General features: G+C 65.5%; 96 protein-coding genes and 2 tRNA genes (1 of these 98 only partly in view). 55 read left to right on the top strand and 43 right to left on the bottom strand.

Translation table 11 applies throughout. From position 1 onward, the window contains the following. Both ACYQ4W_RS07290 and ACYQ4W_RS07285 read left to right on the top strand, forming a co-directional pair. A protein-coding gene (locus tag ACYQ4W_RS07290) for a cupin domain-containing protein (RefSeq protein WP_459854702.1) crosses the window boundary here: on the top strand, positions 1-97 show its 3' end. Its footprint begins 254 nt before the window's first position; 97 of the gene's 351 nt are visible here — the last part of the coding sequence; its start codon lies beyond the left edge, outside the window; its stop codon occupies positions 95-97. Then, positions 97-1,023, top strand: a complete 927-nt coding sequence (locus ACYQ4W_RS07285) for an AEC family transporter (RefSeq protein ID WP_459854699.1) — start codon at positions 97-99, stop codon at positions 1,021-1,023. The genes ACYQ4W_RS07290 and ACYQ4W_RS07285 overlap by 1 nt, the downstream gene beginning before the upstream one ends. Here the strand turns inward: ACYQ4W_RS07285 and ACYQ4W_RS07280 are convergent. Continuing rightward, the gene (locus tag ACYQ4W_RS07280; RefSeq protein WP_459854696.1) at positions 1,020-2,327 is read right to left on the bottom strand and encodes a DUF401 family protein; all 1,308 of its coding nucleotides are present in this window, start codon (positions 2,325-2,327) and stop codon (positions 1,020-1,022) included. The genes ACYQ4W_RS07285 and ACYQ4W_RS07280 overlap by 4 nt on opposite strands. Before the next feature lie 160 nt (positions 2,328-2,487). Here ACYQ4W_RS07280 and ACYQ4W_RS07275 point away from each other — a divergent pair, with 160 nt between their 5' ends. After that, the gene (locus ACYQ4W_RS07275; RefSeq protein ID WP_459854693.1) at positions 2,488-3,084 is read left to right on the top strand and encodes a hypothetical protein; all 597 of its coding nucleotides are present in this window, start codon (positions 2,488-2,490) and stop codon (positions 3,082-3,084) included. Between the two features lie 265 nt (positions 3,085-3,349). Here ACYQ4W_RS07275 and ACYQ4W_RS07270 read toward each other — a convergent pair whose 3' ends face one another. After that, the gene (locus tag ACYQ4W_RS07270; RefSeq protein ID WP_459854690.1) at positions 3,350-3,901 is read right to left on the bottom strand and encodes a tetratricopeptide repeat protein; all 552 of its coding nucleotides are present in this window, start codon (positions 3,899-3,901) and stop codon (positions 3,350-3,352) included. A 114-nt stretch (positions 3,902-4,015) separates the two neighbouring features. Here ACYQ4W_RS07270 and ACYQ4W_RS07265 point away from each other — a divergent pair, with 114 nt between their 5' ends. The 5 genes from ACYQ4W_RS07265 (at position 4,016) to ACYQ4W_RS07245 (ending at position 10,727) form a co-directional block, all read left to right on the top strand. Then, complete coding sequence (locus ACYQ4W_RS07265; protein WP_459854688.1) at positions 4,016-5,872, top strand: aldehyde ferredoxin oxidoreductase C-terminal domain-containing protein; 1,857 nt, start codon at positions 4,016-4,018, stop codon at positions 5,870-5,872. Further along, entirely contained in the window at positions 5,869-7,110 is a 1,242-nt protein-coding gene (locus tag ACYQ4W_RS07260; protein WP_459854685.1) for a class II aldolase/adducin family protein, read from the top strand. Before ACYQ4W_RS07265 ends, ACYQ4W_RS07260 begins: the two co-directional genes overlap by 4 nt. 293 nt (positions 7,111-7,403) lie before the next feature. Further along, positions 7,404-8,300: a DMT family transporter gene (locus ACYQ4W_RS07255; protein ID WP_459854683.1), complete on the top strand. Its 897-nt coding sequence runs from the start codon at positions 7,404-7,406 to the stop codon at positions 8,298-8,300. Between the two features lie 2 nt (positions 8,301-8,302). Then, positions 8,303-9,073, top strand: a complete 771-nt coding sequence (locus tag ACYQ4W_RS07250) for a M48 family metallopeptidase (RefSeq protein WP_459858507.1) — start codon at positions 8,303-8,305, stop codon at positions 9,071-9,073. 358 nt (positions 9,074-9,431) lie between these two features. Further along, on the top strand, positions 9,432-10,727 hold the full coding sequence (locus tag ACYQ4W_RS07245) for an MFS transporter (protein ID WP_459854681.1): 1,296 nt from the start codon (positions 9,432-9,434) through the stop codon (positions 10,725-10,727). A 16-nt stretch (positions 10,728-10,743) separates the two neighbouring features. Here ACYQ4W_RS07245 and ACYQ4W_RS07240 read toward each other — a convergent pair whose 3' ends face one another. The 6 genes from ACYQ4W_RS07240 to carB form a co-directional block, all read right to left on the bottom strand. Then, on the bottom strand, positions 10,744-11,409 hold the full coding sequence (locus ACYQ4W_RS07240) for a class I SAM-dependent methyltransferase (RefSeq protein WP_459854679.1): 666 nt from the start codon (positions 11,407-11,409) through the stop codon (positions 10,744-10,746). Between the two features lie 264 nt (positions 11,410-11,673). Beyond that, positions 11,674-14,025 (bottom strand): penicillin-binding protein 1A, encoded by a 2,352-nt coding sequence (locus tag ACYQ4W_RS07235; RefSeq protein WP_459854676.1) that lies wholly within the window; start codon positions 14,023-14,025, stop codon positions 11,674-11,676. Between the two features lie 54 nt (positions 14,026-14,079). After that, positions 14,080-14,610: a zinc/iron-chelating domain-containing protein gene (locus tag ACYQ4W_RS07230; protein ID WP_459854674.1), complete on the bottom strand. Its 531-nt coding sequence runs from the start codon at positions 14,608-14,610 to the stop codon at positions 14,080-14,082. 3 nt (positions 14,611-14,613) lie between these two features. Then, the gene (locus tag ACYQ4W_RS07225; RefSeq protein ID WP_459854672.1) at positions 14,614-15,624 is read right to left on the bottom strand and encodes a KpsF/GutQ family sugar-phosphate isomerase; all 1,011 of its coding nucleotides are present in this window, start codon (positions 15,622-15,624) and stop codon (positions 14,614-14,616) included. 87 nt (positions 15,625-15,711) lie between these two features. Continuing rightward, entirely contained in the window at positions 15,712-17,115 is a 1,404-nt protein-coding gene (purF, locus tag ACYQ4W_RS07220) for an amidophosphoribosyltransferase (RefSeq protein ID WP_459854670.1), read from the bottom strand. 103 nt (positions 17,116-17,218) lie between these two features. Further along, positions 17,219-20,452, bottom strand: coding sequence for a carbamoyl-phosphate synthase large subunit (gene carB / locus ACYQ4W_RS07215; protein ID WP_459854667.1), 3,234 nt, complete (start codon positions 20,450-20,452; stop codon positions 17,219-17,221). Positions 20,453-21,032: 580 nt separating this feature from the next. On the opposite strand from carB, the gene ACYQ4W_RS07210 reads away from it, so the two are divergent. Then, complete coding sequence (locus ACYQ4W_RS07210) at positions 21,033-23,276, top strand: methyl-accepting chemotaxis protein (protein ID WP_459854665.1); 2,244 nt, start codon at positions 21,033-21,035, stop codon at positions 23,274-23,276. Between the two features lie 159 nt (positions 23,277-23,435). Then, positions 23,436-25,013 carry an alkaline phosphatase gene (locus ACYQ4W_RS07205; protein ID WP_459854663.1) on the top strand — a complete coding sequence of 526 codons (1,578 nt, stop codon included), beginning with the start codon at positions 23,436-23,438 and terminating at the stop codon, positions 25,011-25,013. 536 nt (positions 25,014-25,549) lie between these two features. Here ACYQ4W_RS07205 and ACYQ4W_RS07200 read toward each other — a convergent pair. The 3 genes from ACYQ4W_RS07200 to ACYQ4W_RS07190 form a co-directional block, all read right to left on the bottom strand. Continuing rightward, positions 25,550-26,005: a universal stress protein gene (locus tag ACYQ4W_RS07200; RefSeq protein WP_459854661.1), complete on the bottom strand. Its 456-nt coding sequence runs from the start codon at positions 26,003-26,005 to the stop codon at positions 25,550-25,552. A gap of 32 nt (positions 26,006-26,037) precedes the next feature. Next, positions 26,038-27,018, bottom strand: coding sequence for a protein kinase family protein (locus tag ACYQ4W_RS07195; protein ID WP_459854659.1), 981 nt, complete (start codon positions 27,016-27,018; stop codon positions 26,038-26,040). 116 nt (positions 27,019-27,134) lie between these two features. Next, on the bottom strand, positions 27,135-28,826 hold the full coding sequence (locus ACYQ4W_RS07190) for an FmdE family protein (protein WP_459854657.1): 1,692 nt from the start codon (positions 28,824-28,826) through the stop codon (positions 27,135-27,137). 219 nt (positions 28,827-29,045) lie between these two features. Here ACYQ4W_RS07190 and ACYQ4W_RS07185 point away from each other — a divergent pair, with 219 nt between their 5' ends. The 6 genes from ACYQ4W_RS07185 to ACYQ4W_RS07160 all read left to right on the top strand — a co-directional run bounded on the left by ACYQ4W_RS07185 (position 29,046) and on the right by ACYQ4W_RS07160 (position 34,937). After that, entirely contained in the window at positions 29,046-29,360 is a 315-nt protein-coding gene (locus ACYQ4W_RS07185; RefSeq protein ID WP_459854655.1) for a c-type cytochrome, read from the top strand. 62 nt (positions 29,361-29,422) lie between these two features. Further along, a complete protein-coding gene (locus ACYQ4W_RS07180) occupies positions 29,423-31,624 on the top strand; it encodes a molybdopterin-containing oxidoreductase family protein (protein WP_459854653.1) in 2,202 nt (733 codons plus the stop codon). Beyond that, the gene (locus tag ACYQ4W_RS07175) at positions 31,621-32,451 is read left to right on the top strand and encodes a 4Fe-4S dicluster domain-containing protein (protein ID WP_459854651.1); all 831 of its coding nucleotides are present in this window, start codon (positions 31,621-31,623) and stop codon (positions 32,449-32,451) included. The genes ACYQ4W_RS07180 and ACYQ4W_RS07175 overlap by 4 nt, the downstream gene beginning before the upstream one ends. Next, positions 32,438-33,157 (top strand): formate dehydrogenase subunit gamma, encoded by a 720-nt coding sequence (locus ACYQ4W_RS07170; protein ID WP_459854649.1) that lies wholly within the window; start codon positions 32,438-32,440, stop codon positions 33,155-33,157. Before ACYQ4W_RS07175 ends, ACYQ4W_RS07170 begins: the two co-directional genes overlap by 14 nt. A 70-nt stretch (positions 33,158-33,227) precedes the next feature. Continuing rightward, positions 33,228-34,325 (top strand): rhodanese-like domain-containing protein, encoded by a 1,098-nt coding sequence (locus tag ACYQ4W_RS07165; protein WP_459854647.1) that lies wholly within the window; start codon positions 33,228-33,230, stop codon positions 34,323-34,325. A gap of 324 nt (positions 34,326-34,649) precedes the next feature. Continuing rightward, complete coding sequence (locus ACYQ4W_RS07160) at positions 34,650-34,937, top strand: metal-sensitive transcriptional regulator (protein WP_459854645.1); 288 nt, start codon at positions 34,650-34,652, stop codon at positions 34,935-34,937. A gap of 65 nt (positions 34,938-35,002) precedes the next feature. On the opposite strand, the gene ACYQ4W_RS07155 is transcribed toward ACYQ4W_RS07160, so the two are convergent. Further along, on the bottom strand, positions 35,003-35,668 hold the full coding sequence (locus ACYQ4W_RS07155; protein ID WP_459854643.1) for a CerR family C-terminal domain-containing protein: 666 nt from the start codon (positions 35,666-35,668) through the stop codon (positions 35,003-35,005). Between the two features lie 98 nt (positions 35,669-35,766). On the opposite strand from ACYQ4W_RS07155, the gene ACYQ4W_RS07150 reads away from it, so the two are divergent. The 3 genes from ACYQ4W_RS07150 (at position 35,767) to ACYQ4W_RS07140 (ending at position 38,984) form a co-directional block, all read left to right on the top strand. After that, on the top strand, positions 35,767-37,209 hold the full coding sequence (locus ACYQ4W_RS07150) for an MFS transporter (protein ID WP_459854641.1): 1,443 nt from the start codon (positions 35,767-35,769) through the stop codon (positions 37,207-37,209). A gap of 108 nt (positions 37,210-37,317) precedes the next feature. Beyond that, positions 37,318-38,469, top strand: coding sequence for a potassium channel family protein (locus ACYQ4W_RS07145; protein WP_459854639.1), 1,152 nt, complete (start codon positions 37,318-37,320; stop codon positions 38,467-38,469). Continuing rightward, entirely contained in the window at positions 38,469-38,984 is a 516-nt protein-coding gene (locus ACYQ4W_RS07140; RefSeq protein WP_459854637.1) for a cyclic nucleotide-binding domain-containing protein, read from the top strand. The genes ACYQ4W_RS07145 and ACYQ4W_RS07140 overlap by 1 nt, the downstream gene beginning before the upstream one ends. Before the next feature lie 78 nt (positions 38,985-39,062). Here ACYQ4W_RS07140 and cydB read toward each other — a convergent pair whose 3' ends face one another. Next, complete coding sequence (gene cydB / locus ACYQ4W_RS07135) at positions 39,063-40,079, bottom strand: cytochrome d ubiquinol oxidase subunit II (protein WP_459854635.1); 1,017 nt, start codon at positions 40,077-40,079, stop codon at positions 39,063-39,065. Positions 40,080-40,114: 35 nt separating this feature from the next. Further along, positions 40,115-41,419, bottom strand: coding sequence for a cytochrome ubiquinol oxidase subunit I (locus ACYQ4W_RS07130; protein ID WP_459854633.1), 1,305 nt, complete (start codon positions 41,417-41,419; stop codon positions 40,115-40,117). A 180-nt stretch (positions 41,420-41,599) separates the two neighbouring features. On the opposite strand from ACYQ4W_RS07130, the gene ACYQ4W_RS07125 reads away from it, so the two are divergent. Next, a complete protein-coding gene (locus tag ACYQ4W_RS07125; protein ID WP_459854631.1) occupies positions 41,600-42,037 on the top strand; it encodes an Hsp20/alpha crystallin family protein in 438 nt (145 codons plus the stop codon). 596 nt (positions 42,038-42,633) lie between these two features. Continuing rightward, positions 42,634-43,980 (top strand): DnaA ATPase domain-containing protein, encoded by a 1,347-nt coding sequence (locus ACYQ4W_RS07120; RefSeq protein ID WP_459854629.1) that lies wholly within the window; start codon positions 42,634-42,636, stop codon positions 43,978-43,980. A 195-nt stretch (positions 43,981-44,175) separates the two neighbouring features. Here the strand turns inward: ACYQ4W_RS07120 and tsaB are convergent, their stop codons facing one another. The 4 genes from tsaB to ACYQ4W_RS07100 form a co-directional block, all read right to left on the bottom strand. After that, positions 44,176-44,991, bottom strand: coding sequence for a tRNA (adenosine(37)-N6)-threonylcarbamoyltransferase complex dimerization subunit type 1 TsaB (tsaB, locus tag ACYQ4W_RS07115; RefSeq protein ID WP_459854626.1), 816 nt, complete (start codon positions 44,989-44,991; stop codon positions 44,176-44,178). Next, on the bottom strand, positions 44,966-46,027 hold the full coding sequence (rseP, locus tag ACYQ4W_RS07110; RefSeq protein ID WP_459854623.1) for an RIP metalloprotease RseP: 1,062 nt from the start codon (positions 46,025-46,027) through the stop codon (positions 44,966-44,968). Before rseP ends, tsaB begins: the two co-directional genes overlap by 26 nt. 65 nt (positions 46,028-46,092) lie before the next feature. Next, complete coding sequence (locus tag ACYQ4W_RS07105; protein WP_459854621.1) at positions 46,093-47,328, bottom strand: 1-deoxy-D-xylulose-5-phosphate reductoisomerase; 1,236 nt, start codon at positions 47,326-47,328, stop codon at positions 46,093-46,095. Between the two features lie 7 nt (positions 47,329-47,335). After that, entirely contained in the window at positions 47,336-48,142 is an 807-nt protein-coding gene (locus tag ACYQ4W_RS07100) for a phosphatidate cytidylyltransferase (RefSeq protein WP_459854619.1), read from the bottom strand. Positions 48,143-48,321: 179 nt separating this feature from the next. Here ACYQ4W_RS07100 and ACYQ4W_RS07095 point away from each other — a divergent pair, with 179 nt between their 5' ends. Beyond that, the gene (locus tag ACYQ4W_RS07095) at positions 48,322-50,028 is read left to right on the top strand and encodes an HD domain-containing phosphohydrolase (protein ID WP_459854617.1); all 1,707 of its coding nucleotides are present in this window, start codon (positions 48,322-48,324) and stop codon (positions 50,026-50,028) included. 280 nt (positions 50,029-50,308) lie between these two features. Beyond that, entirely contained in the window at positions 50,309-51,400 is a 1,092-nt protein-coding gene (gene corA, locus ACYQ4W_RS07090; protein WP_459854615.1) for a magnesium/cobalt transporter CorA, read from the top strand. Between the two features lie 10 nt (positions 51,401-51,410). Here the strand turns inward: corA and ACYQ4W_RS07085 are convergent, their stop codons facing one another. The 4 genes from ACYQ4W_RS07085 to ACYQ4W_RS07070 all read right to left on the bottom strand — a co-directional run bounded on the left by ACYQ4W_RS07085 (position 51,411) and on the right by ACYQ4W_RS07070 (position 57,542). Next, the gene (locus ACYQ4W_RS07085) at positions 51,411-53,642 is read right to left on the bottom strand and encodes an ATP-dependent helicase (RefSeq protein WP_459854613.1); all 2,232 of its coding nucleotides are present in this window, start codon (positions 53,640-53,642) and stop codon (positions 51,411-51,413) included. A gap of 46 nt (positions 53,643-53,688) precedes the next feature. Next, positions 53,689-55,014: an alkaline phosphatase family protein gene (locus tag ACYQ4W_RS07080; RefSeq protein ID WP_459854611.1), complete on the bottom strand. Its 1,326-nt coding sequence runs from the start codon at positions 55,012-55,014 to the stop codon at positions 53,689-53,691. Between the two features lie 273 nt (positions 55,015-55,287). Beyond that, positions 55,288-56,166 (bottom strand): DUF2156 domain-containing protein, encoded by an 879-nt coding sequence (locus ACYQ4W_RS07075; RefSeq protein WP_459854609.1) that lies wholly within the window; start codon positions 56,164-56,166, stop codon positions 55,288-55,290. Then, complete coding sequence (locus ACYQ4W_RS07070; RefSeq protein WP_459854607.1) at positions 56,166-57,542, bottom strand: MATE family efflux transporter; 1,377 nt, start codon at positions 57,540-57,542, stop codon at positions 56,166-56,168. Before ACYQ4W_RS07070 ends, ACYQ4W_RS07075 begins: the two co-directional genes overlap by 1 nt. 154 nt (positions 57,543-57,696) lie before the next feature. Here ACYQ4W_RS07070 and ACYQ4W_RS07065 point away from each other — a divergent pair, with 154 nt between their 5' ends. Beyond that, positions 57,697-58,122 (top strand): winged helix-turn-helix domain-containing protein, encoded by a 426-nt coding sequence (locus tag ACYQ4W_RS07065; RefSeq protein ID WP_459854605.1) that lies wholly within the window; start codon positions 57,697-57,699, stop codon positions 58,120-58,122. Between the two features lie 104 nt (positions 58,123-58,226). On the opposite strand, the gene pnp is transcribed toward ACYQ4W_RS07065, so the two are convergent. From pnp to ACYQ4W_RS07010, 11 genes are all read right to left on the bottom strand, one after another. Next, positions 58,227-60,476, bottom strand: a complete 2,250-nt coding sequence (gene pnp / locus ACYQ4W_RS07060; protein ID WP_459854603.1) for a polyribonucleotide nucleotidyltransferase — start codon at positions 60,474-60,476, stop codon at positions 58,227-58,229. 226 nt (positions 60,477-60,702) lie between these two features. Continuing rightward, the gene (gene rpsO / locus ACYQ4W_RS07055; RefSeq protein ID WP_459854601.1) at positions 60,703-60,972 is read right to left on the bottom strand and encodes a 30S ribosomal protein S15; all 270 of its coding nucleotides are present in this window, start codon (positions 60,970-60,972) and stop codon (positions 60,703-60,705) included. Between the two features lie 64 nt (positions 60,973-61,036). After that, positions 61,037-61,990, bottom strand: coding sequence for a tRNA pseudouridine(55) synthase TruB (gene truB, locus ACYQ4W_RS07050; RefSeq protein ID WP_459854599.1), 954 nt, complete (start codon positions 61,988-61,990; stop codon positions 61,037-61,039). A gap of 3 nt (positions 61,991-61,993) precedes the next feature. Further along, entirely contained in the window at positions 61,994-62,962 is a 969-nt protein-coding gene (locus ACYQ4W_RS07045) for a DHH family phosphoesterase (protein ID WP_459854597.1), read from the bottom strand. Then, entirely contained in the window at positions 62,934-63,278 is a 345-nt protein-coding gene (rbfA, locus tag ACYQ4W_RS07040; protein ID WP_459854594.1) for a 30S ribosome-binding factor RbfA, read from the bottom strand. Before rbfA ends, ACYQ4W_RS07045 begins: the two co-directional genes overlap by 29 nt. After that, entirely contained in the window at positions 63,275-63,577 is a 303-nt protein-coding gene (locus ACYQ4W_RS07035; protein WP_459854592.1) for a DUF503 domain-containing protein, read from the bottom strand. Before ACYQ4W_RS07035 ends, rbfA begins: the two co-directional genes overlap by 4 nt. A 35-nt stretch (positions 63,578-63,612) precedes the next feature. Further along, positions 63,613-66,762: a translation initiation factor IF-2 gene (gene infB, locus ACYQ4W_RS07030; RefSeq protein WP_459854590.1), complete on the bottom strand. Its 3,150-nt coding sequence runs from the start codon at positions 66,760-66,762 to the stop codon at positions 63,613-63,615. A 14-nt stretch (positions 66,763-66,776) separates the two neighbouring features. Then, the gene (locus ACYQ4W_RS07025) at positions 66,777-67,004 is read right to left on the bottom strand and encodes a YlxR family protein (protein ID WP_459854587.1); all 228 of its coding nucleotides are present in this window, start codon (positions 67,002-67,004) and stop codon (positions 66,777-66,779) included. A 12-nt stretch (positions 67,005-67,016) separates the two neighbouring features. Further along, on the bottom strand, positions 67,017-68,282 hold the full coding sequence (gene nusA, locus ACYQ4W_RS07020) for a transcription termination factor NusA (RefSeq protein ID WP_459854585.1): 1,266 nt from the start codon (positions 68,280-68,282) through the stop codon (positions 67,017-67,019). A gap of 154 nt (positions 68,283-68,436) precedes the next feature. After that, the gene (locus ACYQ4W_RS07015; protein WP_459854582.1) at positions 68,437-68,922 is read right to left on the bottom strand and encodes a ribosome maturation factor RimP; all 486 of its coding nucleotides are present in this window, start codon (positions 68,920-68,922) and stop codon (positions 68,437-68,439) included. A 109-nt stretch (positions 68,923-69,031) separates the two neighbouring features. Beyond that, positions 69,032-69,106, bottom strand: a tRNA-Gly gene (locus ACYQ4W_RS07010). Positions 69,107-69,293: 187 nt separating this feature from the next. Here ACYQ4W_RS07010 and flgF point away from each other — a divergent pair. The 11 genes from flgF to fliW all read left to right on the top strand — a co-directional run bounded on the left by flgF (position 69,294) and on the right by fliW (position 79,991). After that, positions 69,294-70,073 carry a flagellar basal-body rod protein FlgF gene (gene flgF, locus ACYQ4W_RS07005; protein ID WP_459854580.1) on the top strand — a complete coding sequence of 260 codons (780 nt, stop codon included), beginning with the start codon at positions 69,294-69,296 and terminating at the stop codon, positions 70,071-70,073. 30 nt (positions 70,074-70,103) lie between these two features. Further along, complete coding sequence (flgG, locus tag ACYQ4W_RS07000) at positions 70,104-70,886, top strand: flagellar basal-body rod protein FlgG (RefSeq protein ID WP_459854578.1); 783 nt, start codon at positions 70,104-70,106, stop codon at positions 70,884-70,886. Between the two features lie 16 nt (positions 70,887-70,902). Beyond that, entirely contained in the window at positions 70,903-71,910 is a 1,008-nt protein-coding gene (flgA, locus tag ACYQ4W_RS06995; RefSeq protein ID WP_459854575.1) for a flagellar basal body P-ring formation chaperone FlgA, read from the top strand. A 36-nt stretch (positions 71,911-71,946) separates the two neighbouring features. Then, complete coding sequence (locus ACYQ4W_RS06990) at positions 71,947-72,636, top strand: flagellar basal body L-ring protein FlgH (protein ID WP_459854573.1); 690 nt, start codon at positions 71,947-71,949, stop codon at positions 72,634-72,636. Positions 72,637-72,660: 24 nt separating this feature from the next. Then, positions 72,661-73,806, top strand: coding sequence for a flagellar basal body P-ring protein FlgI (locus ACYQ4W_RS06985; protein WP_459854570.1), 1,146 nt, complete (start codon positions 72,661-72,663; stop codon positions 73,804-73,806). Positions 73,807-73,808: 2 nt separating this feature from the next. Then, on the top strand, positions 73,809-74,798 hold the full coding sequence (locus ACYQ4W_RS06980) for a rod-binding protein (protein WP_459854567.1): 990 nt from the start codon (positions 73,809-73,811) through the stop codon (positions 74,796-74,798). 107 nt (positions 74,799-74,905) lie between these two features. Further along, positions 74,906-75,388 (top strand): flagellar export chaperone FlgN, encoded by a 483-nt coding sequence (gene flgN, locus ACYQ4W_RS06975; protein ID WP_459854564.1) that lies wholly within the window; start codon positions 74,906-74,908, stop codon positions 75,386-75,388. After that, complete coding sequence (gene flgK / locus ACYQ4W_RS06970) at positions 75,389-77,497, top strand: flagellar hook-associated protein FlgK (RefSeq protein ID WP_459854562.1); 2,109 nt, start codon at positions 75,389-75,391, stop codon at positions 77,495-77,497. Between the two features lie 18 nt (positions 77,498-77,515). Further along, a complete protein-coding gene (gene flgL / locus ACYQ4W_RS06965; protein ID WP_459854560.1) occupies positions 77,516-79,156 on the top strand; it encodes a flagellar hook-associated protein FlgL in 1,641 nt (546 codons plus the stop codon). 149 nt (positions 79,157-79,305) lie between these two features. After that, positions 79,306-79,548 carry a carbon storage regulator CsrA gene (gene csrA, locus ACYQ4W_RS06960; protein WP_459854557.1) on the top strand — a complete coding sequence of 81 codons (243 nt, stop codon included), beginning with the start codon at positions 79,306-79,308 and terminating at the stop codon, positions 79,546-79,548. Then, positions 79,521-79,991 carry a flagellar assembly protein FliW gene (gene fliW / locus ACYQ4W_RS06955; RefSeq protein ID WP_459854555.1) on the top strand — a complete coding sequence of 157 codons (471 nt, stop codon included), beginning with the start codon at positions 79,521-79,523 and terminating at the stop codon, positions 79,989-79,991. The genes csrA and fliW overlap by 28 nt, the downstream gene beginning before the upstream one ends. 142 nt (positions 79,992-80,133) lie before the next feature. Here fliW and flgM read toward each other — a convergent pair whose 3' ends face one another. Continuing rightward, a complete protein-coding gene (gene flgM / locus ACYQ4W_RS06950; protein ID WP_459854552.1) occupies positions 80,134-80,442 on the bottom strand; it encodes a flagellar biosynthesis anti-sigma factor FlgM in 309 nt (102 codons plus the stop codon). Between the two features lie 24 nt (positions 80,443-80,466). Next, entirely contained in the window at positions 80,467-80,883 is a 417-nt protein-coding gene (locus tag ACYQ4W_RS06945; RefSeq protein ID WP_459858505.1) for a DVU0524 family FlgM-associated protein, read from the bottom strand. A gap of 142 nt (positions 80,884-81,025) precedes the next feature. Here ACYQ4W_RS06945 and ACYQ4W_RS06940 point away from each other — a divergent pair, with 142 nt between their 5' ends. From ACYQ4W_RS06940 to ACYQ4W_RS06895, 10 genes are all read left to right on the top strand, one after another. Next, complete coding sequence (locus ACYQ4W_RS06940; protein WP_459854549.1) at positions 81,026-81,880, top strand: NAD(+)/NADH kinase; 855 nt, start codon at positions 81,026-81,028, stop codon at positions 81,878-81,880. A 7-nt stretch (positions 81,881-81,887) separates the two neighbouring features. After that, complete coding sequence (locus ACYQ4W_RS06935; RefSeq protein ID WP_459854546.1) at positions 81,888-83,627, top strand: ARMT1-like domain-containing protein; 1,740 nt, start codon at positions 81,888-81,890, stop codon at positions 83,625-83,627. Positions 83,628-83,655: 28 nt separating this feature from the next. Continuing rightward, entirely contained in the window at positions 83,656-85,035 is a 1,380-nt protein-coding gene (locus tag ACYQ4W_RS06930; protein WP_459854544.1) for an MltA domain-containing protein, read from the top strand. Continuing rightward, entirely contained in the window at positions 85,032-85,688 is a 657-nt protein-coding gene (locus ACYQ4W_RS06925) for a DUF4254 domain-containing protein (protein ID WP_459854543.1), read from the top strand. The genes ACYQ4W_RS06930 and ACYQ4W_RS06925 overlap by 4 nt, the downstream gene beginning before the upstream one ends. A 20-nt stretch (positions 85,689-85,708) precedes the next feature. Beyond that, positions 85,709-87,142, top strand: coding sequence for an Asp-tRNA(Asn)/Glu-tRNA(Gln) amidotransferase subunit GatB (gene gatB / locus ACYQ4W_RS06920; RefSeq protein WP_459854540.1), 1,434 nt, complete (start codon positions 85,709-85,711; stop codon positions 87,140-87,142). 45 nt (positions 87,143-87,187) lie between these two features. Beyond that, positions 87,188-88,234: an S-methyl-5-thioribose-1-phosphate isomerase gene (gene mtnA / locus ACYQ4W_RS06915; protein ID WP_459854538.1), complete on the top strand. Its 1,047-nt coding sequence runs from the start codon at positions 87,188-87,190 to the stop codon at positions 88,232-88,234. 212 nt (positions 88,235-88,446) lie between these two features. After that, complete coding sequence (locus ACYQ4W_RS06910; RefSeq protein WP_459854536.1) at positions 88,447-89,232, top strand: sulfide-dependent adenosine diphosphate thiazole synthase; 786 nt, start codon at positions 88,447-88,449, stop codon at positions 89,230-89,232. 74 nt (positions 89,233-89,306) lie between these two features. Next, a complete protein-coding gene (der, locus tag ACYQ4W_RS06905; protein ID WP_459854533.1) occupies positions 89,307-90,794 on the top strand; it encodes a ribosome biogenesis GTPase Der in 1,488 nt (495 codons plus the stop codon). Between the two features lie 76 nt (positions 90,795-90,870). Then, a tRNA-Ser gene (locus ACYQ4W_RS06900) sits at positions 90,871-90,964 on the top strand. Between the two features lie 623 nt (positions 90,965-91,587). After that, positions 91,588-92,013 (top strand): universal stress protein, encoded by a 426-nt coding sequence (locus tag ACYQ4W_RS06895; protein WP_459854530.1) that lies wholly within the window; start codon positions 91,588-91,590, stop codon positions 92,011-92,013. A 173-nt stretch (positions 92,014-92,186) separates the two neighbouring features. Here the strand turns inward: ACYQ4W_RS06895 and ACYQ4W_RS06890 are convergent, their stop codons facing one another. Then, complete coding sequence (locus tag ACYQ4W_RS06890; protein ID WP_459854528.1) at positions 92,187-92,864, bottom strand: hypothetical protein; 678 nt, start codon at positions 92,862-92,864, stop codon at positions 92,187-92,189. A 264-nt stretch (positions 92,865-93,128) separates the two neighbouring features. Here ACYQ4W_RS06890 and ACYQ4W_RS06885 point away from each other — a divergent pair, with 264 nt between their 5' ends. The 3 genes from ACYQ4W_RS06885 to ACYQ4W_RS06875 all read left to right on the top strand — a co-directional run bounded on the left by ACYQ4W_RS06885 (position 93,129) and on the right by ACYQ4W_RS06875 (position 97,917). Continuing rightward, the gene (locus ACYQ4W_RS06885; RefSeq protein WP_459854525.1) at positions 93,129-94,352 is read left to right on the top strand and encodes a type IV pilus twitching motility protein PilT; all 1,224 of its coding nucleotides are present in this window, start codon (positions 93,129-93,131) and stop codon (positions 94,350-94,352) included. 219 nt (positions 94,353-94,571) lie between these two features. Continuing rightward, entirely contained in the window at positions 94,572-97,241 is a 2,670-nt protein-coding gene (locus ACYQ4W_RS06880) for a PAS domain S-box protein (RefSeq protein WP_459854522.1), read from the top strand. An 85-nt stretch (positions 97,242-97,326) separates the two neighbouring features. After that, entirely contained in the window at positions 97,327-97,917 is a 591-nt protein-coding gene (locus ACYQ4W_RS06875) for an O-methyltransferase (RefSeq protein ID WP_459854520.1), read from the top strand. Positions 97,918-97,977: 60 nt separating this feature from the next. On the opposite strand, the gene ACYQ4W_RS06870 is transcribed toward ACYQ4W_RS06875, so the two are convergent. From ACYQ4W_RS06870 to ACYQ4W_RS06845, 6 genes are all read right to left on the bottom strand, one after another. Further along, positions 97,978-98,886, bottom strand: a complete 909-nt coding sequence (locus ACYQ4W_RS06870) for a helix-turn-helix domain-containing protein (protein ID WP_459854518.1) — start codon at positions 98,884-98,886, stop codon at positions 97,978-97,980. After that, positions 98,834-99,226 (bottom strand): cupin domain-containing protein, encoded by a 393-nt coding sequence (locus ACYQ4W_RS06865; protein ID WP_459854515.1) that lies wholly within the window; start codon positions 99,224-99,226, stop codon positions 98,834-98,836. Before ACYQ4W_RS06865 ends, ACYQ4W_RS06870 begins: the two co-directional genes overlap by 53 nt. 86 nt (positions 99,227-99,312) lie before the next feature. After that, positions 99,313-100,173, bottom strand: coding sequence for a bifunctional methylenetetrahydrofolate dehydrogenase/methenyltetrahydrofolate cyclohydrolase FolD (folD, locus tag ACYQ4W_RS06860; protein ID WP_459854512.1), 861 nt, complete (start codon positions 100,171-100,173; stop codon positions 99,313-99,315). Between the two features lie 210 nt (positions 100,174-100,383). Next, the gene (locus ACYQ4W_RS06855; protein WP_459854510.1) at positions 100,384-100,977 is read right to left on the bottom strand and encodes an OmpA family protein; all 594 of its coding nucleotides are present in this window, start codon (positions 100,975-100,977) and stop codon (positions 100,384-100,386) included. Positions 100,978-100,993: 16 nt separating this feature from the next. Next, entirely contained in the window at positions 100,994-101,524 is a 531-nt protein-coding gene (locus ACYQ4W_RS06850) for a FecR family protein (RefSeq protein WP_459854508.1), read from the bottom strand. A 69-nt stretch (positions 101,525-101,593) separates the two neighbouring features. Continuing rightward, positions 101,594-102,415, bottom strand: a complete 822-nt coding sequence (locus ACYQ4W_RS06845) for a prepilin peptidase (RefSeq protein WP_459854506.1) — start codon at positions 102,413-102,415, stop codon at positions 101,594-101,596. A 148-nt stretch (positions 102,416-102,563) separates the two neighbouring features. Here ACYQ4W_RS06845 and ACYQ4W_RS06840 point away from each other — a divergent pair, with 148 nt between their 5' ends. The 5 genes from ACYQ4W_RS06840 (at position 102,564) to ACYQ4W_RS06820 (ending at position 109,730) form a co-directional block, all read left to right on the top strand. Next, positions 102,564-103,883 (top strand): phenylacetate--CoA ligase family protein, encoded by a 1,320-nt coding sequence (locus ACYQ4W_RS06840; protein WP_459854504.1) that lies wholly within the window; start codon positions 102,564-102,566, stop codon positions 103,881-103,883. Between the two features lie 73 nt (positions 103,884-103,956). Then, on the top strand, positions 103,957-105,600 hold the full coding sequence (locus ACYQ4W_RS06835) for a sialidase family protein (RefSeq protein ID WP_459854501.1): 1,644 nt from the start codon (positions 103,957-103,959) through the stop codon (positions 105,598-105,600). Further along, positions 105,597-106,523, top strand: a complete 927-nt coding sequence (locus ACYQ4W_RS06830; RefSeq protein WP_459854499.1) for a class I SAM-dependent methyltransferase — start codon at positions 105,597-105,599, stop codon at positions 106,521-106,523. Before ACYQ4W_RS06835 ends, ACYQ4W_RS06830 begins: the two co-directional genes overlap by 4 nt. 478 nt (positions 106,524-107,001) lie before the next feature. Next, a complete protein-coding gene (locus ACYQ4W_RS06825) occupies positions 107,002-108,669 on the top strand; it encodes an NAD(P)/FAD-dependent oxidoreductase (protein ID WP_459854497.1) in 1,668 nt (555 codons plus the stop codon). Between the two features lie 128 nt (positions 108,670-108,797). After that, positions 108,798-109,730 (top strand): SAM-dependent methyltransferase, encoded by a 933-nt coding sequence (locus ACYQ4W_RS06820; RefSeq protein ID WP_459858503.1) that lies wholly within the window; start codon positions 108,798-108,800, stop codon positions 109,728-109,730. A gap of 77 nt (positions 109,731-109,807) precedes the next feature. Here ACYQ4W_RS06820 and ACYQ4W_RS06815 read toward each other — a convergent pair whose 3' ends face one another. Next, positions 109,808-111,733 (bottom strand): HAMP domain-containing methyl-accepting chemotaxis protein, encoded by a 1,926-nt coding sequence (locus tag ACYQ4W_RS06815; protein WP_459854495.1) that lies wholly within the window; start codon positions 111,731-111,733, stop codon positions 109,808-109,810. A 182-nt stretch (positions 111,734-111,915) separates the two neighbouring features. On the opposite strand from ACYQ4W_RS06815, the gene ACYQ4W_RS06810 reads away from it, so the two are divergent. After that, the gene (locus ACYQ4W_RS06810; protein ID WP_459854493.1) at positions 111,916-112,827 is read left to right on the top strand and encodes an ArsR/SmtB family transcription factor; all 912 of its coding nucleotides are present in this window, start codon (positions 111,916-111,918) and stop codon (positions 112,825-112,827) included. 34 nt (positions 112,828-112,861) lie between these two features. After that, the gene (ahcY, locus tag ACYQ4W_RS06805) at positions 112,862-114,280 is read left to right on the top strand and encodes an adenosylhomocysteinase (RefSeq protein ID WP_459854490.1); all 1,419 of its coding nucleotides are present in this window, start codon (positions 112,862-112,864) and stop codon (positions 114,278-114,280) included. Positions 114,281-114,510 lie beyond the last annotated feature (230 nt).

Here is a 114,510-nt window from a genome sequence, read left to right as displayed (position 1 = left end):
GCGCGTGCATCGGGTCGTCAACGTGGGCACGACGCCGTGCCGCTTTCTGTTGGTGCAGGGCGTGGGCGCCTATGACTTCGTGAAGGCGCTGGACTGATGGCGAGCATGTTCGTCGCCGTGGTCTGCCTGCTCATGGGCGTGCTGCTGCGCTACCTGGGCAGGCTGCCTCAGGGCGCGGACCGCACCGTGTCCGGCGTGGTGATTCAGCTTTCCGCCCCGCCCGTGGCTTTTCTGGCCGCGCACAGCATGCCCATCTCGGCGGAGATGCTGCTGCCCGCCAGCATGGCCTGGATCGTCATCACCGGGGGGTTCGCCTTCTTCGGGCTGGCGCGCAAAATGTTCGGCATCTCGCGCGAGACCTTCGGCTGCCTCATCCTCACGGCGGGCTTGAGCAACGTCGTGTTCATCGGCCTGCCCATGATCGAGGCGTTCTTCGGGCACGAGCTGGTCTACGTGGCCTTCCTGTGCGACAGCCCCGGCGTTTCGCTGGTTTTGGCGCTGCCCGGCGTGCTGCTGGCCACATATCTTTCGCCCCTGGAGCGCAAATCCGGCGGCGCGGGCGCGCAGGTCTGTCAGGCCTTGCGCCGGGTGCTGCTGTTCCCGCCCTTTCAGGGCCTGGTGCTGGGTTTGGCCCTGCGCTCCGTTGCGTTGCCCGAGTGGCTCGTCAAGGGCCTCACGCACATCGGCATGACGCTGGTGCCGTTGTCGCTTTTCTCCGTTGGGCTGGGGCTCTCGCTGCGGCTGCCCAAGGGCGCTGGCCGGCCGTTGGCCCTGGGCCTGGGCTACAAGCTGGTCCTGGCGCCGCTTATCATGCTCGCGGTGGCGGTGTTCGGCTTCGGTAACACCGGGCCGGTGGCCCAGGTGGCGGTGTTCGAGGCGGCCATGCCGCCCATGGTGCTGGGCGGAATTCTGGCCACGGACAACGGCCTGGACCCCCCGCTGGCCTCGCTTTTGGTGAGCGTTGGCACGCCGCTCTCCTTCGCCACGCTGCCCTTGTGGCACTGGGTGCTGGCGGGGCTTTAAAACACCCGCGTGAGCGCGAAGAACCAGGCCACGCCGCAGGCCAGCAGCAGGCCGCAGGGAATGAGCAGCCGCCTCCAGGTGGAGGCGATGTCCGCGCCGAAGAACTGGCAGGAGAGCACGAAGCACACGTGCAGCGGCGAGACCATGACTCCGGTGAAGCCGGCGAAGAGCCCCAAGGCCAGGTGCGGCAGCAGCTGCGCCTCGAGCCCCGGGTTCCCGGCCAGGCTCAGGTTGTGCAGCACGCCGAGGATGATCGGAAACGTGGCGCCCACAAAGGCCACGGTGATGCCGGAGATGAGCCCCACCAGAAACGGCAGGCCCAGCGTCAGCGCAAAGAGCGCCCCGGGACCCGAGGCCACCCGCGCCAGCTGCGCCACCGCGCCGGAGGCCTGCAGCACGTCCTTGAACACCAGCACCGACACCACCAGCGCCACGAGCTTGTAGAGTTCGCGGTCCTTCAGCACGCCCGCCACAAAGCCCGGCCCCACGCGGTTCTGCACCAGCGAGCAGCCGATGGCCAGCAGCAGCGCGGCCATGATGCCCAGTTCGAAGGGCAGATCAGGGGCGAGAAAGGTCATGGCCACCTCAAAGCCCAGGCCGCAGCAGATGGCGATGAGCATGGGCAGGCCCTGGTAGAGCGCGGCGCGCACGTCGCGTTCTGGCCTCGGGCCGGGCGCGGCGTTTTGCAGGTGCGCCACGGCCGGGCGCATGATGAACCGCCAGCCCAGGAGCATGCACAGGGCGATGCACGGGCAGGTGTAGACGATGAGCCGGGCCAGGGGCACCCCGGCCAGGGCCGAGGTGAGGATGATGCCGGGGTAGAGCGGCCAGCACAGCTCCCACAGGTGGCGGAACCAGTAGTTCACCAGCGCCGTGTCGCGTCGGGCCAGGCCAAGCTCGTCGGCCATGTCGCGCACCAGGGGCGCGGAGAACACCGCCCCGCCGGGCATGGGCAAAAAACCCACCAGAGCGGGGAAGAACGCCAGCCGCAGGCGCGGATCCACAAGAAAGCCCGTGGCCGCCTGCATCAGCCGCTTGGTCTGCCCGCTTTTCTCCAGCACCTCGGACAAGAACAGGATGAGCGCCAGGATGAGGATGAGGTAGGTGGTTTCCCGTTGCAACGCGGACATGGCCGCCACCCGCGCCCACTCGGACACGGGCATGTGGAAGCAGAGGGCCAGCACCAGCCCGCCGACAAGCACGGAAAGCCACAAGGGCTGGCGCAGGCGCAGGCCCGCCAGCATGACGCCGAAGGCGAAAAGCACCTTGGCCAGGGGCAGCAGTTGAACAAGCGCGTCGATCACAGGCGGTCTCCGTTTGGCCGGCCGGCATAATCTCTGGGTGTTGCCGGCGCATTGCCAGCGGCGTTCGCCGATGATACTCACTTTGCGCGCGCACGGGAAGCCCCGGCGGGGTTGCCTTCCCGGTCCGGCGCGCAAGATTTACGCACAGGAGCGAAGACACATGCCCGCAGATTCCGATGCCCACGCCACAGACTCCCCCGTGACAGATTCCCTTGTGACCGACGCCGAACTCAAGAGCGCCATGCGCGCGCACATCACCAACACGCTCATGGAGCGCGTGTCGCAGGACGACGCCCGCCGCGTGGAGGCCCTGCGCGAATATCTCGCCGTGACCCAGGCCGTGACGGACCTTGGCGCGGCCGACACCCTGGCTCTGATGGTGCCGCCGCTCATGCCCGCGCTGTACCGCCGCTGGATAGGCATGTTCGCGGAGCGGCTTTTCGAGACCGCGCCCCAGGCCCAGCTGGAGATCTTGTGCGACGGCAGCGAGGAGAACGGCGGGGCGCTGGCCCTGGCTTTTGTCATGTTCTTGGAGTCGGAGCGCATGGAGAAGCAGATGGCCGAGGACCTGCGCGCCTTTGGCGGCAGCCAGGCGGGCGATGCGCGCGAGGCCCAGATGGCCGACCTTGCTGCCAGCTACCTGCGCGCGCGGGTGACGACCCTGGCCGAAAAGGACGCGGAAAAGGCCCGGACGGCCACAGCCGCCAAGGCGAAGCTTTTGGCCAAGGGCAAGGCCAAGGGCCGCAAAAGCAATTGATCCGCCGGGGCGCACTGGTGCGCGGCACGTGCCGCCTTTGCCCCATGCCGCATGACCAGATCGCCTGGCCGCCTCGCCGGAGCAAGTCGTCGGACCGAGCCGCAGGGCCGGGCGACCCGTCAAGACAGGGGGCTGTGCCGCTGGGCCAGCGCCTCATGGCGCGGTGGCGGGGCAGAGAGCCGTACTTCCGCCTCACGCTGCCGCAACGCCGGGCGGATCGCCGATTGGATCGCCGGGCGTCAACCGCGGAACATGCCGGAGTTTCTTAGGCCTTTTGGGGCTGGTCCAGCACGCGCTCCACGGCCTCGGCCACGGTGCCGGCAACGGGCAACTGGTCCTCGGCCGAGGTCTCGACGAGGGCTATCTGCAAATTGAGCTCACGCTGCAGCACCACGCTGTGCGGGTCGAAAAAGAGCTTCCAGACCACCGCCGCCTTCTGCACGCGGTCCAGCCGCGCCAGCACCAGCCCGAGAAAGAGAATGGCCCGGTTGTCCTTGCGGTTCTTTTGCAGCAGGCGCTCAAACTCCACCTTGGCCTGAATGTACTGCCCCTGGCGGTACAGGCATTCGCCCAGCCGCTGGCGCGCCTCGGCGTTGGCGCTCTCGGCCTGCAGAAAGGTTCTGTAGAAGCCAAGCGCCGTGGCGAAGTCTCCGGCCGTGAAGGCCGCGTTGGCCTGGGCCAGCACGGGGGCGGTTTGCGAGGCGGCGGCCACCGGGGCCTCCTCCGCATTGCCGCGCAGCCTGTCCATGAAGCCGAACAAAAGCCTGCGGCGCGAAACGTCGATCTCTTCGTTCTTTCCCTTTTTCTCTGCGGCCACTCGTGTCCTCCTGCCGGGGCAAAGCGCTTGCGGGCCTTGCGATTCCCGGCGGCACAGCATACTGGTTTCACCCACGGGGTCAAGGCCGCAAACTCGCAACAGGGAGGACGGAACGTGCCCGAATCGTATGGCTGGACAGGCGGAATTCTGCGCGTGGATCTTTCCGCGGGCACCCACGAGGTTGACCGCCTGCCCGAGGGCATCCGCGCCGCATTTCTTGGCGGGCGCGGCCTGGGCGGATATTTTCTGCGCGGCTTGGCCACGCTGCCCTGCGACCACCCGGACCTGCCCCTGGTCATCGCCAGCGGACCGCTGACAGGCACCGACGCCCCGGCCTCCGGCTCCTGCCACATCACCACGCGCTCGCCCCTCACCGGGGCCATCGGCGACGCCGGCGCGGGCGGCCGCCTGGGCACGGAGCTCAAGCGCGCGGGCTATGACGTCCTCATCATCACCGGCCGGGCGGACAAACCCTGCGGCATCGAGATCTGCGACGGCGAGGTGCGCCTCACGGACGCCTCCGCCCTCGCAGGCCTGTCCACGCCCGATGTGTTCACGCGGCTGCGCCAGCGCCTGCCGCACGGCTCCCTTGCAGCCACCGGCCCGGGCGCGGAGTACGGCTGCGCCTTCGCCACCCTGCTGGTGGACCTGTATCATCAGGCCGGGCGCTGCGGCGTAGGCAGGGTGTTCGGCCTCAAGAACCTCAAGTATCTCGCCGTGCGCGGCACCGGGGAAATCGCCGTGGCCGATTCCGGCGGTCTTGCGCGCGCGCGGGAGGACATTCTGCGTCTGGCCAGCGCCTCCCCGGCGCTCATGGGCCAGCACGGCTTCACCAACTTCGGCACCGGCAGCCTGTTCGACCTCATGGACGCAAGGCGCATGATGCCGACCGACAACTTCGCGCGCACGCATTTTCCGCCCGCCGGGGGGCTCAACGCCCACGCCTACGCCACGCGCTACCATCCGTTGAAGCGCGGCTGCGAAAGCTGCCTGGTGGCCTGCAAGCGCCTTTCCGGCGACGGCCGCCCCCTGCCGGAATACGACGCCATGAGCCATTTCACGGCGCTCATCGGCAACGGCATGATCGAACTGGCCATGCGCGCGAACGACTTTTGCGCCTGCCTCGGGCTCGATCCCGTGAGCGCGGCCTCGGCCCTGGCCTGCCATCGCGAGATCACGGGCGATGCCCTTGACCCGGAGCGGGTGCTGGCGCTGCTGCTCGGCATGGGCACGGGCACTGGTCCGGCCGCCGCGACCGGCCTGGAGCTTGCCCGGGGCGCGGCCTGGTACGCCGCAACGCACGGCCGCCCGGAGCTGTCCATGAGCGTGAAGGGCCTGGAACTGCCCGCCTGCGACCCGCGCGGCGCGTACGGCATGGCCCTGGCGTACAGCGTGGCCACCCACGGCGGCTCCAACCTGCGCGCCAACCCGCTGAGCCACGAGGTGCTGCGCAAGCCCGTGGCCACGGATCGCTTCAGCTTTTCCGGCAAGGCGCGGAGCATCAAGCTCGCGGAGGACGCCGCCGCTGCGGCGGACAGCCTGACCATCTGCGCGCACCTGCTGCTTGCCGCAGGGATGGAGGAGTACGCGCGGGCCTTTGCCGCCGTCACCGGCCAGGCCGCCACGGGCGCGGACCTGCTGGCCTGCGGCGCGCGCATCGACTACCAGGAGCGGCTCATGAACGCGCAAAACGGCTTTTCCGCCAAGGACGACGACCTGCCCGCCCGCTTCTTCACCGAGGCAGGCAGCGGTTCGCCGGACATCCCGGTGCCGCCCTTGCCCCGGCAGGACTTCCTCGCCGCCCGCTCGGCCTATTACCGCATCCGCGGGCTGACTGAAGACGGCCTGCCCCGGCCGGAAGCGGCGGCGCAACACGGTTTGCCCTGGCCTGCCGGCCTCTCCGGGCCGGATGGCCCCGCACAGCCCGGCAACGCCTTTCGCCCTGTGGCGCAGCAGGAGGAGAACCCATGACCGACATGCTGGCCAAATACGCCGCCAAGCTGGTTGCGGCGGGCCTGTGCGCGCCGGGCGAGCCGCTTCTGGCCGCGCTGGACGCGGAGCTTTCCTTCAGCCATGCGGGCGATGCGCACCAGCCCCTGGCCGAGGCGGTCATCCAGGGCCTTGGCGCCGCCGCGCTGCTCATCGCCCGGCCCATGGGCGCCTGCCAGCAGACCATGCTCGCCCTGGCCGAGGAGGCGCTGGCGACGGGCGCGGGCTTTGTGGTTCCCGGCGACTGCGAGACGCGGACCTTTCTGCATGATCTGCCCGTGGTGCGCGGGCTTGAGGCGCGGGGCGTCATGGCGGCGCTCTCCCGGCGCAAGGGCTGCATCATCGTGGACAGCGGCCAGGCGTTCATGGCCGCCGCGGGGTCGGTCAGCCCGGAGCAGGCCTTTGTCACGGCCAGCTCCATGGCCTTTGCCTGCTTTGTGGCGTATTTCGCCAAACATCTGCGCGATGTGCGCGCCGGGGAAATGACGGCCGGGCGCCGTGCCGGGTTTGCGGCCATCCGCGCCCAGCTGGACCAGGACATGGCCCGCCTGCCGCAAGGGCCGCCCCCGTTGCTGGCCGGGCCCTTTGCCGACGAGGACCAGGCCCGCGCCGCCATGATCGAGGCCGGACGCTTCGTTGTGGAGTACGGGCTGGTGGACTCGTCCTTCGGCAACGTCTCCTGCCGCCAGGCGACCCCGGCGGGCGAGCTGCTGCTCATCAGCCAGACGGGCAGCTCCTTGGATGAGCTCGGCGGGTGCATCGACCCCTGCCGCTTCGACGGGACCTCCTGCGTGGGGCTCACGGCGTCGAGCGAGCTTGTGGCGCACCGGGCCATTTACGACGGTGGTCCGGCCAGGACCATTCTGCACGGGCACCCGCGCTTCGCGGTCATCCTGTCCATGGACTGCGACAAGCTGGACTGCCCCGGCCTCGGCCAGTGCCACCGCGCCTGCGCCACGCCGCGCGGGCTTCTGGACGCGGCCCTGGGGCTGGATATCCCCATCGTGCCGGGCGAGGTGGGCACCGGACCCTTTGGTCTGTGCAACACGCTGCCGCCCGCCCTCAACCAGGAAGGCGGCAAGCGCGGCGCCATCGTGTACGGGCACGGGCTCTTCGCCACCGGGGCCGTGGACTTCCGCGACGCCTTCGCCACCCTCTTTTCCGTGGAGCGCTACAGCCGCGAGGAATACTTCCGGCGCGTGGACGGGTTGGAGAAGTAGGCTCCGCCGCGGGCCAGTCAGCGCTGGCCTGTCCGCGTTGGTCCGTCGCCAAGGCCCGGCGCCAAGGCCCGGCGCCGCTGGCGCGAAAAAAGGGGTTTGATTCCCGTCGCAAGGGTGGTACCGCAAACTTCCCGCGCAGGTTCGGCGCTGCGGGCGTCTGCGCATGAGCCCGCGCCCGGCAGGGCGGGCATTGGCGTGAACAGCGGCGGAGCAGAAGGCCTGCGCCCAATTCTCCACCGGACAATCCTCCCGGCGGCCAGCGCCGGCAGCAAAGGCAAGCAGGAACAAGCAGCATGACCGACGACCGCCGCGCGGCGCTTTTGCCAGTTCTGGCGCTTGTCGCGGCCAGCATCCTTTGGGCCAGCGCGTTCATCGCCTTCAAGCTGGCCTTCCAGGCGTACGACACCATGTTCGTGGTCTTTGGGCGCATGCTGGTGGCCTGCCTGTGCTTTCTGCCCCTGTACCCGCGCTTCCGCTCCCAGCCGTACCGCCGGGGAGACTGGAAGCCCATCGTGCTCATGGGCCTGTGCGAGCCCGGCCTGTACTTTCTTTTCGAGACGGCGGCCATCAAGAACACCGAGGCCGCCCAGGCGGGCATGATTGTGGCCATGCTGCCGCTCATGGTGGCCGTGGGCGCGCACTTCCTGCTCAAGGAAAAGGTCAGCCCGCGCACCTGGGCCGGGTTCCTCGTGGCCGTGGTCGGCGCGGCGCTGCTCTCTGTTTTTTCCAGCGCAACGGAGAACGCGCCCAACCCGACGCTGGGCAATTTCCTGGAATTCCTCGCCATGGTCTGCGCCACCGGCTACACCATCCTGCTCAAAAAGCTTTCGGTGCGCTACTCGCCCATGTTCCTCACCGCCACCCAGGCGTTGCTCGGCTGCGTGGTCTTTTTGCCGCTCATGTTTTTGCCAGGCCAGCGCCTGCCGACGGAATTCGTGCTCGTGCCCGCCTTGTCCATCGTCTACCTGGGCGCTGCAAGCACCCTCGGCGCTTATGGCCTGTACAGCTACGGCGTGAGCAAGATTCCCGCCTGCCAGGCCTCGGCCTTCATCAACCTCATTCCCGTGGCCACGGTGATCATGGCGCGGCTGGTGCTGGGCGAGGTGTTCTCGTTTTGGCAGTACGCGGCCTCCGCCCTGGTGCTGGGCGGCGTGTTGCTGAGCCAGGACAGGAAGTCCGCCGGGGCGTGAGCATGTTCGGATTCCTCAAATCCAAGCCAGCCGCGCCCAAGCCGTCAACTCCGCCAAGGCGCATCGAGATCGTTGCCGATGGCGAGCGCATACCGGTGGAGCTTTGCTTCGACCGCTTCCGAAGCCTGCGCATTTCCGTGCGGCCCGAGGGCGTGGTGCGCGTGCGCGCGCCGCAGGGCTCGAGCCTCATTTATGTGCAGGAGCACGTGCAGGCCAAGGCGGAGTGGATAGCCCGGCACTTGGAGCGCTTCCGCTCGCGCACGCCCGTGCGCTGCCTCGAATATGTCGATGGCGAGGTGCATGCCTTTCTGGGCCGCGAGTACCGCCTCGACCTCAAGCCCGGTTGTCGCAAAGGTCCGCGTGGGGTGCGCCTTGTGGAAGACCGTCTGGAGATCGTAAGCTCCACGCCGCTGGAGCCGGAGCGCGTGCGCAAGCTGCTGGACGCCTGGTATTTGAACCAGGCGCGCGAGGTGTTCACACTCACCATCCGCGAGCTTTTGCCGCGTTTCGACGCCCTTGGCGTGCCCCGGCCCACGCAGCTCAAGGTGCGGGCCATGACGAGCCGCTGGGGCACCTGCTCCCGCGCCGGGGTCATCACCCTGAACCGGCATCTTGTGAAAGCCTCGCCGCCGTGCGTGGAGTTCGTCGTGGCCCACGAGCTGTGCCACCGCCGCCACCACGGGCACGACGCCCGCTTCTACGGCCTGCTCGCGTCCATCATGCCGGACTGGAAAGAGCGCCGCGCCCGCCTGCGGCGCGAGGTCATCCTCTAGCCCTTTGATCCGGCAGCTTGCCGGGCGCAAGCAGTGCGCTTGCGGCAAAAGCCGGATATGCGCCAACTCTCGTCTTCGGACCACTGCCAGAAGCACGTCGCTTCAGCCGCCAGCCCCTGGTTTCGCGTCGTGCGACATGCCGTCCCAAAACAAGGGGTGAGACCATCACCGCCGCAAAGCCGTGGGGTAGTCGTTCCAACCCCTGGCTCAAGACCCGGTGCGCCGCGCCGCCGCGCAACCCGCGAGACAAAGGCGAAAGGTAAAGCCAGCGCTGCGCGAGCCCCGGCGCTGGCGCAAGCTGCCGCAAGCCCTTGCGCGCCACTTCCTATCGCGCCCCGGCCATGCTACCAAGCGGCCCATGACGAACGCACCGACCGCTTCCCTGGCCGCGCTGTACCGCAAGGTGGACGCGCGGCTTCTGCCGTATCTGTTCGCGCTCTATGTGGTGGCGTACCTGGACAGGGTCAACGTCTCCTTTGCGGCCCAGGGCCTGAGCCGCGACCTCTCGTTCTCCAGCTCCGTGTTCGGGCTGGGCGCGGGCATGTTCTTCGCCGGGTATGTGCTCTGCGAGGTGCCGAGCAACCTGATTCTGCGCCGCGTGGGCGCGCGGCTGTGGATCGCCCGGATCATGGTCACCTGGGGCCTGGCCGCGTGCGCCATGTCGCTGGTGCATGCGCAGTGGTCGTTCTACGGGCTGCGTTTTCTGCTGGGCGTGGCCGAGGCCGGTTTTCTGCCCGGCATCATCTATTACCTGACCTTGTGGTACCCGCAGGAGCGCCGCGCCCGGGCCGTGGCCCTGTTCATGGCCGCAACGCCTGTGGCCGGCGTCATCGGCGCGCCCGTTTCCGGCATGTTGCTCGACCTTCACGGGCTGCTCGGGCTGGCCGGCTGGCAGTGGCTCTTCGTGCTCGAAGGCCTGCCCGCCGTGTTGCTGGGCCTCTCCGTGCTGCGCTATCTGCCCGATGGCCCGGCCGAGGCGCGCTGGCTCGCCCCGGCGGAAAGCGCCGCCCTGACGGCCGTGCTGACCCCAAGCGCGAAGGACGAGGACGCGCGGAGCATGCGCCGGGTCCTTCTCGATTTGCTGCACAGCCCGAAGGTGTGGCTGCTCAGCGCGGCGTACTTCGCCCTGTGCGTGGGCATGTACGGTCTGGTCATGTGGATGCCGACGCTCCTCGGCGAAGTGCTGGGCGCTGCGTCCACGCCGTTGCGCGTGGGCCTGCTTTCGGCCATCCCGTATCTGGGCGGGGCCGTGGGCATGGTGCTGGTGGGGCGGCATTCCGACGCCACGGGCGAACGCCGCTGGCACACGGCCGGGCCGTTGTTCGTCAGCGCCGCGGGGTTCGCCTTGAGCCTGCTGCCCGTGCCGGGCCTGCACGGTCCCTGGTGGAGCCTTGGCTGTTACACCATCGCCACCATCGGCCTTTGGGGCCTGCTCGGTCCCTTCTGGACCATTCCCACCGGCCTGCTCACCGGCGCGGCAGCTGCGGGCGGCGTGGCGCTCATCAATTCCGTGGGCAACGCGGGCGGCTTTGTGGGCCCCACCCTGGTGGGCATGGTGCGCGATGCCACAGGCAGCCACGTCATCGGGTTCCTCTCCATCGCCGTCATCATGGCCCTGGGCGGCGTCTGCATCCTCGCGGCCACGCGGCGTTAAGCGCCGCCGGGCTTTTTCACTTCGCCACGGCGCGGTAGTGCACAAGCAGCGGGAAGTCCTCCCCGCGCTTGCGCATCTTGGCCGTGGCCGCATCCCCAAAATCCCTGGGCAGCCAGTCGCGCCGCATGGCCACGCGCAGACCAGCGGCGTTGAAGGCCGTCTCGTAGTCCGCGGCGGTGTGGGCGTGCACGGGCATGCGCACGGTTCCGCCCTGATCGCGGAAGTGCGCCGCTACGCCGCTGGCGGAAACCAGCGGATGGATTTCGATGACCTGCACACAGCCGCCCGGCCGCAGGATGCGCCTCGCCTCGCATAGCGGCGGCGCCATTTCGGCCAGGTGCTCCAGGGTCAGGCAGAACAGAACGCAGTCGAAGACTCCGGCCTGCATGGGCAGGGGCATGGTCATGTCGTGCTGGAAGAGCAGCAGGGTGGGATCGCACCGGGCGGCCTCGGCCAGCATCCCGGTGGAGAGGTCGCAGCCGGCCAGTCTGCCCGCGCCCAGCCGCCCGAGGGCCGCGAGGTTGCGACCCGTGCCGCAGCCGAACTCGAACACGTGGGCCCCTGCGGGCAGCCCGCGCCCAAGCTCCTCCACAACGCGGGCGGCTGCCGCCACCATGGGGTTGTCGTATCCGTCGTAGCCCGGCGCCCAGCGGTCGTAGGCGTCGCGGGTGGTGAGGAACACGGTAGGCTCCTGCCGCGATGCGTCGGCGGGGGGCGGGGCCTGGAATTTTGTGGCGTTTGCGGCGGGGAAACAGACGTGGGAGTGGTGTTTGCTCATGGTTGCCCTCGGTGAGATGCCGTCTCGGTTCGGGGCAAGTAGTTTTCCGGCTTTTGGCCGTTCAGCTCCGCCAGAGCGATTCCGTGCTAGCCGCAATGCCGCGGCGCTGTCAAGAAAAGGGCCGGAGGGAATGATTCCCCCCGGCCCTGCGGTGCGTGTCTTTTTTGCTTACAATCCCTGCTTCATCAAGTCGGAATCGCTGGTGGATGCGGCGCCTCCGGCCGAGGCGGCCCCCACGTCCGTCTGCGCGGGCTGCGTGCCTTCCATGAAGGGCAGGAAGTAGCTCTCCGGCGCGGGCTGCCCCTTGGAGCCGACGGCCTGGCTGTTCTCCACGCGGGCCCAGACGATGCCCTCGGGCGGCAGGAAGTCGTCGGGCGGGTAGCGGTCCTCGATGGCCTTGCGGTACTCGAGCCAGATGGGCAGGGCGGTGTGGCCGCCGGAGCCCTCGCGCCCCATGCTTTGCAGCTGGTCGTAGCCGACGTACACGCCGGTGAGCAGATGCGGGGTGAAGCCCATGAACCAGGCGTCCTGTTCGTTGTTGGTGGTGCCGGTTTTGCCAGCCAGGGGGCGGCCCAGGGCCTTGGCCGCGCCGCCGGTGCCCACGTTGATGACTTCCTTCAGCATGGAGACCATGATGAAGGCGTTCTGCGGGCTGATGGCCTCCACGTATTCCGGGTGGGACTGGTAGATGGTTTCGCCCCAGGCGCTTTTGACGCTGAGCACCAGGCGCGGTTTGACGTAGGTGCCGCCGCGCGCAAAGGCCGTGTAGGCCTGGCACATGTTCATGAGGGTGACGGCCGAGGAGCCCAGGGCGATGGACAGGTTCTCCGGCAGTTCGGACTCGATGCCCATGGCGCGGGCGCGTTCGATGACGGTTTTGACGCCGATCTTCTGGGCCACGCGGATGGTCACGAGGTTGCGCGACTTGGCGAGGGCCGTGGCGAGCAGCGTGGGACCGTAGAAGATGTCCTCGTAGTTTTCAGGACGCCAGATGGTGCCGGCCTCGGCGTTGGCGAAGACGATGGGCGCGTCCATGATGACGCTGCCGGGAGTGAAGCCGTTGTCCAGCGCGGCGCTGTAAACGATGGGCTTGAAGGACGAGCCGGGCTGGCGCTTGGCCTGGGTGGCGCGGTTGAACTGGCTCTTCTCGAAGCTGAAGCCGCCCACCAGGGCCACGACCTCGCCGGTTTCCGGCAGCATGGAGACCAGCGCTCCCTCGGGGCCGGGCTCGCGCTCCAGGGCCAGCACAAAGTGTCCGTTGCCCCGCACCTCGCGCACGCTGGCCCAGATGACATCGCCCTTGTGCAGAATGCGCGACGGATCGCCGGGCACGGGCGCGGCGTCGCCGGTGACGTCCTTGCGGCCGTTGCGGCACCAGGTGGTGGTGCTGGCGGGCACCTCGCCGGTGTATTGGCCAAAGCGCACCTGGGCCTTGTCCTTGGCGGTCTCCATGACGATGGCGCGCACCCAGGAGCCGGCCTTCAGGGTTTCAGTGACGCGGTTGTCCTCAAGGAAACGATTGTATTCCTCGGGCTTGAGGCGGCCCGCCGGACCTTCCCAGCCCTTGCGCTTGGCCACGTCGGCCAGGCCGCGGCGCATGGCGTTGTCCGCGGCTATCTGGTGCGGAATTTCGCAGGCGGTCTCGACCGTCATGCCGCCCTGATAGACCTCGTCCTCGCCGTATTTGTCGATGAGAAAGCGGCGGACTTCTTCAAGATAATACGCGCCCACCTTCCAGGAGTGGTCTTCCATGCTCTTGTACACGAGCTTTTGGTTGATGGCCTGGTCGTGCTGGGCCTGGCTTATCCAGCCCTGGGAGAGCATCTGGTCCAGAACGTACTTCTGGCGGGTCTTGGCGGCCTCGGGGTCGGCAAGGGGGTTGTAGCGGCTGGGCGCCTGGGGCAGACCGGCCAGGATGGCGGCCTCGGCCAGGGTCAGGTCCTTCACGTGCTTGCCGAAGAACTCGCGGCTGGCCGCCTCCACTCCGTACGATTTGGAGCCGAGGAAGATCTGGTTCAGGTAGATGGTGAGGATCTCGTCCTTGGTGAGGTAGTTCTCAAGCCTGTAGGCCAGCACGGCCTCTTTGATCTTGCGCTCGAAGCTCTTCTCCGGCGAGAGCAGCAGGCGCTTGACCACCTGCTGGGTGATGGTGCTGCCGCCCTGGCGGATGCCGCCGGCCTTGAGGTTCATGAGCGAGGCGCGGAAAATGGCCCAGGGGTCGACGCCGTCGTGCTTGTAGAAGCCGGAGTCCTCCGCCGCGAGAAAGGCCTTGGGCAGATAGGCGGGCATGTCCTGCAAGTGCACCAGGAAGCGCTTTTCCTTGTAGAAGTAGCCCAGCACCTTGCCGTCGCGCGAGAGCACGGTGGTCACCAGGGGCGGCTTGTAGTCCGTGATGTTGCGGAAGCCGGGCAGATCACGCGAGTAGAACCAGAAGGCCAGCGCGGCGCACAGCACGGCGCCCACGGGCATGGCGATGATGATCCAGAAAATCTTGCGCTTGAACCGGCGGCTCCATCTCATGGAAGATTCCCTTTTGGTGGGCTTTTTCGCTGTGTTGCGTGTGCGTGGCGGCATCTATTTTTGCTCCGGCAGGCCCCAGGCCTTGCGCAGTTCTCGGTAGGTTTGTCGAACGTTTTCACTCGTCATGCCCAGACGCCGCATCAGGCTGGCGCCGCCGCCTGCCTCGTGCTGGGCCTCGCACTGGCCGAACTCGAAAAAAAGCTCCCGCCCGGCCCTGATCCAGAAGGGGAACAGGCGGCAGTAAAGCGGCCTGGCCGGGCGCGGCAGCAGGCAGCCCGCCGGGCCCAGGAGCATGCACGCGCCGTCTTCGGCTATGGCCAGCCTGTCGTGCGCAGCTCCTGGCGGAAACAGCGCGATGATGGTCTTGGCCTCGCCCGGAAAAAGCCGGCACACGTTGTCCACAAAGGCGTCGGTGTTCGCTTGCCGGGCGAAGTGCTCCTCCGTGGCTCCCGCGGCCTCCATGCGGCTGCGCTCCAGGGGGGAAAGGGGGAAGCAGTGCTCCTCCTGTCCGGGCTCCAGAGTACAGCAGGTGCCGCTGTGCTTTGCGCACCGGGCGCAGACATTCGAGCCGTCGTCTTTCGGCATGGGTTAACCCGGCGCGAAGCGCACGCGGCCCTTGCCCAGCAGGTCGTGCAGATGCACGAGCCCGGCGAGGGTGCCGTCTTGGTTCAGCACGGGCAGCACGGTGATCTGCCGGGCCTCCATGAGATCGAGCACCTGGGCCGCGCTGTCCGCGACGCCGACGCTGCGCGGGGCCTTGGTCATCACCTCGGCCACGGGCCGCGCGGCGTCGAAGCCGCTTTTGCACAGCATGCGCCGCACGTCGCCGTCGGTGAGCACGCCGGTGAGCCGGCCTGCTGCGTCGGTGAGGGCGGCCAGGCCGAAGCCCCCGGCGTTGAGCGCGGCCAGGGCCTGGGGCAGGGGCGCGTCCTCGCGCAGCACGGGCAGATTCTCCGTGTGCATGAGCGAACTGATGGGCTGCGACAGGCGCGCGCCCAAGGCGCCGGCCGGATGCACGCGCTTGAAGTCCTTGGTGCTGAAGTCCTTCATCTGCATAAGGCACACGGCCAGGGCGTCGCCCACGGCCAGGGCCGCGGTGGTGCTTGTGGTGGGGGCCAGGTTGAGCGGGCAGGCCTCGCGCGGCACGCGCACCTCGATGACGACATCGGACAGGCGCGCCAGGGTGGAGTCCACGCCGGAGGTCATGCACACGATGACGCCCCCGAGGCTTTTGAGCGCCGGAAGCAGGTTGTTCAGCTCGTCGGTTTCGCCGCTGTTGGAGAGCGCCAGCACCACGTCGCCGGGGCGGATCATGCCCAGGTCGCCGTGGGCGCCCTCGACAGGGTGCAGGAAGAAGGCCGCTGTGCCGGTGCTGGAAAGGGTGGCCGCTATCTTGCGGCCCACCAGGCCGGATTTGCCGATGCCCGTGACCACGACGCGGCCCGTGCAGGCCACAAGCCGCTCCAGCGCTTCCAGAAAACCGCCGTTCAGCTGGCCGCGCACGGCGGTCAGGCCCTCTATCTCGACATCCAGCACCTCGCGCGCCAGTTCGAGCCAGCCGCCAGCGGGCGGCGTGCCGGTGTTTTCACAACGGCTCATGGCGGGCCTCTCAAGTCTTGTCACAACGCAACCCTCCCGGGATTTCGCGCCGGAGCGCAAGCGCCGTTCAGCGTCTGCCCCCGGCTCCTAGCCTGTGACCTTGCTTTCGTTCTCCAGGCACATCTTGCCCTGGTGGCTGCACGGCTCAATGGGGTACTCGCCGTTGAAGCAGGCCAGGCAGTGGGCGTTCTTTTCGGTGACGGAATCGAGCAGGCCGGGAATGGACAGGAAGTGCAGGCTGTCCAGGCCGATGAACCGGGCAATGTCGTTCACCGGCGTTGTGGCGGCGATGAGCTCGCCCTTGCTCGAAAAGTCGATGCCGTAGAAGCAGGGGAAGCGTATGGCCGGGCAGGACACGCGCATGTGGATCTCGCGTGCGCCCAGTTCGCGCAGTTTCTTCACGCGGGTGCGGATGGTGGTGCCGCGCACGATGGAGTCCTCGACGATGAGGATGCGCTTGCCCTCGATCATGCTGCGCACGGGGTTCAGCTTCACGCGCACGCTGAAGTTGCGCATGTCCTGGCTGGGCTGGATGAAGGTGCGGCCCACGTAGTGGTTGCGGATCATGGCCAGCTCAAGGGGCAGCCCGGACTCCTGGGAATAGCCCACGGCCGCGTAGTTGCCGGAGTCGGGGAAGGGCATGACGAAGTCCGCGTCCACCGGGGCTTCCTTGGCCAGCGTTGCGCCCATGGTCTTGCGGCGCACGTACACGCCTTCGTCGAAGACCATGGAGTCGGGCCGGGCAAAGTAGATGAGCTCGAAGATGCACTGGCGCTTGGGCGCGGTGTCGAGCAGGCGATGGCTGGTGAGGCGCCCGCCCTCGATGACGATCATCTCGCCGGGCTCCACCTGGCGGATGTACTCGGCCTCGATGAGGTCGAAGGCGCAGGTCTCGGAGGCGAACACGTAGTTGTCGTTCAGCCGGCCGATGACCAGAGGCCGCACGCCATGCGGGTCGCGCACGGCGATGAGCTTGTTGTTGGCCATGATGAGCAGCGAATACGCGCCCTTGACCCGCGCGCAGCTCTTGAGGATGGCTTCCTCGATGGTGCCGCCGTTGAGGTATTTGGCGATGAGGTGCACGAACACTTCCGTGTCCATGGTGGTCTGGAAGATGGAGCCCTCGTTCTCCAGCTCGCGCCGCAGCTCAAGGGTGTTCACCAGGTTGCCGTTGTGCCCCACGGCGATGTGCCAGTCCTTGAAGCGCACCAGAAAGGGCTGCGCGTTGCGGATCAGCGAGACGCCGGTGGTGGAGTAGCGGATGTGCCCCATGGCGATTTGCCCCTTGAGCTCTTTGCCCAGGTGGCGTTCGTTGAACACGTCGTGCACAAGGCCCATGCCCCGGTGCTCGCGGATGGCCGCGCCGTCCCAGGTGACAATGCCCGCGGACTCCTGCCCGCGGTGCTGCAGGGCGTAGAGTCCGAAGTAGGCCATGCGCGCGGCCTCCTGGTGTCCGTAGATGCCGAAGAGGCCGCAATACTCGCGTTTCATTGGGTGTCCTTGCGTTTTGGTCCAGGCCGGGGAAAACGCCTCGCGCACCGGAAGCGGTCAATCCGCTCCCGGCCGCCCGACCCTGGCGCAGCCGCGCCGGAGACTAATCGCCGTAATAGTCCTGCAGACAGCGCACCGAGAGCCCGTGGCCGCGTTCCTCGCGGATGGCCTGGGCCATTGCGGCCGCGCCGGACACCGTGGTGGTGTACGGAACGCCGTAGAGCAGGGTGGTCTGCCGGATCTCCTTGGAATCGTTTACCGTCCGCTTTCCGGAAGGGGTGTTGACCACAAGGGCGATCTGCTTGTTCTTGATGAGGTCCACGACGTTGGGGCGGCCCTCGTTCACCTTGAGCACACGCTCGACGTGCACGCCCTTGGCGGCGAGATGGTCCGCCGTGCCGCCCGTGGCCACGATGTGGAAGCCCAGATCGTCGAAGGCCTTAGCCACCGGGGTGATGATCGCCTTGTCGCGGTCGTTGACGGAGATGAACACCGTGCCCTTTTCGGGCAGGCGCTGGCCCGCGGCCAGCTGGCCCTTCATGAAGGCCAGGCCGAAGGTGGTGTCGATGCCCATGACTTCGCCGGTGGAGCGCATTTCAGGTCCGAGCAGCACGTCCACGCCGGGGAAGCGGTTGAAGGGGAACACGGACTCCTTGACGGAGACGTGGCCCGTCTTGCGCATGTCCCAGGGCTTCAGGTCCTTCAACTTCTCGCCCAGCATGACGCGGGTGGCGAGCTTGGCCAGGGGCACGCCCGTGGCCTTGCTGACGAAGGGCACCGTGCGCGAGGCGCGCGGGTTCACCTCAAGGATGTAGATCTCTCCGTCCTTGATGGCGAACTGGATGTTCATGAGGCCGATGACGCCGAGCTCCTTGGCCAGCTCTTTGGCCTGGCGCTCAATCTCGGCCACAACCTCGGGGGCGATGGTGTGCGGGGGCAGCACGCAGGCGGAGTCTCCGGAGTGGATGCCGGCCTCCTCGATGTGCTCCATGATGCCGCCGATGTACGTCTCGTCGCCGTCGGAAAGGGCGTCGGCATCCAGCTCGATGGCGTTCTCAAGGAACTTGTCGATGAGTATGGGATGCTCCGGCGAGATGACGGTTGCTTTGCGGAAGTAGTTGTTGAACTCCTCGTCGTCGTAAACGATCTCCATGCCGCGGCCGCCCAGCACGTAGGAGGGGCGCAGCACCAGCGGGTAGCCCAGGCTGTCCTTGATCTCCGTGGCCTGGGTCAGCGTCATGGCCGTGCCGCTCAGGGGCTGCTTCAGGTGCAGCTTGCGGATGAGCGCGGAGAAGAGTTCGCGGTCCTCGGCGCGGTCGATGCTTTCCGGCGGGGTGCCCAGGAGGTTCACGCCGGCCTTTTTGAGCGCCACGGCGAGGTTCAGCGGAGTCTGGCCGCCAAACTGCACAATGACGCCGAGGGGCTTCTCGAACTCCACGATGTTCAGCACGTCCTCATAGGTCACGGGCTCGAAGAAGAGACGGTCGCTGGTGTCGTAGTCCGTGCTCACGGTCTCCGGGTTGGAGTTGACCATGATGGACTGAATGCCCATTTCGCGCAGCGCGAAGGACGAATGGCAGCAGCAGTAGTCGAACTCGATGCCCTGGCCGATGCGGTTGGGGCCGCCGCCAAGAATCACCACCTTCTTCACGTCCTTGCTCTCGATTTCGCGGCCGGTCTCGTAGGTGGAATAGTAGTAGGGGGTGTAGGCCTCGAACTCCGCGGCGCAGGTGTCCACCAGATAGTAGGTGGGCAGCACGCCCAGGGACTTGCGCAGGGCGCGCATGGCTTCCTCGCTGGTGTTCCACAGCACGGAAAGCTGCTTGTCCGAGTAGCCGTATTCCTTGGCGCGCTTCAAAAGCGGCGCCAGGGCGGGGTTCTTGACGGAGATCTCATCGGACTTGCCGAAGGCCGCGAGCTCCGCCTCCATGGTGAGGATGTCGCGGATCTGGCGCAGGAACCACAGGTCGATGTGCGTGGCCGCGTAGATCTCCTCAAGGGTGAAGCCGCAGCGCATGGCGTTACGCACGGCGAAAAGCCGGGCGGAGTTGGGCTTGCGCATCAGGCGCAGCAGCTCCTCGCGGTCGATGCCGCAGGCCTCGAACTTTTTGCCCAGGCCGGGCATGCCCACTTCCAGGGAGCGCAGGCCTTTCTGCAGGGCTTCCTTGAAGGTGCGGCCAATGGCCATGGTCTCGCCCACGCTCTTCATGGAGGTGGTGAGGTAGTCCTCGCTGCCGGGGAACTTCTCGAAGGTGAAGCGCGGAATCTTGATGACGCAGTAGTCGATGGACGGCTCGAAGCTGGCCATGGTCTCGCGCGTGATGTCGTTGGGGATTTCGTCCAGGGTGTAGCCCACGGCCAGCTTGGCCGCGATCTTGGCGATGGGAAAGCCCGTGGCCTTGGAGGCCAGCGCGGACGAACGCGACACGCGGGGGTTCATCTCCACGATGATCATGTCGCCGTTTTTCGGGTTGATGGCGAACTGCACGTTGCTGCCGCCCGTCTCCACGCCGATTTCGCGCATGATGGCCAGGGCCGCGTCGCGCATCTTCTGGTATTCGTCGTCGGTCAGCGTCTGGCTGGGGGCCACGGTGATGGAGTCGCCCGTGTGCACGCCCATGGCGTCCATGTTTTCGATGGAGCAGATGATGACGCAGTTGTCTTTCTTGTCGCGCATCACCTCAAGCTCAAATTCCTTCCAGCCGAGCACGCTCTGCTCGATCATGATCTCGCTCTGCATGCTGGCGGCCAGGCCCTGGGCCGAAATCTTCTCCAGGTCTTCCATGTTGTAGGCCACGCCGCCGCCGGTGCCGCCCATGGTGAAGGCCGGGCGGATGATGAGCGGGAAGGGCAGGGTGTTGCCTATCTGGCGCACGTCGTCCATGGTGCGGGCGATGCCGCTCTTGGGCACCTTGAGGCCGATCTTTTCCATGGCGGCGCGGAAGAGCTCGCGGCTTTCGGCCTTCTGGATCACCGGCACCGAAGCGCCGATGAGCTCCACGCCGAATTTCTCCAGCACGCCCATTTTTGCCAGGGCAAGGGCGGTGTTGAGCGCGGTCTGTCCGCCCAGCGTGGGCAGAATGGCGTCCGGGCGCTCTTTCTCGATGATCTTGGCCACTGTTCCCGGCTCGATGGGCTCGATATATGTGCGGTCCGCCAATTCCGGGTCGGTCATGATGGTGGCCGGATTGGAATTGACGAGAATGACCTCGTAGCCTTCTTCCTTCAGGGCCTTCAGGGCCTGGGTGCCGGAGTAGTCGAACTCGCAGGCCTGGCCGATGACGATGGGGCCGGAGCCGATGAGCATGATCTTCTTGATGTCTGTGCGCTTGGGCATTTTTCCGTCGCTTGGGTGAGAGGTTTCTGCCGTGCCTTGAACCGCGTGTGATGTACGCCATAAGCATCCCGCAGGCAAGAGGCAAGGCCCTGCGGGGGCCTGGGGTCCGGCGGGGGGCGAGCCCTAAAGCCTTCCAGGTCCGGCGTCGATAACACGTCAAGATGATCAAGAGACTCCTTGCAAAGCATACCCTTTTGCCAAGGCCGCCAGCGAAGATGGGCTTCGTTGGCGGCCTTGCGCGTTTTTACGCGACTCTTGTTTTCCATCTGCCGGCATCGAGTATTCAAAATTTGCATGCAATAATGGTCCGCGATGTGTATTGGATTTGTCTATGTCGCAAGGCCGCGTTTGCCATGCGACTTCTGTGCTGTTCGTCACCAACAATCCATAATTATTACGTATATTCTGGGTTGCGGAACACATGCTCAGCGGGAAAGTGCAAACGCGCTGCCCAACTAGCGAAAATATCACAACGAATTGTTGACAACTTATTGCCCATACTGCATGTTTTAATCGAGAACTACGCACGATCCGCCAGCTAAAGCTGGTGTTGGCCTATGTAAACAAAAGAGAGGGGAGCATGCAGCTACGTTCCATTAAGCAAAAGATTGCCTTTATGGCAGGGCTTTGTCTGCTGTGTGTGGCCGGTGTGCTGGTCGTGTACGGCGTCTTCTCCGCAAGCAGGACGCAGAGCTTCGTCTCCGAGCGCGTGGGGAAAATCCTGCACGAAAGCGCCTTGAGCAACCTCGAATCGCTGGCCGCCAGCCAGGCCGCCATCGTGCAAAGCGCCCTACAGGACAACCTGGACACCGCGCGCACCACGGGCAGAGTGTTCGAGGTGCTGCGCTCCAAGCTGAGCAATGCCACTCTGCGTGGCGTTTTTGACGCCATCCTCAAGGGCAACCTGGAGAACAATCCCGGATATCTCGGCTCCTATTCCGCCTGGGAGCCCAATGCGCTGGACGGCATGGACGGCAAGTATTCCGGAACGGATGGCTCCGATGCCTCCGGCCGCTTCCTTTCGTACTGGAACCGCGATCCCAAGGGCAACATCGCCCGCCAGACGCTGGTCGAATACGAAAGCCAGGACAAGCACCCCAACGGCGTGCGCAAGGGCGGCTGGTATCTTGGCCCCCGCGAAACCGGCAAGGAGAGCGTGCTCGATCCTTTCCCGTACATCGTTCAGGGCCAGAAGGACTGGCTGACCACCATCTCCGTTCCGGTCAAGAAGGACGGCAAGTTCTTGGGCGTCTCCGGCACGGACCTGCGCCTGGGCTTCTTGCAGGACCTGGCCAGCAACGTGAACAAGAATCTCTACGGCGGCAAGGGCGAGGTGCTCATCATCAGCTATGACGGTTTGATGGTCGCCAACAGCAAGGACCCCAAGACCATCGGCGAACCGGCCAAGGCTCTGTTCACGAATTTCCAGGAAGTCATCGACAACGTGCAGTCTGGAAAGGCCAAGGTCGAGTTGAGCAAGGCCTCTGGACTGATGGTCGCATATGCGCCCATCTCGCTTGGCCGCACGGGCAAGCCCTGGGCCGTGGTCATCCGGCTGCCGGCTGATGTGGTTCTGGCGGACGCCAACGCCCTGAGCGCTGATTTGACCTCCCGCGCGCGCATGAACGCCCTGTGGCAGGTCGGCGTGGGGCTGCTTGTGGCCCTTGGCGGCATTGCCCTCCTGTGGGTCTTTGCCGAGACCTTGACCAAGCCTCTGCGCATGGCCGCAGGCTTTGCCGAAAAGGTCGCCGGTGGCGATTTCAACCAAAAGCTCGACATCAAGCAGGAAGACGAGATCGGCGTCTTGGCCACGGCGCTCACCAGCATGGTCGAAAACCTCAAGGGCAAGATCGCCGAGGCCAATCAGAAGAGCGCCGAAGCGGCCGAGCAGGCCCGTTTGGCGGGCATAGCCACCACCGAGGCCAATGAGGCCAAGGCCCGGGCCGAGCGCGCCAAGGCCGAGGGCATGATGCACGCCGCCCTGCAACTGGAGAAGGTTGTGGAGGTGGTGAGCAGCGCCAGCGAGGAGCTCTCCGCCCAAATCGAGCAGTCGAGCCGCGGCACCGAGGTGCAGAGCCAGCGCGTGGGCGAAACGGCCACGGCCATGGAAGAGATGAACGCCACGGTGCTTGAGGTGGCCAAGAACGCCTCCCAGGCGGCGGAATCCTCGGCCAGCGCCAGAACCAAGGCCATCAACGGCGCCAAGATCGTGTCCCAGGTTGTGGCGGGCATCAACACCATGCAGACCGTCTCCATGACCATGAAGGAGGACATGAACGCCCTGGGCAAGCAGGCCGAGGGCATCGGCCAGGTGATGAACGTCATTTCCGACATCGCCGACCAGACCAACCTTCTTGCCCTCAATGCCGCAATTGAAGCCGCCCGAGCGGGCGACGCCGGACGCGGCTTCGCGGTCGTGGCCGATGAAGTGCGCAAGCTGGCGGAAAAGACCATGGTCGCCACCAAGGAAGTGGGCGAGGCCATCAGCGGCATTCAGCACGGCACCAAGAAGAACCTGGAGAACGTGGAGCGCGCCGTGAGCACGGTGGAGCAGGCCACAGGCCTGGCGCGGGAAAGCGGCGAGGCCTTGCAGGAGATCGTGAGCCTTGTCGAGGTCGCGACCGACCAGGTGCGCAGCATCGCCGCCGCGAGCGAAGAACAGTCCGCCGCCAGCGAGGAGATCAACCGCAGCATCGAGGAGATCAACCGCATCTCCAGCGAGACGGCCAGCGCCATGAACCAGTCGGCCCAGGCCGTGGGCGAAATGGCCAGCCAGGCCGGAAACCTGCGCACGCTCATCGAAAAGATGAAGAGCGGCGAGTAGTCTTACAGCAACAACACCTCACAGGGGCGACGGGCATACGGCCTGCCGCCCCTGTTTCGTTTGCGTCCCTTGCCACGCATCTTTCACCTTCCCGTCACATTGCCGACCGTTTGCGCTGCTAGCTTGCGCAAAACAACACCACAACGGAGGAACAGGACGATGGACAACGATGCGAGCAACAGCGGGTTGAACAGGCGCGACATGCTGCGGCTTCTGGGCGCGGGCGCGGTGGCGGCCCTGCTGCCGGGAATGCTGCCCGAGGCGCACGGCGCCGAAGTTCCCGCCGGCGGACAGTTTGAACGCGCCAAGGGGCCGGGCGTCATCTTCGTCGTCGGCGACGGCATGCCCACAGGCGTTGTGCGCGCCATGCACGAGGTGCGCACCGGCGTTTTGGGCCGCAAGGACTCCAACCTCTACGCCCGCCTGCGCGACCCCAAGTCCAGCATCGGCTATATGGCCACGGCCAGCCTGTCCAGCATCGTCACGGACTCCGCGCCCGCCTCCGCCGCATGGTCCACGGGCGTGCACACCATCAACCACTCCCTGGCCGTGCTGCCCGACGGCCGCAAGCTCGCCACCATCTTCGAGCTTTTGAAGCCGCGCGGCGTGGCCTGCGGACTCGTCACCACCACCCGCGTCACCCACGCGACGCCCGCGGCCTGGGTCTCCCATCAGGCGGACCGCGATCTTGAGGACGTCATCGCCGAGGAGATGCTGGCCTTCAAGCCGGATGTGCTGCTCGGCGGCGGCCGCAACCATTTTGATCCCAAAAAGCGCAAGGACGGCAAAGATCTGCAAGCCGGTTTCAGCTCCGCCGGCTACGACGTGGTGAGCGACCGCGCCGCGCTTTTGGCCGCGCCCGCCCAGGCCAAGCCCCTGGCCGGGTTCTTCTCCGGCTCGCACATCCCGTATTATGTGGACCGCCTGAACGATTCGAACCTCTCCGGCGTGCCCTCCCTGCCGGAGATGACCACGGCGGCGCTCAAACGTCTGGCCAAGAATCCCGGCGGGTTCCTGCTCCAGGTGGAGGCCGGGCGCATCGACCACGCCAGCCATTCCAACGACGCCTGGTCGGCCATCATGGACACCATCGAGCTGGACGACACCCTGGGCGTCATCGACGCCTTCCTCAAGGTCAACCCGCGCACCCTGGTCATCGTCACCTCGGACCACGGCAACTCCGGCTGGGGCGTCAACGGCACCGGGCCGGAGTACAACGACGCCACAAGCGCCCTGCGCTCGTACCGCGCGGGCAAGGCCTCCTTCGAAGCCACCATCAAGCGCATGCAGGGCAAGAGCGCGGGCGAAATCCAAACTCTGCTGACCGAGATGTCCGGCTTCCCCATCAGCCCGGCCGACGCCGAACTCGTCATTCAGGCCATGCAGCCGGATTTTCAGCCCTTCCCCGGCGATTTCATCTACCAGCCCGATGCGACCATGGGACGCATTCTCGCCCACAGCGTGTACCCCAAGCAAGGCGCGCCCACCATCCGGCGCGGCAATGTCGGGTTCACCTCCTGCAACCACACGGCAGAGGACCAGATGCTGCTCGTCTACGGGCACAAGGCCAAGGAGCAGGGCGTGGACCGGCTGGTGGAGAACACCGAGCTGTTCAACGTCATGTGCCGCGCCTTCGGCGTGCACCACGCCAATCCCACCATGACCCTGGCCCAGGCGAGGCCCTTCCTCCTTGCCGGGACCGCGGACAAGGAGAGCCTGCGCAGGCATATCGCCTAGACGAGGCACGTGCGGGAGGCGCCACCCTCCCGCACTCTCCTGGGAGGGAAACGAGGCTGGGGCTGCCCATTGAACCCGGTCACGGGAGCAATTGCGTTCCCTTTTCAGCCGGGTCCGGGGCCGGCCAGCCCTCGGCCGCCGGAGGCATCTCCTTGCCCTCCGTTGGCAGCGCCTGGAGAAACCAGGGGCTCTGCCCCTGGGACCCCGCCAAAGGGCCTGAGGCCCTCTGGACACCCCATGAAAATCATAGAGGGCTTCCGCGCAAAGCCGCTGGAAGCCCTCTATGATTTTTCCCGCGTTGTGTTCTTATGTGTGAGAACTTGCCTTGATGGGGCGGCAAGAAACACGCTCGACAGGAGTATGTTTTGCATGTGATTACTTTGAGCCGGACTCATTTGTTCCGGTGCGTGCCTCCGCAAGTCAAAGGGCCTGTTCCGAGCATTGCTCGGAACAGGCCCTTTGACTTGCCCCGAGGGGGTCCGGGGGGAATCATTCCCCCCGGCCGCCGGAGGCTTCTTTACTCTTGCCGCCGTAATTTACTGCACCACCCACACCGCGCAGTTGCGGGCGTTGTGCACCAGCTTTGTGGACACGCTGCCGAAGAGAAACTCCTCGCCCTTGCTTAAGCCCCGGCGGCCCACAACGAGGGTGCCGAACCCGCCTTCCTGCTGCACGTCGAGGATGGTTTGGGCCACGCTGGGCTCCGCGCTGCATAGGAGCGTGCGCTCGGTGATGGCGCTGTCCGGCAGACCCGCGGCTGCAAGCCGTGCGTGGGCTTCCTTGAGGAAGTCGAACACGCTCTCGTGCTCCAGCTTGCACTGGCCGAGCCAGGCCTCCTCGGTTTCGAAGAGATCGCGGCCGGGCGCGCGTTCGATGTACAGCAGGGTCACGCGGACGCCGCTGGCGTTGGCGAGGATGCTTGCGGCGTAGTCCACGGCCCTTCGCGCGTTGTCCGAGGCGTCTACGGCGATGAGGATGTTCTTGAAGTCCATGCGGCCTCCTAGGTCTGCGGTGGGTCGGCGGGCTAAGCCCGGCGCAGGATGTCCAGACAGGGTTCCAGCTCGGCCAGCAGCTCCGGCACGGTTTCGTAATACACGTCGGAGTTGGCGGAATAGTGCATGAGCACGCGGTTCAGCTCCTCCGGCACATAGGGAAAGAGCTTGCGCAGATTCACGATGCGGTGGCGGAAGAAGAGCGAGCAGTCGGATTCCGTGATGAGCGGTCCGTCCATGTCCGCGTTGGCGCGGTCCTGAATGGTGTGCACGCCCTTGCCGGTGATGAAGGCCAGGATGTTGCCCAGGCCGAAGAGATCGAGGCCGAAGGGGTTCTCGGTGGTGTCGTAGCCGTAGTCGAAGTCGATCCAGCAGTACTCGCCGCTGGCGTGGTCCACGTAGAGGTGGTCGCGGCGTATGTCGCCGTGGCTTTCTCCGTTTTGGTGCAGGAAGAGTATGGCCTTGCAGGCGCGGATGAAGCGCTCGAGAATGCCGGGGTAGATTTCGTGGAAGTAGGTGCGGTGGTCGGCGCGGATGTCCTCCACGCTCAGGTCCAGCCTGCGGCCCTGCACGCGTTCCAGCACGCGCACCAGGTTGCCGCGTTCGTCCTTGAAGGTGACGCCCTGCATGAAGCGAGGGTCGCCCGCCACGAGCCTGAGGATGCGCGCCTCCTTGGCGGCGCTGCGGTGGCAGGTGATGGTCAGCGGGCCGATGTGCTGATCGAAGGTCTCCTGGAACTCCAGCTTCAGGATGCGGTACTGCCCGGTCTCGAGTTCGGTGCAGCGCTTGACCCAGAACTTGGGGTCCTCCATGCCGAAGCGCCTTTCGCGCTCGTCGCCGAGGACGAGAAAGTGGCGTCCGCCCACCTGGATGACGTCGCCGTAGCCGATGCTCATGAATTCGGTGGTGTCGGTGAAGACCGAACCGTAGGTGCCCACGCTGGTGGGCGGCTTGAAGTGCTCGATGAGGGCGCGGACGGACATCTTGGGCGGCGGGGGAACGGGCTCGGGCATGGTGCTCCTCCTGGTTCAGCCTGCCGCCAAATTACGCATTTTCGCACGTATGGTCAAGCGCTTGGCAAACTGGCCGCCCCGGCGGAATACCGGAGCGGCCAGAGGATCGGGCGTGGCTATTTGCCGAAGGGGCACTTGGGGAACACGCAGGTCTTGCAGTCGAGGCAGAAGCCGCCCTCGGCCATTTGGGCCAGGTCGGCGCGCTTGAGCCGCACGCCGGCCAGCACGCGGGGCAGCAGCAGGTCGAAGCTCGTGGCCTTGTGGAAGAGCGCACAGGCGGGCACGCCCATGACGCGCGCGCTGCCGGCCGGGCAGGCCAGGCGTCCCAGCAGGGTCATGGCTCCGGGCAGAATGGGCGCGCCGTAGAGCATGTCCGTCAGTCCCGCGGCGAGCAGCCCCTTGCGGGTCACGTCGTCGGGGTCCACGGAGAGCCCGGCCGTGGTGATGATGAGGTCGGCCCCGGCGGTGAGCAGTTTGCCCACGCTCTGGGCGATGCGCTCGGCGTCGTCCGGCACGATGTCCACGGCGACCACGGTGGAGCCCAGGCGTTCCACCTTCTCGCGGATGACCGGGGCGAACTTGTCCTCGATGAGCCCCTGGAACACCTCCGTGCCGGTGACGAGAATGCCCACGCGGGCGGGCCTGATGGGCGCGATGGAGAACAGCGGCCCGGCGGAGAGCACGGCCTGGGCCTTGTGGAAGTTCCCGGCCGAGAGATAGAGCGGAATGGCCCGCGCCCCGCCGATGGCCTTGCCCGCCTCGACCAGCACGCCGTGGTGGCGCGTGGCGCAGGTCACGTCCGGCACCAGGTTGAAGGCCTCCAGCTGCTCGCGGTTCAGCTCCAGCACGCCGGTCACTGTGGCCTTGAAATTCACCTTGCCCTCGTGGGGCTCCTCGTCAAAGGCGACATTGTCACCCGCCATGAGCTTGGCAAAGGCCAGGGCGGCCTTGTCCTCGTGGATGAAGCCGTCGGGCGTGTCCTGCTCCAGATAGACATGAGCCCGGCCCATGGTCTGCAGGCGGCACACGTCGCCGCCGCTGATGGTCTGGCCGGCGCGGAACTCCACGCCCTTGCTTTCGCCGGGCACAATGCGCGTCATGTCGTGCAGGGTCTTGTGGCCCACGGCCTCGCTCACGGGCACGGCCACAAGCTGCGGGCCGGCATCGACCGGGACTTGCTCGTGGGCGATGTCGTGGGGCGAACCGTGCGCCGAGCCATGGGTTTGGCAGCCCGCCTTTCCGGCCGAGCCGTAAGGGGCCTCGCCCTGGCAGCCGCGGCAAATGGCGCCGTCGCTGGCGGGGTAGGCCTCGGCGCAGATGGGGCACACGCCCACGCGGCCCATGCTCTTGTGCTTGCGGAAGCGGTCGTCCACCTGCACCGGGGCCATGGAGCAGAGCGTGTCGCCCGCGGTTTCTATCTCGCGGAACAGCCGCTCCGTGTCCTGATCGGCCTTCTTTTTGAGCTTGAGGAACCAGCCCCGGATTTCCTCGTACGGAGCCAGCTTGTCCAGGTCGACCCAAACGCGCACGCCCGTGCCGGTGTATTTGTCATACAGGCTCAGCGCGTAGCGGCCCAGGTTCAGCACGCGCATCCAGCCGTTGCCCAGGGTGCACGGGGTCAGAATCTGCACGGCGTCGGGCAGGCACTTGGCCGACTCGGACACGGCGTCGAACAGGGTGCCCGCGGGCAGCTGCCTGCGCGCCAGCTCCACCATATACCCGCCGATGAGCAGCCCCGGCGCGGGGTAGCCGTGGAAGGCAGCGGCCTTGGCTTTGAATTCCTCGAACGTGTAAGTTCCGATATTCATGTGTATTTCCGGTGTTGGTTGTTATGCTCTAAAAAACATAAGTAAGCATTCATAGCCAGCGGGACATTATTGGTCAACTATTTTTAAAATAATCGTGACAGTCTTCTTGACGAATATACCCCATACGGGTAGAGGGGTAGCTACTGGGCAATGCAAACCGCCGCGGGCTTCGGGCCTGGCGGCATAACCGTAAAGAACAAGCAGACAAGGAGACGGACAATGAAGCGCAGCAGCATGTTTTTCGCCATTCTTCTTCTGGTTCTGGCCGTGGCCGGCATGGCCTTTGCCGAGGGCAACGCCCGCAAGGGAAAGTACCTCTACCGCTCCAAGTGCCGCACCTGCCACGGGGTGGGCGCATCCGACCTTTCGCCCAGCTCCAAGACCCAGGCCGAGTGGAAGAAGGCCTTCGCCAAGCCGGAGAGCCTCAAGTGCGCCAAGGAGTGGAAGGGCCTCTCCGCCGAGGACAAGACCGACATCTTCACCTACCTGCACGACTACGCCAAGGACTCCCCCTCTCCGGCCAAGTGCAACTAGCCTGACCGCACAGGCGGGCCGGGGGTGGTTCCGGCCCGCCAAACACAGCCAGGGGACCGATAATGACTGACCGTAAGCTTTCCCGACGCGACTTTCTCCGCCTTGCCGGAGCCTCCGCAACAGCAGCGGCGGTCACGGCCGTCAGCGCCGCAACGGCGCAAGAGGCCCGTGCCGCCGCCAGCGCGGTTGTTCCCGCCTGGGAGTCCAAATTCGGCGTGTGCGACATGTGCTTCAACCGCTGCGGACTCATCGCCCGGGTGGAGCGGGGCGTCATCACCAAGCTCGATCCCAACCCGATGTTCACCAAGTCGCGCGGCATGCTCTGCGCGCGGGGCAACGCCGGTGTGGACCAGGTGTACGACCCGGACCGGCTGAAGACCCCGCTGCTGCGCGTTGGCGCGCGGGGCGAGGGCAAGTGGAAGGCCATCGGCTGGGACGAGGCGCTGGACCTCGCCGCCGCGAAGATGAAGGACATCGCCGCCAAGCACACGCGCTGCGGCATGCTTTTCAGCGCCGGGGCCGACACCCAGAGCCAGTTCGTGAACCGCTTCGCCGAGGCCTTCGGCTCTTACAACGTCACCAGCCACGAGTCGTTGTGCCTGCTTTCCGGCAACCGCGCCTTTCTGGACACCTACGGCGAAGTGCCCCTGCCGGACGTGAAGAACAGCAAGTACGTCATCCTGGCCGGGGCCAACCGGCTGGAGGCCCTGGTGACGCCGGACAGCATGGACCTTGTGTCCATCATGAAGGCCGGAGCCAAGGTGGTTGTGCTGGACCCGCGCTACACCAAGAGCGCGGCGCTGGCCTCGGAGTGGTGGCCCGTCCGGCCGGGGACCGACATGGCCTTCATGCTCGCCCTGGCCCATGTCATCATTGCGGAAAAACTGTACGACCCCAAGTATATACAGGAGCGCACCAGCGGCTTTGAGCAGCTGGCCGCCCATGTGGCGGACAAGACGCCCCAGTGGGCGGAGGCGGAGACCGGCATTCCGGCCCAGGACATTGCGCGCATGGCCCGCGAGCTGGCCGCCGCCGCGCCCGCCGCCATGGTCTATCCTGGCCGCCGCACCTCGGACTACGAGAACTCCACGCAGATCCGCCGCAGCTTCGCCATCGTCAACGCGCTGCTGGGCAACTGGGACCGCCCGGGCGGGCTGGTGCCGCCGCGTCCCGCCGGGGTCAAAAAAGGCGCGCCCTTTGAACCGCCCTTTTACGACGACAACCCGCCGGGCCGCGTGGACCAGGGCGGCGTGCCGCTGCTCTTCGAGGATGAGGGCTCCTTCGTGCTCACGCGCGAGGCCGTCATCAAGGGCGCGCCGTATCCGGTCAAGGGCTGGATGGTCTACAAGACCAACCCCATGGCCACGGCCCCGGAGCGGCGCAAGACCCGGCAGATGATCGACGCCCTCGACTTCCTTCTGGTGGTCGACATCACCATGAGCGACACGGCCTGGATGGCCGATCTGGTGCTGCCCGCGCCCAGCGCCCTGGAGCGCCAGGACCCGGTGCAGGCGTTGCAGGCCGGTGCCGAGGGCGCCTGCCTGGTCTGGCGCGACCCGGTCATCGCGCCGCTGCACCAGTCGCGTCCCGTGTTCGACATCGTCAAGGCGCTTGCACAGCGTCTCGGCTTTCCCGAGGCCTTTGACTTCGACATCGCAAAGTACCGCGAGCAGCAGTTGGCGGCCTTCCCCGAGGCGGCGGAGATCTTGAGGCGCGACGGCGTGTTCTACCCGCCCAATCCGCCCCTCGGCACAACCGACGGCCAGCCCTTCAAGACGCCCAGCCAAAAGATAGAGCTGTTCAGCACGCGCTATGCGGACAAGGGCCTGGACCCCCTGCCCGTGTACCAGCCGCCCAAGCCCGCGCCGGAAGCCGCGCGGAAGTTCCGGCTGGTGGCGGGCCGCAGCGCCTGCGTCACCCAGGCCAGCAGCACAAACAACGCCCTGCTCTCGGAGTTCGAGCCGGAGAACACCCTCTGGCTCAACGAGGAATCGGCCCGGGAGCTGGGCGTGGCCCAGGGCGACATGGTGCTGGTGGAAAGCCCGGCGGGCCGGGGCGAACTCCGGGCCCTGGTGACGCCGAAGATCCGCAAGGACACGGTGTACATGCTCTCCGGCTTCGGCAGCGTGTCCGGCGGGCTCTCCCGCACCAAGGGCGTCGGCGCGTCCATCGTGGAGCTCATGGAGAGCCGCGTGGACGCCATCTGCGGCAACTCGGCCATGCACGAGACATATGTCAGCGTGCGCAAGAAGGGGGCGGCATGAACCAGCGGCTCGCCATGGTCATAGACTCGGCCAAGTGCATCGACTGCAAGGCCTGCCAGGCCGCCTGCAAGCAGGCCAACCACGTCTCGCGCGGGGCCTGGCGCAACTGGATCAAGGAGGCAGCGCCCGCCGTGGAGAACGGCAAGCTGGCCCGGGGGCACTTTCAGCCCGGGGCCTGCATGCACTGCGACGAGCCGAGCTGCCTTGCCGCCTGCCCCACGGGCGCGACCTTCAAAAGCGCGGACGGCAGCGTGGGCATCGACCCCAAGCTGTGCATCGGCTGCGGCAACTGCATCGCCGCCTGCCCGTACGGCGCGCGCTTCCGCGATCCCGTGAAGCGCAAGGCCGACAAGTGCGACTACTGCCCGCAGCGCCGCGCCGCCGGGCTCGCCCCGGCCTGCGTGGACACCTGCCCCACAAAGGCGCGGGTCTTCGGCGACATCAACGACCCGGACAGCGCCGCCTCCAGGCTTCTGGCCGCCAACCAGGGCCGGGTGGTGCGCATTGTGGCCAAGGGACGCGATACCAAGCCGAACATGTACTACATCGCCTCCACCGCGCCGGAGGGCTGGGCGGTCAAGCCCGTGGATCCGCTCTCCTTTGATGCGCTGACGCAGGTGGTTGGCCCCCTGGTGCGGTACGCCGTGGGGCTCTCCGGCCTGGGCGTGCTCGTCATGCTGGGCCGCCAGCTCATGGCGCGACCGAACCCAACGGCCGGCCACCGCGCCGGACCGGACGCGGCGGGCGATTCCGACACGGAAAGCAGGCAGGGCACGGCGAACAAGCCCGCCACAGTCGACAAGGAGGATGGCCATGACGCCCGCTAACGCAGAGATCAAGCGCCACGCCCCCTCGGACATCCGCATCCATTGGTTCAACGCGGCCTGCTGGCTGCTGCTCCTGGTCACGGGCATGGGGCTCATCAAGAACGAGAAGCTCAATCCCCTGGGCGCGTGGCTGCCCGACGCCCTGCGCGGGCTGTTCGGCGGCGGCAGCGCGGGCGGCGCGGTCCTGCTCACGATCCACGAGATCATCGGCGTGGCCTGGCTTCTCGGTTTTGCGGCCTATCTGGCGGTGAACGGACGCGGGGCGCGCTTCTTCCTGGCGGAGATCTTCAGCGTGCGCCCCGGCGACCTCTCGTGGCTGGCGCGCAAAATGGCCCGCATGACCGTGGGCCTGGGCAAGGAGCTGCCGCCCCAGGGCTATTACAACATGGGCCAAAAGGCTTTCGCCCAGGCCTCCGTGGCCGGAGGCGCGGCCATCGCCGTCACCGGGCTCATCCTGCTCCTGTCGGACAAGCTCTTCCCGGCCTCCCTGGCGTGGCTGGTGGGCTGGGCCGTCACCCTGCATTATCTGGCCGTGGGGCTGGTGTTCGCGGGGCTGCTCGTACACATCTACATGGCGGCCATCTCGCCGGAGGAGAAGCCCGGCTTCCGCAGCATGTTCACCGGCAGCGTGCCCGCGGACTACGCCCGCCGCCACCACGGCCTGTGGGTCAAGGGCCTGGAGGAGGAAGGGCAGGGCGGCAAGTGAGGTTCAAACGGACGCGGGGGAACCCCTGGTCCGATATCGTCGGCAACCCTTTTGATCTGAGGAGGAGACCATGCGACACGGCAAGCGACTTGCCCAGCTGTTGATTCTGGCGGTGCTGACCCTGGCCATAGCCAGCCAGGCCCAGGCCGCCAACCCGGACTATTTCTACAAGCATCTTGTGGACATCAACTATGTGAAGCCCCTGGTGAAGGTGCCGACTCCCGCGGGCTTCATGCTCATCGATTCGCGTCCGTATCAGGCCAAGTATGTTCCCGGCTACATCCCGACGGCCGTCAGCATTCCGGACAGCGAGTTCGACAAGAAGACGGGCCTGCTGCCCAAGGACAAGAGCACCACCCTGGTGTTCTACTGCGAAGGGCCGGAGTGCAAGCTCTCCCACAACTCCGCGCGCAAGGCGGAGAAGCTGGGCTACAAGAACGTGAAGGTGTTTCCCGGCGGCTATCCGGAATGGGGCAGGACGGGCAACTATCCGGCCATCGGCGTGGAGGCCGTGAAGGACATGCTGGCCAAGGGCGAGAACTACCTGCTCGTGGACTCGCGTCCCCTGGTGAAGTTCCTTGAGGGCAGCATCCCCTCGGCCGTCTCCATCCCCGACACGGCCTTTGAAAAGAAGACGGGCCTGCTGCCCGCGGACAAGGCCGCCCTGCTGGTGTTCTTCTGCGGCGGGTACGACTGCCCCCTGAGCCATAAGGGCGCGCTGAAGGCCAAGGCCCTGGGCTACGACAACGTGAAGGTCTGCGAAGCCGGCTATCCCGCGTGGGAAAAGGCATACGGCGCCACGGGCGGCGGGCTCAAGGCGCAGGCCGGCGGCGTCGAGGGCGTCATCGGCGTGGAGCAGTTCAAGAAGATCCTGGCCGAAAAGCCGGAGAGCATCATGGTCATCGATGTGCGGGATGCCGATGAATATGCGGCCGGGCACCTGAAGGGCGCGGTGAACATGCCCGTGAACGAGCTGGAGAAGAAGTTGCCCGGGCTTGCGTTCGACAAGCCCGTGGTGTTCGTGTGCGCCACAGGCTCCCGCAGCGGCGAGGCGTATTATATGGTGCGCGACCAGCGCAAGGACGTGAAGGACGTGTTCTACCTGGAAGCGACCACCAAGTGCCAGAAGAACGGTGATTGCGAGATGGTGGACAACAAGAAGAAGTGATGCCGGCGCCGACGCCCGGCCTGGGGGCCAACGCTCCCGGCCGGGCGTCTCGCTTCGTCTTTGCGCCGTTTCACCTGTCAGGCACATGGATATTTCCGATTGAAATCATCGGAGAAATCCGCTAGCGAAATGCCCGTTGCGTCGCATCGTACAGGAGGCCCCCCCTTGCCAAGTTCCCGCATCAGTGCCAAGCATGCTCCCAACTTGCAGCAAGGCACCCCGCAAGCCCCGTGCGGATTGGGTTCGTGCCGCGGGCACGACAGATACCCCGATGGCGGCGCAGAGCGTTTCGGCGCCGGGACAACAGTTTTTCAGGAGGCGGCCATGGCCAAAGAGATCAAGGATCAAGAGGCGCTGAAGAAAGACGTCATGGCGCGCATGAAGCGCATCGAGGGCCAGGTGCGCGGCATTCAGCGCATGATCGACGAGGGAAAGGAGTGCGAGGACATCCTGGTGCAGGTGCGCGCCGTGCGCTCGGCCCTGCGCTCCGCCACCACGCAGATCATGCGACGCTACCTGCTGCGCTGCAACGAGCAGGCCGTGCAAAGCGGCGATCCGAACGCCCAGTATGAGAAGCTCATGAAGCTCGTCTCGGATTTCATCGACGGCTAGCCGCCAGGACAACGCGGAGCATTCCTCCACATCGCCGGGGCCTCTCCGGCCCATCCTGCGCCGCCTTAATGGGTGGGCGTCTCCTCGATATTCACGGACTTCGGCAAATGTTGCAGCGCGCTCAGCGAGAAATCGGTGATGTGCCGGGCCAGGGCCGCTATGCCCGCCTCGTCGGTCCGAAGCGCGGGCGAAAGCTTGTCGATGACGGCCCTGTTGCGGAAGATGTGCTGGCACTGCCCGGCCACGCTCATGGCGCAGTGGAAGGCGCGCGCGTCCTCCGGCCTGGTGCCGTCGTTCAGCACCTCGGCCACGAGGCCGCGGAGCAGGGCGGAAAGGGGCATGATGTACAGCGCCACGATGTGGTCCAGGGCCGGGGTGGGCTCTTGCAGCTCCCTGGCCATGAGCTTGCCGCACCAGGCGAAACGCTCGCTGCCCATCATGCGCAAGAGAAAGGAATGGACGAAGGCGTAGAGCCGGTCCTCCACCGGGGTTTCCGGCCCCAGGCCGAGGGTGGGCGGGTAGCGCTTGAGCCCGAGTTCGAAGGCCTCCACCAGCAGGGCCTTGTACAGCCCCTCCTTGTCGCCGAAGTGATAATGCACGGCGGCCACGTTGGCGTTGGCCATGCGGCATATCTCGCGCACGGTCGCGGTCCGGAAGCCTTTTTCGGAAAAGATCTGCCCGGCTGCTTCCATGAGCCGGCCCTTGGTGTCTCCCATCTCCACTCGCTCCATGCATTCCTCCGGTCTGGCGTTGAAACGAGAGATTAAAACGCTTGATTGACGGAGTCAAATGGAATACTCAGGCTCTTCCGCTTTTGGCGGGGAGGAATATGCAAAACAATGATGTGAAAGGGACCGCCGGCGACTGGCGCGCGCTCTCCGTGGCGCTTTCCGGCACCTTCATGGCGACGCTGGACGCCGGCATAGTCAACACGGCGCTGCCCACCATCGGCCAAGGCTTCGGGGCCAGCTTGCCGCAGGTCCAGTGGATCGTCGGCGCGTATTTCCTGGTCATCTCCTGCCTGCTGCTGCTTTTTGGCCGCATGGGCGACATGTATGGCCGCAGGCGCATGTCCTCCCTGGGTTTTCTGCTGTTCACCATCGCCTCCATGCTGTGCGGCGCCGCGCCAAGCCTTTGGGCGCTCATCGCCGCCCGGGTGGGGCAGGGCGTCGGCGCGGCGATGCTCATGGCCAACGGTCCGGCCATCATCATGGCCGCCTTCCCCGGCCCCACGCGCGGACGCGCCCTCGGGCTGCTCGGCCTCACCGTGGCCCTGGGCTCGCTCACCGGCCCCGGCCTCGGCGGCATGCTCATCCAGGCCTTTGGCTGGCCCAGCGTGTTCTATGTGAATCTGCCCATCGGCCTCATGGGCTTCACCCTGGCGCGGCGCTTTCTGCCCCATCAGGAGCGCCTGCGCGACGAAACCCTGGACCTTGCCGGGGCCGTGCTGTTCGCCTTCGGCATGGTGGGCTTTCTGCTCGCCATGAGCCACGGGCACGACTGGGGCTGGAGCTCCACGCCGGTGCTGTGCGGCGTGGGCGTGGCCGTGGTGGCCTTTGCCGGGTTCTACCTGTGGGAGCGCCGCTGCACGCATCCCATGCTGGATTTCTCGCTCTTCCGCATCTGGCCGTTTCTCTCCGGCAACATCGTGGCCTACCTCTCGTTTCTCAGCATGTTCACCAACGCCATCCTTTTGCCGTTCTACCTGCACGGGCAGCAGCACATGGAGCCCTTCGCCACCGGCCTGGTGCTCTCGTCTTTGCCGCTCTCCATGGCCGTCTCCGCCCCGATCAGCGGCTACCTTTCCGAGCGCATGAACTTCGCCACCCTGACGTCCGTCGGCCTCGCGGTCATGAGCTGCGGACTCTTGTGGCTGTCGCTTTTGGCCTCGGACTCGCCCCTGTGGCGGGTTTACGCCGGGCAGGGCATTCTGGGCCTGGGCGTGGGCGTGTTCATGTCGCCCAACAACAACAGCGTGCTCTCCAGCGCTCCGCAGGACAAAGTGGGCCTGGTGGGCGGCGTTTTGGCCCTGGTGCGCAACGTGGGCATGGTCTCGGGCATCGCCGTGGCCATCAGCGTGTTCGAGGGCTTCCAGGGCTTCGCCAAAGGCACGGGAGCAGAGCCGGACGCCGCCTTCATGGTCGGTTTCCGCGCCGCGCTGACCACGGGCGCCTGCCTGGCTGCGTCAGCCGGGCTTTTGTCCATCTACCGCCGCAAGCTCTTTGTCGCCAAGCCCGCGCAGGAGCACCGCGTGGTGCACAAGAACGACTAGCCTGAGCGGCCCGCAAGGGCATCTTCCCCATTGATTTGAGCGCCCGTTCTGCTACGATTCGTAGTGCCTTTCCTTGTACAACGGCACGGACGAAGCGGAGCAGGCAGCGTGAAACGGCTCACCCTCCCAGACTTCATGCGCGGCGGCTCCTTCAAGCTGGCCAGCGCCATCATAGTGCTCATCTCCGTGAGTTCCATGGGCATCTTCGCCCTTGAGAGCAGAACCGTCGTTCCCGGCGTCTTCGAAGCCCTGTGGTGGAGCGTGGTCACCCTGACCACAGTGGGCTACGGCGACATCGTTCCGGCCACCACCGGCGGCAAGGTCCTTGGCCTGCTCGTCATGGCCGGGGGCATCGGGCTTGTTTCCACCCTCACCGGCAACATGGCTTCGCTGCTTGTTGAGCGCAAAGCCAAGAAACGAAAGGGGCTGCTGGAAGTGAAACTCAGCGGGCACGTCATCATTCTGGGCTGGAATTCCTCCGCCGCGGAGCTTGTGCGCGGCCTGCGCGAAAACGGCCTGGTGGAGAGCTGCGGGCTTGTGCTCGTCAGCGACCTTTCCCAGGAGCGGCGCGACGAGATCGCCTTCCAGCTCGACCTGGGCGAACGGCTGTTCTTCGTGGCCGGGCACATCAGCCAGGAAAACGTGGTGCACAAATCCAGGCCGGACCACGCCGCCCTGGTGTACATTCTGCGCCAGGACAACCTCCCCCCGCACGAGTCGGACCAGCAGAGCATTTACGCCGCGCTCACCGTGCGCGGCATGTCGCCCAAGGTGCCCATCTACGCGGAGGCCGCCATGCCGGAAAACCGCGTGCACCTTCTGCGCGCGGGCGTCACGGAGCTCATCGACCGGGGCGAGATATCCAGCGGCGTGCTGGCGCTTTTGGGTGCGGCCCCGCCGGCCTGGCAGCTCCTGCAATCCATGATCGGCCTTTCCGGCCGGCCGGGCATCGCGCTGCGGTCCTTGAGCCAGGAGGAGCGCTGCCTCACCTGGGGCGAGCTTGTGCCCCGGCTGCGCCACGCCGACGGCAGCCTGCCCCTGGCCCTGTGCCAAACCGCGCACAGCCTCGCCCTGGAGGATATTCTGGACACCGGCTCGGCCCTGGACCAGTTCATCCTGGAGCTGTTCCAGTCCCATGGGCGCGAGACCAAGCTGGGCAGCCGCGAGGCCGGGGTGCTGGTGAACCCGGCCGATGGGCAGGCCCTTGCGGCCTACGACGGCGTGCTTGTGCTGCGCGCCGGAAGCGGAGGGGACGCCTGATGTCCGAGATCGACTTCTCCTGCATTCCGGTGTTCCAAGACCTGAGCGCCGTGGAGCTGGAAGCGGTGCGCGGGATATTTCATGAGCGCTCGTGCCCGGCGGGCGATGTCGTCATGGCCGAGGGGCAAGTGGGCGAGGAGATGTTCATCCTGGTGCGCGGCACGGTGCAGATATCCAAAGCCATGCTGCTGCCGGGCATGAACGTGCCCCTGCTGAACATGGCCTCGCCGCGCAAGGTGCTGGCGACCCTGAAGGACGGCGTGCATCCCATGCTGGGCGAGGTGGCGCTCATCGACTCCGAGGTGCGCTCGGCCACGGTGCGCGCGCAGACGGACTGCGTGTTCCTGGTCACCAGCCGCGCACAATTTTTCGACTTGGCCAAGCGCGAGCCCGCAATCGGCGTGAAGCTCCTGCTCATCATCGGCAAGCGCATGGCAGCCACCATACGCCGCAGCAATTCCGAGGTGGTCAAGCTCACCACCGCCCTGGCGCTCTCCCTGCGCAAAAACGTCTGATTGTGCCATCGTCAACGAAAAAGGCCGCCCCCGGATGGGAGCGGCCTTTGCTTACATGCCCGGCGCTGCGTGCCGGGGCTAGTATTCCATTTCCTTTTCGCCCTCGATGGGCCCGCTGAAGTTCTTGTAGACCCAGAACTGGTAGGCGATGACGATGGGCACGAAGACCAGGGCCACGCCGAGCATGATCTTGAGGGTCAGCTGCGAGGAGGACGCGTTCATGATCGTCAGACTCCAGGCCGGATTCAGCGTGGAGATGAGAATGGCCGGGAACAGGCCGACCACGCCGAACAGGGCCACACAGGCGATGAACACGGCGGAGCCGGTCCAGGCCAGCCACAGCTTGCCGGCGGCCAGGTACAGGCGCGCGGCCAGCAGCCCGGCCACGGCCAGGCCCAGAATGAGGAACAGGTGCGGGTTCTTCAGATAGTTGCCGAAGAGCTGCGTGTGCACGAAGGAGTAGGCCAAAAAGGCCAGCACCAGCACCAGCACCGCGGGCCACAGCTTGGCGGCCATGGAGACGGCCCGGACCTTGATGTCGCCCGTGGCGCGGATGGCCAGCCACAGGGCCCCGTGCAGGGCGAACATGGCCACGAAGAACACGCCGCCGAGCAGGCCGTAAGGGTTCAGCAATTGGATGAGCCCGGACTGGTTCACGTGCTGCTCGTCGAGGGGCAGGCCGTGGAACAGGTTGGCGAAGGCAACGCCCAGAAGCAGGGCTGGCAGGAAGCTGCCCACGGTGTGGCAGGCGTCCCACAAGCTGCGCCAGGCCACGCTCTCCACCTTGCTGCGGAACTCGTAGGAGACGCCGCGGATGATGAGCGCGAAGAGCAGCAGCATCAGCGCGGAATACAGGCCGCTGAACATGGTGGCGTAGGCCAGGGGGAAGGCCGCGAAGGTCACGCCGCCAGCGGCGATGAGCCACACCTCGTTGCCGTCCCAGAAGGGGCCGCCGGCGTTGTAGATGGTGCGTTTGTCGAATTCATCCTTGGCCAAAAAGGGCATAAGGGTGCCCATGCCCAAATCGAATCCGTCCAGAACAAAGTAACCGGCCCAGAGCACTCCCCAGAGCACAAACCAAATAGTCTCAAGCATCGTTCACTCCTTGGCGTTGTTTGGGTTGTGGGACCTTACGCGTCCTGGGGACCCTTGCGGGCGGCGGTGACCATCAGGTAGGCACCGGCGGCGCCGAGCAAGGTGTACAAAAGGACCATGGCCACAAGGGAACTGCCGGCCTGACCGGCGGTGATGGGCGAAACAGCGTCAGCCGTGCGCATAAGGCCCTGCACGATCCAGGGCTGACGGCCGACCTCGGCCACTGTCCAGCCCGCCTCCATGCCCAGGTAGGGCAGGGGCATGGCCCAAACCATGGCCTTGAGGTACGTGGGGAAGTTCGAGAGGTTGTCGCGCTTCCACAGGCCGAAGAGCATGAGCAGCGGCATGAGCGTGCCGATGCCCACCATGACGCGGAAGGCGATGAAGGTGATGCCCACGGGCGGGCGGTCGGCGGGGGCGAAGTCCTTCAAGCCCTTCACCTCGGCGTCGGGATCGTTGAAGGCGAGAATGCTGAGGAGCGAGGGCACGGGCAGGGCCTGCACCAAGTTGCCTTCATTCTTTTCATCGGGAATCTGCAACAGGTACATGGGCGCATTCTTCATGGTCTCCCAGTGGGACTCCATGGCCGCCATCTTGGAGGGCTGCAGCTTGGCCACCAGGTTGCCATGCATGTGGCCCTGCACGGCCACGACAACCGTGGCCAAAAAGCCCACGGTAAGGGCAAGGCGCATGGACTTGCCGAAGAGTTCCTCGTTCTGCTTGCGCAAAAGGTGCCAGGCGCTGATGCCGGCGATGAAGAAGGCGGCCACGCAGAACGCGCCCGAAACCACGTGCACAAACTCGTTCCAGGCCCAGGGATTGGTGATGACGGCGAGGAAGTCGGTCAGTTCCGCGCGGCCGTTGCGCAACTCAAAGCCGAGCGGGTTCTGCATGAAGCCGTTGGCGATGAGGATCCACACGGCGGAAAGATTGCTCGCCAGGGCCACCAGCCAGGCCGTTACCGCGTGGGCCTTGGGCGAGAGCTTGTCCCAGCCGAAGTGCCATACGCCGATGAAGGTGGATTCGAGGAAGAAGGCCGCCGTGGCCTCGATGGCCAAGAGCGAGCCGAAAATATCGCCCACATAGGCGGAATAGCGCGACCAGTTGGTGCCGAACTGGAATTCCAGCGTGATGCCGGTCACGACGCCCAGGGTGAAATTGATAAGGAACAGTTTACCCCAGAACTTGGCCATGCGCCTGTACACCGTTTTGCCCGTGCGCGCGTAGGCGGTCTCCATGCAGGCGATGAGCACGGAAATGCCCAAGGTCAGCGGCACGAACAAAAAGTGAAACATTGTTGCAGCCGCAAATTGCAGCCGCGAAAGCATGAGTGCGTCCATAGAACCCCCTGGATTTGTCAGTTCTCAACCAAGAATGATTCCTAATACTGCCCTCGCAGCTGAATTGCAACAACTTCTTTGTATCATTCCCGGGTTTGTTTGCAACAAAATTGGCGGCGGCACCCGATTGCGCCCAGCCCGGATTTTGCGTAATTGGAAAAGAACACCAGGAGGTGACGCATGGGCAAATGGGATCCGTGGCGCAACATTGACGCGTTCCGCCAGCAGATGGAACGCTTGTTCGATGAAGCTCGCAGCGTGCAGACCGAAACTGGGGTCGGCGGGTATGTGTGGACGCCCATGGCCGATGTGCTGGAGACGCCGCACGCCATCATCGCCCAGGTGGAGCTGCCGGGCATCCGGCCCGAGCAAGTGGTGGTCGAGATTGTCGACGGCGATCTGGTGGTGCGGGGCGAAAGGCCCTTTGACCGCGACGAGCCGGAACCTGCCTATATAATAATGGAGCGCGCCCACGGCACCTTTGCCCGGCGCTTTTCCCTGCCTCCCGGCGTTGACGGGGCCTCCGTCACCGCCTCTCTGACCGAAGGCGTGCTGACTGTGACCGTACCCAAGCGCGGACCACAGACGCCAGCCCGGTTCAGTCTCGAAATCGACTAGCTCCCGGAAGCATCCCACGCATTGCGGCTTGGCCGCTACGTATCCGTGCCCTGTGGCGCGCGAACCGGCTATTTTTTAACCGTCTAATTCACCTATTCAAAATCGTGATGCCTCGCTGGGGCCTGTTCGTTTTGGTGTTTTTATAACCAACTGTAAATTTGGTAGAATTAGACATTTTACGTATTGCTTGTGGGAAGGTGTTTCAATCGCTCCAACGGGGGGAAATGAAAAAGTGTAAACGGTGTCGGGGTCACGGGCATGCGGCTTTCATTTGCCAGGATGTTTCACAGGAATAGTACCTACCGTGAAAACACACAGTCGAGAAAAGTTGTGTGATTTTTCGAAATCAGCCGAAAATTGAAGTTGTGCTTGTTGAAAATGTAATTCACAAGTTGTTGCCACCTTGCACTGGGCAGCCCGGAAGCCCCGGTATTCAGGCCTTTCTCATTCCTATTTTTTAAGGCTTGTCTCCATGAAAATTTTATGAATGTTTATATTTCGGTATGTTACATTGTAGAGAACGGCCGGCTTCTCCTCTGCGCTTCTGACGACAGGCGGGATTGTTCGATGTGCCCGTGCCGGATAGACAGGCTTCCATGAATGCGGATCTCTGGCTGAAACTGCTCCCTATGCTCGAAAATCGACTGGAACAGGGGTTATACACCCTCTGGATCAAGCCGCTTTCCGCCCGGTGCGAGGGAAACACCCTCGAACTTCAGGCTCCCAATGAATTTGTCGCCACGTGGGTGCGCGAGAGGCTTTTGGAGATCGTGCGCGAAACCGCGCAGGAAATGACCGGCAAGCGCCTGGACCTTTCCGTGGTGGTGCGCAAGCATGTGGCCGTTGCGCCGCAAGCCCCGCAGCCGCAACAGCTGCGGGCCGCGCCCGCCCTGGCGCTGCCCCTGGACTATCAGCCCCGGCCCCTGGCGGAAACCCGCTGGCGCTTCAGCTTCGAGGACTTCGTGGTCGGACCGTGCAACGAGCTGGCCTGCGCCGCCTCCAAGGGCTTGTGCAACGACGCCCTCTCCGCGGACCACCTGTTCCTTTCCTCCGGCCCTGGCCTTGGCAAAACGCACCTGCTGCACGCCATCGGCCGTCAGTTGGCGCAAAAGAGCAACCGCACCCGCACGAACATCGCCTGCCTCTCGGCAGAGGAGTTCTCCACCCGCCTGGTGCTGGCCATCAAGGCCCGCGAAGCCGCGCGCTTCAAGGCGGAGTTCCGCGAATCCGTGGACGTGCTGCTGCTTGAGGACATTCATTTCTTCCAGGGCAAGGGCAAGCTGCAGGACGAGCTGCTCATGACGCTGAAGGCGTTGCAGGCCCGCGGCTGCAAGGTGGTGCTCACCAGCTCCTTTTTGCCCCGCGAGCTGAACGAGGTCGACCCCCAGCTGGTGTCGTGCTTCGCCTCCGGCTTTTTGGCCCTCATGGACACCCCGGACTTCGCCACCCGCGAGGAGATCGTCCGGCGCAAGGCCCGCAGCCTGCAGGTCCAGGTGCCCGACGACGTCACCGGCCTGCTGGCCGAACGCCTGACCACGGACATCCGCCAGTTGGAAAGCTGCCTCAACAACCTCGTGCTCAAGGCCCGGCTGCTCGGCCAGCGCATCACCACGGAATTGGCCTGGCAGGTGCTTGAGAACTACGCCTCCCAGTCGGCCAGCCCGGACGTGGAGCGCATCGTCAGCTTCGTGTGCAAGACCTATGGCATCGAGGAGCCGGAGCTTTTGTCCAAAAGCCGCAGCCAGCAGACGGTTCTGGCGCGCAACACGGCCTTCTACCTGTGCCGCAAGCACACCACCCTGTCGCTGGCCGCCATAGGCGAACGCCTTGGCCGCAAACACTCCACCGTGCTCAAGGGCATCATCAACGTGGAGCGCGAGATAAACCACCAGACGCCTCTTGGGCGCCAGCTCACCAGCACTGTCGGACGCCTGTCCGCCTGATCTCACACACGCAAGGCCCTGGAAAACAGGGCCAGTCAAACCGGCGCGCGCCGGGTCGGCCCCGCTTCAGGACAACCTGAAAGGGGGGAGGAAGCCGGCCCGGCGCTCTGTCGTTTTGCGGCGCGGCGTCTTGGGGCGGGCAGTTTTCGGGTGTGGCGTTTGGGGCTTGAATTTTGGGATTTGTGAGCCGAGGCGTCAGCTCAGGGTGCGGCTGCCGCGCGCGAGAATCTCCTGCGCGGCCGACTCGGAAAGCCCGCGTCCGGCGGCGATGGCGGCCAAGTTGTCCTCGGCGTCGGAGGCGCGCAGATATATGGGCAGCAGCGGACCAGGACCGAAGCGCGCGCTGGCGGCCAGGGTCAAAAGCGTCTGCGGCCTGGGCGCGTCCCAAAGGTCGGGCAGCAGGCGCAGGCCCGCGTCCGTGTAGGCGAGCTCCTGAAAAATGGGAAGATTGCGGCGCAGACCGCCACCCAGCACGAACAGCGGGCGGGGCAGGGGGGCCAAAAAGTCCGCCATGGCGGAAAGGAAGACCACGGAAGGCGGCGTGAGGGCGGCAGCGCCCTGAAACGCCTGGGCGTACACCTGCCCCCGGCGCGACCAGGAAAGGGCCAGCACCGCGCCGGTGACGGCAGCGGCGGCCTCGTGCGCCAACAGGGCCAAATGGTCGAGCCCGGCCAGCGTCGCTCCGTTGCCGGCGGCCAGCCCCTCCGCCAGGGTGAGCGACATGCGCACGCCCGTGAAGCTGCCCGGACCGTGCACGCAGGCGATGTGTTTGATGTCCTTGGCGCTGGCGCCAATGCCCTGCAGCATGTTGGCGATGCCCGGCGCGAGGAAGCGCATGGCCTGCCCCGGCATGGTCCATTCCTGCGAGGCCGCGAGGGCGGCGTCAAATCCGGCGTCGGAACCTGCCTCAACCGGAGCGCGCAGGCGGCCCAGCACCATTTGCAGCCGCTCGTCCGCCCCGTTCAGGGCCAGAATCAGGCCCGCGTCATTTGAAGAGTCGGCGCAGATCATTGTAGGTCGCAAAGAGCATGAGCGCCGCCAGCATGGCGATGCCGAGGCGCATGGCCGCGTTGCGGGCGCGTATGCTCAAGGGTTTGCGCGTTATGCCCTCCAGGCTGAAGAGCGCCAGGTGGCCGCCGTCGAGCACAGGAATGGGCAGCAGGTTCACGAAGCCGAGGTTGGCCGAGAGCGCGGCCGCCAGGGCCAGCACGCCGATGATGCCTTCCTGCGCCTCGCGGTTGATGAGCTGCACGATGAGGATGGGCCCGCCGATGGAGTCCGCCGGGACCACGCGCTCGATCATCTTTATCAGGGCCGTGACCATGTTCACGATGGCCCGCCAGGTCTCCTTGGCCGAAAGCTTGAGGCTCTGCGTCGCGTCCAGCTCCAGGGTGACGATCTCCCGCGCGGCCACGATGCCGAGCATGGGCGACTTCACGGTTTCGCCGAACACGTTCTTGCGCTCGCGCAGCTCCGGGGTGACGCTGATGGCCACGTGCTCCTTGCCGCGCTTGATCTCCAGGTTGAGGACCTTGCCCTCGGAAGCCTGCACCAGCTCGGTCAGGTCCTCCCAGAAGGTGATGGCGCGGCCGTTCACCGTGAGGATGTTGTCGTTCGCCTGGATGCCCGCGCTGGCAGCGGGGCTTTCGGGCAGCACCTGGCCGATGGTCGGCGCCAGACCCATTTGGCCCTGGCTAGCGAAAAGCGCCCAGTAGATGCCCCAGGCCAGGATGAAGTTGAAGATGGGGCCGGCGGCCACCACGCACATGCGCTGCCACACGGGCCGCAGGCTGAAGAGCAGGTCCTTCGGGAACTCCGGCTCCTCCGGATTGTCCGGCGATTCTCCGGCCAGCATGACGTATCCGCCAAGGGGCAGGGCGCACAGGCGGTACTCGGTCATGCCGGAGCGGAAGCTCCAGATTTTTGGCCCAAAGCCCAGGGCGAAGGCCTTGACCCCGATGCCGAGCATCCGGGCCACGAGGAAGTGCCCAAGCTCATGGAAGAAAATCAGTCCGCCCAGGACCAGAAGAACGGCGATAAAACCCACAATCGCTCCTTGTCGCGTCCCTTTTCGGGGTGGCGCGCCCGGTATTGCAATGATTCAACTCTGGTTCAGCTAAGTCCGGCTCCGGCGCAGTCAATGACCGTGCGCCGCGTCTCGGCGTCCACCGCCAGCAGGTCCGCCGCGCCGGTGTCCTCGGGCAGGGCGGCATGCCGCGCAAGCGCCCCCTCGATGAGCCGGGGAATATCCATGAAGGCAATGCGTTTTTGCAAGAAAAGTTCGACGGCGGCCTCGTTTGCGGCGTTGAGCACGGCCGGGTGGCTGGGGCTTGCGGCAAAGGCCTCCTTGGCCAGACGCAGACAGGGAAACAGCGTCTCGTCGGGCTTCTCGAAGGTCAGGCTGCCCACCTGCGCCAAGTCCAGCCGGGGCATGCCCAGTGTGACGCGGCGGGGAAAGCACAGGCAGTGCGCGATGGGAATGCGCATGTCGGGCACGCCCAGGTGGGCCAGTTGCGAGCCGTCCACGTATTCCGCCAGGGAGTGCACGATGCTCTGCGGATGCACCAGCACATCCACGCGCTCCACGGGCAAACCGTACAGGTGGCAGGCCTCGATGACCTCAAGCCCTTTGTTCATCAGGCTGGCGGAGTCCACGGAGATCTTGGCGCCCATGCTCCAGTTGGGATGATTGAGCGCCTGCTCCGGCGTGGCCGAAGCCAGGAAATGTTCGTCGCGGCCGCGAAACGGCCCGCCGGACGCCGTGAGGATGAGCCGGGCCAGCTCTGGCCCCGCGCCGTTGTCCTTGTCCGCATGGCCGCACAGGGCCTGGAACAGGGCGTTGTGCTCGGAGTCCACGGGAAGCACCACGGCGCCGCTTGCGCGGCAGGCCTGCCGTATGAGCCGCCCGCCGATGACCAGGCTTTCCTTGTTGGCCAGGGCGATGTGCTTGCCTTGCCGCGCCGCCGCCAGGGTGGGCAAAAAACCCGCCGCGCCAACGATGGCCGAAAGGACCATGTCCGAGCCCGGGCTGGCGGCGATGGCTTCGTAGGCAGCGGGGCCGAACAAGATCTCCGGCGCGTAGCCCGCGGGCAGCAGGGCGCGCAAGGCCTTCGCCGTGGCTTCGTCCAGCACGGCCAAGACCGGCGGGCGGTGGCGCGCGGCCTGCTCGGCCAGGCGCTTGGCGTTCTTGCCGCCAGCCAGGGCGACAATATCGAAGAGCTCCGGATGCTCGTCCACCACGCGCAGGGCGCTGACGCCGATGGACCCGGTGCTGCCCAGCACGGCCAAGCGGCGCGGGAAGGGCGCTTGCAGGGCGAGGGGCGGCCAGATGGAGATGTAGGTCTTCATGCTGCGGCTACGGGAAGAGCGGGATGCCCAATTTGAACAGGGCGAAGCAGGGCAGGGCCAGCAGCAGGCTGTCGATGCGGTCGAGCAGGCCGCCATGTCCGGGCAGCAGCGTGCCGGAGTCCTTGACCGCGAGCCTGCGCTTGAGGGAGGATTCGAAGAAGTCGCCCATCTGGGCGGCGATGTTCAGAACAACGCCCAGGGCGATCCACACGTAGATGGGCGCTTCGCCCAGGTTCAGGCCATAGGCCGTCACCGCCACGATGCAGCCGACAAGCCCGCCGATGCTGCCCGCCCAGGACTTTTTCGGGCTCACCTGCGGCCAGATTCTGGCCTTGCCGAAGAACGTACCGGCGTAATAGGCGGCCGTGTCCGAAACTGCCGTGGAGACGAGGACCAGGATCATTTCCGTGGTGCTCAAGGTGAGGGCGAATTGCAGCATGAGGGGCAGGTAGCCCGCGCCGGCCATGAGGATGAGCTCGTCGTTGAAGTCGGCGTGGTCCTGGTCCGCGCTGTAGCGGAAGAGAAAGCGCAGCGCCAGAAACCAGAAGCACCCGGCCAGGGTCCACAGGACGCTCTGCGGTCCGCCGAACTTGACGGCCAGGAGCAGCACCGCGCCGATGCCCACGGCCGTGAGGCGCAGGCTTTTGTGCTCCGGTCCGGGGCGGAACATGGCCGTGAACTCCCACTGGCCCGCGGCGCACACGAGCAAAAGCACGGCCAGAACCAGGATGCCGCCCTGCCAAAGGGCCAGGGCCACCAGTCCGACAGCGAGGCCAGCGGTGAGAATGCGCTGCTGATGGGCGGATGCTGGCACGAGGACTCCTGGTAAAAGAATTGGCGATGCGCGAATGTACGGGGGCCTTGTACTCCATTCCCGTCCAGCGGGCAACCGTGGGCAGCCCCCCTTTCCTATCGGCGGCGAGCTATGCTATCAAAGGGACAAGCGATACGAGCGCCGGATCTGCGCTGGGACACCTCAGGGAGGGAGCCGCCATGATTGAAGAGCACAACGATGCCGAGCAGGGCCGCCACGGCGAAGCGGGCCGGGAAGCCGGCGGCGACGCCGAAACCCTGGAGGACCTGCGCGGGCAAGTGTCCCGGCTCACCGAGCGCGTGCAGCATCTGACGGACATCGGCCTTGCCCTTTCCGGCCAGCAGAACCGCGACCGCCTGCTGGAGATGATCGTGGCCCTGGCGCGGTCCATAACCGGCGCGGACGCGGGGACCCTCTACATCGTCGACGATTCCGGCAAGTACCTGGAATGGGTGGTGATGCAGAACGACACCATGAACGTGCGCCTGGGCGGCACCAGCGGCAACCCCATCACCCTGCCTCCTGTGCGGCTCTACGCGGCCGACGGCCAGGAAAACCACGCCAACGTCTCCTCCCACGTGGCCCTGGCGCGAGAGGTGGTCAACATCGAGGACGTTTACTGCGCCGAGGGCTTCGACTTCACCGGCACCCGCCGCTACGACGAGGGCACGGGCTACCGCTCCCAGTCCATGCTCGTCATCCCCATGGAGAACCACGAGCGCGAGGTCATCGGCGTGCTCCAGCTCTTGAACGCCAAGGACAAGACCACCGGCAAGGTGACGGCCTTTTCGCCCATCAGCCTGGCCTCGGTGCAGTCGCTGGCCTCCCAGGCGGCGGTGGCCCTCACCAACACCCAGCTCATCCAAGGCCTCAAGGCCCTGCTGTACTCCTTCATGCAGAGCATCGCCGCGGCCATTGACGCCAAGAGCCCGTACACGCGCGGCCACATCGACCGCGTGGTGGACCTGACCATGCGCATCGCCGAGACCATCAATAATCAGACCGACGGCCCTTACAAGGACGTGCATTTCAATGAGAACGAGCTGGAGGAGCTGAAGCTCGCCGCGTGGATGCACGACGTGGGCAAGATCACCACGCCTGTGCATGTGGTGGACAAGAGCACCAAGCTTGAGGCCATCATCGACCGCATCGAGATGATCCGCACGCGCTTCAAGTTCATCGGCAAGGCGCTGCAGGCCGAGCTTTTGGAGCGCCTGCTCGAACTGGCGGGCAGCGGCGGCAGCCGGGCGGAGATGACCGCCGTGGCCGAGGAGCTGGAAAAGCGGCGGCAGGACCTGGAGGCCGACATGGAGTTCGTCGTCTCGTGCAACAAGCCGGGCGAGTTCATGAGCGACGAGCGCATCGCCCGCGTCAAGGAGATAGCCGCGCGCACCTACAAGGACGGCGACGCCGAACTGCCCTGGCTGACGGAGAACGAGGTCATGAACCTGTGCATCCGCAAGGGCACCCTTACCGACGCCGAGCGCAAGATCATCGAGGACCACACCGTGGTCACCATCGACATGTTGAGCCGCTTGCCGTTCCCCAAGCGCCTTTCGCGCGTGCCGGAGTTCGCGGGCGCCCACCACGAAAAGCTCGACGGCACCGGCTATCCCAACCACATCGGCGGCGACGCCCTCTCGCTGCAGGCGCGCATTCTGGCCGTGGCCGACGTTTTCGAGGCGCTTACCGCCAAGGACCGGCCCTACAAGGAGCCCATGAAGCTCTCCCAGGCCATGAAGATCCTGGGCTTCATGGTCAAGGACAAGCACGTGGACGGCGATGTCTTCAGCCTGTTCACCAGCGCCGGGGTGTACAAGGACTATGCCGCGGCGCATTTGAACCCGTCGCAGATCGACGAACTGCCGCCCCCGCCGAGCGCCTAAGGCTGCGTTCTCGCAGAACGCCCCGGCTTTGACCGGGGAGGATGCGCTTGGCGCCCGCGTTCTTGGCGGCGCTCGCATCGATAAAGACCTGGGGATGCGCGGCTGGCGATCCTGTGCCGTGTCGCTGTCCCGCCGTCTTGGGCCGAGCGCTGTGGAGCCTGCGAATATTTCGCCCCTGCGCCAAGGCTGAGGGGGATGGACGAGAACACCGCGCGGAGGGCGATTTCCCTCGCTGGTTCGACCCAGCTGTTGGCGCATGCGCCCCAAGGAGATCATTTCGATGTTCGAGAACCTGCACCGCCGCGTCAGCAAAAAAGGCATGCCGCCCGGCACCGTCACCTACGTGGGCCGCAAGCAGACCCGCGCCGTGGCGCTCGACGCCATCCACATCGGGCCGGAGGGCGGGCCGGAAGGCGTGCGCCGCGAGACGCCGACGACCCCGGAGGCCTGCGCCGCATTTGCGCAAATGCCCGGGCTCACCTGGATCAACGTGGACGGCCTGCACGACCCGGACTGCATCGTCCGCCTGGGCGAGGTTTTCCACCTGCATCCCCTGGTGCTGGAGGACATAGTGCACACGGGCCAGCGGCCCAAGCTGGACGAGCTGGACGACGCGCTTTTTGTTGTGCTCAAGATGCTGCGCTACAACGAGAAAGCGCGCACCATCGAGGACGAGCAGGTGTGCTTCGTGCTCAAGAACAACCTGCTGCTGACCTTTCAGGAAAAGGCCCAGGGCGACGTCTTCGGCGAGATCCGCAAGCGGCTTTTGGCCGGCGCCGGCCGCCTGTGCAAGGGCGGGGCGGACTATCTCATGTACGCGCTCATCGACGCCATTGTGGACAATTACTTCGTGGTGCTGGAGCGCATGGGCGAGGACATTGAGGAGGTGGAGGAGAAGCTGCTGGCAGCGCCCACGCCGGAGGAGCTGGAGACCATCCACGCCCTGCGGCGCGAGGCCCTCTTCCTGCGCAAGTTCGTGTGGCCCCTGCGCGAGGTGCTGGCCCGGCTGGAAAAGGGCGGCTATCCCGTGGTGGCCGACTCGACCATCGTCTACCTGCGCGACCTGTACGACCACACCATCCAGGTCATGGACACGGTGGAGACCTTCCGCGACATGCTCTCCGGCATGCTGGAGCTGTACCTTTCCAACGTGAGCCTGAAGCTGAACGAGACCATGAAGGTGCTGACCATGATCTCCACGGTGTTCATTCCGCTGAGCTTCATGGCCTCGCTGTACGGCATGAACTTCAAGCACATGCCCGAGCTGGAGACGGAGTACGGCTATTATGTGGTGCTCGGCGTCATGGCCTGCACGGTCACGGGCATGGTGGTCTACTTCCGCCGCAAGGGCTGGCTGGGCGGCAAGGGCTGAGAAGCGCCGGCTAAAGCAGCTTCACGTAGGCCTTGACGATGACCTTGAGCCCGAAGCCGGGGAAGTTCACGCGGTACTTGTCCGGCGGAATCTCGGCGATGATCTTGCCCTGGCCGAATATCTTGTGCTCGCACATGCCGAACTTGGTGTAGGCCGAATCCATGGCCGACTTGGGCGCTGGCGCGGCATCGTACTGCGCGTGCGGCGCGGCGGCTGCGCTCACCGGCCGGGCACCCGGCTCATAGGCGGGGCGGCGGGGCGGCTCCGGGCAGATCACCGGGGGCAGGTAGCCGTCGTCGCGGGTCATGGTGCCGGGGCGCACCTGCTCGTCCTTGCGGCGCAGACCGCCGGTGAAGGTCTCCACATAGCGGTCGGCCACGGCGTCGGGCAGCTCGTTCACAAAGGGGCTGGTCACCGCGGGCTCGCGGCAGTTGTTGAAGCGGTTGAACACCGACCCGGGCACAAGCAGCGCCAGTTCGTCCTTGGCGCGCGTGCAGGCCACGTACATGAGCCTGCGCTCCTCCTCCATGTCCTCCTGCCGCTGCATGGCCTTCTTGCTGGGAAAGCGGTCCTCCACCAGATCGATGAGGATGACCGCGCGCCACTCCAGGCCCTTGGCCGAGTGCACGGTGGAGAGCACCACGGCGTTGTCCGTGCGGTCGTCTTCGCCGGGCGAACCGTCCAGGCACAGGTCGGCCAGAAATTCCTCAATGGTCTTGTAGTTCACCACAATCTGCGAAAGCTGCTCCAATCCGGCCTGGCGCTTGGGGTAGTCGTCCGGGTACAGCTGCACCAGCATGGGCGCGTAGTAGCTCATGGCCCGGTCCAGGGCCGGAGCCGGGGCCTGGTTCAGGCGGCGCAGGGCGTCCAGTTCGGCCAGCAGGCCGTTCAACTCGGGGAAGCGCTTCTTCTGCTTCTCCACCGTGGCCGTATCGCCGGCCAGCAGGGCGGTGGCTATTTTTCCGGCCGTCTTGCCGCCCACGCCCTTGAGGAAGCCGAGCACCCGCTGCCAGGCCAGCATGTCCGATGGATTGGCCGCAAGACGCAGGAAGGACAGGATGTCCTTCACGTGGGCGGCCTCGTGGAAGCGCACCCCGCCGTATTTGCGGTAGGGCAGCCCGGCGCGGGTCAGGGCCACCTCCAGCGGATAGGACTGGTAGCCCGCGCGGAAGAGCACGGCGATCTCGTGCAGGGGGTGGCGCGAGGCCATGTCCGTGATGAGGCTGACGGTCTGCGTGGCCTGGGACTGGTCGCTCAGGCTCTGGATGATGCGCGGCCGCGCCCCGCCGGTGCGGTCGGTGAAGAGATGCTTGTCGAACTTCTGCTGCGCCCCGGCCAGAATGATGTTGGTGAGGTCCAAAATGGGCTGTGTGGAGCGGTAGTTCTGCTCCAGGCGGATGATCTTGGCGTTGGGGAAATGCTGCGGAAAATCAAGGATGTTCGCCACCACCGCGCCACGGAAGGCGTAAATGGACTGGGCGTCGTCGCCCACGGCCATGACATTGCCGTTTTCGCCCGCAAGCAGCCGCACAAGCCGCGCCTGCACCAGGTTGGTGTCCTGGTATTCGTCCACCATGACGTACGGATAGCGGCGGCGCAACGTGTCGCGGATGTCCGGGTGCTCCAGCAGCAGACGCTCCAGCTCGAAGAGCAGGTCGTCGTAGTCCATGAGCCCCTGGGTGCGCTTGGCCTTGGCGTATTCCACGGCCAGGCGCTCTATGTCCGCCTGATAGCACAGCAGGTGGTAGGCCTCGCGGTCCAGAATGCCCTGGATGGAGACTTCCTTGTTGCGCGATTTGCCGATGATGTCGGCCAGGGTGGCGCGCTTGGGATAGCCGCGGTCGCCCTTGCCCAGGTCCAGGTGGGCCTTGAGCTCGCCCATCAGATCCTCGGAGTCCGAGCGGTCCATGAGCGTGAGGCCCTGCGGATAGCCCGCCTCTTGGGCGTGGCGGCGCAGCACGGAGTAGGCGAAGGAATGGAAGGTGCCGCCGCTGGCCCCGGTGAGCGGCCTGCCCAGCACCAGGCCCGCGCGGTGCAGCATTTCCTGGCTGGCGCGGCGGGTGAAGGTGAGCAGCAGGATGTTCTCCGGCGAGACGTGGCCCTGCACCAGATGCGCCAGGCGGTAGACGATGGTGCGCGTTTTGCCGCTGCCCGCGCCGGCAATGACCAGCACCGGCCCGCCCATGTGCAGGGCGGCCTCGCGCTGGGCCGGGTTCAGCTCCCGCTCGAAATCTATGCTCACTCGAAACGTCCGCTCATTGAAAAGATCCCCTCGCTCAAAATGCCCCTCACAGGATAAGCCCGGCCCGCCCGCGCGTTCCGCCGAGCCCGAAATAGTCCAGCGCCAGGGCGCCCACATCGCGCACCCGCGCCACCTCGGCCCCGCCCCAGGTGCCAGCACTCGTGCCGGCCCGTGTGCCGGCGAAGAACACGTCGTCCGGGCTGTGCATGCCGAAGCGGCCAAAATGCCCGAATACTTCCGCGCGGTCAAAGCGCGCCTTGAGGTCGCAGCCGCGCCTGGGAACACAGATGAGATCCGGCGCGTTTTCGCTTCCGTACAGCTCGCGGCCGTCCAGCACCTGTTCCATGACCGGGCGGCCTTTCCAGGTCAAGCCCAGAAGCAGGGTGCGCAGGTCGGCCATGATGCCCGCGGCCTCGGACTCGCGCACGCAGCCGCGGGCGAAGCGGTCCGCCCGGTGCAGCACGATGCGCCCCGGATCAAGGGCGAAGGCACGCGCATCCGGCCCGATGCAGCCCGCGTCCCACTCGTCGCGCGGGGCGCGGCCCAACCGCAGGAAGCCCGCTTCCAAGAGCACCCGGTTCAGGTCCACTTCGGTTTCCAGCGCGCAGAAGCCGTGGTCCGCCAAGGCCAAGAGCGCCTTGGGCTCCGGCAGCGCGTCGTAGCGCTCCAGCACCTCGCCCACCAGACCGTCCCATTCCGCAAGCAGCGCCATGCAGGCCGCGTGCAGCGGGTGGTCTTCCTCCTCCACCGCCGGGAAAAAGAAATGGAACAGCCGGTCCGTCTCGGTCAGCACGCACACGAACAAATCCCAGCCCAAATCCGGCCACAGCAGGTTCAGCGCCGCGCGCCGCCCGGCAAGCGACAGCCGCAGCTGCTCCAGCAGATATTCCGGCTCCGCCGCGCCCCGCGTCGTGTCTCCCTCGACCCTGTACCCAGCGGCGCGCAGCGGTCCCAGCAGAAAAGGCGGAAACACCGCGCTGGCGAGGTCCTCGGCCACGAAGCCGCCGATGAGCATGCCGCGCAGCGGCTTTGCCGGGGCCATGTTTGGCAGGTTCACAACGCGCGAGACAAGCCCGGCCTCGCCCAGCCTGTCGAAGATGGTCGGCACGCGCACGTCGTTGAAGTTGGCAATGCGCAGGGCATAGGTCTTGGGGTCGAGCACGGTGAAGCCGTGCACGCCGTGCCTGCCGGGACCCTCCGCCGTGAAGAAGCTTGTCCAGTTCACGGGCGAAAGCTCGGGCAGTTCTGCGCGCATGGCCTGTGCGTGCGGCAGCAGGCGCGACACGTTCGGCAGGCGCTGGGCATGCTGGCGGGCCAGGGAGAGCGGCAGGCCGTCCAGGCCGAGGACGAGAAGGCGCGGGCGTTGCGTCATGGCCGCGCCAAGGCGTGGCGGCAAAAGCCAGAGATGCCGAGGGATGGCCGGGCGTGGTGCCGGGAAGAGCCTCCGGCGGCCCAAGAGCGCCGGACGTGGTGCCGGGAAGAGCCTCCGGCGGCCATGGGACCTGAGGCCCCCTGGAACCCCCCATGCCGCGAAGCCAAGGAGCAAGGCTCCTTGGCTTCGCGGTGGGCGGTAGAGGTTACCGTCTTCCTTGTGGGAGTCCAGAGGGCCTTGTGCCCTTTGGCCCCCGGAGGGATATTCGCTGCGCTACACCAGTTCCACATCGTACTTCTGCATGAAGTGCACGGGGTTGTACGAGAGCTTGGCCTTGCGCAGGCCTTCGTCGCCCAGGTCCTGCTCGCGGTTCACAAAGGTGAAGCGATCCTCTTGGGCGGCCAGAAAGTGATTGTTGATGGCCTGGTAGATGCCCTTGAAGCGCGTGTCGCCCTTTTCGAAGTGGATGACCATGGTGTCCTTGTTCAGGCATTCGCCCACGGTGTAGGCCACAACCTTGCCGCCGACGCGGATGGTGCCGCCGAGCAGGCTGCCCAGGCGGTCGAACACCTTGAGCACGCGGCTGATGGCTTCGTTCTCGGCCTCCAGGGCTTCCGAGGGGTGCTCCTGCCAGCCGTGCCACTCGGCCTGCATGTCGAGCACTTCCTCCACGCAGTCGGCCTGCATGGGCGTGTACTCGAAGATGTTGCTCTTTTCGAATTGGTTCAGCAGATTTTTTTTCTTGTGGAACTTGTTGCCCTTGAGCTCGACGAGTTCGGGCACGGAGTACACGTAGTCGAAGTGGTCGCGTGCCTCGGTGGCGCGGAGGCGTTCGCCGAAGGCCTGCTTCCAGATGGCCAGCAGGGATTCGGGCACGCGGGTGAAGCGCGTCGGACCTGCCAGGCAGGGCAGCTTGGCCCAGTCGATCTTGGACCAATCGCCCACCGGGGCCCAGAAAATTTCCTGGCCGAGGGTCTGCTTCAGCCACACCAGCCCGTTGTCGAAGCGCCACTTGAGGCCGTAGTGGGGCGCCCAGCCGTAGAGGTTGGCAAAGGCGTAGTCCGAGGTGACCTCAGGGCAGGCGCACAGGGCGGTCTTGTACTCTTCCTGATGCTTCAGACAGATGTGCTCGAAGGTTTCGCAGGTGCTCATCAGTGTTTTCCATTCCGGGTTTTGGACATGGCGAAGCGCTGCCAGTCCTTTCGGGTGAATATGTAGAACAGGATGGCCGCTTGGCAAGCCTGTGAGGCCAGCATGGAGAACCACACGCCGGTGGCCGTGCCCAGGATGACGTGTCCGAGGAGATAGGCCAGGGGCAGGCGCACCAGCCAGGTGCCCAGGCCCATGCCCACGAGGTTGTATATGGTGGCTCCGGCCCCGGCCAGCGCCCCGGCCAGAATCATGGTGGTGAGGGTGAAGGGGATGGCCAGGACGTTGTACACGAGGTAGTTTTCTGCCTCGGCCTGGACCTGCGGCATGGGCGCGATGAAGCCTGCGATGTTGCCCAGAAACGGCCAAAGCAGCGCGGCGAGGATGCCGATGCTCACCAGGCCGATGGCCAGGATGCGCAGGCCCATGCGTTTGGCCTCATCCGGCTTGCCCGCGCCCAGCAGGTGCCCCACAAGAATGCTCGCCGTAAGGTTGAGGGCGAAGGCGGGCAGAAAGAGCAGGGACTCCACGCGCGCCCCCGCTGCCATGCCCGCCAGGGCCACAACGCTGTCCCTGGGCAGGCTGGCGGTGATGGCGAAAAGGACCAGGTAGCCGGAATGCCAGACGATCTGCATGAATCCAGCGGGCATGGCGACTTTGAACAGGTACGGGAAGGCGCGGCGCACCCAGCAATAGGGCGCGAAGATCTTGCGGCGCAGGGTGTTGTCGCGCCAGAGCACATAGAGCCCGAACACCGCGCCGAGCATGATGGACGAGAAGGTGGACCAGACCACGCCGGTGACGCCGAGGTTGGGCAGTCCCCACAGCCCCAGGCCGAAGCCCAGGTCGCCCAGGGTGTTCACCAGTGTCACCAATATCATGGTGTACAGCGGCACCATGACCTGCCTGCGCGCGCGGAACACCGCGTTCTGCATGATCATCATGTAATAGGGCGGCAGGGTGTAGAGGAAAACCTGCAGCACGTAGCGCGTCAGGGGAACGATGTCGTCGGGCACCTGCAGGGCGCGCACCAGCAGGTCGCGCAGGGGCAGGCCGATGGCCAGGAACACCAGCCCGGATACCGCGGCGATGGACAGGCACAGGCCGATGTAGCGCTCCGCGCGGAGTTTTTTGCCCGCGCCCAAGGACTGGCTGATGGCCGCAACCGCGCCCCCGGCCACGGCCGTGGCGATGACCAGGAACAGGAACAGGGACTGGGTGATGATGCCCAGGCTGGCCTGAACGCGGTGGTCGATCTTGCCCGCCACCCACACGTCCACGAAGCCGATGAGGAAGTTGAACAGCATCATCAGCACCTGGGGCCAGGAGAGGTTCCAGATGAGGCGGGTGGGATTTTGAGTCAGTTCGGCTGATTGCATGGATATCCTGGTGCTCGGTGTGCGCAACTTGTGGAAGTAGGTACGAAATGACGCCTGCCAAGGGGCGGGCACGGAATTTCTTTACGCCGGTCGCTTGTTCTGCCATATCTGATACGAGAAAAGGGGCGCGCCAAGCGCCGAAGCTGGAGGTGCCATGAGCGCAAAGAAGACGAACGGGGCCGATGCCGGGGTTGGAACCGCCGCGCCAGTGCTGCGCGTGCATTTGTGGCTGGAGACCGGGGGGCGCATGCTCTTCGGACTGGGGCGCATCCAATTGCTGGAGCAGGTGGCGCGCCTTGGCTCCCTGAACCAGGCAGCCAAGGCCCTGGGCATGAGCTACCGCGCGGCCTGGGGGCGCATCAAGAGCACGGAGGAGGCTCTGGGCGAGCCGCTTCTGGCCAAGGCCAGCGGCCGCAAAGGCTACGAGCTGACGCCGCTGGCCGTGACGCTGCTGCAGGATTTCTCCCTGTGGCACCAGGAGGTGGAGGCCTTTGCCCTCAAGCGGGCCAAGGAGCGTTTGCCCTGGAACGTGCTGCCGTATTCCGGCGCGGCCGCCAGCGACCCTCCTGCCGAGCCCTGAGCTTTTCACCCTGCCGCACAAAAAATAAGGCTGCCCCGAAGCGTCCGGTTTCCTCCAAAAAGGGCCGGGCGCCTGGGGCAGCCTAGAGTTGCTTTCGCTATGGTCTAGCGACGTCCGCCGCGGTCGCCGCCGCGTCCGCCACGGTCACGGTCGCCGCCGCGTCCACCGCGGTCACGGTCGCCGTCACGGCGGGGGCCGGAGGAAGGCGGACGGCGGAACTCGTCCAGGTTCACTTCCTGGCCGGCCTGCTCCATGAGCCAAGCCTTGCGGGACAGGCGGATGCGTCCGCCCGGCTCCAGCTCGATGACCTTGACCCACACTTCCTGGCCAAGCTGCAGCAGGTCTTCCACGCGCTCCACACGCTCCACGTCCATCTGGGAAACGTGCAGCATGCCCTCGGCGCCGGGCAGAATCTCGACCAGCGCGCCCACTTCCAGAATCTTCTTCACGGTGCCCAGGTAGTTGCGGCCCGGTTCAGGAGTCTGGTCGTAGTAGAGCACCATGGCCTTGGCCTTCTGCATGCTCTCGGTGTTGGGGGCGAAAATGGCCACCTTGCCGGAATCTTCGATATCAATGGCGGCCTGGGTCTCGGCGGTGATGGCCTTGATGTTCTTGCCGCCAGGTCCGATGACGCTGCGGATCTTCTCGGGATTGATGAACACCACTTCCATCTGCGGAGCCAGCGGGGAGAGCTGGGGCCGGGGCGCGGCCAGGCACATGTTCATGTGCTCCAGGATGTGCATGCGGGCGTCGCGGCTCTGGGCCAGGGCCTTGCGCAGCACGTCGTAGGGAATGCCGGTGGTGATCTTGATGTCCATCTGGATGCCGGTGATGCCGCGAGCGGAACCGGCGACCTTGAAGTCCATGTCGCCCAACGCATCTTCGTCACCAAGAATGTCGGTGAGGACGATGTAGTCCTCGCCCTGCTTCATGAGGCCCATGGCGATGCCCGCCACCGGCTCCTTGATGGGCACGCCCGCGTCCATGAGGGCGAGGGAGGCGCCGCAAACCGTGGCCATGGAGGAGGATCCGTTGGAGTCCATGACCTCGGAGACCACGCGCAGGGTGAAGGGGAACTCGTCGGGGTTCGGCAGCACGGGGGAGATGGAACGCTCGGCAAGGGCGCCGTGGCCGATGTCGCGGCGGCTGGGGCCGCGCAGAATGCGCACTTCGCCCACGCAGTACGGGGGGAAGTTGTAGTGCAGCATGAAGCGCTTGGTGTCCTCGCCTTCGAGGGTCTCGATGCGCTGCTCGTCGCGGCTGCTGCCGAGGGTGGCCACGCACAGGGCGGCGGTTTCACCGCGGGTGAACAGGGCCGAGCCGTGGGTCATGGGCAGCACGCCGGCGGTGATGGAAAGCGGGCGCACCGTGGTGGTGTTGCGGCCGTCCAGGCGGACGCCCTCGACACGCACGCGCTCGCGCACGATCTTCTTCTCCAGGTCGTTCACGATGCCGGAAGCCTGCTTCTTGGCGTCCTCGATCTCCGCGAACTTTTCGCTCACGGCCTCCAGGGCCTTGGACTTGGCGATTTCCTTGGCTTCGCGGCGGGCCATCTTCTCGGTGATGGCGAAGGCGGCCGTCAGGGTCGGGGTGGCGATCTCCTCAACGTAGGCGACAATGGCCTCGTCGGGCTTGGGCACAACCACTTCGATCTTGGGCTTGCCGACTTTCTCGCGCAGCTCGTCCTGAATGTCGAACACGGGCATGAGCTGCTTGTGGCCCCATTCCAGGGCCTCGGCCACCAGTTCCTCGGAAACGAAGCTCGCGCCGCCCTCGACCATGACGATGGCCGAGCGGGTGGCGGCGAAGATCAGGTTCAGCGTGCTCTCGGTGTTGATCTGCTTGTAAGTGGGGAAGAGCACGAACTTGCCGTCCACATAGCCGACGCGGGCGCCGGCGATGGGGCCCTCAAAGGGCATGTGCGAAAGGTGCAGCGCGGCGGAGGCGCCGGTGATGGCCAGCACGTCCGGGTTGGTGTGGCTGTCGGCCGAGAGCACCGTGGCGATGATCTGGACCTCGTCGCGGAAGCCCTTTTTGAACATGGGGCGGATGGGACGGTCGATGAGGCGGGAGACCAGGGTCTCGCGCTCGCTCGGGCGGCCTATCTCGCGGCGGAAGTAGCTGCCGGGGATGCGGCCGGCGGCGTAAGACATTTCCTGGTAGTTCACGGTGAGGGGGAAGAAGCCGCGGTCGATTTCCAGGGGCTGGCTGACGGCGGTGACATGCACCACCGTGCCGCCGGACTGGACCCACACGGCGCCGCTGGCCTGTTTGGCCATCAGCCCGTGCTCGAGCGTGATGTCCAGGTCGCCTGCGCGGGTGGAAAGACTGATCTTGTTGTGAGGTACGAGCATGAACCCTCCAAAGGGTTGTTGCCCAGATGCCCGCTCCTTGCCCGATGTTTAGCCGGCTTGGGAAAGGGCTCTTGCGTTGTCGCAAGAACGCTTACCGCAGCCAACTAAAGGGGTCTGGAGCCGCGCGTGCTTCTGGGCTTGAGGTTGTCTGCGGGCGACGATTCGCCCGCTGGTCTAAGCCGTGCGGGCGGGAACCTTGCGGCCCCCGCCCGTGCGGACGTTCTTGCTACTTGCGGAGACCCAGGCGCTCGATCAGATCACGATAGCGCTGGATGTCCTTGTTCTTGAGGTAATTGAGAAGCTTGCGGCGCTGGCCGACCATCTTCAGAAGGCCGGTCTTGGAGTGGAAGTCCTTCTTGTGCACCTTGAAGTGCTCCGTGAGGTAGGTGATGCGCTCGGTCAAAAGCGCAACCTGGACTTCAGGAGAGCCGGTATCGCCCTCCGCCCGCTTGAAGCTCTCGATAACCTTGGTCTTGCCTTCAGGCGTCATAACCACAGCAGTATCCTCCTTGTCTGGCTTGTTGGATTTTAGCCGGACAGTTGTGCCGGGAGCTTCCCGTTCAGGTGGCGGGGGTGGCCTCTTGCCACAGTCCGCGCAGGATCGTCCAGCGCAAGGCTCCGTCCTTGGCAACCGCCTCCGCCAGGGCAACCGGTTCGCCGCTTTCCTCAACCAGCATGACCTGCTCGCCGGGTTGCCCCGCGAGCGCGTCACCGCTTGGTCCGCCCACCGGCAGCCAGGCCCCGTTTTTCACCAGGGCGGCCAGAGTGGGGGAAAGCGCGATGGTGCGCCAATGCGGAAGCGCCTTGGCAAGCGGGATGACCCGCTCGGCAAAACGCTCCGGTTCGCCAAGAACCTCGTCTAGACTGTACGAAACGTCGAGCCCGTAAGGCTCGCACGCCTCCCGCGTGAGCTGCGCAAGCGCCGCTCCGCACCCGAGCCGAATCCCCAAGCTGTGGACCAGGGATCGAATGTACGTGCCCGCCAGGCAACGTACCCTGAACCGTGCGAAGGGAAGCTCGATTTCCAGCGGTTCGACCTCATACACCTCGATACGCTTCTCCTTGATCGGCACAGCCTCACCCTTGCGGGCGAGTTCGTAGAGGGGCTTGCCCTCGTGCTTTGCCGCGGAGTATGCGGGCACTTCCTGTTCCGTGAGGTCCTTCCAGGACAGGATGGCCGCCCGCACATCTTCTTGCGAAATATTGTCGAGCGGCTTTTCTTCCACCACCTTGCCTTCCATGTCGAAGGTGTCCGTGGTGATTCCAAGCCGCATCATGCCGCTATAAACCTTGGCCCCGCTCGTCAGGTAGCTGGCCACCTTGGTGCCCTGGCCCAAAAGGACCAAAAGCACGCCCTGGGCCAAGGGGTCCAAGGTTCCTGCGTGGCCTATCTTGCCCTGGCCGAGCCCGTGCTTGATGCTGTTCAGGCAACCCGCGCTCGTCGGGCCAGAGGGCTTGTTCAGCACCAGCAGGCCGTCCAACTGCGAGTCGGACCTTTTGCGTCTTCTGCCCATCCTCTACACCAGTCCGAGGCCTTCGCCAAGTGCCTTCACGAGGCGATTTTTGGCCGAGTCCAGGCTGTCGGCGATGGTGCCGCCGGCGGCGTTGCGGTGCCCGCCGCCATCAAAAAGCGCGGCCACGGCCTGAACATTGTCCGGGCCGGTGGAGCGCAGGCTGAACTTGAAGGCGCCGTCCGGCTCCTCTCGCAGAATGCCGGCGGCGCGGGTGCCGCGCAGGCGACGCAGAAAATTGACGATCTCTTCGCAGTCCGCCGCAGTGGTGCCGGTGCGCTCCATCATCTCGCGGGTGACATACGCCATGGCCACCTTGCCGCCGAAGAACATCTCCGTGGTGGCGAAGCTTTCGCCCCAGAGCCGAAAACGGCTCACGCTCCACTGGTTGCGGATCTTGGCGTTGACGTAGCCCGGCTTGAGGCCCAGCCGGATGAGCCGGGCGGCCAGCTCCATGACGCGGGGATCGGTGTTGTCGAAGGTGAAGAACCCCGTGTCCGTGACGATGCCCAGGTAAACGGCCTCGGCCAGGGCGCCGGTCAGCGGCACGCCGAGCTCGTCGGCCAGGTCGGCCATCATGGCCGCAACGGCGGGGTAGGAGTCGTCCACCCAGTTGAACTGCCCGAAATTCGGGTTGCCCAGGTGGTGGTCCACGTTGGCCATGGGGCGCGTGCCCATCACCTTGTGCAGTTCCGGGCCGACACGGCTTTCCGTGCCGCAGTCGAGCACGAAGATCCAGTTGGCCTCGGCGCCGGTCAGCGTGTCGTGGATGGGGCCGGGCAGGGTGAGCCAGTCGAACTGGCGCGGCAGACCCGTGGGATTATACAGGTGGAAGTCCTTGCCCAGGGCCGACAGAATATGACCCAAGGCCACGGTCGAGCCGATGGCATCGCCGTCCGGATTGGCGTGCGAGGCCACCAGGAAATGGTCCGTCCTGCGGATAAGATCAGCTATCTGCGCGACCGGGCTTGGCATAGACCATGTCCTCGAGGAAGTCGTCGTGCGTGAAGCGCAGATCCGGCAGGGAGCGCAGGTTCATGCGCCGGGCCAGGCCGGAGCGCAGAAACCCCTTGGCCTTGTTCAGGCCGTCGAGGGCCAGCTTGCGCCGTTCCTCGCCGCCGCCCACGGTGAAGGACACGAGCGCGATGCTCATGTCCGCGTTGAGCTTGCAGCCGGAAAGGCTCACAAGCTCCAGGCGGGGGTCCTGCACTTCCTCCAAGAGCATTATCGCCAGCTCTTGGAGGATTTGGTCGCCCATGCGTATGGAGCGTCTTGTACCTGAGGCCTTCATTCAACTTCTCCGTCGCTGCCGAACACTTCCGTGTTGCAGCGCACGAGCTCCGCCGGGGAAATGGCTTCCACCATCGCCAGGGCCTTGGATAATCGGCTTTCCACCTTCGTGGTTTCGCCGGAAACCGTCACCACCGCCAGCACCAGTTTCTGGTGCGCATCTTGGGCGTCCACTTCGCTCACAGCCACGTTGAACGTGTTCCGCAGCTTCTGCTTGAGGCTCTGCGCCACCTGCCGCTTACCCTTGAGCGAGTCGTTGCCGTGCAGGCGGAACTCCAAAGTGAGCACGCCGATGATCATGTAAGTCCATCTCCGGGCGATGGCAATGCCCCGCCTTAATCGATGGTGCGGGCCACTTCCTTGGTTTCAAAGGCTTCGATGACGTCGCCGATCTTGATGTCGTTGAAGTTCTCCAGGCCGACACCGCACTCGTAGCCCTTGAGCACTTCCTTGGCGTCGTCCTTGAAGCGCTTGAGGGAGTTGAGGGCGCCCGTGTAGATGACCACGCCGTCGCGCAGCAGGCGGACCTTGGCCGCGCGGGTGAGCTTGCCGTCCACAACGCCGCAGCCCGCAACCGTGCCGACCTTGGGTACGCTGAAGATGTTGCGCACTTCGGCCTGGCCCAGGTAGACCTCTTGGATGTCGGGGGCGAGCATGCCGCTCATGGCGTCCTTGATCTCGCCCACCAGCTTGTAGATGATGTCGTAGAAACGGATTTCCACGTGCTCGCTGTCGGCCATGTCCTTGACCTTGGCCGTGGGGCGCACGTTGAAGCCGATGATGATGGCCTGGCTGGCCGTGGCGAGCAGGATGTCGCTCTCGGTCAGGCCGCCGGTGGCGCCGTGCACGACCTGGATCTTCACCTCGTCGGTGGAGAGCTTGTTCACGGCCTCGGTGATGGCTTCGAGAGAGCCCTGCACGTCGGCCTTGAGCACCAGGTTGAGGGTCTTGGCCTCGTTGGTGGGGCTGGAGGCCAGGAAGCTCTCCAGCGTGAGCTTGCTCTTGCCCACCATGTCCTTCTCGCGCTGCTTGGCCGCGCGGGTCTCCGCGATGCGGCGGGCGACCTTGTCGTCGGCCACGACCACGAACTCGTCGCCGGCGATGGGAACCACGTCGAAGCCCTGGATCTCGACCGGGATGGCCGGACCGGCCTGCTTGATCTTCTTGCCCTGGTCGTTGAACATGGCGCGCACCTTGCCGTGCACGGTGCCGCAGACAAAGGCGTCGCCGTTCTTCAGCGTGCCTTCCTGGATGAGCACGGTGCCGAGAGGTCCGCGGCCCTTGTCCAGCTTGGCCTCAACGATGTGGCCCTTGGCGGCCTTGTTCGGATTGGCCTTGAGCTCCAGCACTTCGGCCTGGAGCAGGATCATTTCCAGCAGCTCGTCGAGGCCGATGCGCTGCTTGGCGGACACGTTGGCGAAGATGGTGGTGCCGCCCCAGTCTTCCGGCACGAGGTCGAACTCGGCCAGCTCGCGCTTCACGCGGTCGGGGTTGGCGCCTTCCTTGTCGATCTTGTTCACGGCCACCACGATGGGCACCTTGGCCGCCTTGGCGTGGTTCACGGCCTCGCGGGTCTGGTCCATCACGCCGTCGTCGGCGGCGACAACCAGCACGACGATGTCCGTCACCTGGGCGCCGCGGGCGCGCATGGCGGTGAAGGCTTCGTGGCCGGGCGTGTCGAGGAACACGACTTCGCCGCGGCTCGTGGTCACGTGGTAGGCGCCGATGTGCTGGGTGATGCCGCCCGCTTCGCCCGAGGCGATGCTCGTCTTGCGGATGGCGTCGAGCAGCGAGGTCTTGCCGTGGTCGACGTGGCCCATGATGGTGACCACGGGCGGACGCGGCTTCAGGTCCTCGGCGGTGTCCGGCGTGGAGACGGACAGGAACTCCTGCTCGTCGAAGGAGACGTTCTCCACCTCGTGGCCGAACTCGCCCGCCAGCAGGGTGGCGGTGTCCATGTCCAGGGCCTGGTTGATGGTGGCCATCATGCCCATGCCGAACAGGACCTTGATGATGGCCTGCGCCTTGACGCCCATCTGGTGCGCCAGGTCGGAAAGGCGGATATGCTCGTCGATGCGAATCTTGCGCTTGCCGACGGGCTTCACTTCCTCGCGCTGCTCCATGCCGCCGCGATGCTTCTTGCGGCGATTGTTGGACTTGAGGCGCATGGGCGACTCGCCGTCCTCGGAAACCACGGGAGCAGGGGCGAAGCTGGGCTTCTTCTTGGCCGCGGTGTTGCTGGCCTTGCGGCGATCCTCGTCGGTGCTGCCGCCGGGGAACTCCACAACGCGATGCGGCTTGCGCCGGGCGCGATCGTCGCCTTCCTTGGGCGGAACGACCGGAGCGCCGGGACCGCCAGCAGGGCCGCCTGCGGGGCGCGGCGCGTAGCCGGGGCCGCCAGCGGGCATGTTGGACGGACGCGGGGCATAGCCCGGGCCGCCGGCCGGCATGTTGGACGGACGCGGCGCGTAGCCGGGACCGCCAGCGGGCATGTTGGACGGGCGCGGAGTGTAGGGGCGCGCGCCGCCTTCATGTCCTGCGGAGAACTCCGGACGCCGAGGCTGACTGGACGGCGGCGGCGTGCTGCCGGGTTCGGGACGCGAAATGATGCGGACCTGCGGCGCAGCGGGCACGATGAACTCGCGCTTGGGCTTGCGGGCGGGCTTTTCGTCCTTGGGAGCGTCGGCCTTGGCTTCCTCGGATTTGGACGCTTCGGGCTTGGCTGCTTCGGGCTTGGCTGCTTCCGTCTGGGCGACTTCGGCAACGGCTTCGGCCGCCTTGGGCTCTTCGGCCTTGGCTTCGGCGGGAGCCTTGGCTTCCTCGGCCTGAGCGGCCTCGACCGCCGGCTTCACGGGCTCGCTGATGATGCGCGCGGTGGGAGCGGACGGGGCAGCGGGGGGCGCCACGGGCTCCGCAACAGGGGCGGCAGCCTCGGCCTTGGGAGCTTCGGGCTCGGCCTGGGGCTCTTCGCGATGGATGATGCGCGCGGGACGTTCCGCAGCGGGCTCGGCGGCGCGGCGCACCACCTTGGCCGGAGCAGGTTCGTCGGCCTCGTGCTTCTTGGGCTCTTCAGCCTTGACCTCGGGAGCCGGGGCTTCGGGCGCAGCGGCCTCGGGGGCCGTTTCCGGCTCCGTCGCCTTGGGCTCGCTGATTATGCGCGTGACGTGCGGGGCTTCTTCAGCCTCGGGCTCGCGGGCGGCAGGGGCTTCGGGCGTGGCGGCGGGCTCCTCGTGGTGTTCCTCCGCGCCGTGCTTGGCCTTGCGGCTGCGCACAATGACGCCGGGCTGCACCTGACGGCGCACCACTTCGGTCTGGGCGGAAGGCGTTCCGCGCAGCGACTGCCTGAGGCGGTCGGCCTCGTCATCCTCCAGGGTGCTCATGAAGCTTTTGACCTGGATGTCCATGTCCCGCAGATGCTGCAGGATCTCCTTGTGACCGATGCCAAGTTCGGTCGCCAGGTCCTTCACCTTGAGCTTTGTCACCATTCACGTTCCCCTTGTTAGCGCTTCTTCCGCCGGTCCCCGTAGCGGAGAAATCTCTCGCGGCATTCGGCCTGGCCGCACACATAAAGCCCTCTGCCGGGCATTTTGCCTCGGGGATCGGGCACCAGCCCTTCCCCGTTTTCGCTCACGCCCCGGATGTGCCGGAGCAGTTCGGCCTTGGGCAGCCGACGTCTGCAGATGCAGCACGTGCGGATGGGCCCATCGCCTTCTGGCTGGCCGTTCACATTCGCACCCGCCTACTCGGCGGTCTTTTCTTCCTCACCCTGCGCGGGCGCAAGGCCGAGGATATTGATGGCCGCGCGCATGTCGCGGATTTTCTCCGGGGTCATGCCTTCCACCTTGAGAAGCTGCTCTTCGTCGGCGCTCACAAGCTGGGCGGTGGTTTCAAGTCCGGCGGAAATGAAGGCGTCCATGCTGACCTCGGCCACGCTGGCCAGCTGGTCCATGCCCTTCTTGTCCGCGTTCAGTTCGCCGTAGCGGCTCTCGGTGAAGATGTCGATCTTCCAGCCGAGCAGATGGGCGGCGAGCTTGACGTTCTGTCCCTTGCGGCCGATGGCCAGAGTGAGCTGGTCGTCCGGCACCACCACTTCAAGGGTCTTCTCCTCGTCATCGACCATGATGCGGCTGATGACGGCGGGGGAGAGGGAGTTCTGGGCGTACACGGCGATGTCCGGGCTCCACACGACGATGTCGATGCGCTCGCCCTTGAGCTCCTGCACGATGTTCTGGATGCGCGAGCCGCGGATGCCGACGCAGGCGCCCACGGGATCGACGTCGCGGTCGCGGGAGGTGACGGCCACCTTGGCGCGCAGGCCGGGATCGCGGGCGACGCCCATGATCTTGACCGTGCCGTCGTAAACCTCGGGCACTTCGCGGGCAAAGAGCGCGCCCATGTAGTCCGGGTGCGAGCGGGAGACCACGATCTGCGGTCCGCGCGACTCTTTCTGCACCTCAATAATATAGGCCTGGATGCGGTCGCCGCGCTTGTAGCGCTCGCGGGCGATCTGCTCTTCCTTCGGCAACAGCGCCTCGGTGCGGCCCAGGTTGATGATCCAACCGGTGCGGTCGCGGCGCTGCACGATGCCGGAGACGATCTCGCCCTTGCGGTCGCGGTATTCCTCGAAGATGATCTCCTGCTCGGCGTCGCGCATGCGCTGGATGATGACCTGCTTGGCGCTCTGCGCGGCGATGCGGCCCAGGTCCTCGATGTTGACCTTGAAGCCCATTTCGTCGTCGAGGGAGATGTTCGGGTCGTGCTCGCGAGCTTCATCCAGCAGAATCTCGCTCACGGGGTCGTTGATCTCGCTGACCACGACCTTGAACTGGTAGACCTGAATCTCGCCCAGTTCCTCGTTGAAATTCACCTCGATGTCCATCTGCTCGCCGTACTTGCGGGCCACGGAGGACCGCACGGCCTCTTCCAGGGTGTCGATAAGCAGGTCGCGGTCGATGCCGCGATCCTTGCTGATCTGGTCGATTGCTTTCTTCAGCTCTGAACTCATGGCGCTCCCTCCGGTGCCGCCGGTGCCGCGTGGGCGTTGTCCGGCGCGAGATTCTGCGTCCTAATTACCAATTGGGGCCGTTTTGTGCGGCCTGCCTTACGGGGCCGTCTGCGGCCCGTCCAAAAAACGTGTGTCTCCGGCGGCTGGTGCGCGGCTATTTGGCCGCCAGTCCAACCTCGGGAAATTCATGCACTAGGTGCGCGCCCTTCAAACGTTCAAAGGCCACGCGTGTCACCACGCCGGCCTCGTCCACGCTGATGTCGCCGCCCTCGACGGCCTTGAGCTCTCCGCGCAGGTGTCTGCGTCCGTCCTGGGGCTCGTACAGCCGCAAATCCACCACGCGGCCCACAAAAGCGGCCATTTGCGCGGCGGAGAAGAAGCGGCGTTCCAACCCCGGGGAGGAGACCTCAAGCACGTAAGCGCCGGGCAGGGCGTCCTCGGCTTCAAACACAGCGCCAAGGGCCCGGCTCACTCTCGTGCAGGAGTCGATGCTGACGCCGTTTTCGGCGTCGATATACACGCGCACAACCATGCGGCTGCCAGCCGAGGCGAATTCAACGCCCCAGAGCGTGACGCCCAAAGGTTCCAGTGCCGGGGTGATGATCCCGGTAAGCCGTTCTAACAGGGGTGAGCGCGTCATTTACAAACCGTCTTTAGCTAGCGGTTCCAATACAAACAAAAAAGTGGACCAAAAGGCCCACCATATCTCGGGAACCGGCGAGGTACAGGCGGTCGAATCCTTGAGGCCTTGGAGCGGGTGACGGGGATCGAACCCGCAACACCGAGCTTGGGAAGCTCGTACTCTACCATTGAGCTACACCCGCCCGCACGGCCTATCTAGTCGGGCCTTAGTACCTTGTCAACGAAAAACCAATCTTTGGCTAGCAGAATATTTACAAGCCTTCGCGGGCATGCCGCGCCATCCTGCACCAGGTGCGGCCCGCTTGGATCGGATGGACGAAAAATCCTGGCGCGCTCTTTGCATCAGTGGCCGCAGACCAGGAGGATTCCATGCGCGAAAGTATGTACAGCGCGCTCTTCGGAGCCATGTCCAATGAGGTTCGCCTCAACACAATCACCAACAATTTGGCGAATGTGAACACTACGGGCTTCAAAAAGGACGCGTACGCCTTCCAAGACACCTTCCAGCGCCTGGCGACGGATTATTTGACGGACGACCGTCAGAACCTGCGTGCCGATGAAATTTGGCCCCGAGCTTACGTACAGGCCCGCCCGCGTTTGAGCGGCCAGTACTCCGACCAGAGCCAGGGCTCCATGCAGGCCACGGGCAACCCCCTGGATGTCGCCCTTGTGGGCGACGGCTATCTCAAGGTCCGCACGCCCGAGGGCGACATGCTCACGCGCAGCGGCAGCTTTCAGCTCGCCAGCGACGGCAGGCTGATAACCGAGCAGGGCTACGAGGTGCTGGGAGGCGGCAGCGCCCTGACGCTGCCCCGCGACAACAAGATCAGCATCGACTCCAACGGGCGCATCACCGCCGACGGCGACGACATCGGCACCCTCGACATCGTCAATGTGTCCGACCCGAAGTCGCTGGAAAAGCAGGGCAAGAACCTGTTCAAACTGAGAAAGGGCAGCCGCGCCACCGAGATCCCCGCCGAGGGGGTCAGCGTGCAGCAGGGCTATTTGGAAAAGTCCAACGTGGAGATCGTCTCCGAAATGGTGAACATGATGGAAGCCCAGCGTGCCTTCGAGATCAATCAAAAGATCATGACCACCACGGACGGCATGGAGTCTCTCGTCATCAACAAGGTCGGCCAGGTCAGCTAGGCCCGGCTTTACGCAGGAGGATAACGCCATATGATGCGCTCACTTTGGACCGCCGCCACAGGCATGGTCGCGCAGCAGACAAGCATCGACGTCATCTCGAACAACCTTGCCAACGTGAATACCACGGGCTTCAAGAAAAGCCGGGCCGAGTTCGAAGACCTGATGTATCAGACGCTCAGCGTCGCCGGCACCCTGAACGAGGGCGGCAACCGCCTGCCCACCGGCTACCAGGTCGGCATGGGCGTGCGCCCGGTGACCGTGCACAAGTTCTTCTCTCAGGGGAGCTTCTCGAACACCGGCAACACGCTCGACATCGCCATCGAAGGTCAGGGCTTCTTCAAGCTCGATCAGAACGGCAACGACGTCTACACCCGCTCGGGCAACTTCAAGCTCGACAACAACGGGCGCATCGTCAACGCCAACGGCTACCCGCTGCAGCCGGAGTTCACCGTGCCCACGGAAACGAGCACCCTGACCATCTCTGAAAAGGGCCGCATTTCCGCCCTGGACACCAGCGGCAAGGAGATCGCGGGCGCGGATCTGCCCATCTACAACTTCGTGAACCCGGCCGGACTCAAGGCCACGGGCCGCAACCTCTACGTCGAGACCGACGGCAGCGGCGCGCCCACCCAGGGCACCCCCGGCGACACCAACTTCGGCACCCTGGCCCAGGGCTACCTGGAGACCTCCAACGTGGAGATGGTCGACGAAATGGTCGGGCTCATCATCGGCCAGCGCGCCTATGAGGTGAACTCCAAGGCCATGACCACCTCGGACACCATTCTGCAGACCGCCATCAACGTGAAGCGCTAAAAGGGAGCAGGGGACAATGATCGCCAGCGGCACAGCGCGAAAGACGGCTATGGGCAGGGGGCTTTTCGCCCTTTTCGCCGTGGCGGCCTGCGTGCTTCTTTTGGCCGGCCCGGCCCAGGCGTTGGAGACGCGCCAGGGCTGGTGGCTGCAGATCAGGAACGCGGCCTGCGTCCAGGGCCCCAAGGTGCTTTTGGGCGAAATCGCCGTGCCCCAGGGCTCCATAAGCCCCAGCGCATGGAAGGAGCTTGCCGCCAGGCCCCTGTGGAACTCTCCGGAGCGGCCGGGGCACCAGACCGCGCTCTCGCGCGAGCGGCTGCTGGCCATGCTGCGCTTCCACGCGGAAGACCTGGCCGGGACGTGCGTCCTGCCCTTGCAGCTCGTCGTGCAGCGCGGCGGCAAGGTCGTCGACGGCCTGGACCTGACACAGCGTGTTGTCGACTTTTTGACGGCGCGCGGGCCGGCCTTCAGCGGAGACATCGACCTGAAGGACGTGCACGGCCCGGATTATATTTTTCTGCCCAACGAGCACGACAAGCTGGAGATCCAGGCCTCGAACGAGTTGAAGCCGGGCCGGGTCAACCTGCTGTTCGAGGTCAAGAGCCACGACGGCAAGTCCGTCAAGCGCTATGCCGCCTCGGCCTTCGTCAACGTGTGGCGCGCCCTGCCCGTGCCCGTGCGGCCCTTGAACCGCCTGGATCCCGTGAACCCGGCCCATGTGCAGTTCAAGCGCCGCAACCTGGCCTTCAACGACAATGCCTGGGACGGCACCGGCGGCCCCTGGCGCATGGTCAGAAGCGTCGGCGTGGACCAGGTCATACGGCTCTCGGACATAGAGCCCGTGCCGGTCATCGCCAAGGGCGACAAGGTGAATCTTGTGTACGAGGGCGACAACATCCGCCTTCAGGTCAAGGCCCAGGCCATGTCCGACGCCGGCGTCGGGCAAAAGCTCCAGGTCCGTAATTTGCAAAGTGGCAGAAAGATCATGGCCATCGTCCAGGACGCGGAAACCGTGGTGGTCCATTAGGACCTTCTGACGCGGCCAAACATCGAGGTATAGACCATGAAGAAGCGTATTCCGGCCATCATCCTTCTTGCCGCCCTTGGCGGCTGTGCGGCGGAGCAAAAGCCCATGCCCGAGCCGGTGCTCACCCAGCTGAACAACATCGAGCCGGAGCCGGTGAACAATCCCGGTTCGCTCTTCGAGGCCGGCCAGTCGGACTTCTTGTTTGACGACAACCGCGCCAACAAGGTCGGCGACATCGTCATGGTCACCGTGACCGAGACCACCACAGGCAAGCACAAGGCCAACACCACGGCCACCAAGACCAGCAGCAACCTTTACTCCGTTACGGCCAAGCCCGGCGGAGCTTACAAGGTCGCCAGCGGCGTGGTTCCCGGCGCCTTGGGCCTTGGGGCGGGGGTGAACACCACCAGCGACAGTTCGCTGACGAGCACGGGCGAGACCAAGGCCGAGTCCACCCTCACCGCCACAGTGGCCACCCGCGTCATCCGCATGCTGCCCGGCAAGGTCATGCAGGTGGAGGGCGCGCGGCAAATCCGCATCAACGCCGAGACGCAGATTCTCGTGGTGCGCGGCTTGGTGCGCCAGCGCGACATCGATTCCAAGAACACCGTGCCGTCCTCCTCCCTGGCGGATGCGCGCATCGAAGTCTACGGCCAGGGCGAGCTTTCGGACAAGCAGCGCAGCGGCTGGCTGTCGAGGATCATCGACAACGTCTGGCCGTTCTAGGTCCTGTGCCCATTGGAGGTCCACATGCAGTACGGAACACTCACACGCAGCCGCAAGAGCGAGAGAATGCGCATCCTGGCTGTCATCCTTTTATGTCTCACGCTCTTCATCCTTGGAGGCGTGGCTCCGGCCAACGCCGTGCGGCTGAAGGACATCGCCAGCTTCTCCGGCGTGCGCAGCAACGAACTGGTGGGCTACGGCCTGGTGGTCGGCCTTTCCGGCACGGGCGACGGCTCCACCTCCGAGTTCACCATCCGCTCCCTGGCCAACATGCTGGAGAAGATGGGCGTCTCTGTCTCCGCAACGGCGCTGAAGCCCAAGAACACCGCCGCGGTCATGGTCACGGCCAAGATGCCGTCCTCGGCCCGGCCCGGCTCCACCATCGACGTGACCGTGTCCTCCATGGGCGACGCCAAGAGCCTTTTGGGCGGCGTGCTGCTGTTGACGCCCCTGCGCGGGCTGGACGGCCGCGTCTACGCCGTGGCCCAGGGCTCCCTGACCCTCGGCGGCTACTCCGCAGAAGGGCAGGCCGCCACGGCCCAGAAGAACATCACCACCGTGGCGCGCATGCCCAACGGCGCCACCATTGAGCGCGAGGTGCCCTTCCAGTTCAACAGACAGGACGGGCTGACCATCAACCTTTCCGGCACGCCGGACTTCGGCACCGCCATGCAGGTGGTGAAGCGCATCAACGGCGCGGTGGGCGGCTCTTACGCCAAGGCCACGGACGCCTCCACCATCCAGATGACCATTCCCCCGAAGTTCCAGAACAACCTTGTGCCGCTCATGGCCTCGCTGGAGAACTTGGATGTTTCGCCCGACTCCCGCGCCCGCGTGGTTGTGGACGAGAAGACCGGCACCGTGGTTCTTGGCGGCAGCGTCCGCCTGACCAAGGTGGCCGTGGCCCACGGCAATTTGCAGATCGTTGTGGCCGAGACGCCGCAGGTGAGCCAGCCCGGGCCGTTCTCGCAGGGGCAAACCGTCACCACGCCCCAGACCAACGTGAAGGTGAAGGAGCAGAACAACCGCCTGCTGCTCATGGAGGGCGCGACCCTGCAGGAGCTTGTGGACGGCCTCAATTCCGTCGGCGCAACCCCGCGCGACCTCATCTCCATCCTGCGCACGCTCAAGGCGGCGGGCTCTCTGCACGCGGACCTGGAGGTTTTGTAGCCATGGCCGATTTCGCCCAAGACGCCTCCCTGGCCGCCAAGAAGGCCCAGGACAGCGAGCTGCTGGCCTTGCGGCAGCAGGTGGACCGTCTGAAGGGCGACCTGACGCCTGGCCAGAACTCGCAGCAGAAGCTGCGCAAGGCCTGCACGGACTTCGAGGCCGTGTTCATCAGCAAGATGTGGGAGCAGATGCGCGCCACCATTCCCAAGAGCGGGCTCATGCACTCGCCCCAGGAGGACATGTACCGCTCCATGTTCGACCGCGACTTTGCGGAGAAGATGGCGGGAGACGGCGGCATAGGCCTGGGCGACATGCTCTACAAGCAGCTCAAGGACAAGCTCAAGAACACCACGAAGATCACCGGCAAGGCCGGGCTCGACACCCTGGCCGCGGCCAAGGCCGAGGCCGAGGCCTCCAAGACGGGCGCCGTGCCCGCGAAGAGCGCCGTCGGCGCCGTGGACCTGACCAAGACCAGCGGCACGCCGTCAACTGTCAGCGGCACCCTGGACCGTCCCTCTCACCCGGCGCCCCTACGGCCCATGGGCAGCGCGGGCGGACAGTCGGGCACGGCGGTTTCCGCCAAGAAGACAATCGGCAAGGCGCCGGAAAGCACCCCGACCATAACCTCGCCGCGGGCCAACGGAAGCCTCTCCCTGGGCTCCTCCGCGGGCGGCGCTCCCAAGCGTCCGGCCTCGGTGCCGGGCGACGTGATGGCGGATGTGGAGACCTTGGCCAAGCGCATTGAGGCCGACTACGACCACCGGCAGCTTGTGAACGGCGTGCAGCCCAGCGCGGCGCAAACGACGGCGCAATCGTCATCCCAGACCATGGCCCAGGCAACGGCCCAAAGCGCGGCCGCGGCGAGCGGCTACGGCGCCTCCGGCTTCGGCGGAGCTGGCGCGGCAACGGGGCAGGAGCAGGGAATCATCTACGGCCAGACCGGGCGGATGACCCGAGCCGGCACTGGCCGCAAACTTGCAACCATCGGGTAGGCCGTGGTCTTCATTCCACGGCTGAACCGTTAGAGAATTTTTATAACATCCTTGAATAAAAACGTAATTCAAGAGCCGAAGCGGCCGCGATCAGGAGGGGGAGCACGATGATCAGGAGCATTCAGGAAAATTTGTCCCGGCAGATTCGTGCGCTGGCGCTCTTGTCCTCCCTTTTGGAAGAAGAATTTGCCGACCTGTGCGAGCGCAGGCCGCACAACGTCAGCACCCTTGAATTTTCCATCCAGGAGCTCATGCGCCAGATAGCGCTGGAGCGGCAGTCCCTGCGCGCCATCATCCACGCGGCCTACCCCGGTAGAAAGCGCGTGCGCGAGGTGGTGCAGGAGCTGACAGGCGATGACGCCGAGATGCTGAGCGTGCTGCTTCAGGATCTGGACCGCGCGGAGCAGATGTGCGCCATCCAGGCGGACAAGAACCGCCAGCTCGCCATGGGCCTGTACGACCAGAGCCTGAAGCTTCTGAAGCATTTGCACCAGGCCATCGAGCCGGGCAAGTCCGACCTGTACTCACGCCGCGGCCGTTTTGCCAAGAGCTTGCAGCCGCAAGCCAGCGTGTTCCACGGGAGGCTGTAAATGTCGGGCCTCAGCGGCATAATGAACACGGGCAAGCTCGCTCTCGGAGCCGCCCAGACCGCAATCTCTGTCACCAGCGAAAACATCGCCAATGTCAGCACCGACGGCTACAGCCGCAAGACGGTCAACTTTGCCGAGTCGTACTACATCGACAGCTCGGGCGGCAGCATCGGCACTGGCGTCTGGGCCGAGGGCATCCAGCGCTCTTACAGCCAGTACATTGAAAACCAGTATTACGACCAGGCCACCATGCGCGACCGCTGGGAGTCCCTGTACACCAATCTCTCCAACACCGAGAGTCTGTTCAACGAGACCTCCGGCTACGGCCTTTCCAATACGCTGGGCAAGTTTTTTTCCGCCTGGACCGATCTGACCGGGAACACCAGCAGCGCCAGCAACCGCAATACCGTGTTGACCAGCAGCCAAACCCTCGTTTCTACCCTGAAGTCCATGTACACGGACCTGACCACCCAGGCGCAGCAGGCCGACGCAGCCATTACGGAGCAGGTGGATTCGGTCAACTCGACCCTGAAGCAGATTTCCGCGCTGAACAAGCAGATAGCCTCCACCTCGGCGGACACCAGCAGCTTGCAGGATTCCCGCTCCGCGCTGGTGCGCACCCTGGCCGGCTACATGGACATCGACTACATTTCCAACAGCGACGGCAGCGTCAGCATCACCACCAAGTCCGGCCAGACCCTTGTGTCCGGTTCGGAGTACTTCAGCATATCCTACGACGGCCCCCAGGCCACCACCGCCCTTACCGCAGGCTCCAGCTTCGACGGGCAGATCTATTTTGGCGGCGACGACACGCAGTCGTACACCCTTGAAGTTGTCTCGGGCGGAAACGTTTCGAGCGGCGCCGGCGCGGCGCAGTTCCGCGTCAGCGTGGACGGCGGCAAGACCTGGCTCAAGGATGCGGACGGCAACGAGCAGCACTATAGCGCCCGCACCAAGGACACCGCCACGGCTGTGGGCGAACTTTCCATCTGGTTCGGCAGCTCTACAGACTCCACCAGCGTGCCCACCACCAACCTCACCGCGGGCGACAAGTTCACCATTACGCCCATGAAGGGGCTTTACTGGAACTCCAACACCTCCACCAAGGAGAACATCACCCCCTTCACCAATGCCTCCGGCGAGCAGGACACCTCGCGCATGACGGGGGGCACGCTTTCCGCCCTGTGCAGTTACAAGAACGACTACCTTGGCAATTACAAGGAAAAGCTCGACGCCATCGCCAACTCCCTGGCGTGGGAGGTCAACCGCGCGCACAGCCAGGGCGCCGGCCTGACGCGCCTCAGCAATGCCTCGGGCACGTATTCCACGAAGCACGACAACATGGCCCTTGGCAGCAACAGCTCCGGGCTTGCATATGCCAGCAAGCTCACCTCGGGCAGCGCCTTCATGTACATTTACAACAACAGCACCGGGTTGCAGGTCACCGGCGGGGCGCTCGACTTCAGCTCCAATGCCTCGAGCATGAATTTCAATCCCGCCACGAACAGCCTTGAAGACGTGTGCAGCGCGGTGAACAAGACCTACGGCACGTATTTGACCGCCACCATCGTGAACCACAAGCTGTCCATCTCCGCCAAGGAGGGCTACTCCTTCAACCTGGGCACGGACACCACCGGACTCTATGCCGCCCTTGGCCTGAACACGTATTTCACAGGTTCCTCGGCCAGCGACCTTGGGCTCAACTCGGCCGTGACGACAAATTCAAACAACATATGCGCCGGGCACGTGGACGGGGCGGGGCAAACCAACAGCGGCGACAGCACCACAGCCAAGGCCATTGCGGATTTGTTGACTACCAAGGTCGACATCACCACGCTGCGCAACGGCACGGTCAGCCAGTCCCTCAGCGGCTATTACAGCGGCCTGGTCAGCGTTGTCGGCGCCGATACCTCGCAGTCCAAGTATAAGTATTCGTATACGAAGACCTTGTCCTCGGCCCTTGACGACCAGCAGCAGGCCATTTCCGGCGTGAACTTGGATGAAGAGATGACGAATCTCATCAAGTACCAGCACGCCTACACGGCCGCGGCAAAGCTCATCACCACGGCCGACGCGATGTTTCAAACCCTGCTTGGCCTCAAGTCCTAAGAGCAGAGGAGGACGGTTATGCTCCGCGTTTCCACAAAGATGATGTACACGCAGTCGGTTGATTACATTAACAACAACCTGACCGCGTTGACCGAACTGAACGAGCAGTCGTCTTCGCAGAAGCGTGTGAACAAGCCGTCGGACGATCCAACCGGTTCCGCCACCATTTTGAATTTGCGCACCACGCTGGACTCTTACACGCAGTATTCGACAAACGTCAGCACGGCCCAGGGGTGGCTTTCCTCCTCGGACAGCACGCTCACCTCTGTCTCCACGCTGCTGACCAAGCTGAAGGGCCTTGCGGAACAGGCGGCCACCGGCACCATGACGGCCGACAACCGCACGCAGGTCGCCTACGAGGCGCGTCAGATCTATCAGCAGCTCGTGGCTCTGGCCAACACGAAGTATCAGGACAAGAGCCTCTACGCCGGTCAGAGCACCGATGCGGACGCCTTCGTCCAGTCTTTGTGGATGACCACGAACAACGCCTCCCTTTCCGCCAGCAACAGCTTCAGCATCAGCGGCAGCAGCTCCACCACGGTGCTGGTGCAGTTTGTGAACAGCAACGCCAGCAGCGGTTCGCTGGTGCACATGAGCGACTGCGACGTGCGCTACAGCACGGACGGCGGCCGCACCTACAAGGACGGCTCCCTCTCCGTCGACGCCGGCGGCAAGATCACGGTCAACATGCCCGACAGCGGCACGTCCATTTCTTTCGCACACGATACGGACATCACCATCGCCGCGGCCAGCAACTCCTCCTACAACTCCGGCACCTGGATGTGGATAAGGCCCACGGCGATCTATAAGGGCGACGACGCGGATGCGACGGCCACGACGGTCAGCAGCACGGGCACGGGTTCGAAGTTCGTTTCGGCCATGGCGCGCGGTTCCTTTTCCGGCAACACCTTGGTGCGCATCGACAACGACGCGACCATGGGCGGCAACATCGAGTACTCGTACAGCATCGACAACGGCCAGAATTGGATCACCGGCAACACCGTCGCCGCGGACGCCACGTCGAACTCCACCACCCTCGACATCGCCACCGGCGGTCTTTTGACCCTGACCTCCAATGGTTCGAACCTGCTCCATGCAGGCCAGCAGTTCGTCATCACCCCGAACACGGCCGATGTGAGCCTGAGGATCAGCGCCAGCGAAACCGTGCAGATCAACGACGTGGGCAAGGATATTTTCGGCGGCATCTACCAGAGCCCCAGCGCCGTGCTGGACGCCAACGGCAACCGGCTCTCCGTCACCAGCAGCAACACCTCGTCCCTATTTGGCGGAAGCTCCAGCCTTTACACCAGCAACGGCGGCACGGCGACCAAGAACATGTTCGAGACGGTCGGCAACCTTGTCGCCTTTTTGGAAACGAACAACCAGACCGGCATATCCCAGTGCCTGGACAGCCTAAAGCTCGCCCAGACGCAGATCACCACTGCGTTGGCAAGCGTTGGCGGCCGCGAAAACCGGCTCTCCACGACCAAGACGATTTTGACCAACCTGACGGACAGCGTCACTTCCCAGCTCAGCTCGGTGGAAGACATCGACCTGACATCGCTGTTGACCAAGCTGACGCAGCAGGAGACCGCTTACGAGGCCGTGCTCAAGTCCTCGTCCACGATCATGAAGATGAGCCTCATGGATTACATCTAGGCGTGCAGTCCTCACGGAAGAAGAGAGGGAATGCGCGGGAATCCAGTCATCGTGCTGGACATTTCCCCCGGCCATAGGCTAGCGTCTTTTCAAGCCGCGCATTTCCGTGCGGCGCGGCCAGAGAACCCACAGGCGATTTTCGAGGAATTATGCTCATCCTCACCAGGCGGCCCGGAGAGAGCCTTTATCTGGGTGACAACATCAAGCTCAAGGTGCTGAGCATCCAGGGCAAGCAGATCAAGCTTGGCCTGGAGCTGCCCGAGGACATGACGGTGTACCGGGAAGAGGTTTATCTCAAGATCAAGGAACAGAACAGCCTGGCCCTTCAGGCCAGCGAGCAGGATCTGCTTGCAGCGGCGTCGTTATGGCAGGAAGAACAAAAAAAATCATAATCCAGACCAAGCTGGGCGAGCGGGAAGTTGCGCGCGATTCCGTGCTGTATTTTCCGCACGGTCTCATCGGCCTGGACGACAAGCGCGAGTTCGTGCTCATTCCCGTGCGCGACAGTTCGCCGTTTCTGCTCTTGCAGTGCGTGACCGACCCCGGTCTCGGGCTGCTTGTGGCCGACCCCTTTCCCTTCTACCCCGACTACAACGTGAAGCTTGAGCAGGCCGAGAAGAAGATTCTGCGCGTGGAGAACCTCCGCCAGATCGCGGTGCTTGTGACGGTGACCATTCCCCGCAACAAGCCCGAGGAAACCACCCTGAACCTCTCCGGTCCCATCATTTTGAACACCAAGGCGCGCATTGGCCTGCAGGCCCCGCAGGTGGACTCGAAGATGCCCACGCATTACCGCCTGGTGTCCGCACCCACCGAGGCCCCAGAGCCGCAGTAGCCGCCGGTTCCAGCAAAAAGAAAGCCCCTGCCGATTTCGCGTCGGCAGGGGCTTTTATTTTATTTGTGGGCTGTGCGCTGCTCCGCGTGGTCGAGAGGTGGCCTGGCCGCCAACGCCGCGCAAGGGGGGCTTGCGGGCGCCGTTACTTGGTCAGGCTCACTTCGTCGCGCAGCAGGTTGGTCGCGGCCTTGCGGATGTCCGGCTTGTAGGTGCCGGCCTGCACCTGCTCCTTGAGGCTGCGGACCTTGTCGGCGCGGGTGTCCGGCGAGGTGCTGGCGGTGCTCACCGTGGTGGCGAGCAGCTTGGCCTGCGCGGAGAGGGCAACAGTATCGCCCGACTGCTTGGCGGCCGTGGCGTCCTGCGTGGCCTGGTCCTGCTGCACGCGCTGTGTTTCCTGCACGCTCTGCGAGGCGTATGCGTTCACATCGCCATACAACTTCTTGATTTCCATTTTTCTCCCCCCTGTTTTGAGGGTCTAAAGCATCGTCTCGTCAACACTGCTCATGGTTATTTCCCAAACTCTGCGCATGATGCGCATCTTTTCATCCTGGGCGACTTCCTGGGGGCCTTGCGCGGTTTCGCGCAGAATCTGCACCTCTCCGCCATCGAGTGGGTAGTCGAAGAGCACCCGTTCGCCCAATTCTTGTTCCAGCGTGGCAAGCACCTTGTTGACCACAGGGTTGTCTTGCCCGTTTACCAGAAGATTTTCAATGACCTCTTGTGATATGCGCTCCACCAGTTCCTTGCGTCTGGCCTCCCGCGAAATGCTCACCATGTCCTGCGCGCCGGAAAGGGACAACGCGCGCTTGAAGCGGGCCAGCCGCTTGGCGCTTGTCAGCTGCTTTCCGTAAGTGCGCAGCATAAGGCGTACATTCACTGGCTGGGCATTCATCACATACACTCCTCGCTGATCCCTTTTCGGTCGGGGCGTTAAATTACTTTAGGGGTATCGGTGAAAATAATCCAACTTTCCGTAGAATTCGTATTGGCCGGGATGTGTTGAATGTTTAGGCGGATTTGTCTAGGGTCCGCGCATGAGTGAAGAAAAACGTTCCTTTTTGGTGATGCTGCGCACCGGCGACGAAATGGCCAGGGGCCTTGGAAGCGACATCGTGGCCTGGCTGGAGGAGCGGGGCATAGGCGCCACCTTGTGCGAGCACAACGTGTGCGGCGGGCTCGACTCCTGTCCGCCCCCGGCCGGCAAGCCCTGGGACATGGTGCTGGTCCTCGGCGGCGACGGCACCTTCATCGGCGTTGCGCGCGCCTGCCTTGGCCTCGGCATTCCGCTTCTCGGCCTCAACCTCGGCCGCGTGGGCTTTTTGGCCGAGGGCGCCGCGGATTGGCGCACGCGCCTGGAAGCCCTGCTGGCGGGAGACTACCGCGTTTCGCGGCGCATGTGCCTGCGCTACGAGGTGCTGCGCGGCGCGCAGAGCCTGTGCTCCGGCGTCGCCGTGAACGACGTCGTGGTCAGCCGGGGCGACATGGCCCGGCTCATCCGCCTGGCCGTGTCCCGCGCGGACGAGCGCGTGGGCGCCATGCGCGCCGACGGCCTCATCATCAGCACGCCCACGGGCTCCACGGCCTATGGCAACTCCGCTGGCGGGCCGCTGGTGCACCCGGACATGCAGGCCTTCTGCCTCACGCCCGTGTGCCCTTTTCTCAATACCTTCAGCCCCATGGTGCTGCCCTGCGACGAGGAACTCTGCGTCGCGGTGGAGGAGCAGCGGGGCGAGGTGCGCCTGACCATCGACGGGCAGCGGTCCTTCACCCTGGCCCAGGGCGATCTGGTCCGCGTGCGGCGCAACGCGGAGGACCTCGTCATGGCCCACACCGGCAACGACTCGTATTTCGCCAAGCTGGCGAGCAAGGGCTTTTTCACGCAGAGGTAGCAGCAACGTGCAAGAATTCCCCTTCGATACCGCCCGCGAGATCCGCTACGGCCAGGACCCGGCCCTGGATGCGCTGCTTCTGCACTTCATGACCGAGAACAGCCTGGAGCACTCCATCGACCCGGAGAACGCCACGCCGGAGCAGATACGCTTCATCGTGGCCCTGGGCGAAGAGTGCTTCTACGCCCCCTGCGGCGACTGGATGCTGCACTTTCTGCTCAAGGCCCACTTGGGCGACGACCTGCGCCGGGAATACGGCGACCAGTGGAGGCTGCTGGTGCGCACCGTGCGCAACGCCGTGCCTTCCGGCCCATTGCGCCGGCGCATCCTGCTCTTGTGCCGCCACAAATTCCGCACCGTGCTCGCCGCGCCCATCCTCATCCCCTCGCGCCTGCTCAAGCGCATGCTGACCATCTTCATCGCCCTCAGCGGCATCACCGACCCCTTCCGCGAGCAGAAGCGGGAGATGAACCGCCGGGCGCTGGCGTTTCTGCGCAGCCCGTTCTTCAACCGTCTGGTGAACGTGTGCCCCGATGACCGGCTGACCTGCGAAAGCATTTCCGAGCTGCGCTTCGAGCTGGACTTGCTGGAGATGGAACGGCAGCTCTTCTTCTCCACCTACAAGCCTTTTTGGCAGCAGGACGCGCCCACCGAGGGCCTGGACGCGGACGTGATGCGCGAGAGCCTGTCCAGCGTGAACTTTTCGCCGCTGCGCGGCATCTTCCGGCCGGAGCGCGGCTCCTTGCGCATCCTCTACTTGCCGCGCGCCAGCGGCGGCATCCTCATGGACCTGCAAGTGGTGCGCTCGCTGTTGCGCCAGGGGCACCGCGTGGTGCTGGCCTTGAAGGACGGCTTCTACTTCGACAGCCCCACCGTGTGGGACCTGGAGAGCGACCCCGTGCTGGCCGAGGAGTTCAAGGACGCCTACGTGCTGCACAACTACCGGGCCACAAAGAACGAGCTGCTGCAAGCCCTGCGCGAGCACGCCCTCGTGGTCATCTCCGACGGCACGCGCGAACGCTTCAATCCCTACCGCCTGAGCGTCACCTTCGCCCGCGCCTGGAAGGAATGCGACCTGGTGCTGGCCAAGGGCGAGGCCTATTACCGCCGCTTCATCGGCACCAGCCACGACTTCACCCGCGATGTGCTGGTGTTCTTCAGCGACGCGGGCGGCAAGTTCCGCATGTACTTCAAGCCCAAGGCCTCCCATGTGGTGAAGTTCACCGAGGAAGCCATCCTGGCCAAGGCCGAGGGCATCATCAACCAGATGCGCCAGGCCCGGGCCGAGGGCAAGACCGTCATGTTCTACAGCGCCGTGGTGGGCAGCATTCCCGGTCAGGTGAAGGTGGCCATACAGGTGCTGAACACCTTTGTGGGGTATTTGCGCTCGCGCCTGGAGGAAACCTTCATCATCAATCCCGGCGAGCACTTTGAGGAGGGCATGGACGCCGACGACTTGATGTTCATGTGGGAGCGCGTGCAAAGAAGCGGCTACCTCAACGTGTGGCGTTTCCAGACCGACGCGGACATCGAGAAGAGCTTCGAGCTCATGGGCAAGAAGGTTCCGCCCATGTGGGCGGGCAAGGACGCCACCTATTCCACGGGCTGCACCAAGGAGATGCACATCGCGCTCTCGGTGCAGAAGCACCAGCCGGAACTGCAGATCATCGGCCCCAGCCCGGAGAAGTTTTTGCGCCGCCGCGAGTATGGCGTGGGCCGCTTCTCTGATGTGGTGGTGGATGGCTGAGCAAAGACGGAGCATGCGAGGGCAGGGCATGGGCACAGGTTTGCGCGCGCCGCTATTCTTCCTGCTGACGCTCGGCCTGTGCGGCTGTGCGGTGCTCGACTACCTTCCCCGCGACACGCGCGGCCGTCCGGAGTCCGAGGTGCGCGGCAAGCGCATGGCCTCGGCGGGCCGGACCCCGGCGCGTGCGCCCAGCTCCGCGCCTGATGCAACCGACAACCCCTATGACGACCGCACCCCCGTCGCCCCGGCGGAGCAGGAGGCGGGCGTTCCAGGCGTGGGCGAGGTGCGCGGGCGGGAATCCGCCTTCAGCGCCCGCAGCGGGTCTGAGGCCCAGGCCTTGGCCCTGCGCCTGAATCCCGCCAGCCAGTCCTTGTCATCCTATGCCGCCCTTGCGGAGCCCCTGCGCGCAAGCCTGACCTATCTTTCACGGCAGAAGGCCTCGGCCCCGGCCCTTGTGCAGCCCGGCGGCAGCCTCACCTGGGGCCAGCTGTTCGAGACGGCCCAGGAGCTGTACACGCTGCTGCCGCGCCTCGACGCCGACCCCGGCCTGCTGGCCGAGCATTTCGTCTGGTACGAGCTGGCGCCCAGCCCGCTCATGACCGGCTATTATTCGCCGGAGGTGGACGCCAGCCTGACGCGCCAGCCGGGCTACGAAACCCCGCTTTACGCAAAGCCGCCGGACCTGCGGCAGGCCAGCGAGGAAGAGCAGAGCCAGGGCAGGCCCAAGGCCTACCGCGCGGCGCAGGGGGCCATCCAGCCCTATTACGACCGCCAGGCCATAGACCAGGGCGCCCTTGCGGGGCAGGGGCTGGAGATCGCCTGGGTCAAAAGCCCCCTGGACGCCTTTTGGCTCCAGACCGAAGGCGCGGGCACCCTGCGCCTGCCGGACGGCAGCCTGCGCACGGCGCAGTTCGCGGCCTCGAACGGCTATGAGTTCCAAGGCCTGGGGCAGCTCTTGATGGCCACGGGCGCCTTGCCCCGCGAGAAGCTCCAGCGCGAGTCCATCCGCGCCTGGTGCGAGTCCAACCCGGAGCGCGCGCGGGAGATAATGGCCCAAAATAGGAGCTTTGTATTTTTTGAACTACGCCAGGGGTTTAGCGCCGGAGCCATGGAAAAACCATTGACTGCGCTGGTTAGTCTGGCTACAGACCCAAGTCTCCTGCCCTTGGGATCCGTGGCCGCGCTGGATGTTCCGTTGCCGGGACAAAACGGCGGCATTCCCGTCAGTCTACGTGGCCTGGTCCTGGCCCAGGATACCGGTTCCGCAATCCGCGGGCACCGGCTCGATCTCTATCTGGGCGGCGGCGACACTGCCGAACGCCTGGAATCCGGCCTGCGCACCAGCGCGGGCCTGCATCTGCTCGTGAGCAAAAACGCGCTGCGGGCCAAGTATACGAGAGGACAATGAGCACTTTCTCCTTTGATGATATTCGTTCCCTGCTGAGCCGGGCTTTTGAGGCCCAGGCGCAGGCCGCCACCGACTGGCACCGCCAGGAGCCGCAGTTTTCCGCAGAATTGCCCGCCGCAGAAGATGCCGAGGGTTTCCTCGAATTGCTGCGGCGCCAGCACTGGTGCAACTTCCGCCTGTGGCACGTGGAGGACCGCGCGCGCCGCAAAGACGCCGGGCCCCAGCTCATTGCGGACTGCAAATACGCCATCGACAAGCTGAACCAGGAGCGCAACGACCTGATCGAGCGTCTGGACCTGTTTCTTGTGCGCGCCTTTGAGCCCATATTGCCCGCCGCGCCCGTGGTGGGCCGCGCGCGCTTCAACACCGAGACCATCGGCGTGGCCCTGGACCGCGGGTCCATCCTGGCCCTCAAGACGTTCCACATGAACGAGCAGGCCGAGCGGGCCGGCGTGGCCCCGGAATTCGTCCTTGAATGCCAGCGCAAGCTCGCCGTGCTCACCGAGCAGCGCGCCGACCTGGCCCAGGCCGTGGACGACCTCGTGTCCGATTACGCCGAGGGCCTCAAACGGCCCAAGGTCTACTATCAGTTCAAGATGTACAACGATCCGCGCTTGAACCCGGAACTCTACACCCGCAAGGCCGGGGCGTAGGCGCGCGGCAAGGGGGGCTCATGGCTGCGAAGTACGAGACCGTCATCGGACTTGAGGTGCACGCCCAGCTCAAGACCAAGTCCAAGATTTTCTGCGGGTGCTCCACCCAATTCGGCGTGGACCCGAACGAGAACGTCTGCCCCGTGTGCTCCGGCATGCCCGGCGTTCTGCCCGTGCTGAACAAGAAGGTGGTGGAATACGCGGCCAAGATGGGCATCGCCATCGACTGCGAGATAAACCGCAAGAGCATCTTCGCCCGCAAGAACTACTTCTACCCCGACCTGCCCAAGGGCTACCAGACCTCGCAGTTCGAACTGCCCATCTGCGAGCACGGGCATGTGGACATCGTCACCGAAAAGGGACCGAAGCGCGTGGGCGTCACGCGCATCCACATGGAGGAGGACGCGGGCAAGAACATCCACTCCGCGGCGGACAACGCCAGCTATGTGGACCTGAACCGCTCCTGCGTGCCGCTCATCGAGATCGTTTCCGAGCCGGACATGCGCAGCGCCGAGGAGGCCGTGGCCTACCTCAAGGCCCTGCGCAGCATCCTGGTGTACCTGGACATCTGCGACGGCAACATGGAGGAGGGCAGTTTTCGCTGCGACGCCAACGTGAGCGTGCGGCCCTTTGGCCAGGAGGCCTTCGGCACCCGGGCGGAGCTCAAGAATCTGAACAGCTTCAAGCATGTGCAGAAAGCCATCGAGTACGAGGTCGAACGCCAGATCGATCTCGTGGAGGATGGCGAGTGCGTTGTGCAGGAGACGCGTTTGTACGACGCGAACAAAGGCACCACGCAGTCCATGCGCGGCAAGGAAGAAGCCCACGACTACCGCTATTTCCCCTGCCCGGACCTTGTGCCCCTTGTGCTCTCGGAGGACTGGCTGGCCCAGTGGAAGTCCGAGCTGCCGGAGCTGCCCAAGGCGCGGGAGGCGCGCTTCATGGAGCAGTACGGCCTTTCGGCCGACGCAGCCGAGGTGCTGACCGCCGAGCGCGACCTGGCCGACTACTACGAGGCCGCGGTCAAGGCCTTCAACGAGCCCAAGAAGATCTCCAACTGGATCATGACCGACATTCTGCGCGAGCTGAACACCCACGGCGGCCGCGCGGCGGACTTGAAGCTGACGCCCGAAAGCCTGGCCGCCCTGGTGCGGCTGGTGGAGGAGGGGCAGATCAGCGCCAAGAGCGGCAAGGACATTTTGCCCGAGCTGCTGGAGACCGGCGGCGACCCCGAAGCGCTGGTCAAGGCCAAGGGCCTGGTGCAGATCTCCGACACCTCGGCCCTGGCGGCGGACATTGACGCCGTGCTGGCCGAGAACCCCAAGGAACTGGCCGACTACCGCGCGGGCAAGACCAAGCTCATGGGCTTCTTTGTGGGGCAGATAATGCGCCGCACAAAGGGCCAGGCCAACCCGGCCGTCGTCAACCAGCTCCTCGCCGAGAAGCTGAAATAATCCACGATCAACCCCCCAAGCGAAACACCACCAGAAGGATCACCGATGACCGATCACATCCAGTATTCCCCGGAGCACGACGCCCTGGTTTTGTTGGATCAGCGCTACCTGCCCACGCGCGAGGAATGGTTCGTCTGCAAGACCGTGAAGGACATCTGCGAGGCCCTTGTGGTCATGGTGGTGCGCGGGGCTCCGGCCATCGGCGTCACCGCCGCGTACGGCTGCTATCTCGCCGCGCGCGAGGTGGCGGACCACGCCCCGGCCGACGGCGACTGGAAGGCCGCGCTTGCCGCCAAGCTGGAGGAGATCGCCACCGCGCGGCCCACGGCCGTGAACCTGCGCTGGGCCGTGCGCCTCATGCAGGCCGAGTGGGCCAAGAACCCGGCCTTCAGCCTTGATGAGCTGTGCGCCTTCTGGCTGGGCAAGGCCAAAATCGTCCACGCCGAGGACATCGCCACCTGCGAGGCCATCGGCAAAGCCGGCGCGGACCTCATCAATGACGGCGACACCGTGATGACCCACTGCAACGCCGGCGCCCTGGCCACCGCCGGGTACGGCACCGCGCTCGCCCCCATCCGCGCGGCCGTGGAGCAGGGCAAGAAGATCAACGTCATCGCCAACGAGACTAGGCCCTTTTTGCAGGGCGCGCGCCTGACCGCCTATGAGCTGCACAAGGACGGCATCCCGGTGAAGGTCGCCTGCGACAACGCCTGCGCGCTGCTCATGCAGCGAGGCATGGTGCAGAAGGTCATCGTCGGCGCGGACCGCATAGCCGCCAACGGCGACGCCGCGAACAAGATCGGCACCTTTGGCGTGGCCCTGCTCGCCAAGGAGTTCGGCATTCCGTTCTACGTTGCCGCCCCGGTGTCCACCATCGACCCGGAGACCGCCGACGGCTCGCTGATCCCCATCGAGGACCGCACCCCGCGCGAGGTGACCCACGTGGGCGCGACCCAGATCACCCCGGACGGCGTCGACGTGTTCAACTTCGCCTTCGACGTGACCCCGGCCCGGCTCATCCACGGCATCATCACCGAGAAGGGCGTGCTCACCGCCCCGTACACGGAGGCCATAGCAAAGCTTTTTAAATAGTTCCGTTTTAGGAACAAGCCGTCCTGCGGGAGCTCGGTAAAACCGGGCTGAGAGGACCCCATGCGCATGCTGAGGGGTCGACCGGGAACCTGATTCGGGTAATGCCGACGAAGGGAGACAAGCAACACTGCGAAGTGCCGTCCCTTCATCGGGACGGCTTTTCGTTTGAGGCGAGTTTGTTGAGAAACCGCTTACTGTTGCAGGAGGACGAGATGATCATTGACGAAAGGATCGTGACCGAGGCCATCGCCAGCACCTATTTCGACAAGTTCAAGAGCTGCCTGGACCTGGATGTCGCCATTGTGGGCGGCGGGCCTTCCGGGCTCACCGCCGCGTGGAAGCTGGCCAAGGCCGGGCGCAAGGTCGCCCTGTTCGAGCGCAAGCTCTCCGTTGGCGGCGGCATGTGGGGCGGCGGCATGACCTGGACGTCCATCGTCGTGCAGGAAGAAGCCAAGGGCATTCTTGAAGACGCGGGCGTGGCCCTGACCGAGTTCAAGCCCGGATACTTCGTGGCCGACTCCGTTGCCGCCACCGCGGCCCTGGCCTACCAGGCCACCAAGGCCGGCGCGCATGTCTTCAACTGCATGAGCGTTGAGGACGTGGTGCTGCGCGAGGTGGACGGCGTGAAGCGCGTCATGGGACTGGTGGTCAACTCCAGCCCGGTGGAGATTGCGCGGCTGCACGTGGACCCGCTTGTGCTTCACTGCAAACATGCCATAGAATGCACGGGCCACGATGTGGAAATGCTCAAGACCCTGGTGCGCAAGAACGACGTGAAGCTCAATACGCCCAGCGGCGGCATCGAAGGCGAGCAGTCCATGTGGGCCGACGTGGCCGAGGCCAACACCGTTCGCCACACGCGTGAGGTGTATCCCGGCGTGTGGGTGGCCGGCATGGCCGCCAACGCGGCCTTCGGCTCGTACCGCATGGGCCCCATCTTCGGGGGCATGCTGCTTTCCGGCGTCAAGGTGGCCGAGGCCATCGACGCCTTGTTGTAACAGCAAGAAACAACCAAGACCCGGCCGGGCCCCTGCATCGAGGGGGGCCCCGGCTGGGCATCTGGAAACCGACCATGTTGCCCATCATCGCTCTTTTAGGCCGCCCCAACGTGGGCAAAAGCAGCCTGTTCAACCGCCTTGTGCGGCAGAACAAGTCCATCACCCACGACCTGCCCGGTGTGACGCGCGACCGCGTGTACGGCGAAATGTTCGAGGACGACCTGCGCGTCGCCATCATCGACACCGGCGGCATGCTGCCCGACGCCGACGAGGGCGGCATGGACAAGTTCGTGTTCGAGCAGGCCGCCGAGGCCTTGTTCGAGGCCGATGTCGTGCTTTTTGTGGTCGATGGCCGCGAGGGCATGACCGGGCTGGACCAGGCCGTGAGCGAGAAGATCCGCGCCTCGGGCAAGCCTGTGCTGCTTGTGGTGAACAAGATCGATGGCCCGGAAATCGAGGCCAAGGCCACGGCCGACTATCACGGCCTGGGCTTCGAGATCGCGCCTGTTTCCGCCGCGCACGGCTATGGCCTGAACGATCTGCGCGCCCGCGTCGCCGAACTGGCCCGGCCTTTCCTCAAGCCCGAGCCTGTGTACGGACCGGAGCAGGGGCTCAAGCTCTGCATGCTTGGCCGCCCCAACGCGGGCAAGTCCTCGCTGGTCAACGCCCTTGTGGGCCAGGCCCGGCAGATCGTCAGCGACATCGCCGGCACCACCCGCGACAGCGTGGACATAGGCTTTGAGCAGAACGGCCGCCGCTACACCTTTGTGGACACGGCAGGCGTGCGCCGCCGTGCGTCCATCACCGACCATCTGGAAAAGCTCAGCGTGTTCCGCGCCCTGGCCTCGAGCAAACGCGCGGACGTGACCATCCTCGTCCTCGACGCGGTGGAGGGCTTGAGCCACCAGGACAAGCGGCTCATCGCCTATCTGGCGGAGCAGCGCACGCCCTTCATGGTGGCGGTGAACAAGGTGGACCTGGTGCCGAAGGAGCGCATGGACGCCCTGCGCGAGGCCTATGGCGAGGCTCTGCGCATCTGCTCCTATGTGCCGGTGCTGTATCTTTCCGCCCTCACCGGCGCGGGCACGCACAAGATTCTGCCCCTGGCCGAGGAGATCCGCCGGGAGTGCATCATCCGCATCGGCACCGGGCAGCTGAACCGCGCCATGGCCGAGGCCACCACCAAGCATCAGCCGCCGGTCATCAAGCGCCGCCGGGCGAAGTTCTATTATCTCACCCAGGCCGACGAGGACCCGCCGATGTTCGTGTTCTTCGTCAACGACGCGGACCTGGTGCCCGATGCCTACGGCAAGTACCTGGAGAACCAGCTGCGCAAGCTGCTCGGCATCAAGAAGGCCCCGCTGGCCGCCGTGTTCCGCTCCAGCCACGAGAAGAAGGAGCCGGAGCGCGTGCTCAAAACGCGTCCGCCGCGGCTTGGGCGCTCGCGCCGCGACATGGACGGCGCCGCAAGGACCGACAAGGCCAAGACTTCGGGCAAGGCCTCGGCTTCGGGCAAGGCCTCGGCTGGATCCAAGACGGCGGCTTCGCGGAAGAAGGGTTGATTTCGCGTAACGTCTTGACATTCTGCGCCGCGAAAGGGTAAAGGGTTCGTCCGCGGCCGCAAGGAAGCGATTGATTGGAGAGGTGGCCGAGTCGGCCGAAGGCGCTCGCCTGCTAAGCGGGTATAGGCCTTAAAAGCCTATCGAGGGTTCAAATCCCTCCCTCTCCGCCAGTAAATTCAAGGGGTTGTGGTTTATGCCGCAACCCCTTTTTTTGCGCCAAAGCGCAGGGCGGCGCGGCACTAGGCACCCTGCACCGTACCCTTTGTCGTGTCGCGCGACATTTACTTTTGCCCCCGGCGACGCTTACTTTTATTCAACCGGCGCGCAATTCGGCACTACTCGCCAGCATTCTCCTCGCACGATTGACTGCCCTCGGCTTGGCAAAAGGCTCCTGCGGGATTTCTGCGGGTCAACGTCAACCGGCGCGCAATTCGGCACAACCCGAACGCAGTGGCGCGACATTTACTTTTGCCCAGCCGCACCTTGCAACTCTTCCGCGCACACCACACAGAGGCACACTCCAGGCAGAGCAGCCAGACGCTTCGCCGCGTATTCCGCGCCGCACGTCGTTCCATCCTGGTCCGCGTTTGCCCTGGCCGGCACTTGTCTTGTGCTTGTTCACGCGCAGCGGTGCAGAGGAGCGCAAGGGCCTAGGGGGCCGCGCAGGACGAATGCGCGCCCGCGCGAGACTCCGATGAAGGAGGCGGGGAGGCTGCATGGCGCGCGTCTTGACTCATGCTGCCGGGTGGGGCATTCCCTTGCCATGACTGGACAAGGAAAAGGGGAGACTGCGGTGCTGACCTTCAAAAAGATTCTCGTGCCCATCGACGATTCCGAACACTCCAAGAACGCCTTTCGCTACGCCATGGGCCTGGCCCAGACCCAGGGGGCGCACGTGGCCCTGCTGCACTGCTACGGCCGCATCCCCATGCTCATCGGCGGCGAGGCGCGCGAGAACCTCGTGCGCGAGTATGTCCGGGAATCGGAAAAGCTGCTGAATCCCTATGCGAAGAAGCTGCGCGAGGTGAACTGCGAGCCCGCGCTCATCATCAAGGAAGGCCGTCCCGGCGATGTCATCGTGGGCGAAGCCAACGGCGGCGGGTATGACCTCATCGTCATGGGCTCGCGCGGGCTTTCCGACCTTGGGGGCATGATCATGGGCAGCGCCGCGCACAAGGTGCTTTCCGCCGCGGCATGCCCGGTGCTGCTCAGCCGCTGAGACCGCCCGGCTGATGGCTGGCTTTGGCCAGCGCTTTGCCCTCGCTCCGTTGCGATTGCGCCGTTTTCGGCGTTCCACTTCCGGTGCTGCGCTTTGTGCGGCCCACACCACGCGCTGACCAAGACTGCCAGCCTGCCCGGTTCTCGATGGGGCCGGGCGTTTTTTTGAGTGGCTCAGGCCCTGGGCGCATCGTCGGCGAAGAGCAGTTCGGCCTGGTCGATGACATCCTGGTTGGCGTAGTCCGCTGGCGAAGAAATGACGCTGCTTTCGGTGTACTTCAGCGCCGCGAGCAGCGCCCCGGCCTTGCCCTCGCTGTCCTTCTGCATCGAAGCCTGCAAATCCTCGCAGATGTAATGCGCGCAGCGCGGCGACTTGAACAGCCGCAGCGTGCAGCCGTCGTGCGCCAGCAGCGAGCAGTAGCCGGGGCGGATGGTGCGCTCTGCGGCCAGGTTGTGCGTGGACTCGAGCTTTTGAAGCTGGCCGATCATGTGCGCCATGTGCAGTGCGGCCGGGGAGTTGTGCGAGCTCATCAGATCCGTCACGTTCATGATGACGAAATGATCGCGGTTGCAGCAGCCCGCGGGCGGATTGGGGCAGTGCCCGCAGCAATAGCCGCGCGCCCCGCGCTCCAAAATGGCGTCCACCTGGCGGATGTACAGCGAGTATGCGATGACCTGCCTGCGCACGTTCTGGTGCCGTCCGCCAAGATGCCCGCTCAGGCGTTCTATCTGGTTGCTGCTGTTTTGGTCCGTCAGAAAGGGGTATGGCTTGTTGGCCAGGGCTTCAAGGTCGCCGTCAACGGCGCTGTGGTCGTTTTGCGCAAGATCGGAGAGCCAGCTTTCGATGGGCATGGGGGGCCTTCGGGTTACCCGGCGCAGTCGGCGTGCGGGAGTACAGGTCGCCCAGGCCTTTGTGCGGAAACGCTACGCTGTCCGCCGCTGAAAGGAAATGGAAATATGGCGCGGCTATAGGCATTCCCTTGCGTCCTATCGGAGAGGAGAGTAGCTTCCCCTCCGCAACGCATACGTACTTTTGAACCGGCCACGTTCGGGAAAGAGCTTTTCGCCCGTTTCCGGCTATCACCAATACAATGACTTTTTTTAGGACAGCCGCACATGGAAACGTTCACCAAGATCATCGACGCCTGCTATGAAAGAGGCTTTTCCGACCTGCACATAACAGGCGGGCACCCGTTGGTTTGCCGCCGCGACGGCGAAGTGTTTTTTCAAAAGCAGCATGTGCTGACGCCGGAGTACGTCGACGCGCTGGTGGAGTCCATTTTGAATCCGCGCCAGAAGCGGCAGCTCAAGGAGCAATGGGCCACGGACCTCGCGCTTTCCGTTTCGGGCAAGCGGCTGCGCATCAACGTGTTCAGCGCGCACCGGGGTGTGAGCCTGGCCATCCGGTTTTTGCCGAGCATCATTCCCGACCTCGACAGCCTGAACCTGCACCCGTCCCTGCGCGATTTCTGCAGCGTCAAGTCCGGCCTGCTGGTCATCTGCGGCTCCACCGGCAGCGGCAAAACAACCACCATCGCCGCGCTCATCAACGAGATCAACAATTCCAGGGCCTGCCACGTGCTGACACTGGAAGACCCCATCGAATACCTGTTCACCTCGAAAAAGGCCTTCATCGAACAGCGCGAGCTGGGCAAGCATTTTCATACCTATCAACACGGCCTGCTTGATGTGCTGCGCCAGGCCCCGGATGTCATCGTGGTGGGCGAAATGCGCACGGCTGAAACCATCCAGCTGGCCCTGGACGCTGCGGAATCAGGGCATCTGGTCATCAGCACCATGCACGCGGGTTCGCACGAGGAAGCGGTGCAGCGCATGTGCAACCTCACCAGCTCCAACGTGAACGAGCACACCCGGCTCCAGCTTTCGCAGAGCCTGGCCGGCATCATCAACCAGCAGTTGCTGTACATGCCCAAGCTCCGCTACTCCGTCCCGCTGCTTTCCGTCATGCGCAACACCAGGGCCATCAGCACCCTCATCCGCGAGAACAAGCTCTCGCAGCTCGACGGCTACCTGGAGACCTGCAAGGACAAGGGCATGTTCACCTTCGCCGCCTACCGCGACGACTATCTGGCCACCCGCAGGCAGTACCATGCCCCGGTGAAGCAGAGCGCCGCCGCGCCGGCCTGCACGCCCGAAGAATACACCTCTCGGATTTTCAACTACGACTCCACCCCGGAGCTGCGCACGGAAGAGCCTGCCGCGTTCGCTCCTCTTGAGAGCGCCCCGCTGGCGCCGCTGCTGGACGAAAGCGTGCAGGGCGGCGCGGTGCGGCACGACATCGAGGACTACATTTCGAAACTGGAAAGCCGCTCCGTCTGATTGTCGCGCAGCACCCCGGATCGTCTGGCTGTTCGGTCCGGCCATCGCAAAGGCTTCCCGCAAGGTGTTTCTCTGTCCCTGATCCGGCCGCGCTGCATTGTCCGCTGCCGCATGGCTTGCCACAAGGCCGCTGCTGCCCTATAGGAAAAGTACTGATTAATCCGCGTCATCCTGCCCCCACAGCATGGCGCCAGGCGGCATGATGCCGACGGGGTGCAGATGACGTTCGAGTTCCGCCGTTCCAGCTTTCCCCGCTGGGCGCATTATCTGCTGGCTGTGGTGATTTCCTGTGGGGCTCTTGCCGTGCGCATGGGCCTGGCTGAAAGCTACGGCAACCGCCCGCTGCTCATCCTGTTCATGGTCCCCATCATCTTCTGTTCCCTGACAGGCGGCCTGGGGCCCGGGCTCTTGTCCACGGCCATAGCGGCGCTTGGCATCGACTATCTGGCCGTTCCGCCCGTGGGCAGCCTGCGCATTGCGACCATGCACGACTTTGCGCAGTGGATGGCGCTGGTCGGCTGCGGCGTGCTGGTGAGCGTCATGAGCGGGCGGTTGTTGCGCATAAGCGGCGTGCTGCAGGAGAGCGAGGCCCGTTACGCCTCGTTGTTCAATTCCATGATCGAGGGCCTCTGCGTGCTGGAGCTTGTGCGCGGCAACGACGGCGCGCCCGTGGACTACATCGTGCACGAGGTCAACCCGGCCTACGAGTCCATTCTTGGCGTACGCCGCGAGAAGGTGCTGGGACGCCGGGTGACGGAGATTTTCGGGTTCACCGTGGCGCCCGATCTTGAAATTTTCGCGGCCTTGCTCAAGCAGCAGCGACCCGTGAAGTTTGAACGCACCGTGGCCGAACTGGGCAAGTCCTTGAGCGTCTCCGCCTTCCCCATGGCGGGCGATGTTTTTGGCGTCATTTTTCAGGATGTCACGGCCACGCAGCAGTCCGAGGCGGCCCTGGCCGTGAGCGAGAGCCGCTTCCGCGACCTGTTCGACCGTTCGCCCATACCGCTGTGCTTTGCCGATCATGAGCACCGGTTCGTGAGCCTGAACAAGCGCTTCGTGGCCATCTTCGGCTACACCATGGAAGAGGTGCCGACGGTTGAACGCTGGTGGGAACTGGCCTATCCGGACCCCGCGTACCGGCAGATGGTGCTCGACACCTGGGGAAAGGAAATCATGGCCGCGGAGCGCAACGCCTCCGAGGTTTCGCCGCGGGTCTACCAGGTGACGTGCAAGAACGGCGAGGTGCGCGACTGCATCGTTTCCGGCATCGCCACCTCCGGCGGATTCATGGCCACCTTCGACGACGTGACGGAGCGGCTGCGCGCGGAGGAAGCCCTGCGCCAAAGCGAGCTCAAGTTCCGCACAGTCGCCGACTTTACCTACGACTGGGAGTACTGGCGCGACTGCGACGGCAACGTCATCTGGGTCTCGCCCTCGTGCGAGCGCATTTCCGGCTATGCCCCGGCCGAGTTCATGACCGACCGCGAGCTGACCTTGCGCATCGTGCATCCCGACGATCAGAAACGCTTCGCCGAACACCTGCACAACGTGGATGACACCCTGCAGCCGCCCAGCAGCATGGATGTCCGCATTGTGACGCGCACCGGAAAAACCATTTGGGTCAACCACAAGTGCGAGAGCATCGCCCGCGAGGACGGCACCCCGCTGGGCCGGCGCGTCTGCAACACGGACATCACCAGCCGCAAGGGCATGGAGCTGGCCCTTGAGGAATCGAAGAACGTGGCCGAGGCCTCCAGCAAGGCCAAGGGCGAATTTCTGGCCAACATGAGCCACGAGATACGCACGCCGCTCAATGGCATGCTGGGCATGCTCCAACTGCTGCAGGGCGGCGCGGACAAAGACGACCAGCAGGAGTTCGTCGCCATGGCCCTGGATGCGGGCAGACGTCTGCTCGGCCTGTTGAACGACATCCTCGATTTCTCCAGCATCGAGGCCGGGCGTTTGGCCCTGCACAGCGCGCCGTTGCAGTTGCAGGATGTCTTCGACTCCGTGGACAAGCTGTTCCGGCTGGCTTGCACGCCCAAGGGCCTGGAACTCAGCTTCCGCATCTGGCCCGGCGTGCCGCCCGTGCTTGTGGGCGACGAAGCGCGCATCCGGCAAATCTTATTCAACATCGTGGGCAACGCCATCAAGTTCACCCAGACTGGCGGGGTTCATGTGGAGGCCTGGATCGACCCCGGCCCCGGGCTGGCCGGCCGGGTCAGGCTGCATCTCGCCATCAGCGACACGGGCATAGGCATACCCGACGAGCAGGTGGGCTACGTGTTCCAGCGCTTCACCCAGTCCGACGCCAGCTTCACCCGCAGGTACGAGGGCGCGGGCCTCGGTCTGGCCATCGTCAAGCGTCTGGTGGCCCTCATGGACGGCACCATCCTGGTGGACAGCGAAATGGGCCGGGGCACGACCATCCATCTGCAGCTGACCCTCGACGTGCCCGCCCTGGCCGAGTCCGCCGCGCACGCCGCCCACCAGCCGGACTCCAAGCTCGTGGGGTTGCGCATTCTGCTGGCCGAGGACGAGGCCGTGAGCCGGCTCGCCATGCGCACCATGCTGACGCGCATGGGGCACGAGGTGCAGGCCGTGGCCAATGGGGTGGAGGCCGTGCAGGCCTACGGGGCGCGGCAGTTCGACTGCGTGTTCATGGACATCCAGATGCCGGAGATGGACGGCGTGGAGGCCACGCGGCGCATCCGCGCCCTGCAGACCCTGTCCTCCCGGGAGCGTGTGCCTGTCATCGCCCTGACCGCCTACGCCATGCCGGGCGACCGCGAACGGTTCATGGAAGCGGGCATGGACGGCTACGTGGGCAAGCCCGTGCAGGAGCCGGAACTTGCCGAGGTGCTTGCTCCGCTGACGCGATTGAGCTGATTCCCCCCTTTTCGCCGGAGCGGATTCCGGGTACACACGCGGCAGCGCGACCGCGCACAGCAAGCCCATACCCGGAGGTTCCCCCATGTTCAGAAATATCCCCCAGGCCATTGAAGTCACTCAGGGCCACTTGAAAGCCCTGGAAGCCTGGCGCAAGGCCCAGGGTATGGACCGCGCCCGCCTGCTGCGCCAGATTCCGCCCGAGACCGGCAAGCTTCTCGCCATCCTGCTGGCCAGCTGTCCCGCGGGCGACGCGGCCGAGGTGGGAACGGGCGCCGGGTATTCCGGCCTGTGGCTCGCCCTCGCGTGCCGCGCCACGGGCCGCAAGCTCACCACTTTCGAGCTCGATCACTCCAAGGCCGAACTGGCCCGCCAGAGTTTCAGCGCCGCGGATGTGCTGGACGTGGTGGAACTGCGAGAAGCCGACGCCCTGGAAGGCCTCAAGTCCTTGTCCAACCTTTCCTTCTGCTTCATAGACGCCGAGCGCGACATGGCCCGCGCCGCCTACGAAACGGCCCTTGCCGCCCTGCCCGCGGGCGGTCTCATCGCCGTGGACAACGCCATCAGCCATGCGCAGGAGTTTCCGGAGTTCCTGAACGACGCGGAGATGGACCCGCGCGTGGACGCGGTCATCGTGCCCATCGGCTCCGGGCTCTTGGTGTGCCGCAAGGTCTAGGGACAAAAGCCGGGGCCTGAGGCCCGACGTCCGTCGCGGCCTTGCCGTAGGCGGGGGTGCTTACATCAGTTCGCCGCCGCGCGCCTTGTGGGCGCTGGCGTATTGCGCGGGGGTGAAGCCCACCAGCCGGGTGAAGTGCCGGTGCATGTGGCTCTGGTCGCAAAAACCGGCGGCCAGGGCCGCGTCCGTCAGGCTTGCGCCCGCGCGCAAGAGCGCCTTGGCCCGGCGCAAACGCCGGTGCGTCTGGAAGGCGTGGGGCGGCAGGCCCACCAGCCGGGTGAATGCCCGGTGCAGGGCGTACATGTCCGCGCCGCAGGCCTCGGCCAGGGCGGGCAGGCTCAGGCTTTGCCCCGGGTCGGCCTCCAGGATGTCCATGGCTCTGCGCACCGCCCGGACCCAATCCGCGTCCTCCGCGCACGTGCGCCCCTTGGCGCCGCCTTTCCCCATGTCCTTGGCGCGGGTCGCACCGGCCTGATCGCCCAGCCGCTCCAGCGCGCAGGCCAGCAGCGACTGGCGCTCCAGCGCGCCCGCCTTGGTCTCGCACGCCTCCGCCAGGTGCAGCAGCGCGCGCGTCAGCTCCGCGTCCTCGATGCGCAAGGGCAGATCCGCGCAGTTGCGCAAGCGCTCCGGCAGGGCGGCCGTCTCCAGGCTGAAGACCAGATACGAACACGGGCCATGCTGCGGCATGCACAGGTGCGCCGTGCCGGGCGGCAGGGCGAAAACCTCTCCCGCTTGCACCAGCACCGCGCCCCTGGCGGTCTCCATGCGCCGCGTCCCGGCCGTCACCACGCCCACGATGAAGGAATCATGGGCATGGCGCGGCTGGGCTTCCGTGTTTTTATGGACGAGCGAGAGCGTCAGCCCCGGCAGGTCGGCGGGGCAGACAAGACGCGCAACGCGGGCGTCCGGGCCCTTTTCAGAGCAGCGCCGGCGCGAATTTGGCGAGGATGTAGAGGTCTTCTCCGGCATCGGCCCTCACGCTGTGCGCCACGCCCGCCGGGATGAGCCCGCAGGCTCCCGGCTCGTAGCGCACGCTCTTGGCGGCGAGCAGGCAATCGCCCTTGCCGCGCAGCACCTCGTGCAGCTCCAGGCTGCCCGCGTGCGTGTGTTCCTCAAGGCGGCAACCGGCCTCCACGCGCACCAGGTGCGCGCTCAGGGCGCCGCCGGTCTGCGCCCCGGTGACAAGATGCTTCAGCGCCACGCCCGGAAAGCTGGGGTGCGGGTTCCAGGGCAGGGCGGCCAGGTCCGTGTCCGCCTCCGGTGTGGCGAGGCGGACGGTTCCGGGCAATTGCGAAAGATCGGCGTTCATGGGGGCTCCTTGGGTTGAGGTTGGCTTGGCGCTTCCTCTTTGCCAAAAGCCCCTGCCGCGGTCTTGGACGTTTTTGCAGCGCGGGCTTACGCGCCCACGTGCTTCTTGTACGCCGCCACGGAGTTCATCAGCAGCATGGCCCGGGTCATGGGGCCGATGCCGCCGGGAACAGGCGTCATGGCGCTGGCGCTGGCGCACAGGATTTCGAAGTCGCAGTCGCCCACCAGGCAGTCGTCCACGCGGTTGATGCCCACATCGATGACCACCGCGCCTTCCTTGACCATGTCGCAGGTGATGAACTTGGGCTTGCCGATGGCCGAAAAGATGAAGTCCGCGCGCTTGCACTGCTCGGCCAGATCCGGCGTGCGGGAATGGCAGAGCGTCACCGTGGCGTCGCCGAAGCGGCCCGGCAGAGAGAGCATGATGGACAGCGGGCGGCCCACGATGTTGCTGCGGCCCACCACCACGGCGGTCTTGCCCTGAGTGGGCAGGTCGTAGCGGCGCAAAAGCTCGATGACGCCGGCGGGAGTGCAGGGCTGCAGGCCCGGCAGGCCCAGGGCCAGCCGCCCGACGTTTTTGGGGTGGAAGCCGTCCACATCCTTTTCCGGATCAATGCGCTCCAAAAGCGAGCGGCTGTCCAAGCCCTTGGGCACGGGCAGTTGGAGCAGCACGCCGTCAACGGCGGGGTCGGCGTTGAGCCTGTCGATGATGGCTTCAAGCTCGGCCTGGGTTGTTTCCGCTCCAAGGCGGTGCGGGAAGGAGACGAAGCCCACCTCGGCGCAGTCGCGTTCCTTGTTGCGCACGTAGACCTGAGAGGCCGGGTCTTCGCCCACCAGGATGACGGCCAGGCCCGGGGCGCGGCCATGTTTGGCGGTCAGCTCGGCCACTTCGGCCTTCAGTTCGGTGCGGATGGATTGGGCGGTCGCTTTGCCGTCGAGCAGAATCATTGGGGCCTCCGGGCGTGGGGTGTTGCTGGCTGGCGCATCCCGCGCCGCGCGCAGGCAATTTACGGCAAAGCCCCGCGCTTGTCGAGGGCGCTCAAGACGTTGCGCTGGCTAGGGCGTGGCCGCTGCGGGAGTCAAGAAGACAGTCCCTGAGGCCTGCGAAAGCAGACGTATCGAAGGCGCATGCCGTTCTGGCCGGTGAAGCGGCCCGGCTTACCGGACGGTGACCTCGACCCGGCGGTTTTGCGGCTCGTTTCTGCGGTTGCTGACCACAAGCGGGTTGGCCGAGCCGTGGGAGGTTATCTCCATGTCCGCGCGGACCATGCCCGCCTTTTCGAGCATTCTGCTCACGAACTCCGCGCGGCGGCGCGAAAGGTCGATGTTGAAGTGCTCGTCGCCCTGGCGGCTGGCGTGGCCCACCACGGCGATGTCCTTGGAGGCGCGCTCTTTGGCGGTCGCCAGCACCTGCGGCAGCAGGGCCTGGGACTCCGGGGTGAGCTTGGTGCCGTCGTTTTCGAAGTACAGCACGAACTTCACCGGTTTGCTGGGCAGGGCGCGCTCGGCAATGCCGAAAAGCTGCTCCTGCTCCTGGGCGCTCAGCAGCTCCGGCGCGGTGGGCGCTGTCCTGGGGGCCACGCGCGTTGCCGTGCCCGCTGCATTCAGCGTCTGCGCGCCCTGTTCATTGCGCACATCAACCACGCCCACATGTCCGTCGGGATCGGGCAGGAGGAGCACCACGTTTTTGCTTTTGCCGCCGCAGGCGCTCAAGGCAAATACCGCAAGAACGAGCAGGGGCAGGTGTTTCATTTTCACCCTATTCATCCTAGCGCGCCTCCCCAGCCGCGGGTGCGGCCTTGGCGCTGTCTTCCTCGACGCCTTCCTCAACGTTCACAAGGAAGTGCGTGCCTCGGATGCCGATGGTCGCCGTGGGGGTCTGCACCTTCACCGCATCGGGCGAGAGTTTGGCTATCTCTCCGGTGACGCAGGCGGCGGAACCCTTGGCGACGCGCAGCACGGAGGCCAGCGCGCCCTTTTCCGGCGCGAAAAGAAAACGCTCCACCACGAGCTTGCTGGAGGGGCCCAGGGACAGCGTGGAGTTGTCGCGCAGCACCAGGCCGAGGGAACTGCCCTTGCCCGTGGTCAGCACGTCTTTTTCAAAGATGCGCTCGCCGGGCGTAAGCGGCGTTGGGGCCGCGCCATTGCGCAGCACAAGGGCCTGGCCGGTGACGGATTTGACGCTGCCGGCCGGTGCATCTCCGGCCGCGAAGGCGTTTGCGGCGCAGAGCGCAAGAAGCGCCAGCGCCACGGCGACCGTGAATGCGGCGCGGAATTTTGCCTGCAGGATGAAGCGCATGGGTTGTCCTCCACGTTGAGAAAAATACGCGGCGAAAAAGGGGAAGTCAACGCGGCGGCGAGAAAGCCGCTACGGCAGCGGCAGCCCCAGCCACCAGTGGAAGAGATGCGGCCCGGCCAGCAGGTAGCCCAGCGCGCCGGCGCACAAAAACGGTCCAAAGGGCAGGCGGGTGCGCAGGGCGCTCTCGCTGTCCTGGCTTCCGCGCATGGCCGCTATGCCAGCGGGCAGCGCCAGGCTGGCCCCGGCAAAAAGGATCACCGGCACGGCGGCGGGGCCAAGCAGCGCGCCGAACAGCAGCATGAGCTTGGCGTCGCCCAGGCCCAGGCCGTCCACGTGGCGGATGCGCCGGTACGCCTCGGCCAAGAGCCACAGCCCGCCGCCTCCGGCCAGGGCGCCATAGAGCGCCTGCTGCCAGCCTATGCCCAGGGTCCACAGGGGGGGCAGCAGGGCGGAGCAGACAAAGGCCAGGGCCGCGCCCGGCAGGGTGAGGATGTCCAGCAGCAGGTAGGTCTGAAGGTCGATGAGCGAGAGCACGAGGCACAGGGTGGCGAAGCACAGCGCCGCAAGCAGGTGCGGCGTGGGGCCGAACACCGCGCCCGCCGCAAGGGCGAAGGCGGCGCTGGCCAGCTCCGTGAGCGGGTAGCGGGCGGGAATGCGCCCGCCGCAGAAACGGCATTTGCCGCACTGGAGCAGGTAGCCCAAAAGTGGGATGTTCTCGCGCCAGGTGAGGGGGTGGCCGCAGGCGGGGCAATAGGAGCGCGCAGGGGAAAGCACGCTGCCGCCATGGGCCAGGCGGTGCCCCGCGCAGGTGGCGAAGCTGCCCAGGGCCAGCCCCGCAAGCACGCAGAGGGCGAGAAAGAGGACGTTGGCCGTGAACAGTGCTTCGGGCATGGGCTCCTTGGCGCGGGCGCGGACTTGCCGAACGGCGCGTTCTGCTGCATGATGCGCCGGGCCGGTGGACCCAGGCGCCATGAGGCCAGCTAGCGCATTTTGCTACCGTCCACAAGCCCGGAACAAAAGCCGCACCCAGGGGGAGACCATGTCCAAGACCGCTCGTTTCATCCCGAAACTCACCGCCGACGAGATCCACGCCACGCAGCTGGCGGGACTCAAGTGGACGCTGGGCCACGCCTATGCGGGCAGCCCGTTCTATCGCGCCCGGCTGGATGAGGCGGGCATCGCCCCCTCGGACATCAAGAGCCTGGACGACATCACCAAGTTTCCCTTCACCACGGCCCATGACCTGCAGACCGGCTACCCTCTGCCGCTGCTCTCCGTGCCGGAAGAGCGCGTGGTGCGCATCCACGGCTCCAGCGGCACCACGGGCAAACGCAAGATCCTCACCTACACCCAGAAGGACATCGACGACTGGGCGAACATGTTTGCCCGCTGCTACGAGCTGGCCGGGCTCACCGTGCTGGACCGCGTGCAGATCTGCGTGGGCTACGGACTGTGGACGGCCGGCGCGGGCTTTCAGCTCGGCTGCGAGCGTTTCGGCGCCATGGCCCTGCCCGTGGGCCCCGGCATGCTCGACATCCAGCTGCAGATGCTCACCGACCTGGGCACCACCTGCCTGTGCTCCACGGCCAGCATGGCCCTGCTGCTGGGCGAGGAGGTGGAGAAGCAGAACCTGCGCGACAAGCTCAAGCTCAAACGCGCCATCTTCGGGGCGGAGGCCCATTCCCCGCGCATGCGCCAGCGCTTCGAGGAAGCCCTGGGCCTTGCGCACAGCTTCGACATCTCCGGCATGACCGAGATATACGGTCCCGGCGCGGGCATAGAGTGCGAGGCGCACCAAGGCATCCACTACTGGGCCGACATGTACATTCTGGAGATCATCGACCCCGAGACGCTTTTGCCCGTGGCCCCTGGCGAACTGGGCGAAATGGTCATCACCAGCCTGCGCAAGGAAGCCAGCCCGCTCATCCGCTACCGCACGCGCGACATGACCCGGCTCATCCTCGGCGCGTGCCCCTGCGGCTGCGGCATGCCCCGGCACGAGCGCATTCAGGGCCGCAGCGACGACATGATCATCTTCCGCGGGGTGAACATCTACCCCGGCCAGGTGGCCGCCGTGCTGGAGACCCACGCCGAGCTGAACAGCGAATACCAGATCGAGCTTTCGCGCGTGGACGGCCTGGACCACATGCTGGTGCGCGTGGAGAAGCGGCCCGGCGTTTCGCCCGCAGCCGGGGCGGAGGGCTGCTCCTGCGTGGACGAGAACCTTGCCCGCGCCGTGGCCGACGACATCCGCAGCCATATTTTGGTGCGCAGCAAGGTGGAGGTGCTGGAGCCCGGCACCCTGCCGCGCAGCTTCGCCAAGACCAAGCGCGTTATCGATTCCCGCGACAAGGACTAAGCGCGGGAAAAAGAACGCCGCACAACGGCCGACCGCGGAACGCCGGGCGCGCCGCAACCTTCGGAGGACTCTCATGCCGAGCCTCGACGCCCTGGCCGACCGGCACGTGGTCATCGACCGCCGCACCGGCCATTACCTGTGCTTTCCCGACGTGTGCGCGGCCGGCGACGGCACGCTGCTCTGCGTCTACAACGAATTCGACCGCCACGTAGGCACCCGGCGCAGGCTGCTGCTCAAGACCAGCAGCGACCACGGCCGCACCTGGAGCGGCCGACGGCTTCTGCGCGCCGATGATTCCCACTGTCCGCGCATCTCCGTGCTGCACGACGGCCTCATTTGCCTCCTCGACGACGCCGGGCCGGTGATTTTGTGGAGCACTGACAACGGCCTCTCCTGGGCGCAGGCTCCCGGCGCGGGCATCCAGCACGGCTTGACCGACCGGGCGTTGGAGTTGGGCGGGCAGACGCTCTTCACCACCGGGCACCAGCACCGGGGCAACCAGCCCCGCGCCAAGATCCGGCAAGCCCCCAGCGAGCAGATGGCCTATATTTCCCGCAACCTGGGCCGCAGTTGGGAGGCCTTCTCCGTCATCGCCAACGAGAAGTGTTTGGTGTTGTGCGAGGCCTCGGTCATCCGCCTGCCGGAGCGCGAGAACATTGCCGCGCCGAATGGCGCTGATTCCTCCGCTTCCGCGCCCGGCTCCGCGCCCCTTTCAGCGCCCGCCGCCGCGCCCCGGCTCCTGGCGCTGATGCGCGAGAATTCCTTCGTGGGCGAGCCCATGTACTACTGCATCAGCGAGGACGGCGGCAGCAGCTGGAGCGCGCCGCTGCCCACGCCGCTCATCGGCCACCGGCCCACCCTGGGCTGGACGCGCTCCGGCCGGCTGCTCGTCACCTACCGCGACGTGGGCCCGGACCCCGGCACCAAGGCTTGGCTAGGCGACCTGGACGAGCTGACCTCGGACTTCGCCGTGCACGGCCTGCACCGCGCGCCGAACACCGCCGTGCTCACCCCGGACGGCCTGCTTGTGAACAGCGCCGAGGGCCAGGACGAAATGGTGCGCTACTTCTTGCGGCCCATGACCGACCCGGAGTTCGCCCGCGCGGAGTTCGAGGCCGAGGTGCTGGTGCGCCACGCGGACGAGGACGGCTGCGGCATCCGCCTGGGCGTGTGGTGGAAGCTCTACCCGGACAGCATAGTGCCCGACGCCACGGACGCCGAGGGCAACGCCGGGGCGGTTTCGTGGCGGCCGGATTGCTGGCACACCGTGCGCATCGTGTACGAGCGCGGCCTGTGCAGCCTGTTTGTTGACGGCGAGCCGCGCGGCGAGTACCCGGTGGATCCCCTGGACGGTGACACGCGGCCCATCCTCGTGGGCGCTGTTTCGCGCAAGGCCGCCAACGGCTGCGAGGCGGTGTGGCGGCGCATGTCGCTCGACATCAGCGAGCCGCGCCTGGGCCGGGAGTACTCCTGGCGCTGGGACCATGCGGAAGGCTTGCCCGACGCCTACATCGACGCCCATGTGCTGGAGCTGAAGAACGACCGCAAGGCCAGCCCGGCGGACTTCGGCTACTCCGGCTGGGTGGAGACGGCGGACGGCGAATTTCTTTGCGCCTACCATCACGGCGGCGGCGCGGAACCCGGCTATGTGCCCGGCGAGAGCGCGCATGTGCTCGGCACCTGGTTTAACGAGGAAGATTTCGGAGTGCTTGCGTGACCACCATCCCCATCATCGCCCCTGAATGGCCGGAGTACGAGCTCATCGACTCCGGCAACAGCCGCAAGCTCGAACGCTTCGGCAAGTATTTGATCGTGCGCCACGAGCCCAAGGCCTGGTGGCGGCCTGCGTTGCCGGAATCAAACTGGGCCGCGGCCCACGCCACCCAGGACGAGGAGGGGCAGCTCGTCATCGGCAAGGGCCTGCCCAAGACCTGGCCGCTGACCCTCGACCTTGGCCAGGCTCCCGGCGGCAAAAAGCCCCGGACCATCACCCTGGAGGCGCGCGTGGCCGAGACCTCGCGCCACATCGGCCTGTTTCCGGAGCAGGCCCCGCACTGGCGGCTCATCGCCAAGCTCGGCGCGGAGCTCTCCCAGGGCGTGCGCACGCCCGAAGCCCGTCCGCGTCTGCTGAATCTTTTCGGCTACACCGGGGCCGCCAGCCTGGCCGCCCAGGCCTCCGGCTTCGCCGCCACCCATGTGGACGCCTCGCGCCCGGCCATTGCCTGGGCCAAGCGCAACCAGGATCTTTCCGGCCTGAGCGACAACCCGGTGCGCTTTCTGCTCGACGATGTGATGAAGTTCGTTGCGCGCGAAAAACGCCGGGGCAACCGCTACCAGGCCATCCTGCTCGATCCGCCGTCCTTTGGCCGCGGGCCGAACCGCGAGGTCTGGAAGGTGGAGGGCATGGTGCGCGACCTGCTTGCGGACTGCCGCGAGCTGCTGGCCGACGATGCGCGGCTGCTGCTTTTGACCATGTACAACATCGAGGCCTCGGCCCTCATGCTCGGCAATCTTTTGGACGACGTGCTGCGCGGCCTGCCCGGAACCATCACCGTGGGCGAGCTGGCCGTGCCGCACACCGCGCCCGGAGCCGCTGCGCGGTTCTTGCCGCGCTCGCTTTTCGCCCGGTGGGAAAGGTAGCGCCACGTCCCACGGGGAGGCATTGTTCCAGGGCTTCGCGGACCGGTCGATTCCCTCGGGGAGGCGTTTTACGGGTGCGGGGCACTGCTTGCCGCATCGCCGCGATGTGAACCGGCGGCGCCAGCGGGCGAATTGAAGGAAAACGAACGGCCCGAAGGAACAGTTCGAAAGACCGCCTCGAATGACCTGACCGAAGGGACGTTTTGAGGGAACGGTCCCAAGGTGCAGCTCGAACAGGCAGCTCGACCGGACAGTTCGCTCGGGCAACTCGAACAGGCAGCTCGAACGGGAAGCTCGACCGGTCAGCTCGAACAGGCAACTTGAAAAATTTCGTCCGGCCCGCCTCTGCCGCCATCGCAGGTCAGGCCATGCAGATCCGGCTCGCGCGGCGCAATGGCGGCCATCGGACTTCGCGCCTTTTGCCGGAACCCGTGGGTGAAGCCCCTGCGCTTGTCTTTCTCTAACCAACAGGATTCCCATGCTCCGACTGACCGACATTCGCCTTCCCCTGCCCGATGGCCCGGCCCACGCCGAGGACGAGCTGCGCGCCGCCGCTGCGGAGCGCCTCAATATTTCCGCGAGCGGCATCGCCGAACTGCGGCTGGTGCGCCGCTCGCTCGACGCGCGCAAGAAGAACGCCGCCGTGTTCTTGTACAGCCTGGACGTTCTGTGCGCGGAACAGCAGGACGAGGCGCGGGTGCTGGCCCAGGCCGGTCCCGGCGTGGCGGTTGTCGAAGAGCGGCCGTATCGTTTCCCGGTCGAGGCGCCAACGGGGCTGAAGGCTCGGCCTGTGGTCGTGGGCGCTGGTCCGTGCGGTCTGTTCGCCGCTTTGGCGCTGGCCCGGGCCGGGTTTGCGCCCATTTTGCTGGAGCGCGGCCAGACCATCGAGGACCGCGCCAAGGTCGTGGACGCCTTTTGGCGTGATGGCGAGCTCTTGCCGGACTCCAACGTGCAGTTTGGCGAGGGCGGCGCCGGGGCGTTCTCAGACGGCAAGCTCACCACGCAGATCAAGGAGCGCCGGGGCCGTTGCCGCAAAATTCTGGCCGAGCTGGTGGAGCACGGCGCGCCCGAGGAGATTTTGTGGCGCAACCGGCCGCACGTGGGCACGGACCGGCTGCGCGGCGTGGTGGCGGGCATCCGCGCCAGCATCCTGCGCCTGGGCGGGCAGGTGCGCTTTGGCGCGCGGGTGGAGGGGCTCTTGGAGCGCCAGGGCCGCGCCACGGGCGTTGTGCTGGCCGACGGCGAGGAGATCGCCGCTTCGTGCGTGGTGCTGGCCGTGGGCCACAGCGCCCGCGACACCTTCGCCATGCTGCACGCGCGCGGCCTGCGCCTGGAGCAGAAATCCTTCGCCATCGGCTGCCGCATCGAGCACCCGCAAGCGCGCATTGACCGCGCCCAACTGCGCGACCTTGCAGGGCATCCGGCCGTTGGTCCCGCCGACTACAAGCTGGCGCACCAGGCGGGCAACGGGCGTTCGGTCTACACGTTCTGCATGTGCCCTGGCGGGCAGGTCATCGCGGCATCGTCCGAGCCGGGCGGCGTGGTGACCAACGGCATGAGCCTGCACGCCCGCGACGGCGAAAACGCCAACAGCGCGCTGCTGGTGGGCGTTGGGCCGCAGGACTTGCACGGGGCGCATCCTCTGGCCGGTGTGGATTTTCAGCGCCAGTGGGAACGCCTGGCCTTTGAACTGGGCGGACGCAGCTACAAGGCGCCTGCCCAGAGCGTGGGCAACTTCCTGGCCGCCCGCGCGGCAAAGCGCCTGGGTGGCGTGGTCCCCAGCTATGCGCCGGGCGTGGTGCCCCAGGACCTGCGCGGCTGCCTGCCGGACTACGTGTGCGCGGCCATGGTCGAGGGCATACAGGTGTTCGACCGCAAGCTGCGCGGCTTCAACGATCCCGACGCCGTGCTGACCGGTGTGGAGACGCGCTCGTCTTCGCCGGTGCGCATGCTGCGCGGGCCGGACATGCAGAGCGTGAGCCTGCCTGGCCTGTTCCCGGCGGGCGAGGGCGCGGGCTATGCCGGGGGCATCATCTCCAGCGCGGTGGACGGTCTGCGCGTGGCCGAGGCCGTGGCCCTGACCCTGTGCGGCCAGCCCGTGGGCGACCTGGACGGCCCGGCTGCCTGCGCAGCTGCGGAGGCCTGATGGGCAGGCAGAAAAGCGGGATGAAGCACGGCCCGGCGAACGGAATGGCGAGCGAGATGACGGACGAGATGAAGGGCGGGGAAAGGGAAGAGTGGCTCTACCCCCTGCCGGAACGCCAGCCGGAGTGGATGCGCGAGGGCCCCTTCACGGGCTATCTGGCCGCGCCGGGCTTCATGGCCGAGCTGTTGGCCGAGCTTGACGTGGAAGGTCCTGCCGGTGCCGGGCACTTGGTCTTCGGCGACATGGTTTTTGTCCGCAAGCCCAGGCCCGCCGTCTGGGCGCAGAATGTTTGGCAGGACGCGCGCCTGCTGCCGGCGCCGAGCATCGGCCTGGGGGCCAAGGCCCTGCGCGAGATCCAGCGCAACTGGTGGGCGCACCCGGTGCGCCTGGCCCGGCGCGCCGCGCTCATCACCGAGAAGCTGCCCAAGGTCACGGCGCGGCCGCAGATTTTTGGCGAGCCCGCGCCCTCGGCCCCGCTGGGCTCCTTCACCCTGTGGGACGAGACGACGCTCATCGCCGCGCCGCAGTGCACAAGTCCGTACCCGGACGGCCAGGTGCGTTTTGTGGAGGACCGCCTCTCCGCGCCCAGCCGGGCGTACCTCAAGCTCTGGGAGGCGCTGACACTCGTCGGCGTGCTGCCGAAGCCCGGCGAGCTGTGCCTGGATCTGGGCTCCTGCCCTGGCGGCTGGACCTGGGTGCTGGCCAGCTGCGGCGCGCGCGTGTTCAGCGTGGACAAGGCGCCCATAGAGCCGAAGATCGCGGCCATGCCCGAGGTGGACTTCTGCCAGGGCTCGGGCTTCGGCCTGGAGCCGAAAACCGCTGGCGGGCCAGGGGCGCGTGTGGACTGGCTCTGCTCGGACATGGCCTGTTACCCGGCGCGGCTGCTGGAGCTGGTGACGCGCTGGCTGGAGGCCGACGCCTGCCGGAACTTCGTGTGCACCCTCAAGTGCCAGGGCGAGACCGACCACGAGACGATTCAGGCCTTTGCCGCCATTCCGGGCTCGCGCGTGCTGCACCTTGCGCACAACAAGCACGAGCTCACCTGGGTGCTCATCCGCTGAACTTTTGCGCTTAAACGAAAAAGGGCAGGGGAGCGTGAACTCCGCCTGCCCTTTATCGGCCTGCTCTCGCGTTGGGATCAGAACTTCTCGAAGCCCTTGTCCTCGGGCGTTTCCACCTCGACCTCAAATTCCTCGTCGTGGGCGGGAGCGGCCTCCAGTGCCAGCGGCTTGCCCTGGCTGCGCATGTCGCCCAGCTTGAAGAAGTGCATGACCTGGGTGAGGCGCTGGGCTTGGGCTGCAAGCTCTTCGCTGGTGGAGGCGGTCTCCTCCGAAGCCGAGGCGTTCTGCTGGATGACCTGGTCGAGCTGCTGGATGGCCTTGTTCACCTGCTCCGCGCCGGTGCTCTGCTCGCGGCAGGCGGCGCTTATCTCCTGCACCAGTTCGCTGGTGCGCTCAATGTCCGGCACGATGGTGGCGAGCATGCTGCCCGCCTTTTCGGCCACGGCCAGGCTGGCAGCGGAGAGCTGTCCTATCTCGCCCGCGGCCGCGCCGCTGCGCTCCGCAAGTTTGCGCACCTCGGCCGCCACGACGGCAAAGCCCTTGCCGTGCTCGCCCGCGCGCGCCGCCTCGATGGCGGCGTTCAAGGCCAGCAGGTTGGTCTGCCGCGCAATCTCCTCGATGAAGCCGATCTTTTCCACGATCTGGCGCATGGCGTCCACGGTCTGGGTCACGGCCTGACCGCCCAGGCGCGCATCGTCGGCGCTCTTCTTGGCCAGGGATTCGGTCTGCAGAGAGTTTTCCGCGTTCTGGCGGATGTTGGCCGCCATCTCCTCCACGCTTGAGGAGATTTCCTCAACGCTGGCGGCTTGCTCGGTCGCGCCCTGCGACAAGGTCTCGCTGGAGGCGGAAAGCTCCTCCGAGCCGGAGGCCACGGATTCGGCCGAGGCGTTGACCTGCAGAACCACGGAGCGCAGGCGTCCGGCCATGTCCGTGAGGGCCGCGGCCAGCGCGCCCACCTCGTCCTTCTGGTCCACGTCGATGCGCACGTCCAGGTGGCCGTCGGCCAGATGCTTGGCGAACTCCAGCCCCTTGCGGACAGGGCCGGATATGGCGCGTGTGATGAGCACGGCGGCCAGTGTGCCGAGGATGAGGGCCAGGATGGCGCCGATGGTGAGGATGCTGCGCGACCAGGCGATCTCGCTGAACATCTTGTCCTTCATGTCCTCGCGGGCCGATTCGCAGACCTTCTGCATGTCGCGCGCGCTTTGGATGAGCTGCGCGTCCATGGCCTTTTGCTGCTGCACGGCCAGCACATAGTCCTGAATGCTCTTGAGGTAGGCCTTTGTTTCGAGCAAAATCTTGTCGACCTGGTCGATGTTCTCTTTGTTCTTGAAGCGGCTTTTGAGGTTATCTCCAAGGGTGATGACATTGCCGCCGATCTCAAGCACGCGCTTCGAAAAGGCTTCGTCGCCGCTTTGCAGAAAATACAAGGCGGTGACGCGCATGTTGTACAAGCTGGCGACAATGACGCCCGCATCGGTGAGCTTGCCTATGCGGGAGTCCAGGCTTGCGGCGGGGTGCTTGGCGTTCACCTCGCCGGTGAGTTCCTGCTTCTGGTCCTGCTGCAGGGCCTCGGCGCTGGCAAGGGCCGCACGGCCAGCGCCGCCCATGGCCTCCTGCAGCTTCACGCGCTGCATGTCTCGTTCAACATAGCCCTTGAACGCGGCCTCGTAGGCTTTTGTCGCGGCCAGCACCTGGGTCATCTGCTCTTGATTCTTTGGATCTTTGAACTTGGCCTTGTAGGTTTGCGCCTTTTCCAGAATGCCGGCGACATTCTTCGCGACTTCCTCCTGGCTCTTCTGGTCGCGCCGGATCTGGAAGTTCTTTTCATGGCGGCGGGTTTCCAGAACCATCTTGATGATGTCGCCCATGCCGTCGGCCTTGTCCACCCGGTCGAGTATGGATGACATGCCGGTCCAGCTGATGATCGCCAGGAGGGCGGTGAGGGAGAGCACCACTCCGAAGCCGATTCCGAGCTTCATGGCCAAACGTAGATTTTTCATAGTGTCCTCCCGAAATGTTGGCTATTTTAAACCAATACAATATTCTTGTGTTTGACGCAAGGAGGTGGAGCGGCCTTGCGCGCATCCATCCCAGGCATGCGGCGAAAAGCGCTTGACGTGTGACGCGTGGCCCGCTATTCAATCTTTGCATCAAGATATGTTGATATAGGCATGGAAGGCGCATGGATCTGCTTCGCATCCACAAGGCCCTGGCGGACGAGACCAGGCTTCGGCTCACGGCCGTTCTGCTCGCGTTCGAGCTGAACGTCGGCGAGCTCGTGGCCGTGTTCGGCATGGGCCAGCCGCGCATTTCGCGGCACCTCAAGGTGCTGGCCGACGCCGGATTACTGGAGTGCCGCCGCGAGGGGCTTTGGGCCTTCTACCGCGCCGCGCGGCAGGGAGAGGGCAGGCGCTACCTTGATTGCAACGCGCCGCTGTTTGCCGCCATCCCTCAGCACGCTCAGGACCACGAACGGGCCCTGGCCGCCGTGCGCGAGCGCGTTCTCGCCACGCGGCGGTTTTTCGACGCCGTGGCCGGGCAGTGGCGCGACCTCTCCCGCGAGATGCTGGGCGATTTCGATCTGGCCGAGGAGCTTGCCGGGCGTCTGCATCCCGGCATGATCGCGGCGGACCTGGGCTGCGGCCCGGGCGAGCTGCTGGCCCGCCTGGCGGAGACCGCCCGGCAGGTCATCGGCGTAGACGGCTCCCAGCGCATGCTGGACATCGCCGCCGCGCGCCTGGCCGACCGGCCGAACGTCAACCTGCGCCTGGGCGAACTGGAGCACCTGCCCCTGCGCGAGGCCGAGGTGCAGGCCGTGACCCTTTCCCTTGTGCTGCACCATGTGAACGACCCGCAGGCCGCCCTGGCCGAGGCGCGGCGCGTGCTGGCCCCGGGCGGCGTGCTGCTGGTGGCCGAGTTTGACCGCCACGACAACGAGGCCATGCGCGTCAAATACGGCGACACACGGCTGGGCGTGGACGAGAAAACGTTGTATGACTGGCTCCAAACGGCTGGGTTCGTCCCGCGCCGGGTGGATGCTTTCCCCGTAAACCAGGGACTTACGGTGCTCATCGCCGAGGCGGCGATTGCCTAAGCCGAAGTCCGAGAACCTTTTGGAGGAGAACCCGATGCTCGCACTGGATCCCAAGCTGAAATTCCGCGTTGCCGACATGGCCCTGGCCGAATGGGGCAAGAAGGAGATGCAGCTCTCCGAGAACGAGATGCCCGGCCTCATGGCTTTGATCAAGAAGTACGGCAAGAAGAAGCCCCTCAAGGGTCTCAAGATCATGGGCTCCCTGCACATGACCATTCAGACCGCCATGCTCATAGAGACCCTGGCCGCCCTGGGCGCCGACCTGCGCTGGGCCTCGTGCAATATCTTCAGCACCCAGGACCACGCCGCCGCCGGCATTGCCGCCAACAAGACCGCGGCCGTCTTCGCCTGGAAGGGCGAGAGCCTGGAAGAGTACTGGTGGTGCACCGAGCAGGCCCTCACCTGGCCCGACGGCTCCGGCCCGGACCTCATCGTGGACGACGGCGGCGACGCCACCCTCATGATCCACCAGGGCGTGAAGTGCGAGAAGGACCCCTCGCTGCTCAAGAAGAAGGTCGACAACAAGGAATTCCAGATCATCATGGACCGCCTGGCCGAGGGCTACAAGCTCGACCCCAAGAAGTGGACCAAGATCGCCGCCAAGGTGCGCGGCGTCTCTGAGGAGACCACCACCGGCGTGCACCGCCTGTACGACATGGAGAAGAAGGGCGAGCTGCTCTTCCCGGCGTTCAACGTCAACGACTCCGTCACCAAGAGCAAGTTCGACAACCTTTACGGCTGCCGCGAGTCTTTGGCCGACGGCATCAAGCGCGCCACCGACATCATGATCGCCGGCAAGGTCAGCGTCGTGGTGGGCTACGGCGACGTGGGCAAGGGCTGCGCCCAGTCCATGCGCGGCTTCGGCTCCCGCGTCATCATCACCGAGATCGACCCCATTTGCGCGCTGCAGGCCGCCATGGAAGGCTACGAAGTGATGCCCATGGAGAAAGCCTGCGCCCTGGGCGACATCTTCATCACCGCCACCGGCAACTTCCATGTCATCAACGGCAAGCACATGGAGAAGATGAAGGACGAGGCCATCCTCTGCAACATCGGCCACTTCGACTCCGAGATCGAGATGAGCTTTCTGGAGAACGATCCCAAGTGCAAAAAGCTTGAGATCAAGCCCCAGGTGGACAAGTGGACCCTGCCCAGCGGCAAGTCCCTCATCGTCCTGGCCGAGGGCCGTTTGGTGAACCTGGGCTGCGCCACCGGCCACCCCAGCTTCGTCATGAGCAACTCCTTCACCAATCAGGTTCTGGCCCAGCTCGACCTGGCCGCCAACACCTACGAGCCCAAGGTCATGATTCTGCCCAAGAAGCTCGACGAGGAAGTGGCGCGCCTGCACCTGGAGCGCCTGGGCGTGGAGCTGGACAAGCTGACCAAGCAGCAGGCCGAGTACCTGGGCGTGCCCCAGGACGGCCCCTACAAGGCCGACCACTACCGCTATTAGAAGAGAGAGGGATTTTCCCGGGGGGAATGATTCCCCCCGGGCCCCCTCGGGCAAGCACAAAGCCCCGGGATGCGAAACCGCATTCCGGGGCTTTGTGCTTGTGGAAAAGCAGACGACGGTTTGTCTGTGGGCATTGCCCAGCGAAATGTCCCAGCCCGCGCACGCGCGGGCTGGGACATTTCGCTGGCATGAGGGGTCCGGGGGGATCATCCCACCGGCCGCCGGAGGCT

This window comes from Humidesulfovibrio idahonensis (assembly GCF_054657715.1).
This window is presented reverse-complemented; position numbering and strand designations above follow the sequence as displayed.

Coding starts and splice junctions, on each gene's coding strand:
- ACYQ4W_RS07285 (WP_459854699.1), top strand. CDS start 97: ATGGCGAGCATGTTCGTCGCCGTGGTCTGCCTGCTCATGGGCGTGCTG.
- ACYQ4W_RS07275 (WP_459854693.1), top strand. CDS start 2,488: ATGCCCGCAGATTCCGATGCCCACGCCACAGACTCCCCCGTGACAGAT.
- ACYQ4W_RS07260 (WP_459854685.1), top strand. CDS start 5,869: ATGACCGACATGCTGGCCAAATACGCCGCCAAGCTGGTTGCGGCGGGC.
- ACYQ4W_RS07255 (WP_459854683.1), top strand. CDS start 7,404: ATGACCGACGACCGCCGCGCGGCGCTTTTGCCAGTTCTGGCGCTTGTC.
- ACYQ4W_RS07250 (WP_459858507.1), top strand. CDS start 8,303: ATGTTCGGATTCCTCAAATCCAAGCCAGCCGCGCCCAAGCCGTCAACT.
- ACYQ4W_RS07245 (WP_459854681.1), top strand. CDS start 9,432: ATGACGAACGCACCGACCGCTTCCCTGGCCGCGCTGTACCGCAAGGTG.
- ACYQ4W_RS07235 (WP_459854676.1), bottom strand. CDS start 14,025: ATGAGATGGAGCCGCCGGTTCAAGCGCAAGATTTTCTGGATCATCATC.
- ACYQ4W_RS07230 (WP_459854674.1), bottom strand. CDS start 14,610: ATGCCGAAAGACGACGGCTCGAATGTCTGCGCCCGGTGCGCAAAGCAC.
- ACYQ4W_RS07225 (WP_459854672.1), bottom strand. CDS start 15,624: ATGAGCCGTTGTGAAAACACCGGCACGCCGCCCGCTGGCGGCTGGCTC.
- purF (WP_459854670.1), bottom strand. CDS start 17,115: ATGAAACGCGAGTATTGCGGCCTCTTCGGCATCTACGGACACCAGGAG.
- carB (WP_459854667.1), bottom strand. CDS start 20,452: ATGCCCAAGCGCACAGACATCAAGAAGATCATGCTCATCGGCTCCGGC.
- ACYQ4W_RS07210 (WP_459854665.1), top strand. CDS start 21,033: ATGCAGCTACGTTCCATTAAGCAAAAGATTGCCTTTATGGCAGGGCTT.
- ACYQ4W_RS07205 (WP_459854663.1), top strand. CDS start 23,436: ATGGACAACGATGCGAGCAACAGCGGGTTGAACAGGCGCGACATGCTG.
- ACYQ4W_RS07200 (WP_459854661.1), bottom strand. CDS start 26,005: ATGGACTTCAAGAACATCCTCATCGCCGTAGACGCCTCGGACAACGCG.
- ACYQ4W_RS07195 (WP_459854659.1), bottom strand. CDS start 27,018: ATGCCCGAGCCCGTTCCCCCGCCGCCCAAGATGTCCGTCCGCGCCCTC.
- ACYQ4W_RS07190 (WP_459854657.1), bottom strand. CDS start 28,826: ATGAATATCGGAACTTACACGTTCGAGGAATTCAAAGCCAAGGCCGCT.
- ACYQ4W_RS07185 (WP_459854655.1), top strand. CDS start 29,046: ATGAAGCGCAGCAGCATGTTTTTCGCCATTCTTCTTCTGGTTCTGGCC.
- ACYQ4W_RS07180 (WP_459854653.1), top strand. CDS start 29,423: ATGACTGACCGTAAGCTTTCCCGACGCGACTTTCTCCGCCTTGCCGGA.
- ACYQ4W_RS07175 (WP_459854651.1), top strand. CDS start 31,621: ATGAACCAGCGGCTCGCCATGGTCATAGACTCGGCCAAGTGCATCGAC.
- ACYQ4W_RS07170 (WP_459854649.1), top strand. CDS start 32,438: ATGACGCCCGCTAACGCAGAGATCAAGCGCCACGCCCCCTCGGACATC.
- ACYQ4W_RS07165 (WP_459854647.1), top strand. CDS start 33,228: ATGCGACACGGCAAGCGACTTGCCCAGCTGTTGATTCTGGCGGTGCTG.
- ACYQ4W_RS07160 (WP_459854645.1), top strand. CDS start 34,650: ATGGCCAAAGAGATCAAGGATCAAGAGGCGCTGAAGAAAGACGTCATG.
- ACYQ4W_RS07155 (WP_459854643.1), bottom strand. CDS start 35,668: ATGGAGCGAGTGGAGATGGGAGACACCAAGGGCCGGCTCATGGAAGCA.
- ACYQ4W_RS07150 (WP_459854641.1), top strand. CDS start 35,767: ATGCAAAACAATGATGTGAAAGGGACCGCCGGCGACTGGCGCGCGCTC.
- ACYQ4W_RS07140 (WP_459854637.1), top strand. CDS start 38,469: ATGTCCGAGATCGACTTCTCCTGCATTCCGGTGTTCCAAGACCTGAGC.
- cydB (WP_459854635.1), bottom strand. CDS start 40,079: ATGCTTGAGACTATTTGGTTTGTGCTCTGGGGAGTGCTCTGGGCCGGT.
- ACYQ4W_RS07130 (WP_459854633.1), bottom strand. CDS start 41,419: ATGGACGCACTCATGCTTTCGCGGCTGCAATTTGCGGCTGCAACAATG.
- ACYQ4W_RS07125 (WP_459854631.1), top strand. CDS start 41,600: ATGGGCAAATGGGATCCGTGGCGCAACATTGACGCGTTCCGCCAGCAG.
- ACYQ4W_RS07120 (WP_459854629.1), top strand. CDS start 42,634: ATGAATGCGGATCTCTGGCTGAAACTGCTCCCTATGCTCGAAAATCGA.
- tsaB (WP_459854626.1), bottom strand. CDS start 44,991: ATGATCTGCGCCGACTCTTCAAATGACGCGGGCCTGATTCTGGCCCTG.
- ACYQ4W_RS07105 (WP_459854621.1), bottom strand. CDS start 47,328: ATGAAGACCTACATCTCCATCTGGCCGCCCCTCGCCCTGCAAGCGCCC.
- ACYQ4W_RS07095 (WP_459854617.1), top strand. CDS start 48,322: ATGATTGAAGAGCACAACGATGCCGAGCAGGGCCGCCACGGCGAAGCG.
- corA (WP_459854615.1), top strand. CDS start 50,309: ATGTTCGAGAACCTGCACCGCCGCGTCAGCAAAAAAGGCATGCCGCCC.
- ACYQ4W_RS07080 (WP_459854611.1), bottom strand. CDS start 55,014: ATGACGCAACGCCCGCGCCTTCTCGTCCTCGGCCTGGACGGCCTGCCG.
- ACYQ4W_RS07075 (WP_459854609.1), bottom strand. CDS start 56,166: ATGAGCACCTGCGAAACCTTCGAGCACATCTGTCTGAAGCATCAGGAA.
- ACYQ4W_RS07070 (WP_459854607.1), bottom strand. CDS start 57,542: ATGCAATCAGCCGAACTGACTCAAAATCCCACCCGCCTCATCTGGAAC.
- ACYQ4W_RS07065 (WP_459854605.1), top strand. CDS start 57,697: ATGAGCGCAAAGAAGACGAACGGGGCCGATGCCGGGGTTGGAACCGCC.
- pnp (WP_459854603.1), bottom strand. CDS start 60,476: ATGCTCGTACCTCACAACAAGATCAGTCTTTCCACCCGCGCAGGCGAC.
- truB (WP_459854599.1), bottom strand. CDS start 61,990: ATGGGCAGAAGACGCAAAAGGTCCGACTCGCAGTTGGACGGCCTGCTG.
- ACYQ4W_RS07045 (WP_459854597.1), bottom strand. CDS start 62,962: ATGCCAAGCCCGGTCGCGCAGATAGCTGATCTTATCCGCAGGACGGAC.
- rbfA (WP_459854594.1), bottom strand. CDS start 63,278: ATGAAGGCCTCAGGTACAAGACGCTCCATACGCATGGGCGACCAAATC.
- ACYQ4W_RS07035 (WP_459854592.1), bottom strand. CDS start 63,577: ATGATCATCGGCGTGCTCACTTTGGAGTTCCGCCTGCACGGCAACGAC.
- infB (WP_459854590.1), bottom strand. CDS start 66,762: ATGGTGACAAAGCTCAAGGTGAAGGACCTGGCGACCGAACTTGGCATC.
- nusA (WP_459854585.1), bottom strand. CDS start 68,282: ATGAGTTCAGAGCTGAAGAAAGCAATCGACCAGATCAGCAAGGATCGC.
- ACYQ4W_RS07015 (WP_459854582.1), bottom strand. CDS start 68,922: ATGACGCGCTCACCCCTGTTAGAACGGCTTACCGGGATCATCACCCCG.
- flgF (WP_459854580.1), top strand. CDS start 69,294: ATGCGCGAAAGTATGTACAGCGCGCTCTTCGGAGCCATGTCCAATGAG.
- flgG (WP_459854578.1), top strand. CDS start 70,104: ATGATGCGCTCACTTTGGACCGCCGCCACAGGCATGGTCGCGCAGCAG.
- flgA (WP_459854575.1), top strand. CDS start 70,903: ATGATCGCCAGCGGCACAGCGCGAAAGACGGCTATGGGCAGGGGGCTT.
- ACYQ4W_RS06990 (WP_459854573.1), top strand. CDS start 71,947: ATGAAGAAGCGTATTCCGGCCATCATCCTTCTTGCCGCCCTTGGCGGC.
- ACYQ4W_RS06985 (WP_459854570.1), top strand. CDS start 72,661: ATGCAGTACGGAACACTCACACGCAGCCGCAAGAGCGAGAGAATGCGC.
- ACYQ4W_RS06980 (WP_459854567.1), top strand. CDS start 73,809: ATGGCCGATTTCGCCCAAGACGCCTCCCTGGCCGCCAAGAAGGCCCAG.
- flgN (WP_459854564.1), top strand. CDS start 74,906: ATGATCAGGAGCATTCAGGAAAATTTGTCCCGGCAGATTCGTGCGCTG.
- flgK (WP_459854562.1), top strand. CDS start 75,389: ATGTCGGGCCTCAGCGGCATAATGAACACGGGCAAGCTCGCTCTCGGA.
- flgL (WP_459854560.1), top strand. CDS start 77,516: ATGCTCCGCGTTTCCACAAAGATGATGTACACGCAGTCGGTTGATTAC.
- csrA (WP_459854557.1), top strand. CDS start 79,306: ATGCTCATCCTCACCAGGCGGCCCGGAGAGAGCCTTTATCTGGGTGAC.
- fliW (WP_459854555.1), top strand. CDS start 79,521: ATGGCAGGAAGAACAAAAAAAATCATAATCCAGACCAAGCTGGGCGAG.
- flgM (WP_459854552.1), bottom strand. CDS start 80,442: ATGGAAATCAAGAAGTTGTATGGCGATGTGAACGCATACGCCTCGCAG.
- ACYQ4W_RS06945 (WP_459858505.1), bottom strand. CDS start 80,883: ATGAATGCCCAGCCAGTGAATGTACGCCTTATGCTGCGCACTTACGGA.
- ACYQ4W_RS06940 (WP_459854549.1), top strand. CDS start 81,026: ATGAGTGAAGAAAAACGTTCCTTTTTGGTGATGCTGCGCACCGGCGAC.
- ACYQ4W_RS06930 (WP_459854544.1), top strand. CDS start 83,656: ATGGGCACAGGTTTGCGCGCGCCGCTATTCTTCCTGCTGACGCTCGGC.
- ACYQ4W_RS06925 (WP_459854543.1), top strand. CDS start 85,032: ATGAGCACTTTCTCCTTTGATGATATTCGTTCCCTGCTGAGCCGGGCT.
- gatB (WP_459854540.1), top strand. CDS start 85,709: ATGGCTGCGAAGTACGAGACCGTCATCGGACTTGAGGTGCACGCCCAG.
- mtnA (WP_459854538.1), top strand. CDS start 87,188: ATGACCGATCACATCCAGTATTCCCCGGAGCACGACGCCCTGGTTTTG.
- ACYQ4W_RS06910 (WP_459854536.1), top strand. CDS start 88,447: ATGATCATTGACGAAAGGATCGTGACCGAGGCCATCGCCAGCACCTAT.
- der (WP_459854533.1), top strand. CDS start 89,307: ATGTTGCCCATCATCGCTCTTTTAGGCCGCCCCAACGTGGGCAAAAGC.
- ACYQ4W_RS06890 (WP_459854528.1), bottom strand. CDS start 92,864: ATGCCCATCGAAAGCTGGCTCTCCGATCTTGCGCAAAACGACCACAGC.
- ACYQ4W_RS06885 (WP_459854525.1), top strand. CDS start 93,129: ATGGAAACGTTCACCAAGATCATCGACGCCTGCTATGAAAGAGGCTTT.
- ACYQ4W_RS06880 (WP_459854522.1), top strand. CDS start 94,572: ATGACGTTCGAGTTCCGCCGTTCCAGCTTTCCCCGCTGGGCGCATTAT.
- ACYQ4W_RS06875 (WP_459854520.1), top strand. CDS start 97,327: ATGTTCAGAAATATCCCCCAGGCCATTGAAGTCACTCAGGGCCACTTG.
- ACYQ4W_RS06870 (WP_459854518.1), bottom strand. CDS start 98,886: ATGCCGGAGAAGACCTCTACATCCTCGCCAAATTCGCGCCGGCGCTGC.
- ACYQ4W_RS06865 (WP_459854515.1), bottom strand. CDS start 99,226: ATGAACGCCGATCTTTCGCAATTGCCCGGAACCGTCCGCCTCGCCACA.
- folD (WP_459854512.1), bottom strand. CDS start 100,173: ATGATTCTGCTCGACGGCAAAGCGACCGCCCAATCCATCCGCACCGAA.
- ACYQ4W_RS06855 (WP_459854510.1), bottom strand. CDS start 100,977: ATGAAACACCTGCCCCTGCTCGTTCTTGCGGTATTTGCCTTGAGCGCC.
- ACYQ4W_RS06850 (WP_459854508.1), bottom strand. CDS start 101,524: ATGCGCTTCATCCTGCAGGCAAAATTCCGCGCCGCATTCACGGTCGCC.
- ACYQ4W_RS06845 (WP_459854506.1), bottom strand. CDS start 102,415: ATGCCCGAAGCACTGTTCACGGCCAACGTCCTCTTTCTCGCCCTCTGC.
- ACYQ4W_RS06840 (WP_459854504.1), top strand. CDS start 102,564: ATGTCCAAGACCGCTCGTTTCATCCCGAAACTCACCGCCGACGAGATC.
- ACYQ4W_RS06835 (WP_459854501.1), top strand. CDS start 103,957: ATGCCGAGCCTCGACGCCCTGGCCGACCGGCACGTGGTCATCGACCGC.
- ACYQ4W_RS06825 (WP_459854497.1), top strand. CDS start 107,002: ATGCTCCGACTGACCGACATTCGCCTTCCCCTGCCCGATGGCCCGGCC.
- ACYQ4W_RS06820 (WP_459858503.1), top strand. CDS start 108,798: ATGCGCGAGGGCCCCTTCACGGGCTATCTGGCCGCGCCGGGCTTCATG.
- ACYQ4W_RS06815 (WP_459854495.1), bottom strand. CDS start 111,733: ATGAAAAATCTACGTTTGGCCATGAAGCTCGGAATCGGCTTCGGAGTG.
- ACYQ4W_RS06810 (WP_459854493.1), top strand. CDS start 111,916: ATGGATCTGCTTCGCATCCACAAGGCCCTGGCGGACGAGACCAGGCTT.
- ahcY (WP_459854490.1), top strand. CDS start 112,862: ATGCTCGCACTGGATCCCAAGCTGAAATTCCGCGTTGCCGACATGGCC.